The organism is Acidovorax sp. (assembly GCF_034519795.1).
Taxonomy (GTDB): Bacteria; Pseudomonadota; Gammaproteobacteria; order Burkholderiales; family Burkholderiaceae_C; genus Acidovorax.
In genome coordinates, this window is record NZ_JAXHOB010000004.1 from 226257 (window position 1) to 340030 (window position 113774).

At 66.9% G+C, this 113774-nt stretch carries 101 protein-coding genes, 5 tRNA genes and 5 pseudogenes (2 of these 111 cut by a window edge); 72 read left to right on the top strand and 39 right to left on the bottom strand.

Features of this window, described 5'->3' with window-relative positions:
- From gph to ompA, 3 genes are all read right to left on the bottom strand, one after another.
- A protein-coding gene (gph, locus tag U5N23_RS04810) for a phosphoglycolate phosphatase (RefSeq protein ID WP_322591848.1) crosses the window boundary here: on the bottom strand, positions 1-251 show its 5' portion. 415 nt of this gene lie to the left of the window's left edge; the window shows 251 of its 666 coding nt (coding positions 1-251); the start codon lies at positions 249-251; the stop codon falls past the left edge of the window.
- A gap of 46 nt (positions 252-297) precedes the next feature.
- The gene (gene ubiG / locus U5N23_RS04815) at positions 298-1026 is read right to left on the bottom strand and encodes a bifunctional 2-polyprenyl-6-hydroxyphenol methylase/3-demethylubiquinol 3-O-methyltransferase UbiG (protein WP_322591698.1); all 729 of its coding nucleotides are present in this window, start codon (positions 1024-1026) and stop codon (positions 298-300) included.
- A gap of 185 nt (positions 1027-1211) precedes the next feature.
- Entirely contained in the window at positions 1212-1856 is a 645-nt protein-coding gene (ompA, locus tag U5N23_RS04820; RefSeq protein WP_322591849.1) for an outer membrane protein OmpA, read from the bottom strand.
- A gap of 222 nt (positions 1857-2078) precedes the next feature.
- Between ompA and gyrA the strand changes: the two genes are divergently transcribed.
- The 16 genes from gyrA to mnhG all read left to right on the top strand — a co-directional run bounded on the left by gyrA (position 2079) and on the right by mnhG (position 20903).
- On the top strand, positions 2079-4742 hold the full coding sequence (gyrA, locus tag U5N23_RS04825) for a DNA gyrase subunit A (RefSeq protein ID WP_322591699.1): 2664 nt from the start codon (positions 2079-2081) through the stop codon (positions 4740-4742).
- 141 nt (positions 4743-4883) lie between these two features.
- On the top strand, positions 4884-5993 hold the full coding sequence (gene serC, locus U5N23_RS04830; RefSeq protein ID WP_322591700.1) for a 3-phosphoserine/phosphohydroxythreonine transaminase: 1110 nt from the start codon (positions 4884-4886) through the stop codon (positions 5991-5993).
- A gap of 50 nt (positions 5994-6043) precedes the next feature.
- Positions 6044-7141 carry a prephenate dehydratase gene (gene pheA / locus U5N23_RS04835; RefSeq protein ID WP_322591701.1) on the top strand — a complete coding sequence of 366 codons (1098 nt, stop codon included), beginning with the start codon at positions 6044-6046 and terminating at the stop codon, positions 7139-7141.
- Between the two features lie 72 nt (positions 7142-7213).
- Positions 7214-8098 carry a prephenate dehydrogenase gene (locus U5N23_RS04840; protein ID WP_322591702.1) on the top strand — a complete coding sequence of 295 codons (885 nt, stop codon included), beginning with the start codon at positions 7214-7216 and terminating at the stop codon, positions 8096-8098.
- The gene (locus U5N23_RS04845; RefSeq protein ID WP_322591703.1) at positions 8098-10152 is read left to right on the top strand and encodes a bifunctional 3-phosphoshikimate 1-carboxyvinyltransferase/cytidylate kinase; all 2055 of its coding nucleotides are present in this window, start codon (positions 8098-8100) and stop codon (positions 10150-10152) included. The genes U5N23_RS04840 and U5N23_RS04845 overlap by 1 nt, the downstream gene beginning before the upstream one ends.
- Before the next feature lie 195 nt (positions 10153-10347).
- Entirely contained in the window at positions 10348-12033 is a 1686-nt protein-coding gene (gene rpsA / locus U5N23_RS04850; RefSeq protein WP_007852596.1) for a 30S ribosomal protein S1, read from the top strand.
- A gap of 79 nt (positions 12034-12112) precedes the next feature.
- A complete protein-coding gene (locus tag U5N23_RS04855) occupies positions 12113-12463 on the top strand; it encodes an integration host factor subunit beta (protein ID WP_057206225.1) in 351 nt (116 codons plus the stop codon).
- A 112-nt stretch (positions 12464-12575) separates the two neighbouring features.
- Entirely contained in the window at positions 12576-12887 is a 312-nt protein-coding gene (locus U5N23_RS04860) for a LapA family protein (protein ID WP_145698325.1), read from the top strand.
- A complete protein-coding gene (lapB, locus tag U5N23_RS04865; protein ID WP_322591704.1) occupies positions 12877-14031 on the top strand; it encodes a lipopolysaccharide assembly protein LapB in 1155 nt (384 codons plus the stop codon). Before U5N23_RS04860 ends, lapB begins: the two co-directional genes overlap by 11 nt.
- A gap of 80 nt (positions 14032-14111) precedes the next feature.
- Positions 14112-14549, top strand: a complete 438-nt coding sequence (locus tag U5N23_RS04870) for a ComEA family DNA-binding protein (RefSeq protein WP_416208569.1) — start codon at positions 14112-14114, stop codon at positions 14547-14549.
- A gap of 134 nt (positions 14550-14683) precedes the next feature.
- Entirely contained in the window at positions 14684-17671 is a 2988-nt protein-coding gene (locus U5N23_RS04875; protein ID WP_322591705.1) for a monovalent cation/H+ antiporter subunit A, read from the top strand.
- Positions 17671-18036 carry a Na+/H+ antiporter subunit C gene (locus U5N23_RS04880; RefSeq protein WP_322591706.1) on the top strand — a complete coding sequence of 122 codons (366 nt, stop codon included), beginning with the start codon at positions 17671-17673 and terminating at the stop codon, positions 18034-18036. Before U5N23_RS04875 ends, U5N23_RS04880 begins: the two co-directional genes overlap by 1 nt.
- Positions 18036-19754, top strand: a complete 1719-nt coding sequence (locus U5N23_RS04885) for a monovalent cation/H+ antiporter subunit D (protein ID WP_322591707.1) — start codon at positions 18036-18038, stop codon at positions 19752-19754. The genes U5N23_RS04880 and U5N23_RS04885 overlap by 1 nt, the downstream gene beginning before the upstream one ends.
- Positions 19751-20254, top strand: a complete 504-nt coding sequence (locus U5N23_RS04890; RefSeq protein ID WP_322591708.1) for a Na+/H+ antiporter subunit E — start codon at positions 19751-19753, stop codon at positions 20252-20254. Before U5N23_RS04885 ends, U5N23_RS04890 begins: the two co-directional genes overlap by 4 nt.
- Positions 20251-20529, top strand: a complete 279-nt coding sequence (locus U5N23_RS04895) for a K+/H+ antiporter subunit F (protein ID WP_322591709.1) — start codon at positions 20251-20253, stop codon at positions 20527-20529. The genes U5N23_RS04890 and U5N23_RS04895 overlap by 4 nt, the downstream gene beginning before the upstream one ends.
- Positions 20526-20903 (top strand): monovalent cation/H(+) antiporter subunit G, encoded by a 378-nt coding sequence (gene mnhG / locus U5N23_RS04900; protein WP_322591710.1) that lies wholly within the window; start codon positions 20526-20528, stop codon positions 20901-20903. The genes U5N23_RS04895 and mnhG overlap by 4 nt, the downstream gene beginning before the upstream one ends.
- Before the next feature lie 3 nt (positions 20904-20906).
- Here mnhG and U5N23_RS04905 read toward each other — a convergent pair whose 3' ends face one another.
- Complete coding sequence (locus tag U5N23_RS04905; RefSeq protein WP_322591711.1) at positions 20907-24551, bottom strand: hydantoinase B/oxoprolinase family protein; 3645 nt, start codon at positions 24549-24551, stop codon at positions 20907-20909.
- A gap of 55 nt (positions 24552-24606) precedes the next feature.
- On the bottom strand, positions 24607-25137 hold the full coding sequence (locus U5N23_RS04910) for a winged helix DNA-binding protein (protein ID WP_322591712.1): 531 nt from the start codon (positions 25135-25137) through the stop codon (positions 24607-24609).
- 173 nt (positions 25138-25310) lie between these two features.
- Here U5N23_RS04910 and U5N23_RS04915 point away from each other — a divergent pair, with 173 nt between their 5' ends.
- The 6 genes from U5N23_RS04915 (at position 25311) to U5N23_RS04940 (ending at position 30683) form a co-directional block, all read left to right on the top strand.
- Positions 25311-26288: a TRAP transporter substrate-binding protein gene (locus U5N23_RS04915; RefSeq protein WP_322591713.1), complete on the top strand. Its 978-nt coding sequence runs from the start codon at positions 25311-25313 to the stop codon at positions 26286-26288.
- Positions 26289-26300: 12 nt separating this feature from the next.
- Positions 26301-26810: a TRAP transporter small permease gene (locus U5N23_RS04920; RefSeq protein WP_322591714.1), complete on the top strand. Its 510-nt coding sequence runs from the start codon at positions 26301-26303 to the stop codon at positions 26808-26810.
- Positions 26811-26825: 15 nt separating this feature from the next.
- Positions 26826-28133 carry a TRAP transporter large permease subunit gene (locus U5N23_RS04925; protein ID WP_322591715.1) on the top strand — a complete coding sequence of 436 codons (1308 nt, stop codon included), beginning with the start codon at positions 26826-26828 and terminating at the stop codon, positions 28131-28133.
- A gap of 34 nt (positions 28134-28167) precedes the next feature.
- A complete protein-coding gene (gene crcB, locus U5N23_RS04930) occupies positions 28168-28557 on the top strand; it encodes a fluoride efflux transporter CrcB (RefSeq protein ID WP_322591716.1) in 390 nt (129 codons plus the stop codon).
- A gap of 152 nt (positions 28558-28709) precedes the next feature.
- Positions 28710-29537: a flagellin gene (locus U5N23_RS04935; protein WP_322591717.1), complete on the top strand. Its 828-nt coding sequence runs from the start codon at positions 28710-28712 to the stop codon at positions 29535-29537.
- 108 nt (positions 29538-29645) lie between these two features.
- Positions 29646-30683, top strand: coding sequence for a hypothetical protein (locus tag U5N23_RS04940; protein WP_322591718.1), 1038 nt, complete (start codon positions 29646-29648; stop codon positions 30681-30683).
- On the opposite strand, the gene U5N23_RS04945 is transcribed toward U5N23_RS04940, so the two are convergent.
- The 7 genes from U5N23_RS04945 to U5N23_RS04975 all read right to left on the bottom strand — a co-directional run bounded on the left by U5N23_RS04945 (position 30664) and on the right by U5N23_RS04975 (position 37132).
- Positions 30664-32763 (bottom strand): flagellar biosynthesis protein FlhA, encoded by a 2100-nt coding sequence (locus tag U5N23_RS04945; RefSeq protein WP_322591719.1) that lies wholly within the window; start codon positions 32761-32763, stop codon positions 30664-30666. The two genes, U5N23_RS04940 and U5N23_RS04945, sit on opposite strands and share 20 nt — an antisense overlap.
- On the bottom strand, positions 32760-33899 hold the full coding sequence (locus tag U5N23_RS04950) for a flagellar type III secretion system protein FlhB (RefSeq protein WP_322591720.1): 1140 nt from the start codon (positions 33897-33899) through the stop codon (positions 32760-32762). The genes U5N23_RS04945 and U5N23_RS04950 overlap by 4 nt, the downstream gene beginning before the upstream one ends.
- A complete protein-coding gene (fliR, locus tag U5N23_RS04955; RefSeq protein WP_322591721.1) occupies positions 33899-34675 on the bottom strand; it encodes a flagellar biosynthetic protein FliR in 777 nt (258 codons plus the stop codon). Before fliR ends, U5N23_RS04950 begins: the two co-directional genes overlap by 1 nt.
- 14 nt (positions 34676-34689) lie before the next feature.
- Positions 34690-34962: a flagellar biosynthesis protein FliQ gene (gene fliQ, locus U5N23_RS04960; protein ID WP_322591722.1), complete on the bottom strand. Its 273-nt coding sequence runs from the start codon at positions 34960-34962 to the stop codon at positions 34690-34692.
- Between the two features lie 127 nt (positions 34963-35089).
- On the bottom strand, positions 35090-35851 hold the full coding sequence (gene fliP, locus U5N23_RS04965) for a flagellar type III secretion system pore protein FliP (protein WP_322591723.1): 762 nt from the start codon (positions 35849-35851) through the stop codon (positions 35090-35092).
- A gap of 16 nt (positions 35852-35867) precedes the next feature.
- A complete protein-coding gene (locus U5N23_RS04970; protein ID WP_322591724.1) occupies positions 35868-36242 on the bottom strand; it encodes a FliM/FliN family flagellar motor switch protein in 375 nt (124 codons plus the stop codon).
- 14 nt (positions 36243-36256) lie between these two features.
- A complete protein-coding gene (locus tag U5N23_RS04975; RefSeq protein WP_322591725.1) occupies positions 36257-37132 on the bottom strand; it encodes a FliM/FliN family flagellar motor switch protein in 876 nt (291 codons plus the stop codon).
- A gap of 263 nt (positions 37133-37395) precedes the next feature.
- Between U5N23_RS04975 and U5N23_RS04980 the strand changes: the two genes are divergently transcribed.
- Positions 37396-38289 carry a helix-turn-helix domain-containing protein gene (locus U5N23_RS04980; protein WP_322591726.1) on the top strand — a complete coding sequence of 298 codons (894 nt, stop codon included), beginning with the start codon at positions 37396-37398 and terminating at the stop codon, positions 38287-38289.
- 223 nt (positions 38290-38512) lie between these two features.
- Here the strand turns inward: U5N23_RS04980 and U5N23_RS04985 are convergent, their stop codons facing one another.
- The gene (locus tag U5N23_RS04985) at positions 38513-39697 is read right to left on the bottom strand and encodes a hybrid sensor histidine kinase/response regulator (RefSeq protein WP_322591727.1); all 1185 of its coding nucleotides are present in this window, start codon (positions 39695-39697) and stop codon (positions 38513-38515) included.
- A gap of 354 nt (positions 39698-40051) precedes the next feature.
- Between U5N23_RS04985 and U5N23_RS04990 the strand changes: the two genes are divergently transcribed.
- From U5N23_RS04990 to flgJ, 17 genes are all read left to right on the top strand, one after another.
- Positions 40052-40396: a flagellar hook-basal body complex protein FliE gene (locus tag U5N23_RS04990; protein ID WP_322591728.1), complete on the top strand. Its 345-nt coding sequence runs from the start codon at positions 40052-40054 to the stop codon at positions 40394-40396.
- Between the two features lie 21 nt (positions 40397-40417).
- Positions 40418-42100, top strand: a complete 1683-nt coding sequence (gene fliF / locus U5N23_RS04995) for a flagellar basal-body MS-ring/collar protein FliF (protein WP_322591729.1) — start codon at positions 40418-40420, stop codon at positions 42098-42100.
- Complete coding sequence (locus U5N23_RS05000; RefSeq protein ID WP_322591730.1) at positions 42084-43115, top strand: flagellar motor switch protein FliG; 1032 nt, start codon at positions 42084-42086, stop codon at positions 43113-43115. Before fliF ends, U5N23_RS05000 begins: the two co-directional genes overlap by 17 nt.
- Positions 43112-43801 (top strand): flagellar assembly protein FliH, encoded by a 690-nt coding sequence (fliH, locus tag U5N23_RS05005; RefSeq protein ID WP_322591731.1) that lies wholly within the window; start codon positions 43112-43114, stop codon positions 43799-43801. The genes U5N23_RS05000 and fliH overlap by 4 nt, the downstream gene beginning before the upstream one ends.
- Positions 43798-45108 (top strand): flagellar protein export ATPase FliI, encoded by a 1311-nt coding sequence (gene fliI, locus U5N23_RS05010; RefSeq protein ID WP_322591732.1) that lies wholly within the window; start codon positions 43798-43800, stop codon positions 45106-45108. The genes fliH and fliI overlap by 4 nt, the downstream gene beginning before the upstream one ends.
- The gene (locus tag U5N23_RS05015; RefSeq protein ID WP_322591733.1) at positions 45105-45539 is read left to right on the top strand and encodes a flagellar FliJ family protein; all 435 of its coding nucleotides are present in this window, start codon (positions 45105-45107) and stop codon (positions 45537-45539) included. The genes fliI and U5N23_RS05015 overlap by 4 nt, the downstream gene beginning before the upstream one ends.
- A 96-nt stretch (positions 45540-45635) precedes the next feature.
- A complete protein-coding gene (gene fliD, locus U5N23_RS05020; protein ID WP_322591734.1) occupies positions 45636-47000 on the top strand; it encodes a flagellar filament capping protein FliD in 1365 nt (454 codons plus the stop codon).
- A gap of 18 nt (positions 47001-47018) precedes the next feature.
- Positions 47019-47405 (top strand): flagellar export chaperone FliS, encoded by a 387-nt coding sequence (gene fliS / locus U5N23_RS05025; RefSeq protein ID WP_184862668.1) that lies wholly within the window; start codon positions 47019-47021, stop codon positions 47403-47405.
- A complete protein-coding gene (locus tag U5N23_RS05030; protein WP_322591735.1) occupies positions 47398-47709 on the top strand; it encodes a hypothetical protein in 312 nt (103 codons plus the stop codon). Before fliS ends, U5N23_RS05030 begins: the two co-directional genes overlap by 8 nt.
- Entirely contained in the window at positions 47706-48893 is a 1188-nt protein-coding gene (locus tag U5N23_RS05035) for a flagellar hook-length control protein FliK (protein ID WP_322591736.1), read from the top strand. Before U5N23_RS05030 ends, U5N23_RS05035 begins: the two co-directional genes overlap by 4 nt.
- 4 nt (positions 48894-48897) lie before the next feature.
- On the top strand, positions 48898-49365 hold the full coding sequence (locus U5N23_RS05040; protein ID WP_322591737.1) for a flagellar basal body-associated FliL family protein: 468 nt from the start codon (positions 48898-48900) through the stop codon (positions 49363-49365).
- 9 nt (positions 49366-49374) lie between these two features.
- Complete coding sequence (fliA, locus tag U5N23_RS05045) at positions 49375-50094, top strand: RNA polymerase sigma factor FliA (protein WP_416208570.1); 720 nt, start codon at positions 49375-49377, stop codon at positions 50092-50094.
- A gap of 24 nt (positions 50095-50118) precedes the next feature.
- Positions 50119-51021 carry a flagellar motor stator protein MotA gene (gene motA, locus U5N23_RS05050; protein WP_322591738.1) on the top strand — a complete coding sequence of 301 codons (903 nt, stop codon included), beginning with the start codon at positions 50119-50121 and terminating at the stop codon, positions 51019-51021.
- Positions 51011-52000: a flagellar motor protein MotB gene (locus tag U5N23_RS05055; RefSeq protein ID WP_322591739.1), complete on the top strand. Its 990-nt coding sequence runs from the start codon at positions 51011-51013 to the stop codon at positions 51998-52000. The genes motA and U5N23_RS05055 overlap by 11 nt, the downstream gene beginning before the upstream one ends.
- Before the next feature lie 32 nt (positions 52001-52032).
- Positions 52033-52305: a flagellar biosynthesis anti-sigma factor FlgM gene (gene flgM / locus U5N23_RS05060; protein WP_322591740.1), complete on the top strand. Its 273-nt coding sequence runs from the start codon at positions 52033-52035 to the stop codon at positions 52303-52305.
- Positions 52302-52730, top strand: coding sequence for a flagellar protein FlgN (locus U5N23_RS05065; RefSeq protein ID WP_322591741.1), 429 nt, complete (start codon positions 52302-52304; stop codon positions 52728-52730). The genes flgM and U5N23_RS05065 overlap by 4 nt, the downstream gene beginning before the upstream one ends.
- On the top strand, positions 52717-53421 hold the full coding sequence (gene flgJ, locus U5N23_RS05070) for a flagellar assembly peptidoglycan hydrolase FlgJ (protein ID WP_322591742.1): 705 nt from the start codon (positions 52717-52719) through the stop codon (positions 53419-53421). The genes U5N23_RS05065 and flgJ overlap by 14 nt, the downstream gene beginning before the upstream one ends.
- On the opposite strand, the gene flgA is transcribed toward flgJ, so the two are convergent.
- Positions 53406-54161 (bottom strand): flagellar basal body P-ring formation chaperone FlgA, encoded by a 756-nt coding sequence (flgA, locus tag U5N23_RS05075; protein WP_322591743.1) that lies wholly within the window; start codon positions 54159-54161, stop codon positions 53406-53408. The genes flgJ and flgA overlap by 16 nt on opposite strands.
- 18 nt (positions 54162-54179) lie before the next feature.
- Here flgA and flgB point away from each other — a divergent pair, with 18 nt between their 5' ends.
- From flgB to U5N23_RS05140, 13 genes are read left to right on the top strand one after another with little or no spacing between them, the layout of a single operon-like run.
- Entirely contained in the window at positions 54180-54542 is a 363-nt protein-coding gene (gene flgB / locus U5N23_RS05080) for a flagellar basal body rod protein FlgB (RefSeq protein WP_322591744.1), read from the top strand.
- A 3-nt stretch (positions 54543-54545) separates the two neighbouring features.
- Positions 54546-54965: a flagellar basal body rod protein FlgC gene (gene flgC, locus U5N23_RS05085; RefSeq protein WP_322591745.1), complete on the top strand. Its 420-nt coding sequence runs from the start codon at positions 54546-54548 to the stop codon at positions 54963-54965.
- A gap of 3 nt (positions 54966-54968) precedes the next feature.
- Positions 54969-55646: a flagellar hook capping FlgD N-terminal domain-containing protein gene (locus tag U5N23_RS05090; protein WP_322591746.1), complete on the top strand. Its 678-nt coding sequence runs from the start codon at positions 54969-54971 to the stop codon at positions 55644-55646.
- Positions 55647-55663: 17 nt separating this feature from the next.
- Complete coding sequence (locus tag U5N23_RS05095) at positions 55664-56854, top strand: flagellar hook-basal body complex protein (RefSeq protein ID WP_322591747.1); 1191 nt, start codon at positions 55664-55666, stop codon at positions 56852-56854.
- Positions 56855-56866: 12 nt separating this feature from the next.
- The gene (locus U5N23_RS05100; protein WP_322591748.1) at positions 56867-57592 is read left to right on the top strand and encodes a flagellar basal body rod protein FlgF; all 726 of its coding nucleotides are present in this window, start codon (positions 56867-56869) and stop codon (positions 57590-57592) included.
- A gap of 32 nt (positions 57593-57624) precedes the next feature.
- Entirely contained in the window at positions 57625-58413 is a 789-nt protein-coding gene (flgG, locus tag U5N23_RS05105) for a flagellar basal-body rod protein FlgG (RefSeq protein ID WP_322591749.1), read from the top strand.
- Positions 58413-59084, top strand: coding sequence for a flagellar basal body L-ring protein FlgH (flgH, locus tag U5N23_RS05110; protein WP_322591750.1), 672 nt, complete (start codon positions 58413-58415; stop codon positions 59082-59084). The genes flgG and flgH overlap by 1 nt, the downstream gene beginning before the upstream one ends.
- A gap of 23 nt (positions 59085-59107) precedes the next feature.
- Positions 59108-60214, top strand: a complete 1107-nt coding sequence (locus U5N23_RS05115; protein ID WP_416208575.1) for a flagellar basal body P-ring protein FlgI — start codon at positions 59108-59110, stop codon at positions 60212-60214.
- Position 60215: 1 nt separating this feature from the next.
- Complete coding sequence (locus U5N23_RS05120; protein ID WP_322591752.1) at positions 60216-60587, top strand: flagellar biosynthesis protein FlgJ; 372 nt, start codon at positions 60216-60218, stop codon at positions 60585-60587.
- A 21-nt stretch (positions 60588-60608) separates the two neighbouring features.
- Positions 60609-62000: a flagellar hook-associated protein FlgK gene (flgK, locus tag U5N23_RS05125; RefSeq protein ID WP_322591753.1), complete on the top strand. Its 1392-nt coding sequence runs from the start codon at positions 60609-60611 to the stop codon at positions 61998-62000.
- 20 nt (positions 62001-62020) lie between these two features.
- Positions 62021-62929 (top strand): flagellar hook-associated protein FlgL, encoded by a 909-nt coding sequence (flgL, locus tag U5N23_RS05130; RefSeq protein ID WP_322591754.1) that lies wholly within the window; start codon positions 62021-62023, stop codon positions 62927-62929.
- Complete coding sequence (locus U5N23_RS05135; protein WP_322591755.1) at positions 62929-63966, top strand: hypothetical protein; 1038 nt, start codon at positions 62929-62931, stop codon at positions 63964-63966. The genes flgL and U5N23_RS05135 overlap by 1 nt, the downstream gene beginning before the upstream one ends.
- A gap of 53 nt (positions 63967-64019) precedes the next feature.
- The gene (locus U5N23_RS05140; RefSeq protein ID WP_322591756.1) at positions 64020-64883 is read left to right on the top strand and encodes a TIGR00730 family Rossman fold protein; all 864 of its coding nucleotides are present in this window, start codon (positions 64020-64022) and stop codon (positions 64881-64883) included.
- Positions 64884-64934: 51 nt separating this feature from the next.
- Here U5N23_RS05140 and U5N23_RS05145 read toward each other — a convergent pair whose 3' ends face one another.
- The 9 genes and pseudogenes from U5N23_RS05145 to U5N23_RS05185 all read right to left on the bottom strand — a co-directional run bounded on the left by U5N23_RS05145 (position 64935) and on the right by U5N23_RS05185 (position 75815).
- Positions 64935-65987: a FecR family protein gene (locus tag U5N23_RS05145; protein WP_322591757.1), complete on the bottom strand. Its 1053-nt coding sequence runs from the start codon at positions 65985-65987 to the stop codon at positions 64935-64937.
- 19 nt (positions 65988-66006) lie between these two features.
- Positions 66007-67347 (bottom strand): hypothetical protein, encoded by a 1341-nt coding sequence (locus tag U5N23_RS05150; RefSeq protein WP_322591758.1) that lies wholly within the window; start codon positions 67345-67347, stop codon positions 66007-66009.
- Positions 67348-67524: 177 nt separating this feature from the next.
- Positions 67525-68699, bottom strand: a pseudogene (locus tag U5N23_RS05155) (MFS transporter).
- A complete protein-coding gene (gene rmuC, locus U5N23_RS05160) occupies positions 68696-70480 on the bottom strand; it encodes a DNA recombination protein RmuC (RefSeq protein WP_322591759.1) in 1785 nt (594 codons plus the stop codon). Before rmuC ends, U5N23_RS05155 begins: the two are co-directional and overlap by 4 nt.
- Positions 70481-70556: 76 nt before the next feature.
- The gene (locus tag U5N23_RS05165; protein WP_322591760.1) at positions 70557-71543 is read right to left on the bottom strand and encodes a D-glycerate dehydrogenase; all 987 of its coding nucleotides are present in this window, start codon (positions 71541-71543) and stop codon (positions 70557-70559) included.
- An 18-nt stretch (positions 71544-71561) separates the two neighbouring features.
- Positions 71562-72971, bottom strand: a complete 1410-nt coding sequence (locus tag U5N23_RS05170; protein WP_322591761.1) for a sodium:proton antiporter — start codon at positions 72969-72971, stop codon at positions 71562-71564.
- A 55-nt stretch (positions 72972-73026) separates the two neighbouring features.
- The gene (gene pncB, locus U5N23_RS05175) at positions 73027-74247 is read right to left on the bottom strand and encodes a nicotinate phosphoribosyltransferase (protein WP_322591762.1); all 1221 of its coding nucleotides are present in this window, start codon (positions 74245-74247) and stop codon (positions 73027-73029) included.
- A gap of 135 nt (positions 74248-74382) precedes the next feature.
- The gene (locus tag U5N23_RS05180; protein ID WP_322591763.1) at positions 74383-74841 is read right to left on the bottom strand and encodes a thioesterase family protein; all 459 of its coding nucleotides are present in this window, start codon (positions 74839-74841) and stop codon (positions 74383-74385) included.
- A complete protein-coding gene (locus tag U5N23_RS05185) occupies positions 74838-75815 on the bottom strand; it encodes a histone deacetylase (protein ID WP_322591764.1) in 978 nt (325 codons plus the stop codon). Before U5N23_RS05185 ends, U5N23_RS05180 begins: the two co-directional genes overlap by 4 nt.
- 200 nt (positions 75816-76015) lie before the next feature.
- Here U5N23_RS05185 and U5N23_RS05190 point away from each other — a divergent pair, with 200 nt between their 5' ends.
- The 4 genes from U5N23_RS05190 to U5N23_RS05205 all read left to right on the top strand — a co-directional run bounded on the left by U5N23_RS05190 (position 76016) and on the right by U5N23_RS05205 (position 80968).
- On the top strand, positions 76016-76564 hold the full coding sequence (locus U5N23_RS05190) for a phasin family protein (RefSeq protein ID WP_322591765.1): 549 nt from the start codon (positions 76016-76018) through the stop codon (positions 76562-76564).
- A 347-nt stretch (positions 76565-76911) separates the two neighbouring features.
- A complete protein-coding gene (locus tag U5N23_RS05195; protein WP_322591766.1) occupies positions 76912-77964 on the top strand; it encodes an extracellular solute-binding protein in 1053 nt (350 codons plus the stop codon).
- A gap of 225 nt (positions 77965-78189) precedes the next feature.
- The gene (locus tag U5N23_RS05200) at positions 78190-78948 is read left to right on the top strand and encodes a 3-hydroxyacyl-CoA dehydrogenase (RefSeq protein WP_007857914.1); all 759 of its coding nucleotides are present in this window, start codon (positions 78190-78192) and stop codon (positions 78946-78948) included.
- A gap of 166 nt (positions 78949-79114) precedes the next feature.
- Positions 79115-80968, top strand: coding sequence for a hypothetical protein (locus U5N23_RS05205; protein WP_322591489.1), 1854 nt, complete (start codon positions 79115-79117; stop codon positions 80966-80968).
- A gap of 179 nt (positions 80969-81147) precedes the next feature.
- On the opposite strand, the gene U5N23_RS05210 is transcribed toward U5N23_RS05205, so the two are convergent.
- A complete protein-coding gene (locus tag U5N23_RS05210; protein WP_063461808.1) occupies positions 81148-81390 on the bottom strand; it encodes a TIGR04438 family Trp-rich protein in 243 nt (80 codons plus the stop codon).
- 115 nt (positions 81391-81505) lie between these two features.
- Here U5N23_RS05210 and U5N23_RS05215 point away from each other — a divergent pair, with 115 nt between their 5' ends.
- The gene (locus tag U5N23_RS05215; RefSeq protein WP_063461807.1) at positions 81506-81811 is read left to right on the top strand and encodes a c-type cytochrome; all 306 of its coding nucleotides are present in this window, start codon (positions 81506-81508) and stop codon (positions 81809-81811) included.
- Positions 81812-82073: 262 nt separating this feature from the next.
- Here U5N23_RS05215 and acs read toward each other — a convergent pair whose 3' ends face one another.
- A complete protein-coding gene (acs, locus tag U5N23_RS05220; protein WP_322591767.1) occupies positions 82074-84068 on the bottom strand; it encodes an acetate--CoA ligase in 1995 nt (664 codons plus the stop codon).
- 224 nt (positions 84069-84292) lie between these two features.
- Between acs and U5N23_RS05225 the strand changes: the two genes are divergently transcribed.
- The 6 genes from U5N23_RS05225 (at position 84293) to U5N23_RS05250 (ending at position 89773) form a co-directional block, all read left to right on the top strand.
- A complete protein-coding gene (locus U5N23_RS05225) occupies positions 84293-84868 on the top strand; it encodes a TIGR00645 family protein (protein WP_416208576.1) in 576 nt (191 codons plus the stop codon).
- Between the two features lie 220 nt (positions 84869-85088).
- The gene (locus tag U5N23_RS05230; RefSeq protein WP_322591769.1) at positions 85089-86045 is read left to right on the top strand and encodes an RDD family protein; all 957 of its coding nucleotides are present in this window, start codon (positions 85089-85091) and stop codon (positions 86043-86045) included.
- Between the two features lie 242 nt (positions 86046-86287).
- Complete coding sequence (locus U5N23_RS05235; RefSeq protein WP_322591770.1) at positions 86288-87169, top strand: intradiol ring-cleavage dioxygenase; 882 nt, start codon at positions 86288-86290, stop codon at positions 87167-87169.
- A 32-nt stretch (positions 87170-87201) separates the two neighbouring features.
- A complete protein-coding gene (locus U5N23_RS05240) occupies positions 87202-87489 on the top strand; it encodes a hypothetical protein (RefSeq protein ID WP_322591771.1) in 288 nt (95 codons plus the stop codon).
- A gap of 23 nt (positions 87490-87512) precedes the next feature.
- Entirely contained in the window at positions 87513-89066 is a 1554-nt protein-coding gene (locus U5N23_RS05245) for an ATP-binding protein (RefSeq protein WP_322591772.1), read from the top strand.
- Positions 89063-89773, top strand: a complete 711-nt coding sequence (locus U5N23_RS05250; RefSeq protein WP_322591773.1) for a response regulator — start codon at positions 89063-89065, stop codon at positions 89771-89773. The genes U5N23_RS05245 and U5N23_RS05250 overlap by 4 nt, the downstream gene beginning before the upstream one ends.
- Positions 89774-89899: 126 nt before the next feature.
- Here U5N23_RS05250 and fumC read toward each other — a convergent pair whose 3' ends face one another.
- A complete protein-coding gene (fumC, locus tag U5N23_RS05255) occupies positions 89900-91249 on the bottom strand; it encodes a class II fumarate hydratase (RefSeq protein WP_322591851.1) in 1350 nt (449 codons plus the stop codon).
- Positions 91250-91542: 293 nt separating this feature from the next.
- On the opposite strand from fumC, the gene U5N23_RS05260 reads away from it, so the two are divergent.
- Together U5N23_RS05260 and murI are read left to right on the top strand one after the other, a co-directional pair.
- Positions 91543-93099 (top strand): fumarate hydratase, encoded by a 1557-nt coding sequence (locus U5N23_RS05260; RefSeq protein WP_322591774.1) that lies wholly within the window; start codon positions 91543-91545, stop codon positions 93097-93099.
- Positions 93100-93268: 169 nt separating this feature from the next.
- Positions 93269-94162, top strand: coding sequence for a glutamate racemase (murI, locus tag U5N23_RS05265; protein WP_322591775.1), 894 nt, complete (start codon positions 93269-93271; stop codon positions 94160-94162).
- Positions 94163-94249: 87 nt separating this feature from the next.
- On the opposite strand, the gene U5N23_RS05270 is transcribed toward murI, so the two are convergent.
- The 13 genes and pseudogenes from U5N23_RS05270 to U5N23_RS05330 all read right to left on the bottom strand — a co-directional run bounded on the left by U5N23_RS05270 (position 94250) and on the right by U5N23_RS05330 (position 107327).
- Positions 94250-94774: a M48 family metallopeptidase gene (locus tag U5N23_RS05270; protein ID WP_322591776.1), complete on the bottom strand. Its 525-nt coding sequence runs from the start codon at positions 94772-94774 to the stop codon at positions 94250-94252.
- A gap of 165 nt (positions 94775-94939) precedes the next feature.
- Complete coding sequence (locus tag U5N23_RS05275; RefSeq protein WP_063461795.1) at positions 94940-95575, bottom strand: DUF6806 family protein; 636 nt, start codon at positions 95573-95575, stop codon at positions 94940-94942.
- A 284-nt stretch (positions 95576-95859) separates the two neighbouring features.
- Positions 95860-95952 (bottom strand) — tRNA-Leu (locus U5N23_RS05280).
- Between the two features lie 155 nt (positions 95953-96107).
- Positions 96108-96183: transfer RNA gene (locus U5N23_RS05285), tRNA-Gly, on the bottom strand.
- A 181-nt stretch (positions 96184-96364) separates the two neighbouring features.
- Positions 96365-96438: transfer RNA gene (locus U5N23_RS05290), tRNA-Cys, on the bottom strand.
- Positions 96439-96494: 56 nt separating this feature from the next.
- Positions 96495-96570 (bottom strand) — tRNA-Gly (locus tag U5N23_RS05295).
- 87 nt (positions 96571-96657) lie between these two features.
- Positions 96658-99090: an endopeptidase La gene (gene lon, locus U5N23_RS05300; protein WP_322591777.1), complete on the bottom strand. Its 2433-nt coding sequence runs from the start codon at positions 99088-99090 to the stop codon at positions 96658-96660.
- A 126-nt stretch (positions 99091-99216) separates the two neighbouring features.
- Positions 99217-100482, bottom strand: a complete 1266-nt coding sequence (gene clpX, locus U5N23_RS05305) for an ATP-dependent Clp protease ATP-binding subunit ClpX (RefSeq protein ID WP_322591778.1) — start codon at positions 100480-100482, stop codon at positions 99217-99219.
- A 101-nt stretch (positions 100483-100583) separates the two neighbouring features.
- Positions 100584-101192 (bottom strand): ATP-dependent Clp endopeptidase proteolytic subunit ClpP, encoded by a 609-nt coding sequence (gene clpP / locus U5N23_RS05310; protein WP_063461792.1) that lies wholly within the window; start codon positions 101190-101192, stop codon positions 100584-100586.
- A 141-nt stretch (positions 101193-101333) separates the two neighbouring features.
- Positions 101334-102648, bottom strand: a pseudogene (tig, locus tag U5N23_RS05315) (trigger factor).
- 75 nt (positions 102649-102723) lie between these two features.
- Positions 102724-102810: transfer RNA gene (locus tag U5N23_RS05320), tRNA-Leu, on the bottom strand.
- A 94-nt stretch (positions 102811-102904) separates the two neighbouring features.
- Positions 102905-106095 (bottom strand): annotated as a pseudogene (locus tag U5N23_RS05325) (efflux RND transporter permease subunit).
- A gap of 100 nt (positions 106096-106195) precedes the next feature.
- Positions 106196-107327, bottom strand: a pseudogene (locus U5N23_RS05330) (efflux RND transporter periplasmic adaptor subunit).
- Positions 107328-107521: 194 nt separating this feature from the next.
- On the opposite strand from U5N23_RS05330, the gene hpnC reads away from it, so the two are divergent.
- From hpnC to hpnE, 6 genes and pseudogenes are all read left to right on the top strand, one after another.
- Complete coding sequence (gene hpnC, locus U5N23_RS05335; RefSeq protein ID WP_416208571.1) at positions 107522-108469, top strand: squalene synthase HpnC; 948 nt, start codon at positions 107522-107524, stop codon at positions 108467-108469.
- A gap of 321 nt (positions 108470-108790) precedes the next feature.
- Positions 108791-109531: a hypothetical protein gene (locus U5N23_RS05340; protein WP_322591779.1), complete on the top strand. Its 741-nt coding sequence runs from the start codon at positions 108791-108793 to the stop codon at positions 109529-109531.
- Between the two features lie 13 nt (positions 109532-109544).
- Positions 109545-110945 carry an L-serine ammonia-lyase gene (locus U5N23_RS05345; protein WP_322591780.1) on the top strand — a complete coding sequence of 467 codons (1401 nt, stop codon included), beginning with the start codon at positions 109545-109547 and terminating at the stop codon, positions 110943-110945.
- A 171-nt stretch (positions 110946-111116) separates the two neighbouring features.
- Entirely contained in the window at positions 111117-111752 is a 636-nt protein-coding gene (locus tag U5N23_RS05350; protein ID WP_322591781.1) for an amino acid ABC transporter substrate-binding protein, read from the top strand.
- A 329-nt stretch (positions 111753-112081) separates the two neighbouring features.
- Positions 112082-112915, top strand: a pseudogene (gene hpnD / locus U5N23_RS05360) (presqualene diphosphate synthase HpnD); the annotation flags it as partial.
- 85 nt (positions 112916-113000) lie between these two features.
- Positions 113001-113774: the 5' portion of a hydroxysqualene dehydroxylase HpnE gene (gene hpnE / locus U5N23_RS05365; RefSeq protein WP_322591782.1), read on the top strand. The gene runs 540 nt beyond the window's last position; only the first 774 of its 1314 coding nucleotides appear in the window; its start codon is at positions 113001-113003; the stop codon falls past the right edge of the window.

Here is a 113774-nt window from a genome sequence, read left to right on the forward strand (position 1 = left end):
ATGCGCGCTTCGTAGTTGGCAAAGAACTCCTCGCGCAGGGCGGCAAACTCCGCATCCTCGGGCTTGAGGCCGAAGGCCTCGCCCAGCATGCCGCGCGCGCCGGCTCCGGCCATGGGGCGGTAGCGCGCCAGCGGCAGGGACTCCATGCCCCGGTCGGTGCGCATCTTGTCGGCGGCCGCGGCGAGGTCGGGGGCGCTGTCGATCAGGGTGCCGTCCAGGTCGAACAGGACGGCGCGGATGTTGTGGAAGATGGGGGTCACAGGGGAAGTCGTCACATGCAAGGGTTGTCAGGTCAAATCAAGCGGGGCGCTGTGTTGCGAACATGTAGTTCACACTCGTGTCAGCACTCAGCCAATAGCGCTTGGTGATCGGGTTGTACTCCAGTCCCCGGGTCTGCAGCACATCCAGGCCTGCAGCACGGCAGTGCGATGCCAGCTCGCTCGGGCGGATCATCTTGGCGTATTCGTGCGTGCCGCGCGGCAGCATGTTGAGCACGTACTCCGCCCCGACGATGGCCAGCATGAAGGCCTTGGCATTGCGGTGGATGGTGGAGAAGAACACCCAGCCGCCGGGCTTGACGAGTTCAGAGCAGGCCTTGACGACAGAAGCCGGGTCGGGTACGTGCTCGAGCATCTCCATGCAGGTCACCACGTCGAAGCTGGCGGGCTGCTCCAGCGCAAGGGCCTCCACGCTGATTTCGCGGTACTGCACCCCCTTGGTGCCTGCTTCGAGTGCATGCAGCTGCGCCACGCGCAGGGCCTTGGTGGCCAGGTCGATGCCGGTGACGTCGGCCCCCTTGCGCGCCATGGAGTCGGCCAGGATGCCACCGCCGCAACCCACGTCGAGCACGCGCTTGCCGCCCAGGCCGCTCAGGGCGTGGATCCAGTCCAGGCGCAGCGGGTTGATCTGGTGCAACGGGCGGAACTCGCTGTCCGGGTCCCACCAGCGGTGGGCCAGCGCGGAAAACTTGGCCAACTCGGCCGGGTCGGCATTGAGGGGAGGGGTAGTGGTCGTTTCTTCGCTCATGGTGTGCATTGTCAACGATGCTGCATCGGGCCCAATCCCCAAGGGAATGCTCTTGCTGCCCATATTTAAGAGCACGTACTGGCCACCCAGGGGTCCGCGTTTCGTACCCGTATAAAACCCAGGGAAGGTCCAGACGAAAAAAAGCCCCGTTGCCGGGGCTTTTCTGGTGCGAACCAATCGAGAGATTAGTTGGCGCGGGTGCCAACCACTTCGATTTCCACGCGGCGGTTCTTGGCGCGGCCTTCAGCGGTCTTGTTGTCAGCCACTGGTTGCTTTTCGCCCTTGCCTTCGGTGTACACGCGGTTCTTTTCGATGCCCTTGGACACCAGGTAAGCCTTGACGGCTTCGGAACGGCGGACCGACAGCTTCTGGTTGTAAGCATCGGAGCCCACGGAGTCGGTGTGACCCACGGCGATGATGACTTCCAGGTTGATGCCCTTGACCTTGGAGACCAGGTCGTCCAGCTTGGCCTTGCCCTCTGCCTTCAGCACCGACTTGTCGAAGTCGAAGAATGCGTCAGCAGCGTAGGTGACCTTGCTGGCCATCACTGGAGGAGCTGGAGGCTTGGGTGCAGCGGCGGCAGGTGCGGGAGCAGCACCAGGTGCTGGGGCGGCAGCAGGTGCTGCTGCGGGCTTGGCGATTGCGCCATCGCAGCCTGGAGCAGCGGTGGCTGGCGTCCAGTTGGCATTGCGCCAGCAGTATTCGTTGGTGCCGTTCTTCCAAACCAGTTGGCCAGAAGCGTCTCTCCAGTTGTCAACAGTTTGTGCGCCAGCGGCGGTTGCAAGCGCTGCAGAGGCAAACAACATCGCCACTTTGTTCAGTTTCTTCATGGTTCTCCTCTTGGGGAAAAAGCCGCAGCCGCGCTGCGAATCAGGACGCTTGAGGTGACCATCACCCAAAGCGTTCAAACGATTGTGCCATACGTAACTGGGCAAAAGCGCCCGCACCGCATTGGGGCCCGTAGGACAAAACCGTAATTGCGACGATATGTTGCGGGAGCGCGACACGCTTTCCCCTCTAAAATGATTCTCCTTCGCCGTCACCGCCGCCCTATGACCCAGTTTGCCAAAGAAACCCTGCCCATCAGCCTCGAAGAGGAGATGCGCAACAGCTACCTCGACTACGCGATGAGCGTGATCGTGGGCCGCGCTCTGCCCGATGCGCGCGATGGTCTGAAGCCCGTGCACCGGCGCGTGCTGTACGCCATGCACGAGATGGGCAACAACTACAACAGCAAGTACCGCAAGAGTGCTCAGGCAGTTGGCGAGACGATGGGTAAGTACCACCCCCACGGGGACTCTGCCATCTACGACACCATCGTGCGGATGGCGCAGCCGTTCAGCTTGCGCCACACGTTGATTGACGGTCAGGGCAATTTCGGTTCGGTCGATGGCGACAACGCGGCTGCAATGCGGTACACCGAAATTCGCCTTGACAAGATTGCCCACGAAATGTTGGCCGATATCGACAAGGACACTGTCGACTTCGGCCCGAACTACGACGGCAGCTTGACAGAGCCCATCGTGCTGCCCAGCAAGCTGCCCAACCTGCTGGTCAATGGGTCGTCCGGCATTGCGGTGGGCATGGCCACCAACATTCCGCCGCACAACCTCAACGAAGTGGTCGATGGCTGCCTGCACATGCTGCGCAACCCCGATGCCACGGTCGACGAGCTGATGGAGATCATCCCCGCGCCCGACTTCCCCACGGCCGGCATCATCTATGGCATCAACGGCGTGAAGGACGGCTACCGCACGGGCCGCGGCAAGGTCGTGATGCGCGCCAAGTGCCACTTCGAGGACATCGACCGCGGCCAGCGCCAGGCGATCATCGTCGACGAGCTGCCCTACCAGGTCAACAAGAAGACGCTGCAGGAGCGCATGGCCGAGCTGGTGCACGAAAAGAAGATCGAGGGCATCAGCCACATCCAGGACGAGTCCGACAAGTCGGGCATGCGCCTGGTGATCGAACTCAAGCGCGGCGAAGTGCCCGAGGTGGTGCTCAACAACCTGTACAAGCAGACGCAGCTGCAGGACACCTTCGGCATGAACATGGTGGCGCTGATCGAAGGCCAGCCCCGCCTGTGCAATCTGCGCGACCTGATCGGCGTCTTTTTGCAGCACCGCCGCGAAGTGGTCACCCGCCGCACGGTGTTCGAGTTGCGCAAGGCACGCGACCGCGGCCATGTGCTCGAAGGCCTGGCCGTGGCGCTGGCCAACATCGACGACTTCATCGCCATCATCCGCAACGCCCCCACCCCACCAGTGGCCAAGGCCGAGCTGATGGCCCGCCCCTGGGACAGCAAACTGGTGCGCGAGATGCTCACCCGCACGCGCGCCGATGGCGGCGTGGTGAGTGCCGACGACTACCGCCCCGATGGCCTGGAGGTGGAGTTCGGCATGGGCCAGGACGGCCTGTACCGCCTGTCGGAAACGCAGGCCCAGGAAATCCTGCAGATGCGCCTGCAGCGCCTCACGGGCCTGGAGCAGGACAAGATCGTGGCCGAGTACAAGGAAGTCATGTCGGTCATCGAAGACCTGCTGGACATTCTGGCCAAGCCCGAGCGCGTATCGGTCATCATCGGCGACGAACTCACCTCCATCAAGACGGAATTCGGCCAGACCAAGCTGGGCGCCCGCCGCAGCATCGTCGAGTACAGCGCGCAGGACCTGTCCACCGAAGACCTGATCACCCCCACCGACATGGTGGTGACGCTCAGCCACACCGGCTACATCAAGAGCCAGCCATTGTCCGAGTACCGCGCGCAAAAGCGCGGCGGGCGCGGCAAGCAGGCCACGGCGACCAAGGAAGACGACTGGATCGACCAGCTCTTCATCGCCAACACGCACGACTACATCCTGTGCTTCTCCAACCGCGGCCGGCTGTACTGGCTCAAGGTCTGGGAAGTGCCGGCGGGCTCGCGCGGCTCGCGCGGCCGCCCCATCGTGAACATGTTCCCGCTGCAAGAGGGCGAGAAGATCAACGTGGTGCTGGCGCTCACCGGCGACATGCGCACCTTCCCGGCCGACCGCTACGTGTTCATGTCGACCAGCATGGGCACGGTGAAGAAGACCGCGCTCGACGAGTTCAGCAACCCGCGCAAGGGCGGCATCATCGCGGTCAACCTCGATGACGGCGACTACCTGATCGGCGCCGCACTCACCGACGGCCAGCACGATGTGATGCTGTTCAGCGATGGCGGCAAGGCCGTACGCTTCGACGAGAACGACGTGCGCCCCCTGGGCCGCCAGGCCCGCGGCGTGCGCGGCATGACGCTGGAAGATGGCCAGAGCGTGATCGCCATGCTGGTGGCCGAGGACGAGACGCAAAGCGTGCTCACCGCCACCGAGAACGGCTACGGCAAGCGCACCAGCATCGTCGAATACACGCGCCATGGCCGCGGCACCAAGGGGATGATCGCGATCCAGCAAAGCGAGCGCAACGGCAAGGTCGTGGCCGCCACGCTGGTGCATGCCGATGACGAGATCATGCTGATCACCGACAAGGGCGTGCTGGTGCGCACCCGTGTTTCCGAGATCCGGGAACTGGGCCGTGCCACGCAGGGTGTGACGCTGATCGCGCTGGACGAAGGCTCCCAGCTCAGCGGCCTGCAGCGCATCGTCGAGAACGATGCCAACGTGATCGAGGGCGAAGGCGGCGCGGCGGATGCCGGCAGCGATGCCGCGCCGGACAGCGACGGCCCCTCCGAGTCCTGACGGAGCGCATGCGCGCGGCGGCCCCGGGCCCACCGGGTGCTGCGCGCCATGCACCTCCCGGGCAGCATGAAGTAATGCGGGCCAGAGCGGCACCAGGCCGCCGGCCCACCGAGACAGCCATCACCTTTCCGTTTGCTTGACATGAACCGCCCCTACAACTTCTCCGCCGGCCCCGCCGCCATCCCCGCCGAAGTGCTGCAGCAAGCCGCCTCCGAAATGCTGGACTGGCATGGCAGCGGCATGGGCGTGATGGAGATGAGCCACCGCGGCAAGGAGTTTCTGTCCATCTACCAGCAGGCCGAGGCCGACCTGCGCACCCTGCTGGCCGTGCCGGCGAACTTCAAGATCCTGTTCATGCAGGGCGGCGGCCTGGCCGAGAACGCCATCGTGCCGCTGAACCTCTCGCGCGCCGCTGCGGTGGACTTCGTGGTCACCGGCAGCTGGAGCCAGAAGTCGCAGAAGGAGGCGCGCAAGTACGCCAGCGAAGTGAACATCGCCGCCAGCAGCCAGGACAGCGACTTCACCACCCTGCCCGACCCGGCCACCTGGAACCTGAGCCGCGGCGCGAGCTACCTGCACCTGTGCAGCAACGAGACCATCAATGGCATCGAGTTCCACGAACTGCCCGACCTCCAGGCCCTGGGCTCGGATGCGCCGCTGGTCATCGACTTCTCGTCGCATGTGGCTTCACGCAGCGTGGACTGGTCGCGCGTGGGCCTGGCCTTCGGCGGCGCGCAAAAGAACCTGGGCCCGGCCGGCCTGACGCTGGTGGTGGTGCGCGAGGACCTGCTGGGCCACGCCCTGCCCGCCTGCCCGAGCGCCTTCGACTACAAGACCGTGGCGGACAACGAGTCCATGTACAACACCCCGCCCACCTGGGGCATCTACGTGGCGGGCCTGACCTTCCAGTGGCTGCTGCGCCAGCGCGAGGGCGAGCTGACCGGCGTGGCCGCCATGGAGCGGCGCAACATCGCCAAGGCTGAGCTGCTCTACAACGCGATCGACGCCTCGCAGCTGTACGTGAACAAGGTGGCCGCCAACTGCCGCTCGCGCATGAACATCCCCTTCTTCCTGCGCGACGAGTCGCGCAACGACGCCTTCCTGGCCGGCGCGCGCGAGCGCGGCCTGCTGCAGCTCAAGGGCCACAAGTCCGTGGGCGGCATGCGCGCCAGCGTCTACAACGCCATGCCATTGGCCGGTGTACAGGCGCTGGTGGACTACATGCGAGAATTTGAACAAAAGCGCGCCTGAGCCCCTCCCTCCAACTTCCGCCGGACGCCCGCCAGAAAAGCTGCCCTTTCATGACCCAACCGCAAGCCTCCCCTGATCTCGCCAGCCTGCGCGTGCAGATCGACTCCATCGACCAGCAATTGCTCACGCTGCTCAACCAGAGGGCCCTGGTGGCCGAACAGGTCGGCGAGGTCAAGAAGCGCGAGGGCACGCCGTTCTTCCGGCCCGACCGCGTGGCCCAGGTCATCGACAAGATCCAGACCGCCAACCCCGGCCCGCTCAAGGGCGCCCATGTGGCCGCCATCTGGCGCGAAATCATGTCCGCCTGCCTGGCGCTCGAGTCGCCCCAGCGCGTGGCCGTGCTCGGCCCCGAAGGCACCTTCTGCGAACAGGCGGCCATCGAGTTCTTCGGCGGCGCTGCCGACCTGATGTACTGCGCCAACTTCGACGAGGTGTTCCATGCCACGGCCGCAGGCAGCGCCCAGTACGGCGTGGTGGGCGTGGAGAACTCCACCGAGGGCGTGGTCACGCGCTCGCTCGACCTGTTCCTGCACACCCCCACGCATGTGGTCGGCGAGGTCAGCCTGCTGGTGCGCCACAACCTGCTGCGCACCAGCAATTCGCTGGACGGCATCGAGGTGGTCATGGCCCACCCCCAGGCCCTGGCCCAATGCCAGGCCTGGCTGTCCAAGCACCTGCCGCATGCCGAGCGCCGCCCGGTGTCGAGCAATGCCGAAGGTGCCCGCCTGGCCACCACCAACCCCCGCTGGGCCGCCCTGTCGAGCGAGCGCGCCGCCACCCAGTTCGGCCTGCACATCGTCTCGCACGCCATCCAGGACGACGCGTACAACCGCACGCGCTTTGCCATCATCTGCCTGCCGCACACGCTGCAGACGCCCCCGCCCTCGGGCAAGGACTGCACCAGCCTGGTGGTTTCGGTGCCCAACCGGCCGGGCGCCGTGCACGACCTGCTGGTGCCGCTCAAGGCGCACGGCGTGTCCATGACGCGCTTCGAATCGCGGCCGGCGCGCACCGGCCAGTGGGAGTACTATTTCTACATCGACCTGGACGGCCACCCCGCCCAGCCCCATGTGGCGCGCGCACTCGAAGAGCTGCGCAGCCTGTGCGCCTTCTACAAGGTGCTGGGCACCTACCCGGTCGCGCCATGAGCCCGTACATGCCCATGCGCCCCCCTGAACGCCCGGCGATCGCTTCCCGTCGCCCCCTGCCGGAATCGCACCATGTTTGAACAATTGGGACTCATCGGTTGCGGCCTCATGGGCGGCTCCTTCGCCCTGGCAATGAAAAAGGCCGGCCTGGTCAAGCGCGTGGTGGGCTACAGCAAATCGCCCTCCACCACCGACCGCGCGCGCCAGCTCGGCGTGATCGACGTGGAGGCCCCCTCGGCCCTGCTGGCCGTGGCAGGCGCCGACATCGTGCTGGTGGCCGTGCCCGTGGCCGCCACCGAGGCCACGCTCAAGGCCATCCGCCACCTGGTCACGCCCAACATGCTGATCATGGACGTGGGCTCCACCAAGGCCGACGTGGTGCAGGCCGCGCGGCGCGCACTGCGCGACCAGGTGGGCTCCTTCGTGCCCGCCCACCCCATCACCGGCCGCGAGGTCTCGGGCGTGGAACATGCCGATGCCGAGCTGTACTCCGGCCGCCAGGTGATCCTGACCCCCATCGAGAAAACGCTGACCACCCAGCTCAGCCAGGCCGAGACCGTGTGGACCGCCCTGGGCTGCCGCGTGAGCAGCATGTCGCCCGAGTCGCACGATGCGGCCTTCGCCGCCGTGAGCCACCTGCCCCACCTGCTGGCCTTTGCCATGATGAACAGCATCACCGGCCAGAATGATGGCGATGACTTCCTGTCGCTCGCGGGCCCCGGTTTCCGCGACTTCACGCGCATTGCCGCCAGCGACCCCAAGGTCTGGCGCGACATCCTGCTGTCCAACCGCGAAGAGCTGCTGGCCCAGTCGCGCCTGTTCCAGCAGACGCTGCAGAACATCGAGCAGGCAATGCAGAAAAGCGACGCCCAGGCCCTGGAAGACATGATCACCCTGGCCAGCGAGACCCGCGCGCATTGGCGCATGGGCGCGCAGCGCACGAGCAAGGGGCGTTGATGTTCAGCATCCCCTGCCTTGACCTGCCGGCCCTCGACGCCGCAGGCGGCGAAGTCCACCTGCCCGGCTCCAAGAGCATCTCCAACCGCGTGCTGCTGTTGGCGGCGCTGAGCGCGGGCACCACCACCGTGCACGACCTGCTCGCCTCGGACGATACCCGCGTCATGCTCGACGCCCTGCGCCAGATCGGCTGCACAGTGGACGAGGACGGCAGCAACCGCACCGTGCGCATCACCGGCCTGGGCGGCGGCACGCCGCGCTCGCCCGCAAAGCTGTTCATGGGCAACGCCGGCACCGCCATGCGCCCGCTGACCGCCGCGCTGTCGCTGCTGGGCGGCGAGTTCGAGCTGTCGGGTGTGCCGCGCATGCACGAGCGCCCCATCGGCGACCTGGTGGACGCGCTGCGCCAGCTCGGCTGCCGCATCGACTACCTGGGCAACGACGGCTACCCGCCCCTGCGCATTGCGCACGGCCAGGGCGTGCCGGCCCTGGCGCTGGCCGCACCCATCCGCGTGCGCGGCGATGTCTCCAGCCAGTTCCTCACCGCCCTGCTCATGGCCCTGCCCCTGGCCGCGCGCGACCAGGACATCGTGATCGACGTGGTGGGCGAGCTGATCTCCAAGCCCTACATCGCCATCACCTTGCAGTTGCTGGCGCGCTTCGGCATCGAGGTCACGCACCAGGACTGGCAGCGCTTCACCATCGCCGCGGGCAGCCAGTACCGCTCGCCCGGCGACATCCATGTGGAGGCCGACGCCTCCTCGGCCAGCTACTTCATCGCCCTGGGCGCCATCGCTGCGGGGCACGAAGGCCTGCCCGAAGGCATCCGCATCCATGGCGTGGGGCTCGACTCCATCCAGGGCGACATCCGCTTCGTCGAGGCCGCGCGCGCCATGGGCGCGCAGGTCACCGGTGGCGCCAACTGGCTGCACATCCGCCGCGGCGAGCCCGGCCAGGGCTGGCCCCTGAAGGCCATCGACCTCGACTGCAACCACATTCCCGACGCGGCCATGACCCTGGCCGTGATGGCGCTGTACGCCGAAGGCACCACCACGCTGACCAACATCGCCAGCTGGCGCGTGAAGGAAACCGACCGCATCGCCGCCATGGCGACCGAGCTGCGCAAGCTCGGCGCCACGGTGGAGGAAGGCGCCGACTTCATCCGCGTGACCCCGCCCGCGCAGCTGGCCGACTGGAAGGCCGCCAGCATCCACACCTACGACGACCACCGCGTGGCCATGTGCTTTTCGCTCGCGGCGTTCAACCCGGCAGGCCTGCCGGTGCGCATCGAAGACCCCAAGTGCGTGGCCAAGACCTTTCCCGATTATTTCGAGGCGCTGTTCTCGGTGGCGCATGCCGCCACCGAGCGCATCCCGGTGATCTGCATCGACGGCCCCACGGCCTCGGGCAAGGGCACCGTGGCGGCGGCCGTGGCCCAGCGCCTGGGCTACCGCTTCCTCGACTCGGGCGCCATGTACCGCATCACGGCCCTGGCCGCCATCCGCCAGGGCCTGGCCATCGACACGGCCCATGAAGCCCGCATTGCCGACATGGCCAAGACCCTGCCCGTGCACTTCGAGGGTGGGCGCGTGCTGCTCGGCCAGGACGACGTGACCGCCGATATCCGCACCGAAGAGGCCGGCATGAACGCCTCGCGCGTATCGTCCCTGCCCGCCGTGCGCGAGGCCCTGGTGGACCTGCAGCACAGCTTTCGGCGCCTGCCGGGCCTGGTGGCGGACGGCCGCGACATGGGCACGGTGATCTTCCCGCAGGCCCCGCTCAAGGTGTATCTGACGGCCAGCGCCGCGTGCCGCGCGGAGCGCCGGTATAAGCAGTTGATTTCAAAGGGGTTTTCGGCTAACATAGCCGACCTTCGTGCAGACCTTGAGGCGCGCGATGCGCGGGACAGTTCCCGCAGCGTCGCACCCTTGAAGCCCGCGCAGGACGCTTTGGTGCTGGACAACTCCGAATTGACGATTGATGAAGCCGTCGATCAGGTGCTTGTCTGGTGGCAGGAGCGGCAGCCTTTCGCAGCCTTGGCCGCGCAGGGCTGACTGGCAGGGCCGCAAGGCGCTGCAAGCCAGGGCGCAAGCCCTGCACGGCCCCAATGGCACCGCTCGCTCACCAGCGCACGGGCCCTGTGGATCAACCACCACCTAACCGCGGCTTTGCCGCAAAAAACCACCGCAAGCAGCTATAAAAACGGAAGCAATGGTGCTCCCGGAATCCTGTTTGTGGCAAGGAAACACATGTCAGAATCTTTTGCCGCCCTTTTTGAAGAATCCCTGCAGCGTACCGAAATGCGCCCAGGCGAAGTGATCACCGCCGAAGTCGTGCGCGTGGAACACAACTTCGTCGTGGTCAACGCCGGCCTCAAGTCCGAAGCCTACGTGCCGCTGGAAGAATTCAAGAACGACAAGGGCGAAGTCGAAGTCCAAGTGGGTGACTTCGTGTCGGTGGCCATCGGCTCCATCGAAAACGGCTACGGCGACACCATCCTGTCGCGCGACACCGCCAAGCGCCTGGCTTCGTGGATGAGCCTGGAAAAGGCCCTGGAATCCGGCGAATTCGTCACCGGCACCACCAGCGGCAAGGTCAAGGGCGGCCTGACCGTTCTGGTCAACGGCATCCGCGCATTCCTGCCCGGTTCGCTGATCGACACGCGTCCTATCAAGGACCTGACGCCTTACGAGAACAAGACCCTGGAATTCAAGGTCATCAAGCTCGACCGCAAGCGCAACAACGTGGTGCTGAGCCGCCGCGCCGTGGTGGAAGCCTCCATGGGCGAAGAGCGCGCCAAGCTGATGGAAACCCTGAAGGAAGGCTCCATCGTTCAAGGCGTGGTCAAGAACATCACCGAATACGGTGCGTTCGTGGACCTGGGCGGCATCGACGGCCTGCTGCACATCACCGACATGGCATGGCGCCGCGTGCGTCACCCATCGGAAGTGGTGACTGCTGGCCAGGAAATCACGGCCAAGATCCTCAAGTTCGACACCGAGAAGAACCGTGTCTCGCTGGGTCTCAAGCAAATGGGCGACGACCCATGGATGGGTGTGAACCGCCGCTACCCCCAAGGTACGCGCCTGTTCGGCAAGATCACGAACATTGCCGACTACGGCGCGTTCGTCGAACTCGAACCCGGCATCGAAGGCCTGGTGCACGTCTCCGAAATGGACTGGACCAACAAGAACATCGCTCCCGCCAAGCTGGTTTCGCTGGGCGACGAAGTCGAAGTCATGGTTCTGGAAATCGACGAAGACAAGCGCCGCATCAGCCTGGGCATGAAGCAGTGCAAGGCCAACCCATGGCAAGAATTCGCACAGGACACGAAGCGCGGTGACCGCGTCAAGGGTCCGATCAAGTCGATCACCGACTTCGGCGTGTTCGTGGGCCTGGCTGCCGGCATCGACGGCCTGGTGCACCTGTCCGACCTCTCGTGGAACGAACCCGGCGAAGCCGCTGTTCGCAACTACAAGAAGGGCCAGGAAGTGGAAGCCATCGTGCTGGCCGTGGACGTGGACCGCGAACGCATCTCGCTGGGCATCAAGCAGCTCGACGGCGACCCGTTCACCACGTTCGTGACCGTGAACGACAAGGGCCAGACGGTGACCGGCAAGGTCAAGACCGTGGACGCCCGTGGCGCTGAAATCGACCTCGGCGAAGACATCGTGGGCTACCTGCGCGCTTCGGAAATCTCCCGCGACCGCGTGGAAGATGCCCGCAACGTGCTCAAGGAAGGCGACGAAGTCACCGCTGTGGTGGTCAACGTGGATCGCAAGACCCGCAACATCCAGCTGTCGATCAAGCAAAAGGACATGGCCGACGAGCAAGGTGCGATGGCCAGCCTGAGCCAGCAATCGAGCCGCGAAAGCGCCGGTACGACCAGCCTGGGCGCCCTGCTGCGCGCCAAGCTGGACAACTCCGACAAGTGAGTGACGGCTTGACCTCCTGAAGGTCAGTCAGCGGGCGCCTCGTGCGCCCGCTTCTCTTTCTACCCGACTTCCCGATACCATGACCCGCTCTGACCTTGTTGAAGAACTGGCCGCCCGTTTTGGCCAGCTCACCCACCGCGATGCCGAATACGCCGTCAAGACCATTCTTGACGCCGTGGGCGACGCGCTGGTGCGCGGCCATCGCATCGAGATCCGGGGTTTCGGCAGCTTCTCGGTGAACCACCGCCCGCCGCGCATGGGCCGCAACCCGCGCAGCGGCGAAGCCGTGGCCATCCCCGAAAAGCGCGTGCCCCACTTCAAGCCAGGCAAGGCCCTGCGCGAAGCCGTTGACAAGCGCACGGCCGAGATGGAAGACGACGGTGCGCCCGCCCCGGCAGCCGCGGCCAAGGCCACGGGTACCTCGGGTTGACACGCCGGGCGAACGGATCGCCCACAGGGACGCGCATTCCCCACACGGGTGCGCACCATCCCAGGGACGGCTCCCCTGCCGCCTTAGAATCTCCCCACCACCGGGGAGCCCCATGAAATACCTCCTGTGGCTGCTCAAGGCAGCCATTTTTTTTACCCTCTTCGCTTTCGCGCTGAACAACCAGCAGGACGCCACCGTGCACTTCTTCTTCGGCACGCAATGGCGCGCGCCGCTGGTGCTGGTCGTGCTCACGGCGTTCTCCGCCGGCCTCATCGTGGGCGTGCTGGGCATGGTGCCACGCTGGTGGAAACACCGCAGCGCAGCCCGCCAGGCCCTCAAGCAGGCACCACCCGCAACCCCTGCCAAGGCCGCCGTCCCGGCCGAAGCCGCACCCGCCGAGATGCCGCCCATCCATGGAATTTGACCTCAGCTGGATTTTGCTGGGCCTGCCGCTGGCCTTCGTGCTCGGTTGGCTGGCATCGCGGTTCGACCTGCGCCAGTTGCGTGCCGAGAACCGCCGCGCACCCAAGGCCTATTTCAAGGGCCTGAACTTCCTGCTCAACGAGCAGCAGGACCAGGCCATCGACGCCTTCATCGAGGCCGTGCAGAACGACCCCGACACCTCGGAGCTGCACTTCGCCCTCGGCAACCTGTTTCGCCGCCGCGGTGAGTACGACCGCGCCGTGCGCGTGCATGAGCACCTGCTCTCGCGCGGCGACCTCAGCCGCACCGACCGCGAGCGCGCCCAGCATGCGCTGGCGCTCGATTTTCTCAAGGCCGGCCTGCTCGACCGCGCCGAGGATGCGCTCAACCGCCTGGAAGGCACGCCCTTCGAGGCCCAGGCCCGGCTGGCGCTGCTGGCCATCTACGAACGCTCGCGCGACTGGCCCCATGCCACGACCATCGCGCGCAAGATGCACGATGCCGACCAGGGCGACTTCAGCACCCGCCAGGCGCACTACCTGTGCGAGCAGGCGGCCGCGCTCAGCGGCCAGGCCGACCACGCCGGTGCCCTGGCCCTGCTGGAGCAGGCCGTGGCCGCCGCCCCGGGCGCCGCACGGGCGCGGATCGACATGGCACGCCTGCAGCACCTCATGGGCCAGCCGGCCGCCGCGCTGGCCACCTTGAAGGCGCTGGGCCAGCACAACCCCGCCGCCCTGCCCCTGGCCGCGCCGCTGATGGTCGAGGTGGCGGCCACCACGGGGCAGACCGCGCAGGCCCAGGCCCTGCTGCAGGAGCACTACGACGGCGGGCCCTCGCTCGACGTGCTGGAGAGCCTGGTCGCCATCGACACGGCCCAGGGTGCAGGCGAAGGCGCGCGCCAGCGCTATGTGGACCACCTCGACAAGGAGAAATCCCTGGTGGCGGCCGCCAAATGGCTGGCCGGCGAAAAGCTGGAGCACGAGTCCTTCCACCCGCAGGTGCAGCGCGCGCTGGACCATGCCGTCAAGCCCCTCACCCGCTACCGCTGCGCAGCCTGCGGCTTCGAGGCGCGCCAGCATTTCTGGCAATGCCCCGGCTGCCAGACCTGGGACAGTTACCCGGCTCGGCGCGTGGAAGAACTGTAGCGGTGGCACAAGCGACTTGATCCCCCTGTGCCGGCCGATATGATGATCGGCACCAACAACACACCGAGGGAGTCGCACCCATGTTCATCCAGAAGTTCCTGCTCGTCATCGCCCTGCTGTTCGCGGGCACCGCATTTGCCGCCGTGGACGTGAACAAGGCCAGCGCGGCCGAGCTCGACGGCATCAAGGGCATCGGCCCGGCCATGTCCGAGAAGATCATCAACGAGCGCAAGACCAGTGAGTTCAAGGACTGGAACGATTTCATCAACCGCGTGGGCGGCGTGGGCGAAAAGACGGCCGCCAGGTTCTCGGCCGAAGGCCTGACCGTCAACGGCAAGCGCTTCAGCGCCGCAGCCCAGGCCAAGGCCGACAAGAAAAAGAAAGAAGCAGAAGCCAAGGCGAGCAAGACGGCGTCCAAGGCCGACGACAAGCCTGCCAGCAGGAAGAAGGACAAGGCCGCAGCACCAGCCGCCGCCGCGTCCGCGCCCCAGGCCGCTGCCAGCGACGCGAAGAAGTAGGCCCCAGGGCGCATCGCCCACCCACCAGCCCGCTTCGGCGGGCTTTTTCATGGGCGCTGTCCACGCCATGCAGGGTGCTGCCTCTCCGGACCTTGCAAAGGGACTTTTGAAGCACCCCCTAAAATCGTTCGGGCATGCCCCTGATCACCCTCATCCTTCTCCCCTTCATCGGCAGTCTTCTGGCGGCCATCCTGCCCGCCAACGCCCGCAACACCGAGTCCACCCTGGCCGGGCTCATCGCCCTGTTCTGCACCGTGCAGGCCGCGCTCTACTTTCCGCAGATCGCGGGCGGCGAGGTGCTGCGCCAGGAGATCGTCTGGCTGCCGGCACTCGGCCTGAACCTGGTGCTGCGCCTGGATGGCTTCGCCTGGATGTTCTGCATGCTGGTGCTGGGCGTGGGTTCGCTGGTGGTGCTGTATGCGCGCTACTACATGTCGGCGGCCGACCCGGTGCCGCGCTTTTTCTCGTTCTTCCTGGCCTTCATGGGCGCCATGGTGGGCGTGGTGCTCTCGGGCAACATCATCCAGATCGCGCTGTTCTGGGAGCTCACCAGCCTGTTCTCCTTTTTGCTGATCGGCTACTGGCACCACCGCAAGGATGCACGGCGCGGCGCGCGCATGGCGCTCACCGTCACCGGCACGGGCGGGCTGTGCATGCTGGCCGGCATGCTGGTGCTGGGCCACATCGTGGGCAGCTACGACCTGGACCACGTGCTGGCCGCCGACGCACTGATCAAGGCGCACCCGCTGTACCTCACGGCGCTGGTGCTGATCCTGCTGGGTGCCTTCACCAAGAGCGCGCAGTTCCCCTTCCACTTCTGGCTGCCGAACGCCATGGCGGCGCCCACGCCGGTATCGGCCTACCTGCACTCTGCCACCATGGTCAAGGCCGGCGTCTTTTTGCTGGCGCGGCTGTGGCCAGCGCTGGCGGGCACGGAGCAGTGGTTCTGGCTGGTCGGCGGCGCAGGCCTGTGCACGCTGCTGGTGGGCGGCTATGCGGCCATGTTCCAGAACGACCTCAAGGGGCTGCTGGCCTACTCCACCATCTCGCACCTGGGGCTCATCACGCTGCTCTTGGGACTGAACAGCCCGCTGGCGGCCGTGGCGGCGGTGTTCCACATCATGAACCACGCGACCTTCAAGGCATCGCTGTTCATGGCGGCCGGCATCGTCGACCATGAGAGCGGCACGCGCGACATCCGCCGCCTGTCGGGCCTGGTGCGCATGATGCCCATCACCGGCACGCTGGCCATGGTGGCCAGCGCGGCCATGGCGGGCGTGCCGCTGCTCAACGGCTTTCTGTCCAAGGAGATGTTCTTCGCCGAGACGGTGTTCGTGAACACCGTGCCCTGGCTCGAAACCCTGCTGCCCGTGGCCGCCACCGTGGCTGGCATCTTCAGCGTGGCGTACTCGCTGCGCTTCACGGTCGACGTGTTCTGGGGCCCGCCCGCCACCGGCCTGCCCCATGCCCCGCACGAGCCCCCGCACTGGATGCGCGTGCCGGTCGAGCTGCTGGTGCTGGCCTGCCTGGTGGTGGGCATCTTGCCGGCCTGGTCTGTCGGCGCCGTGCTGCAGGCCGCCGCGCGCCCGGTGGTGGGCGGCGAGTTGCCGACCTACAGCCTGGCGGTCTGGCACGGCTTCAACACCCCGTTCGTGATGAGCCTGGTGGCGCTGGCCGGCGGCATTGCGCTGTACCTGCTGCTGCGCTGGCTGCGCGCGCGCGGTGCGCTCGATGCACCGCCGCTCATGCGCCACATCAACGGCAAGCAGCTGTTCGAAGGCCTGCTGGCCTGGCTGTCGCTGGCCGGGCGCAGTGGCCGGCGCCTGCTGGGCACCGGGCGCCTGCAGTGGCAGATGCTGTGGCTGGTGGCTGCGGCCCTGGTGGCCGGCACGCTGCCGCTGTGGGCGCGCGGCCTGCCGATCGGTGCGCGTGAGCAACTGCCGCTGTCGCCCGCGTTCGCGGTGCTCTGGCTGCTGGGTTCCCTGTGTGCCGTGGCGGCCGCGTGGCAGGCCAAGTACCACCGGCTGGCGGCCCTCACGCTGCTCGGTGGCGCGGGCCTGTGCACCTGCCTGACCTTCCTGTGGTTCTCGGCACCGGACCTGGCGCTCACGCAGATCGTGGTGGAGGTGGTGACCACCATCCTCATCCTGCTGGGCCTGCGCTGGCTGCCGCGGCGCGACGAGAGCCTGCGCGTGCCCACGCTGGCGCAGGAGCGCCGCACCCAGCTGCGCCGCTACCGCGACATGACCCTGGCCCTGGTCACCGGCTGCGGCATGGCGCTGCTGTCGTTCGCCATGATGAGCCGGCCCTTCCCCGAAAGCACCTCCACCTTCTTCCTGGAGCGCGCCCTCACTGATGGCGGTGGCACCAACGTGGTCAACGTGATGCTGGTGGACTTCCGCGGCTTCGACACCTTCGGCGAGATCGTGGTGCTGGGCATCGTGGCGCTCACCGTGTATGCGCTGCTGCGGCGCTTTCGCCCGGCACGCGAGGTGATGGACCTGCCGCCCCAGCAGCGTGCCGTGCCGGCCGATGTGGCCACCGACCTGGCCAACCCGCGCCAGACCACCGACACCGCCGTGGGCTACCTCATGGTGCCCGCGGTGCTGGTGCGCCTGCTGCTGCCGTTTGCGACCCTGGTGGCGGTGTACCTCTTCATGCGCGGGCACAACGAGCCGGGCGGCGGCTTCGTGGCCGGGCTGGTGTTCTCGGTGGCGCTGCTGCTGCAGTACATGGTGTCGGGCACCTCGTGGGTCGAGGCCCACCTGCCCCTGTACCCGCGCCGCTGGATCGGCACCGGCCTGCTGATCGCCCTGGCCACGGGCCTGGGGGCGCTGTTCTGGGGCTACCCCTTCCTCACCAGCCACACGGCGCACCTGCACCTGCCGGTGGTGGGTGAGGTCCACGTGGCCAGTGCCCTGTTCTTCGACATCGGCGTGTTCACGCTGGTGGTGGGCTCCACCTTGCTGATCCTCACGGCCATTGCCCACCAGTCGGTGCGCAGCCACCGCTACAACGCCCGCGCTGCCGAGGAAGCGCTGGAGGAGCAGGCGGCCGCCATGGCCGCCGCCTCGGTCGCCACCGTCCCGAACAACGCCCCCACTGCCCAAGGAGCCCTCTGATGGAACTGATTCTGGCCCTGGCCATCGGCATACTCACCGGCTCGGGCGTGTGGCTGCTGCTGCGCCCGCGTACCTTCCAGGTCATCATGGGGCTGGCGCTGCTGTCCTATGCCGTGAACCTGTTCATCTTCAGCATGGGCCGCCTCGGCCTGGCCATCAACAAGGAGCCGGTGCTGCGGGCCGGCCTGCCGCAGGACCTGGCGCATTACGCAGACCCCATGCCCCAGGCGCTCACGCTCACGGCCATCGTCATCGGCTTTGCCATGACGGCGCTGTTCCTGGTGGTGCTGCTGGCATCGCGCGGCATGTCGGGCACCGACCATGTGGACGGCACCCGCGCCCAAGACGCCCAGGAGATGCCATGATGGGCGAGCTGACCGCACACGTCACGGCGCTGCTGATGCCGCACCTGATCCTGGCGCCGATTGCGCTGCCGCTGCTCACGGCCGGGCTCATGCTGCTGCTGCGCGAAGAGCGCCAGCGCACCAAGGTGGCCATGAACGTGGTGTCCACATTCCTCGGCCTGGTCATCGCCGTGCTGCTGCTGGTGCAGGCCAAGCAGCCCGGCGTGCAGACCAGCCTGGGGGTGTACCTGCCGGGCAACTGGCCGGCGCCCTTCGGCATCGTGCTGGCGCTCGACCGCCTCTCGGCCATGATGCTGGTGCTGGCCAGCACGGTGGCGCTGGCCACGGTGCTGTTCTCGGTCGCCCGCTGGCACAAGGCGGGGGTGCACTTTCACCCGCTGTTCCAGTTCCAGCTCATGGGGCTGGCGGGTGCCTTTCTCACGGCCGACCTGTTCAACCTGTTCGTGTTCTTCGAGATCATGCTTGCCGCCTCGTACGGGCTGCTGCTGCACGGCTCGGGCCGGCCGCGCGTGTCGGCCGGGCTGCACTACATCGCCATCAACCTCGCGGCCTCGTCGCTGTTCCTGATCGGCGTGTCCATGCTCTACGGCATCACCGGTACGCTGAACATGGCCGACCTGGCGCGTGGCATCGCGGGCATCGATGCGTCCGACCGGGGGTTGCTGCATGCGGCGGCCGGCATCCTGGCCGTGGCCTTTCTCATCAAGGCCGCCGTGTGGCCGCTCAACTTCTGGCTGGTGCCGGCCTACAGCGCGGCCACCGCGCCGGTGGGCGCCCTGTTCGCGCTGATGACCAAGGTGGGCGTGTACAGCATCCTGCGGCTATGGACGCTGATGTTCAGCAGCGATGCGGGCGACTCGGCCCAGTTCGGCAGCCAGTGGATCATCGGCGCGGGGCTGGTGACCATGGCGTTCGGCGCCGTGGGCATGCTGGGCTCGCAGCGCCTGGGGCACCTGGCGGGCTATGCGGCCATCCTCTCGTCGGGCACGCTGCTGGCGGCCCTGGGCTTCGGGCAGACCCTGCTCACGGCCGGGCTGCTGTACTACCTGCTGGGCTCCACGCTGGCCGTGAGCGCCCTGTTCCTGCTAACCGACCTGATCGACCGTTGGCGCAATGACGGCTCCAACCTCGCGCCCTACGAGCAGACCGACGACGCCCCCTTCCTCACCCCCGACCTGGTGCCCGCGCAGGGCCTGAACCTGGACGACAAGGAGGAGGTGCTGATCGGCCAGGTCATCCCCGCCGCCGTGGCCTTCCTGGGCCTGGCCTTCATGGCCTGCACCCTGGTGATCGCCGGGCTGCCGCCGCTGCCCGGCTTCGTGGGCAAGTTCGCCATGATCCATGCCCTGCTCAACCCGCTGGGCCTGGGGCCGTCGGGCGGGCTCGTGCTCGGCTCCGCAGGCTGGGCGCTGCTGGCACTGATGGTGGCCACGGGCCTGCTGGCGTTGATCGCACTCACGCGGGCGGGCATACGCCATTTCTGGGCCTCGCACGACCGCGCCTCGCCCAAGCTGCTGGTGCTCGAAGGCCTGCCCATCGCCATGCTGCTCGTGGGCTGCGCGCTGCTGACCTGGCAGGCCGGTGCCGTGATGCGCTACACCCAGGCCACGGCCGATGCCCTGCACGCGCCCAGCACCTATGTGCAGGCTGTGATGTCCGCCAGGCCCATCCCCAACCCGCCCGGTACCGCGCCCGGCGCGAACGGAAGGCCGCAATGATGCGGGTCGTCAAGCGCATCCTCCCCGCGCCCCTGCTGTCCCTGGCGCTGCTCGCACTGTGGCTGCTGCTCAACCGTTCGGTCAGTGCAGGCAATCTGGTGCTGGGCGGCATCCTCGCGCTGGCCATACCGCTGCTCACGGCAGGGCTGCGCCCGCTGCCGGTGCGCATACGCGCCCCGGGCACCGTGCTGCGCCTGGCCCTCACGGTGATGGCCGACACCGTGCAATCGAACATCGCCGTCTCGCGGCTGCTGCTCTCGCCCGGCCACAGGCGCCATCCCTCGGGCTTCGTGCAGATCCCGCTGGAACTGCGCGATGCCAATGCGCTGGCGGTGCTGGCGGTCATCGTCAGCATCGCCCCCGGAACGGCCTGGGCCGAGCTTGCGGTGGACCGCAGCATGCTCATGCTGCACGTGCTGGAGGTGGGCGATGAAGCGGCGTTCATCGCCCAGATCAAGCGGCGCTACGAGCACCCCCTCATGGAGATATTCGAATCATGACCCCCATACTCGACTGGGCCCTGCCCGCCGCCCTCTTCATGCTGGTGCTGGCCATGGGTTGCGCGCTGGCCCGCCTGCTCAAGGGCCCCTCGGCGCAGGACCGGGTGCTCGCGCTCGACTGCATGTACCTCAATGGCATGCTGCTCATGCTGGTGCTGGGCCTGCTGTACGGCAGCAAGAACTACTTCGAGGCGGCGCTGCTGCTGGCGCTGTTCAGCTTCGTGGGCTCGGTGGCCATGGCCAAGTTTCTGCTGCGCGGCGAGGTGATCGAATGAACGACGTTGCAACCGCCCTGCCCCTGTGGCTGGAGATCGTCGTGGCCGCGTTGGTGCTGCTGGGCGCAGGCCTGGCGCTGCTGGGCGCCACCGGCCTGCTGCGCCTGCCGACCTTCTTCGAGCGCCTGCACGCGCCTTCCATCGCAGCGACCATGGGCTGCTGGTGCATCATGCACGCCACGGTGGTCTACTTCTCGGTGGCCGATGGCAGCCTGGCGCTGCATGCGCTGCTGATCGCCGGCTTCGTGGCCGTCACCGTGCCGGTGACCTCCATCTTCCTGATGCGCGCAGCCCTCTTCCGGGCCCGCCAGGCCGGGCAGGACGTGCCGCCCAGCCTGAGCAGCGTCACGCCCCCCGGGCGCAAGGACTCCTGAACCTCAACGGGGCTGGCCGAAGCCCCCGCCCCCTGGCGTGTGGATCTCGAACACATCGCCCGGCTGCATCTGCGCCTGGCCGATGTGGTCGAGCGCCTCCACCTTGCCATCGGCACGCACCACCTTGTTGACCCCCACGGCCCCCGGCGAGCCGCCGGCCATGCCGAAGGCGCCGTGGTGGCGGCCATTGGAGAGGATGCTGGCCGTCATGGGTTCGAGGAAGCGCACGCGGCGCACGCCACCATCGCCGCCGGCCCAGCGGCCGGCACCGCCCGAGCCCTTGCGGATCTCGTAGCCTTCGAGCCGCACCGGGAAGCGGAACTCCAGCACCTCGGGGTCGGTGAGGCGCGAATTGGTCATGTGGCACTGCACCACGCTCGTGCCGGCGAAGCCGTCCACCAGCGCACCCGATGCGTCCCACACGCCACCCGCACCGCTGCCACCCGAGATGGTCTCGTAGTACTGGTAGCGCTCGCTGCCGAAGGTGAAGTTGTTCATGGTGCACTGCCCCGCCGCCATCAGGCCCAGCGCGCCGTAGAGGGCATTGGTGATGCAGGTGGAGGTCTCCACGTTGCCTGCCACCACCGAGGCCGGTGGGTTCGGGTTGAGCATGGAGCCCGGCGGGATGATGACCTTGAGCGGCTTCAGACACCCCGCGTTCAGCGGAATGTCGTCCTGCACCAGGGTGCGGAACACGTAGAGCACCGCCGCCATGCACACCGCCGTGGGCGCGTTGAAGTTGTGCGTCTGCTGCGCGCTGGTGCCGGTGAAGTCGATCTCGGCGCTGCGGCTTGCCGCATCCACGCGCACGGCCACGGTGATCTGCGAGCCGTTGTCCAGCGGCAGGGTGAACTGGCCGTCCTTCAGGCGCGTGATCACGCGGCGCACCGATTCCTCGGCGTTGTCCTGCACATGGCGCATGTAGGCCTGCACGACATCGAGGCCGAACTCGCCCACCATGCGGCGCAGCTCCTGCTGGCCCTTTTCGTTGGCGGCGATCTGCGCGCGCAGGTCGGCCATGTTCTGCTGCGGGTTGCGCGAGGGGTACTCGCCGCTTTCCAGCAAGGCGATCATCTCCGCCTCGCGCAGCACACCGCGCTCCACGAGCTTCACGTTGTTGATCTGCACGCCTTCTTCCTCGATGCGCGTGGAGAACGGGGGCATCGATCCCGGCGTGATGCCGCCCACATCCGCATGGTGGCCGCGGCTGCCCACGTAGAAGGTGGGTTCGGCCTCCTCGCCGATGTAGACCGGCGTGATCACCGTGATGTCGGGCAGGTGCGTGCCGCCGTGGTAGGGGTCGTTGAGCACGTACACGTCACCGGGCTGCATGCGGCCCGCGTTGTCGCGGATCACGGTCTTGATGCTCTCGCCCATGGAGCCGAGGTGCACCGGCATGTGCGGCGCATTGGCGATCAGGTTGCCCGCCGTGTCGAACAGCGCGCAGCTGAAATCCAGGCGCTCCTTGATGTTCACCGAGTAGGCGGTGTTCTGCAGTTGCAGGCCCATCTGCTCGGCGATGTTCATGAACAGGTTGTTGAACACTTCGAGCAGCACCGGGTCCACCGTGGTGCCCACGGCGTGCTGCACGGCACGCGCCACGCGGCGCTCCAGCAGCAGGTGATCGAGGTCGGTCAGCTGCGCCTCCCAGCCGGGCTCGACGATGGTGGTGGCGTTCTTCTCGGCAATGATGGCCGGGCCGGGGACCACGTCGCCAGGGCGCAGGTCCTCGCGCACCACCAGGGCCGCGTCGTGCCAGGCGGGCACGCCGTCGGTGCCGCCGGTGTACATGCGCACCGTGCTGCGGCGCGGTACCGCGCGCGCCGGGTTCAGGGCGTGGCGCGGCTCCACGGGCGCATCGCCAGCCACCACGGCCTCGACCGAGACGGCTTCCACCACCAGGCCCTTGCCTTGCATGAGGAAGGCGAAACGCTGGCGGTAGGCTTGCTCGAAGCCTGACGTGATGGCCTCGATGCTGCCGAAGGGCACGATGAGGGCGCTATCGCTGCCCTCGTAGCGCACATGCACGCGCCGGTGCACCGTGGCGGTGCCGTCGCCGGCCTGCTGCTCCAGTTCGGAGCGCGCGGCCGTGGCCAGGCGCTCCAGCGTGGACTCGATGCCCGCCAGGGCCTCGGGCGCCAGCTTGCATTCCACCGCCTGCTCGCGGATCACGTTCTGGTCGGCCAGGCCCATGCCGTAGGCGCTGAGCACACCGGCCAGCGGGTGCACGAACACGCGCGTCATGCCCAGGGCATCGGCCACCAGGCAGGCATGCTGGCCGCCCGCGCCGCCAAAGCACTGCAGGGTGTAGCGCGTCACGTCGTAGCCGCGCGCCACCGAGATCTTCTTGATGGCGTTGGCCATCTGCTGCACGGCGATCTGGATGAAGCCGTGGGCCACGTCCTCGCCCGCACGGCCGGTCTGCTGCGACAGGTCGGCAAACTTCTGCGCCACGGCATCGCCATCGAGCGCCTCGTTGGCCCCATGGCCGAACACGCGCGGAAAGTGCGCCGGCTGGATCTTGCCGACCATCACGTTGGCATCGGTCACGGCCAGCGGGCCGCCGCGGCGGTAGCTGGCCGGGCCGGGGTTGGCGCCGGCACTCTCGGGGCCGACGCGAAAGCGTGCGCCGTCGAAGCCGAGGATGGAGCCGCCGCCGGCCGCCACGGTGTGGATGCTCATCATCGGCGCGCGCATGCGCACGCCGGCCACCTGGGTCTCGAACTCGCGCTCGAACTCGCCCGCGTAGTGGCTCACGTCGGTCGACGTGCCGCCCATGTCGAAGCCGATCACGCGCTGGTGCCCGGCCAGGCCGGCCGTGCGCGCCATGCCGACGATGCCGCCGGCCGGGCCCGAGAGGATGGCGTCCTTGCCCTGGAAGGCATGCGCGTCGGTCAGCCCGCCCGAGGACTGCATGAAGAACAGCGGCACGCCCGGCATCTCGCCAGCCACCTGCTCGACGTAGCGGCGCAGGATGGGCGAGAGGTAGGCGTCCACCACCGTGGTGTCGCCCCGGCTCACCAGTTTCATCATGGGGCTGGTGGCGTGCGATGCGCTCACCTGCGTGAAGCCGGCTTCGCGCGCCAGGCGGGCTGCGGCCTCCTCGTGCGCCGTGTAGCGGTAGCCGTGCATGAAGACCACGGCCGCGCTGCGCAGACCGGCGTCGTAGGCGGCCCACAGGCGCTCCTTGAGGTGCGCCTCGTCGAGCGCATCGATCACCTCGCCGTGCGCGCCCATGCGCTCCTGCGCCTCGATCACGCGGGTGTACAAGAGCTCGGGCAGCACGATGTGGCGGTCGAACAGGCGCGGGCGGTTCTGGTAGGCGATGCGCAGCGCATCGCGAAAGCCCTTGGTGGTGATCAGGAGCGTGGGTTCGCCCTTGCGCTCGAGCAGCGCATTGGTGGCCACCGTGGTGCCCATCTTCACGCACTCCACCAGCTCGGGCGTCACTGGCTCGCCGGCCTTGAGCCCCAGCAGGTGGCGGATGCCGGCCACGGCCGCGTCCTTGTACTGCTCGGGGTTCTCGGACAGCAGCTTGTGCGTGACCAGGCTGCCGTCGGGCCGCTTGCCGACCACGTCGGTGAAGGTGCCCCCGCGGTCGATCCAGAACTGCCAGCGTGCGGGGTGGGTGGAGGCGGAAGATGCCATCGTCATGCAATCGGTAGGTAAAAAGGAGGAAGCCAGGGGACGCTGCCGCCGCCCATCACAGGGAAGCCGCCGACCGCGCCGCCTGGTCGTACATGCCCGAGAGCACACGCAGCAAACGGGCCAGTTCGCCGATGTCGCGGTTCAGGGCATCGTCGGCGTGCAGCGCGTCGATCAGGCAGCGCTCGCGGATCTCGCGGTAGCGCTGCACATAGGCCCGGCCCACGTCGGTGGCTGCGTAGGTCACCTCCTTGCCGTTCTTCTGGGAGGCCACCACGCCCAGGTTCTGCAGCTTTTTCAACGCATAGTTCACCAGGTGCGTGTCTTCCACGTTCATGATGAAGCAGATGTCGGCCAGGCGCTTGTCGCGCGCCCGGTGCGTCACGTGGTGCAGCACCACCACATCGAGCGGCGTGAGGTCCTTGAGCCCCGCCGCGGACATGCAGTGCACCACCCAGCGGTGAAACGCATTGCCCGCGACGATGAGGCCGAACTCGAACTCGCTCATCTCGGCGCTCTGCGCCGATACCAGGTGCGCGGACGACACGATGGGGCCGGATTCGCCCTTGGGGCGGGCCGCAGGTTTCATGGAGGATGCTTTCGCAAAAGTCGAATCTGGCACGGGATGTGCATGGGCTGATTGTAGGCAAGTCACCAATGATTTGTTGGCATTTTGTCAACGTTCAGGCAAAACACCTATGTCGTAACGAAGTGCTTCCTATACAGTGGCATACCCCCGTTTCCTACCTTGCGGAGCTATCAATGAAGCGTCGAATCCTTCCCCTCACCGCGCTGGCCTTGGCCTGTACTCTGTCTGTTCCGGCGGCTTTTGCCCAGACCAAGTGGGACCTGGCCGCCGCCTATCCGGCCACCAACTTCCACACCGAGAACATGATGCAGTTGGCGGCCGATGTGGACAAGGCCACGGGCGGCAAGCTCAAGATCACCGTGCACGCCAATGCGGCCCTGTTCAAGGCACCTGAAATCAAGCGCGCCGTGCAAGGTGGCCAGGCGCAGATGGGCGAGATCCTGCTGGCCAATTTCCAGAACGAATGGCAGCTGTTCGGCGTCGATGGCCTGCCCTTCCTGGCCGACAGCTACGACGAATCCAAGAAGCTGTACGCCGCGCAAAAGCCCTTCCTGGAAAAGAAGCTGGCCGAGCAGGGCATGACGCTGCTGTACGCCGTGGCATGGCCACCCCAGGGCATCTACACGAAAAAGCCCCTGGCCAGCGCTGCCGACCTGAAGGCCATCAAGTGGCGCGCCTACAGCCCGGCCACGGCCCGCATCGCCGAGTTGGTGGGCGCCCAGCCCGTGACCGTGCAGGCGGCCGAGTTCTCGCAGGCACTGGCCACGGGGGTGGTCGAATCGACCATGACCTCGGGCGCCACCGGCGTGGACAGCAAGCTGTACGAACACCTCAAGTACTACTACGACACCCAGGCCTGGCTGCCCAAGAACGCCGTGCTGGTGAACAAGAAGGCCTTCGACGCGCTGGACAAGCCCACCCAGGATGCCCTGCGCAAGGCCGGGGCCGATGCCGAGACGCGCGGCTGGGCCGCCAGCGCCAAGGTCAACACGGACACCCTGGCCAAGCTCAAGGCCAATGGCATGGAAGTGCTGCCCCCGGCTGCGCAGCTCAAGTCCGACATGGCCAAGGTGGGCGACACCATGCTCAAGGAGTGGCTGGACAAGGCCGGGCCTGACGGCAAGGCCCTGATCGACGCCTACCGCAAGTAAGCACGCCGCCACATGCGCCGACTGCTTGATTTTGTGTATGACAGCGCCGCCGCCCTGGCGGCGCTTTTCATGGTTGGATTGCTGGGAATGGTGCTGCTGTCCATCGTCAGCCGCCAGCTGCATTTCCACGTTTCCGGGGCCGATGCCTATGCCGGCTACCTGATGGCCGCGTCGGGCTTTCTGGCGCTGGCGCACACGCTCAAGCGGGGCGAGCACATCCGCGTGACCTTGCTGCTCAACGCGCTCAAGGGCAAGGCCAAGAAGGCCTTCGAGATCTGGGCGCTGGCCATCGCCTGCCTGCTGGCGCTGCTGTTTGCCGCCTACAGCTGCAAGCTGGCCTGGCAGTCGCACGAGTTCCACGACATCTCCACCGGCAACGATGCCACGCCCCTGTGGATCCCGCAGATCGCCATGGCCCTGGGCACCGTGATCCTGGCCATCGCCTTCATCGACGAGCTGGTGCTCGAGATCCTGGACAGGCGCAGCCAGGCATCGCCAGGCGACGCCCTGCGAAACGAATGACACAAGGCCGCTTCCATGAGTGATATCGCCATTACCGGCCTGTTGGTTCTTTCGCTGTTCCTGATCCTGGGCAGCGGGGTCTGGATCGGACTCACCCTGTCGGGCGTGGCCTGGATCGGCATGCAACTGTTTGCCGCGCGCCCAGCGGGTGATGCGATGGCCGTGACCATCTGGGGATCGGCGTCCAGCTGGACCTTGACCGCCCTGCCCCTGTTCATCTGGATGGGCGAAATCCTGTTCCGCACCCGGCTGTCGCAGGACATGTTCAAGGGCTTGGCACCCTGGGTCCAGTCACTGCCCGGGCGGCTGCTGCACACCAACGTGGTGGGCTGCACCATCTTTGCGGCGGTCTCCGGCTCCAGCGCCGCGACCTGCGCCACCATCGGCAAGATGACGCTGCCCGAGCTCACCCGCCGAGGCTACCCCGAGAAGATGATCGTCGGCACGCTGGCCGGCGCCAGTACCCTGGGGTTGCTGATCCCGCCGTCGATCATCATGATCGTCTACGGCGTATCGGCCGAGGTCTCGATCTCGCAGCTCTTCATCGCCGGCGTGCTGCCGGGCGTGCTGCTGGCGGCGCTGTTCTCGGGCTACATCATGGTCTGGGCGCTGCGCAACCCCGAGCAGGTGCCAGCGGCGGACCGGCGCATGACGTTCATGGAAAAGATCTCGGAGTCGCGCAGCCTGATCCCCGTGGTGCTGCTGATCGCGGGCGTGCTGGGCTCGATCTACACCGGCGTCGCCACCGCCACCGAGGCTGCCGCCGTGGGCGTGGTGGGCTCGCTGGTGCTCTCCACCGTACAGGGCTCCATGGGCTGGGGTACCTTCAAGGATTCGCTCATGGGCGCCACGCGCCTGTACTGCATGATCGCGCTGATACTGGCGGGTGCCGCCTTTCTCACGCTGTCCATGGGCTACATCGGGTTGCCCCGGCACCTGGCCGAGTGGATCGCATCCCTGGGGCTGAACAAGGCGCAGTTGATCGCCGCACTGGCCGTGTTCTTCATCATCCTGGGCTGCTTCCTGGACGGCATCTCGATGGTGGTGCTGACCATGGGCGTACTCATGCCCACGGTACAGGCGGCCGGCATCGACCCGATCTGGTTCGGCATCTTCGTCGTGCTGGTGGTCGAGATGGCGCAGATCACCCCGCCAGTCGGCTTCAACCTGTTCGTGTTGCAAGGGATGACCAATCGCCAATTGCCCTGGATCGCCAAGACGGCCCTGCCGATGTTCCTGCTCATGTGCGCAGCCGTTACGCTGATCTACATCTTCCCGGGCATCGTGACCTGGTTGCCGCAGCAGATGGCGACGACACGCTGAGGCAACCACCTCAACGCCTGCTAGAGTCTCGGCCATGCTGCCTGTCATCGCCATCTGCATCGGCGCCAGCCTGGGTGCGCTGGCGCGCTGGCGGCTGGGCCTGTGGCTGAGCACCAGCACCTCGGTGCTGCCCTGGGGCACCCTGGCAGCCAACCTGGTGGGCGGCTACCTCATCGGCGTCTGCGTGGCCGTGTTCCAGGCGCTGCCGCAGCTCGATCCGGCCTGGCGCCTGGCACTGGTCACGGGCTTTCTGGGCGCGCTCACCACGTTCTCAAGCTTTTCGGCCGAGGTCGTGGCCATGCTGCTGCAGCAGCGCTACGGCTGGGCGCTGGCAACCACCGCGCTGCACCTCCTGGGCTCGCTGGGGCTGACCGTGGTCGGGCTGCAGAGCACCGCCTACCTGATCGGCAAAAGTGCCGGATGAGCACCCCATCACTGCAAGCCACCCCTCGCCGCAACCGCCTTCGGGCGGTTTTTTTTCATCCTGGATTTAAGTTTTCTGCGCGGCCCTCCGCCTTGTGAAGGTACGGGCGACAAAACGCTGCCTGTAACCTACCAAACCAGGAGTTAACTGACATGCTTAGCCTGCACACGAATTCGGCTTCCCTCTCCGCCCAGGCAGTTTCGGGCTCGACCAACAAGGCCCTGTCCACCTCGATGACGCGCCTGTCCACGGGCTTCCGTGTCAACTCGGCCATGGACGATGCCGCCGGCCTGCAGATCGCCACCCGCCTGAATGCCCAGACCCGCGGCATGGCCGTGGCCCAGCGCAACACGCAAAACGGCATCTCCATGCTGCAGACCGCTGAAGGCGCGCTGGACGAAGTCAACAACATGATGCTGCGCATGAAGGATCTGGCCACGGAAGCATCCAACGCGACCTCCAGCGCCACCGACAAGACGGCCATGGACGCCGAGTTCGACGCCCTGTCCGCCGAAATCACCAGCATCATGACCAACACCAAGTTCGGTGGCCAGGCCCTGCTGACGGGTGGTACCTTCGCCGCTGCCGCCACGTTCCAGATCGGTGCCTCGGGTGCAGAAACCTACGCCTTCGACGCCAGCGCGTCGATGACGGCCCTGGCCACGGCCATCACGGCCCTGCAGGGTGGCGACATCACCGCCGCCGGCAACGGCGTCATCGCCCTGGCGGACACCGCCTCGGCCGCGGTGGGCACGCTGCGCTCGGCCATGGGTGCCGCAGCCAACCGCCTGGACCATGTGTACAACAACCTGTCCAACATGACCCAGAACACCGAAGCCGCCAAGGGCCGCATCATGGATGTGGACTACGCTTCGGAATCGGCCAACATGACCACCAAGCAAATGCTGATGCAAGCCAGCACGAGCATGCTCAAGCAGTCGAACAGCATGTCGCAGCTGGCCCTGTCGCTGCTGCAATAAGGCGCTCTTGCAGCACCCGGGCAGACCAGGCCTTTTGGTCGGCCCGCACCAGCCAACCGCATGCGGTTGGCTTTTTTTTGGCTTTGGCACGGGCAAGGGACGCATCGCATGGCTTTGGAGCGACTGAGCAGCACCGCACCGGCGGGCGCCCCGGGTCGGGCCCTGGTGGCGCGCCCTGGCGCTGCCATTCCGGCCACTGCCACTGCGCTCCCCCGGCTCGACCCGGTGCAGCCCCTGCTGCGCCTGCGCGTCACGGCCACATTCGACGGCGGCCTGCTGGCCCGCGGTCCCGAGGGGCAGCAGCTGCAGATCCCCGCCTCGGCGCTGGCGGGCCAGCGCTGGGAGCCCGGGCAACTGCTGCTGGTGCGCGTGGTGGGCACCACGCCCCAGTTGGAGCTCGCCGTCCTGGGCCTGGCCGACGAAGGCATGGCCTCTGCACCGCCCCGCAGCGGCGGGGGTGGCGACCCGTCCCGCCCGCAAGGCCAGCCCCCGGCCGTGCAGCCCGATCAGGCCGGCATGCACCGCCTGCTGCTGGCGCCGCTGCAGGTGCCGGCCCTCGCCGCGCAGTGGCGCAGCCTGGTGCTGGCGCAGTTGCGGCAGAGCACCCCCGGGCAACCGCCCGCCGCAGCATCGCCGATGCAAGCTCTGCACGGCCTGCAGCGCGCCGACGGCATGGCCCTGGGCGGCGAGCCCCCCGCCCAGGCGCTGCAGGGCATGCTGGTATTCCACGCCCTGGTTTGGCCCGGGGTGTGGCTCACGTTCTGGCCCCTGCCTGCGCGCGCGCGCCCACCCGGCCAGCGCAAGAACACTGGCCAGCGGCTGGGCCTGGAACTCGACCTGCCCGGCCTCGGCCCGGTGCGCGTGGACCTGGAGCTGCAGGGCCAGGCCGTGGCCGTGGTGCTGTGCGCCACCGGGGCCGATGCCGTGGCGCTGCTGCACAGCCGCGCCACGCTGGCGGCCGCCTCGCTGGCCCGCTCCCACCTGCGCCTGCTGCACTGGCAGGTGCTGCAGCACCAGCCGCTGCCGCCCGTGGCCCCCTTGCCGGCTTCGGCAGCGCAGTGGGGATCGGCAGACCTGGCCCTGCCCCCCGGCCTGTTTCGGGCAGCGGCCGAGGTGCTGAACGCGCTCAGCCCACCGTTCCGATGATGCTGATGTCGCGGTTCTCGGGGATCTCGTTGTACGACAGCACGGCCAGCCCCGGGGCGAACAGCCGTGCATAGCGCGCCAGCAGCGGCCGCACCTGGGGCATGACGAGCAGCAGCGGCGGCGTGGTCTGCTGCTTCATCTGGTCGCGTGCCAGCGGCATGTGGGCCTGCAGCTGCGACAGCAGGTTCGGGTCGATGGCGAAATTGTCCAGCGCCACCTTGGCACCGCCCTGGCGTGCCTGGTTGAGCGCGCCCAGCAGCATGTTCTCAAGCTCGCCGGTGAGGTTGAAGACCTTGAGTTCAGGGCGCGGGCCGCACAGGCTCTCCACGATCTGGCGGCGCAGCGTGCAGCGCACCTCGGCCGCCATGAGGACGGGGTCCTTCGTGGTGTCCACGGTGTCGAGCAAGGTGGTGGCAATGGGCACGATGTCCTTGAGCGAAACGTTCTCGGCCAGCAGCACGCGCAGCACCTTGAGCAGTTGCGCATGCGTCATGGCCTTGGCAAGCGCATCGGCCAGCCGGGGTGCCAGCGCCGTGAGGCGCTCCATGAGCTCCACCACGTCTTCGTGGCCGAACAGCTCGGGCAGGTTCTCGCGCACCACCTTGCCCAGGTGCGTGGCGACGACGCTGGGCACGTCCACCACCTGGTAGCCCAGGCCCAGGGCATGGGCCTTGTCGTCGGGCTTGATCCAGACCACCGGCATGCCATAGGCCGGGTCCACCCCGGGCTCGCCATCCACCTCGCCGTAGAGCTGGGGCGAAGGAATGGCCATGAGCTTGTCGGCCGGCACCTCGGCGCGTGCCACGGGCGTGCCGCGCAGCTGGATCACGTACTGCGAGGGCTTGATGCTGAGGTCGTCGCGCACGGCCACGGCGGGCAGCAACAGGCCCAGGGTCTCGCTGTGCGTCTGGCGCACGCCCTTGACGCGCTTGAGCAGCGGCGCGCCCTGGGCCTTGTCGATCAGCCCCACCAGGCGGTAGCCCAGCGCCACGGCCAGCGGCTCCACCACGGGCAGGCTGCGCCAGTCGATGTCGGCGGGTGGCTCGGCGGTGGCCAGCGTCGCGCCCAGGGCCAGGGCATCGGTGGCAGGCAGAGGCCGCTGCGCGCGCCGGGACTGGCGCCAGCCCACGAAGGCCAGCACCGCCGCGAACCCCAGGAAGCTGAGCCAGGGCATGCCCGGGATCAGGCCCAGCGCCGTCATGAGCGCCGCCGCGCTGTACAGCGCCTGCGGCGAAGCCAGCAACTGGCCGCTGACCTGGCTCTCGAAGTCGCCCGAGTCGCTCACCCGCGTGACGATGATGGCCGCCGCAGCCGACAGCAGCAGCGCCGGGATCTGCGCGACCAGGCCGTCGCCGATGGTCAGCAGCGCATACTGGCGAAAGGAGTCGCCAAAGGACAGGTCGTGCATCAGCGCGCCGATGGCCACGCCCCCGATCATGTTGATGAACAGGATCAGGATGCCCGCGATGGCATCGCCGCGCACGAACTTCGAGGCACCGTCCATGGCGCCGTAGAAGTCGGCCTCCATGCCGACCTCGCGCCGGCGGGCCTGGGCTTTTTCCTGGTTGATGAGGCCGGCGTTGAGGTCGGCGTCGATGGCCATCTGCTTGCCCGGCAGCGCGTCGAGCGTGAAACGCGCCGACACCTCGGAGATGCGCTCCGAGCCCTTGGTCACGACCACGAAGTTGATGATCATCAGGATGACGAACACCACCAGGCCGACCACGAAGTTGCCGCCGATCACCACATTGCCGAAGGCCTCGATCACCTGGCCTGCCGCGTGCGTGCCCTCGTGGCCATGCAACAGCACCACGCGCGTGGAGGCGACGTTGAGCGCCAGGCGCATCAGCGTGGTGCCCAGGATGACGGTCGGGAAGGTGGAGAACTCCAGCGGCCGGCTGACCGAGACGCTGATCAGGATGACCACGATCGACAGCACGATGTTGAACGTGAACAGCACGTCCAGCAGCGCCGGCGGCAGTGGCAGGATGATCATGGCCAGCAAGGCCAGCAGCATCAGGGGCGAGGCAAAGCTGTAACGGCGCAGAAGGTCGCGCAATGCGGGCGGCAGGAAATTCATGGCGAAGCGGGGGGCGACAGATGGGGGGGCACGGCCACGTCGGTGGGCGGACGGGGCTCATGGGGACGCTGGCCGGCCTTGAAGGCCTTGAGCTGCAGCACGTAGTTGAGGACCAGGGCCACCGCCGTGTACAGCGGGATCGGAATCTGCTGGTGCACCTGGCTGGTGTGGTAGATGGCACGCGCCAGGGGCGGCATGCTCACCACTTCCACGCGGTGCTCGCGCGCCACCTCGCGGATGAAAAGCGCCATTTCGTCCACGCCCTTGGCGACCACGAAGGGGGCCTGGGCCCGGCGCTCGTCGTACTTGAGGGCCACGGCATAGTGCTCGGGGTTGACGATCACCACGTCGGCCGTGGGCACCGTCGAGCGCACGCTGCGCCGCGACAGCTGGCGCTGCAGCTGGCGGATGCGCTGCTTGACCTCGGGACGGCCTTCGTTGCTCTTGTGCTCATCTTTCTGGTCCTGCTTGCTCATGCGCTGGCCACGCAGAAAGAAGAACACCTGCACGGGCAGGTCGATCAGGCCGAACAGCACGAACACCATGGCCATGGCAAAGACCCCGGAAAGCGCCATGTCCCAGCCGTGCGCGAGGGCATCGCCCAGGGCCATGCCCTGCAGGCGCAGGTAGTCGGCTGCGGTGCGGGTGCACAGGTACCAGAGCACGGCAGACAGCAGGGTGGCCTTGAGCACCGAGGCAAGCACCCCGGCCAGATGCTTGCCGCCAAACAGCCGCCCGAGGTTGGTGAGCGGATTGAGCCGGCTGAACTTGGGCTGCAGGTTCTCCGACGAAAGCACCCAGCCCCCGGGCACCAGGGAGGCCAGCACCAGCAACAGCGGCATGAGCGCGAGCGGCGCCACGAGCTTGAGCACCAGCAGCGCCGCAGCCAGGAAGAGCATGGACCAGGCGTTGTCCAGCGCACCGTCGCCCTCGAGGTGGGCCAGGCTGTAGTGGAAGATCTGCCGGAAATCCTGCAGGTAGCCGGGCATCAGCCAGACCACCAGGTACAGGCTGGCCACGATGCCCACGGCAGTCACCAGGTCCTTGGAGCGCGCGGCCTGGCCCTGCTCGCGCGCCTTCTTGAGCTTCTGCGCCGAGGGCTTTTCGGTCTTGTCGCCGCTGGAGGACTCGGACATCAGCGCCGCTCCAGCATGCTCAGGCGCAGCATTTCGAGGACCTGGGTGGTCATGCGCAGGTAGTGTTCGGGCAGGTAGCGCACCAGCAGCGCCAGCATGACGAGGCCGAACAGCGTCACCACGGAAAAACCGAGGGCGAACAGGTTCAGGGTCGGCGCCACGCGCGCGAGAAAGCCGAAACCCAGCTGCACCACGAAGGTCGCCAGCACCACCGGCAGGGCCAGCAGCAGCGCGGCGGAGAACACCCAGGCCACGTTGAACGCCACGGTGCGCAGCGCCGGCACATGGATGCCCCCACCCACCGGCCACTGCTGGAAACTCGCACCCATCACCTGGGTGACGAGCAGGTGGCCGTCCATGGAGAAGAACACCAGCATGCCAAGCACGGACAGCAGGCTGGACACCACGTCCGAGGAAATGCCCGACAGCGGATCGTTCATGGTGGCCATCGACAGCCCCATCTGGCTCGACACCAGGTAGCCCAGCACCATGATCACCGAGGTGGTGAAATGCAGCGCCAGCCCCAGCAGCCCCCCGATGGCCGCCTGCTCGATAGTGGCCACCACCGCATGCAGCGACAGCGGATCGATCTCCACCACCGGCCTTGCCACGGGCATCAGCACCACCGCCAGCACCAGGGACAGCAGCAGGCGCAGCGTCACGGGCACGCCGCCGTCGCCCAGGATCGGCGCGGCGCTGAGCAGCGCCATGATGCGGCAGAACGGCCACCACAGGGCCAGCAGCTGGGCCAGCAGGCTGGGAAAGACGGCATCCATGGCAAGCCCGGGGTCTAGCCCACCAAGGTGGCGGCGCGCTGGAAGATCTCCACGCAGAAGTCCATCAGCAGTCCCGCCATCCAGCGGCCGCCGACGATCACCGCCAGCAGCGTGACCAGCAGGCGTGGCAGAAAGCTCAAGGTCTGCTCGTTGATCTGCGTAGCTGCCTGGAAGACCCCGACGATCAAACCCACGATCAGCCCCGGCACGACCAGCACCGCGACCAGCAGCATCACCAGGTGCAGGCTCTCGCTGACCAGATCGACCGCGATTTCAGGCGTCAGCATAGGCACCACCCACAACCCATGAAACCGGCGCGACCGAAGCCAGCGCCCCCGTGCAAGGGCCGCCCCGCCGCACCTGGGGCGCCCCCCCTCTGGGGGGATGGCGCGAAGCGACTCAAGGGGAATTTCATCAATAGGTCCGGATGCTGGTGATCAGGGTATTGACGGTCAGCGTCCAGCCATCCACCAGCACGAACAGCAGCAGCTTGAGCGGCAGCGAGATCACGAGCGGCGACAGCATCATCATGCCCATGGCCATGAGCACCGAGGCCACGACGAGGTCGACCACCATGAACGGGATGAACAGCATGCAGCCGACCTGGAAGGCGGTCTTGAGCTCGCTGAGCACGAAGGCCGCCAGCTTCACCGTGAAGGCGTGCTGCGCCGGATCGGCCACCGGCGCCTCGCCGGCCAGGCCCGAGATCTGCTGCAGCGCGCTCTTGCTGGTCTGCGAGAGCATGAAGCGCGAGAGGGGCTGCTCGGCCCGCTGGAGCGCGACCTCCAGGCCGATCTTGTCCTGGTCGTAGGGCAGGAAGGCATTCGCCCAGATATCTTCACCCACGGGCCGCATCACGAGCAGGGTCAGGATCAGGGCCACGCCCGTGACGATGCGGTTGGGCAGACCCTGCTGCAGCCCCAGGGCCTGGCGCAGCAGCGACAGGATGATCACGAAGCGCACGAAGCTGGTCATCATCAGCATCAGCACGGGCAGCAGCCCGAGCAGCGTCATGATGACCAGGACCTGCGTCTTCACGGTGAACTCGGTCTGGGCGCCCTTGGCCCCCACGCTGATCAGCGGCACCGTGTTGGCGGCCCAGGCCGTATCGCTCCAGCCCAGCGCCAGGGCGAGCAGGGCCACAGCGGCCCAGCCGGCCGTTCGTCGCAACGTCATGGTCAGGCTCTCCGGCTCAGTTCGGAGTGTCTATCGACAGCAGGTCCAGATCGGCCAGCTCGATCACGCGCAGGCCATAGTTCTCGCCCGCCACCACCACCTCGGCACGGCCGATCGGGGTGCCGTTGACCTTGATCACCAGCGGCGTTCCCGCCACGGCATCGAGCTCCACCACGCTGTCGTGCTGCAGGGCCATGACCTGGTCGAGCGTGATGTCGGCCGAGCCCACCTCCAGCGTCAGCGTGACCGGAATCTTGCGCAGCATCTGCGCGAAATCGCGGCGCGGGCGTGGCGCGGCCACGGCGGCCTCGGCCAGCGGCAGACCCTCGTCCGCAAGGTGGGGGGGAAGGTCGTCCAGCAGGGTGTCGAACCCGGGGTTGTCTTGGCTCATGGCAATAGGCAGCGTCACGCTGCGTCGTTGAATGCGGTGAGCCACAGCCCACCCTTGTGCTCTGCCACCGTGGCGGTGAACAGACGCGAATCCTTGACCAGCACATCGGCGCTCTGGAAGCTGACCGGGATCACATCGCCCGGGCGCAGGTCCATCACCTCCCCCAGCGTGATGCGCCGGCGCAGCAGGCGCGCGGACAGGCGCACGGGAATGCGCCCGGCCAGGGAATGGGTTTCGGCATGCAGGCGCTCGCGCCGCGCCTGGGTGCGGCCGGTCGTCAACTGGGCCAGCAGGCGCTCCATCCAGGCATCGTCCAGACCGACCTGCACCTCGGAGCGCAGGCCCCAGCCGGGCTCCTCCACGGTCAGCACGAGCGACCAGGCCCCCACGGCATCGCGCGACTGCGCGAGCCACTGCAGCGCCCCTTCAACCTCGGCGTCCGGCTGCGGGCCCATGGCCAGCGCCGCCAGGCCGGCCTGCACCCGCAGCACCAGGGCGGCCACGATGTCCTCGCCAAGCCGGCGCGCGAGCCGGTCCTCGGTCGCCGTGAGGGGAATGGTTGCAGGATCGGGCACTTCACCGCTGCGCACGCCATAGCGGCATTGCAGCAGGCGCAACAAGAGTTCGCGTTCCATCGCCACGCCCATGCGCCCCTGGGGCATGCCATACACCTGCCAGCGTGGCGCAGCGCTGGCAGGGCGGTGCACCATGCGCGCCTCGGCCACCGCCAGGCGCGTGCCGTAGCGCCGATTCATGCCCTGGCGCAGCAGATCCGACAGGTCTGCGCCGAACTTGCGCGCGAATGGCGCCAGCAGGTGCACCGGCCGCCCCAGGGTGCGTGCGTCCAGCACCGGATGGAGCACAGCCGAGAACTGCGCGGATTGCATCATGTCAACTCAGATCGAAAAACGTTAAACAATGCTGCACATAGGGCAACGAAGAGGGCTTTGAACCAGGCGGTTGGGCTATATTGATCTGCATCCAGGACCGCAACAGGCCGAGCGCGACACCGCGCACCCCTGACCCGCACGTACATTTGAGTGCAATTAATGCAACATTTTACAGCGCGTCACAAAAATGTCCAGTTTTAGGACCGCTTTTTAAGAAAGCGTTACTTTTTGTCGCCAATTTGCTGCATACCAAGCAAAACACCATGATCGAGCCCAAGCATTCCGATCCGCACAACCCCGCATCCGGCGACTTCACGGGCGAGGAGCAGCAGCCCGCCAGCGTCATTTCACGCCGCCTGCACGCCTTTTTCAGCGCGCAGGGCTGGCCACGCCACAAGCACTCCTCCCAATTGGCGGTCATCCTGGGCTTGTCGCGCTCGGGCGCCTTCCGCAAATTCCAGGACGGCTCCTTCTCCAGCGCCGACCTGCTGGCGCTCGCCCAGTACTTCCAGGTGGATGTCAGCACGCCGCTCAGCAGCCAGCCCAGCCAGGCCCCGCGCGAGTCTGCGGACGCCGTGGCCGCCCAGATGCAGATGGGCCCGCGCAGCCTGGCCTGCATGGCCACCCTGGGCACCGAACTCGGCCCCCACGAGCATTGCGAACTGGTGGCCACGCACGATGGCAGCGAGTGGCGCGTACAGCCCTACGCCGAGGCCGCCAGCACCGTGCCGCGGCACCGGGTGCTGCACCTGTCCATCACCCCATTGCAGCGCCCGCTGCCACGCATCGCCATCCTCGAAGACTCCGCCGACCTGGCCGCCAACCTCCAGGAGGCCTTCACGCGCTCGGGCTACCACGCGAGCACCTTCGCCTCGGCCTCGGACCTGTCCTCCGAAGCGGCCATTGCACCCTTTGACGCCTACATCGTGGACTGGTGGCTGGGCGGCCAGACCGCCGCCGACGCGCTGCGCGCCATACGCCGCGCCCAGCCTGCGGCACCGATGATCCTGACCACCGGCGCGATCGCCTCGGGCAATGCCGCCGAAGAGGAGATTGCGCGCATGGCACTGACCCTGCGCATCCAGGTGATCGAAAAGCCCTTCCGCCTGGCCCTCTTGATCTCTCAGGTGAAACAACTCCTGGGCGAAAGCAGCTAACGCCCTCCCGTCCCGCCCGTCCCGCCCGACCTCCATGCCGGCCTTCAACGCGCGGTGAGGCTCAGAGGCTGGGAGTTTTTGGGCCGTGACAGAAAGGCGCGCCACAACGCCCTGGATCCAGGCGCAAAGCACAGCCATAGCTCGGTCCACGGCGAGCATTTACAACAACGAGCCAGGGTGTTTTGGCGTGCATGGCGGGCATGGACAAAAGATTCTCAGCCTCTCAGACGAAGAACTCCATGGCCGAGCGCAGGCGCGCCACAGAGATCGGCTTGTCGAACTTCGCGGCCAGCAGCAGGTCCCCCTGCGCATCGCTCTCGTGGTAGGCCGACAGCGCCACGATCGGCGTCCCGAGGTTCAACCCCCCAGGCTGGCGCGCCGCACGGGCCACGTCGTAGCCGCTGCCGTCATGTAGGCACAGGTCCAGCACCATGCCGTCGTACTTGGTGGCTTGCAGCATCTGCATGGCACGGGCCACGCTCGCGGCACCGTCCGCCTGGGCCCCCAGGGCCTGCAGCATGGCCAGCAGCCCCTGGCGCACATCGTCGTTGTCATCGACCACCAGCACGCGCAGGCGCTGGTGCGCGGGCGCCGCCAACCGGACCTCCTGGGTGTGCTCGACCTCCACTGGAATCTGCACAATGAAGGCCGTGCCCTCGCCCACACGGCTGACCACGCGGGCCGTGCCCTGCAACAGGTCGGACATGAGCTTGACCACCGCCAACCCCAGGCCTGCGCCCTGTGGCGCCTTGCTGCCGCGCACGAAGGGCGCCCACACATCGACCGAGGCATCGAATCCCGGTCCCCGGTCCATCACGGCGATGGTGACCTGGGCGGGTGCATCCTGCACCTGCACCGAGCACAGCACCTCGCCTGGGTTGGCGTATTTCACGCTGTTGGAAATCAGGTTGGTGATGATCTGCCGCAGCCGGGCGGGGTCGGTGATGACCCGCGGGCAGGGCTCCGGATCCATGCACACCTCGAGCCGCACGCCGCGCTCGCGCGCCGCCTCCTCGTATTCGGAGACGATGATGCGCATCATCAGGTCGGGCTGGAACAGCATGGGCGACACCTTCAGGCGCCCGCCACTCAGGCGCGCAAATTCCACCGTGTCGTTCATCTGCGCCTCCAACTGCTGGGCGCTGCGGCGCAGGCGCCGAAACGCCTGATCATCTGAAGGCAGGCGCCCGCTGAGCTCGATGAGCTCGACCGAGCTGATCAGCGTCTGCAATGGGGTCAGCATCTCATGGGCCATCATGCCCAGGAACTCATTGCGCTCGGCCAGCGTCTGCTGCGCCTGCTCCAGCGCGCGGCGCGCCCTGCGCAAGCCCAGGTAGACGGAAATCCCCCAGCCGCCCGCCGCCAGGACAAACACCCCCCCTACCGTGAGCTCAAATCCATACTGCATAGCTGCATCACCGCGCAAGGCGGCCCCCACCCTTGCGCCCCGACGGGGCGAGAAGCCATGTGAAACAGATACACATGCTACTGAAAAATCAACAATCCACCTAATTTCACCATATTTTCCTATGGAAAACCCTTAAAAGCGACCACTACGGGCTACGAACATCCATGAAAGACACCCGCAGGATGGCAGTCACCGCAACAAAGTGCGCAAAAACGACGCATTTTGCATTTTTGATGATTTATACGCATCATTTGTAAAACATCACTTACAATGGAGAACAATTTGCAACCAATGCCTGGGTGACCCCAGCTGCAGACCCGCGTTGCACGGTGATTTTTGAAGGATGCCTCCCCCATGAGCCAAGCAACCGCTGCCCTGATCCAGGCCGACCTGCGCCAGATCCAGGAACAACTGAGCGCCTTGAGCGCCCCGGCCCCGATCGTGGGCGCCACGGACGAAGCCGGCGCGGCCCACGGGGCCGGTGGCTTTGCGGAACGCATGATGGCGGCCGTGCATGGCGTCAACCAGCAGGACCATGACGCCGGGGTGAAGATGGCCGAGGTGGACAGCGGCGCCAGCGACGACCTCGTGGGCGCCATGCTCGCCAGCCAGGAGGCCAGCCTGTCGTTCTCCATGTTGATGCAGGTGCGCAACAAGGTCATGGGCGCGATGGAAGACCTGGTCAAGCTGCCGCTGTAACAGCGCACCGGAGTCTTTCGCGTGAATGCCACCCTGAAATCCGGCTGGGAGCGCCTGCGCGCGGGCAGCCTGCCCCGCCTTGCGCCGGCCTTCGTGAAGAGCCTCGCCCCCCTGGTGCTGCTGGCTGCGGGCCTCACGGCCGTGGTGCTGATGTTCCTGTGGAACGCCCAATCCGGGTACAAGCCGGTGTTCGGTGCGCGCGAAAAAGTGGCCGCAGCCGACATGATGTCCGTGCTCGAGGCCGAACAGATCCCCTACCGCATCCACCCCGAAAGCGGGCAGGTCCTGGTGCCTGAGAAATCGCTGGGCAAGGTGCGCATGCTGCTGGCCGCCAAGGGCGTGACCGCCAAGCTGCCGGCCGGCCTGGAACTCATGGACCGCAACGACCCGCTGGGCGTGAGCCAGTTCGTGCAGGACGTGCGTTTTCGCCGCGGCCTGGAGGGCGAGCTGGCCCAGAGCATCGGCGCGCTCGACGCCGTGGAATCGGCCCGCGTGCACCTGTCCATCGCCAAGTCGACGTCGTTCGTGATCAGCGATGGCGCGCAAAGCTCGGCCTCGGTGATGCTCACGCTCAAGCCCGGCCACCGCCTCGGCTCGGAACAGATCGCCGCCATCGTCAACCTCGTGGCGGGCAGCGTGGCCAGCCTGGCACCCCAGCGCGTACAACTGGTGGACCAGAGCGGCAACCTGCTGTCGGCCCATGTGGACCTGAGCCAGGGACTGGATGCGCTCAACGGCGGCGAGGCCGCCGCGCGCCACCGCGACGCCACGCTGCGCAGCATCCGCGACCTGCTCGTGCCGGCGCTGGGCGAAGACAACTTCAAGGCCAGCGTGACCGCCGAAGTCGATGAGGACCGCATCGAGGAAACCCAGGAAAAGTTCGGCACCGACCCGCGCGTGACGGCCGAGGCCGTGCGCGACGAGCAGGACCGGGCCATGGCCGCCATCGGCGTGCCCGGCTCGCTGAGCAACCGCCCCGTCAACTCCGACCCGGCCGCTACCCAGCCCGCCGACCCGAACGCCAACGCCAACACGGCCCGCAAGAACGCCACCACACGCCAGTACGCCTATGACCGCAGCATCAAGCAGATCAAGCGCAGCCGCAGCCGCCTGAGCAAGCTGCATGTGTCGGTGGTGCTGAACACCGCCGTGGCCCCCAAGGGCGCCGCCGCCGGCTGGAGCGCCCCGGAATTGGCCCATATCGAGAAGATCCTGCACAACGGCCTGGGCATCAATGCCGAGCGCGGCGACCAGCTCATCGTCTCGGCCCTCGCGTTCCGCGCCCCCCCCGCGCAGCAACCCTGGTGGCAGCAGCGCGACACCGTCGTCGACTGGGGCATGCCGCTGGTCTACCTGGTCGCCGCGCTGCTGGCCTTTTTCCTGGTCGTGCGCCCGCTGGTGCGCAGCACCCAGCAACGCCTGGCCGCTCCGGCTGCGTTGGCCCTGGGCCAGGCGCCGGCCCTGACACCGGTGGTGCCGCTCGACGAGAGCGGCAGCGCGCCCCTCGCCGCCGCCAGCCCTGCCGCCGTGGCCGGTCCGGGGGCCATGCCCGTGGTCCCCCTGCTCGAGGACTACGACCTGCCGCCCCCCGGCTCGCCCGTGGATGTGATGGTGAGCCACCTGCGCGTACTGGCCGAGAAGGAGCCCGAGCGCGTGGCCGAAGTCGTGAAACAGTGGATTCAAAAACATGGCCACCCGAATTGATTCCCCGATCGCTGCCTCCGGCGAGGCCACCAGCAGCCCGCTGGAGCAGGCGGCCATCGTGCTGCTGTGCATGGGCGAGGAGCCTGCCGCCGCCGTGCTGCGCTGCCTCTCGCGCGAGGAACTGCTCGAAGTCACGCAGGTCATGTCGCGCCTGAGCGGTATCAAGGTCGAGACTGTGCGCGCCTCCATGCAGCGCTTCTTCGACGACTACCGCGAACAAAGCGGCGTGCACGGCGCCTCGCGCTCCTACCTCAAGCGCTCGCTGGACCTGGCACTGGGTGCCGACATCGCGGGCAATGTGCTCAACAGCATCTACGGCGACGCCATCCGCCCCAAGATGGCGCGCCTGCAATGGGCCTCGCCCAAATGGCTGGCCGAGCGCATCGCTCAGGAGCATGTGCGCATGCAGGCGGTGTTCCTGGCGTTCCTGCCACCGCCCCAGGCCAGCGCCGTGATCGAGTCCCTGCCCGAAGCCAGCCGCGACCACGTGCTGCTGAGCATGGCGCGGCTGCAGGAAATCGAAAGCGAATGGCTGGTCGAGCTCGAAGAGATCGTCGAGCGCTGCCTGGACGACCTGGGCACGCAAAGCGCCAGCGTCGAGGGTTCGCGCCAGGTCGCGGAGATCATCAACCGGCTCACGGGCGACAAGCGCAGCATGATCGAGCTGCTGCGCGCGCACGACCCCGAGGTGGTGTCGGCCATTGAGGTCAGCATGTACGACTTCTTCATGCTCTCGAACCAGACCGAGGCCGTGCTGATCCGCCTGCTCGACGACATTCCGCTGGAGCAGTGGGCCATCGCGCTCAAGGGCGCCGAGCCCCAGGTGCGGGACGCCATCCTGCGCGCCATGCCGCGCCGCCAGGCGCAGAGCTTCGAGGACCTGCTGCGCCGCGCCGGGCCCATGCCGCTGAGCCGCGTGGAGCAGACGCGCCGCGAGATCATGGCCCAGGTCAAGGCCCTGGCCGATGCGGGCGAGATCCAGATCCAGCTGTTCGCGGAAGCCACCGTCGAATGAAGCACCTGCGCCTGCACCGCTTCCCGCCCCTGGCACAGCTGCGGGACCGTCCCCAGGCCATGCCGGGCGGCGACGCCTCCGTGGTGGCCGATGGCTTCCAGGAAGGCATGGCCAAAGGCTACGAGGAGGGCCTGCAGTCGGGCTGGCACAGCGGCCACCAGGAGGGCCTTGTGGCCGGCCTGGAGGAAGGACGCAGCCAGGGCATGGCACAAGGCCACGAGGAAGCCAGCGCCCGGCTCGACCAGATCGGCGCGCCCCTGCAGGCGGCGCTCGAACAGGTGCAGCAGTTGCAGGCCGACTACCAGGCCGCCATGCGCAAGGAGGTTGTGGAACTGGTCGCCAAGGTGGCGCGCCAGGTCATCCGCTGCGAGCTCGCGCTGCAGCCGCAGCAGTTGCTGGCCATGGTCGATGAGACCCTGGCCACCCTGCCGCGCGTCAGTGACGAAGAGGTGCAGGTGCACCTGAACCCCGAGGAGTGCCAGCGCCTGCACGAGCTGCAGCCCGAGGGCGCCAGACGCTGGAAGCTGCGCCCCGATCCGCGGCTCGAACCCGGCGAGTGCCATGTGCATGCCGGCAGCCACGAGGCCGATGCCGGCTGCCGCCAGCGCCAGGCCGCCGTAATGGAACAGGTATCGGCCCAGTTGCTCGATGCACAGCCGCCCGCCGTGGCGCAGGCAACGCCATGATCGCCGCCGCATTGCGCAGGCTGGAACTGGGCGCCGTGCCCGTGGCCACGCCCACTGGTCGGCTCGTGGGGGCCTCGGGGCTGCTGCTCGAAAGCGCGGGCTGCGCGCTGCACACGGGCCAGCGCTGCCATATCGAAACCGCGACGGGCGGCTGGATCGACGCCCAGGTGGTGGGCTTTCGCGAGGACATCTCCTACCTCATGCCCTTCAAGAAGACCGAGGGCCTGGCCACCGGGGCCCGCGTGCTGCCGGCCCCGGAGCGATCGGACCTGATGATCGGGTCCAGCTGGCTCGGGCGCATCGTCAATGGCCTGGGCGAGCCGATCGATGGCCTGGGTCGCCTGGGGGGCGAGCATGTGCTGCCCACCCACCCTCCGCATGTGAACCCGCTGCGCAAGCGGCCTGTGGACAAGCCGCTGGACGTGGGCGTGCGCGCCATCAATGGCCTGCTCACCCTCGGCCGGGGCCAGCGCGTGGGCCTGATGGCCGGCAGCGGCGTGGGCAAGAGCGTGCTGCTGGGCCTGATCACGCGCCAGACCGTCGCCGACGTGGTGGTCGTGGGCCTGATCGGCGAACGCGGCCGCGAGGTGCGCGAGTTTATCGAGCGCTCGCTCGGCCCCGCCGGCCTGGCCCGCGCCGTGGTGGTGGTTGCACCGGCCGACGAATCCCCGCTGATGCGCCTCAAGGCCACCGAGCTGTGCCATTCGATCGCCGCGCACTACCGCGACCAGGGCCAGCATGTGCTGCTGCTCGTGGACTCGCTCACGCGCTATGCCATGGCCCGGCGCGAGGTGGCGCTGTCGCTGGGCGAGCCACCGGCCACCCGCGGCTATCCGCCCTCGGTCTTCAGCCTGCTGCCGCAGCTGGTGGAGAGCGCAGGCAATGGCGAGAACGCCCAGGGCAGCATGAGCGCCATCTACACCGTGCTGGCCGAAGGCGACGACCAGCAGGACCCGGTGGTGGACACGGCACGCGCCATCCTGGACGGGCACATCGTGCTTTCGCGCGCGCTGGCCGAGCGCGGCCACTACCCGGCCATCGACATCACGGCCTCCATCAGCCGCTGCATGGCCCTGGTCAGCACGCCGCAGCAGCAGCGCGCCGCGCGCCAATTCAAGGAAATGCTGTCGCGCTATGCCCAGGTGCGCGACATGCTGCCGCTGGGCGCCTATGTGCCGGGCGCAGACCCGGTGACCGACCGCGCCGTGGCCCTGTACCCGCGCCTGGAGGCCTTCCTGCACCAGGGCACGGCCGAGGCTGCCCCGCTGCAGGACACCCTGGCCCGCCTTGAGGAGGTGATGGCATGAAGCCAGAGCAGGCCATCGCCAGCCTGGCCCGCCTGGCCGAGCTGCGCCAGCAGGAAGTGGAGCGCCAGCAGGCCGAGGTGGCCGGCAAGCAGCGCGTGCGCGAACGCTACCAGCGCAACCTGGACCGCCTGGACACGCTGTACCGCAACGTGGGCGCCAGCGGCGCCGGCCTGGCGGCGGCGGCCCTCAACAGCGGCAACTACAAGCACAGCGTGATGCAGCTGGCCCACGCGCACCGCAATGACCTGGCGCTGCACGATGCCGACCTGGCCGTCTCGCGCCAGACCCTGGCCAGTGCCTCGCGCCGGCACGAATCCGTGAACCAGTTGCTCGAACGCCAGCGCCAGGACCTGAAGCGGGCCCAGGACGTCCAGGAACAGAAGCGCCAGGACGAGATGGCCGCCCTTATGTGGCAGCGGAGGCCCGCATGAGCACCGCCTTGCACCGCACCGATTTCATAAAGCGCGCCTTTGCGTCGCCTTCTGCCTCAGACCGCCCTTTTTCAACCGTTTTGAGAGGAATCTGACATGGCAGACATCACCCCCGGCACGATGGCGACCCAACTGGCTACGTCGTACACCGCGCGCGCCCAGAGCTTGCTGGCATCGCAGGCCAAATCCGCCCAGGCGACCAGCACGGCCCTGACCAAGCTGCAGTCGGCGCTGAGCGCCTTCAACTCGGCCCTCGGCGGCCTGGCCGGCGGCACCGGAAAGAGCCTGGTGCAGCGCACCACCACGCTCAGCAGCACGGGGTTTGCCAGCGCCACGGCCAGCGCCTCGGCACCGGCCGGCGGCTATTCGCTGTTCGTGCAGCAGGTGGCCACGCCACACCAGGTGGCGTTCGAGGACCTGCCCGCAGTGCCGGTCTCGCTGGGCGGACCGCTGGTCGTGCAGCTGCAGGACGGCACGGACTTCACCGTGGCCCTGACACAGGCCGACACCGACAACGACGGCACCATCTCGCAAACCGAAATTGCCCGCGCCATCAACCAGGCGAACGAGAACCAGGGCAAGGTGACCGCCACCACGGCCACAGTCGATGGCAATACCCAGCTGGTGCTGTCGTCCGGCAAGACCGGCGACAGCGGCCGCATCACGCTGGACACCAGCGGGCTGCCCGCCAGCGCCCTCAAGACTGCCCTGTCCACGGCCAAGGAACTCTCGCCGGCGCGCGACGCCGTCGTCTACCTGTTCGGCGACGCCACCACCGGCACCCGGCTGCAGCAGGCCTCCAACACGGTGACCGCCATCGACGGCGTCACGGTGACGCTGACCAAGGCCATGCAGGCAGGCGACAGCCCGCTCGTCGTGACGGTGGGCAACGACGACAGCGGCACCACGGCCAATGTGCAGAAGTTCGTCGACGCCTACAACGCGCTCGAGAAGACCCTCGACGACCTGACGGCCATGGGCTCGGATGGCACCACCCGGGCAGCGTTCGCCTCCGACGCCGGCCTGCGCGCCCTGCGCGACCGCATGAGCTCGGTGCTGCGCCAAAGCCATGGCGGCATGAGCCTGTCCCAGTTCGGCATCAGCACGGACCGCAGCGGCGCCATGTCGCTGGACAGCGCCAAGCTGCAAAAGACCCTGGCAGCACACCCCGAAGGTCTGGACACGCTCTTTGGCAGCGCCAGCCTGAGCGGCTCCAGTGGCGTGCTCGGCGCCTTCAACGATGTCGTCAAGAGCTGGACCGACAGCAGCAAGGGACATATCCAGCAGCGCAAGGCCTCGCTGGACACCCAGCAAAGGGGCCTCGCGGCGCGCCAGACCCGCCTGGATAACCAGTACGACATGGCCTACAAGCGCTACCTCGCGCAATTCACCCAACTGCAGAACCTGCAGTCGCTCATGAGCGACAACAGCAGCCTGCTCAGCAACCTCGGAGCGACCTAAGCCGCCCCCTCCCCCGCCATGGACTACGACGCCTACCGCAGCTACCACGCCGTCAACCTGAACGCGCAAACCGCCAATGCTTCACCCGTGCAGTTGGTGATGATCCTCATGGACGGCCTGCTCGAGGAGCTGGCGCGCGCCCGGGGCCACATCGAAGGCCGCCGCTACGAGCTCAAGGCGCGCAGCCTGGACAAGTGCGTGGACATCCTCAACGGCCTGTCCAGTGCGCTGGACTTCGACAGCGGCGGTGAAGTCGTGGCCAACCTGGGCCGGCTGTACGAGTACTGCGCCTGGCGTCTGCACAAGGCAGGCCTGGAGTTGCAGGCCGAGATGGTCGACGAAGTGGTGGGCCTGCTCACCACCATCCGCAATGGCTGGCAGAACGTGCAGGCCGCCCATGGCTGATCCGCAGCACATGCTGGAGCTGGCGCAGCGCCTGCGCGAGGGCAGTCTGGCGCGCGACTGGGATGCCCTGGCCCGCGCCAGCCGCGAGCTCACGGTCCTGCTCGCCCCGCTGTCGGCGGACCAGGCGCGCCTGCCGGCCGAGCGCCAGGCCCTGCGCGCGCTGCAGCAGGCCCACCAGCAGGCCCACGCCCAGTGCAACGCCGCCGCCGAGGAACTGCAGCGCGCCCTGGAGGAGCTGCGTGCCCACAAGGACGGCTGGATGGCCTACGCCGCCCACGGCGAGATGAACGAGTCCACGACATGAGCCTTTCCCTGCCCCAGGCCCTCCCCACCGCCCTGCCGCTGCCCTCCGCCGGCCCCATCCCGGCGCTGTTTCCCGCAGCCCCGGGAACCCCGGCGCCCGGCATACCCGCTGGCGCCGGATTCTTCCTGGCCCTGCAACAAACGGCCCTGCCCGCGCTGTGGGCCGCCACACCGCCGCAGGCCGGCGCCCCACCCGCCACCCTGGCGCTCCCCGTGACCCTGCCCGGCACCGTGGCCGAGCCCCCCCCCAGCGACCTCCTGACCGAGGCGCCCGAGGACAATCCGCCGGCCGCAGAGGTTCCGACCCCGGCGCTGCCGGCCCCGCTGTTCGCCCCCATCGCAGCCACCCCGGCCTTCCAGCCGCATGGCCTGGCCCTGCCCCATGCGGGCGCGCCACGGAACGTGGCGAGCACCACGGCCCCGGCCGCTGCGGCCCCATCCATGCCCGCCGTGGCTCTGGCGATCCCGGGTACCGCCCCCACCACGGCGCAGGATGCCCTGCCCTCGTTTGCCACCACCGTCCTGCAGGCCACCGTGCCACAGGCACAGCCCTCCTTGCCCGTGGCGGCCCTGCAGCAGGCCGCAGCGCCCCAGGTGGCGGTGCCCGCCGGCGCCCCGACTGCGGCCACGGCCACGGCAGCACCGCTTGAGAAGGCGCTGGCGGCCAGCGTCGCCACCTCGCGCGAAGCCCCCCTGGTGGCATGGAACCCGGCGACGGCCGATGGTCTGCCAGCGCCGCTGTCCACCCCCCCGGCGGTGGCGCCGGCAGGCAACGACGGCGCGCCGGCCCCGGCCCTGGTGGAAGCCCTGGGCGAGCGCATCCAGTGGCAGTTGCGGCGCGGCAGCGAGCGCGCCCAGATCCGGCTCGATCCGCCCATGCAGGGCCAACTGGAGATCACCGTGCGCCGCGATGGCGCCGGCCTGCAGATCCACCTGAGCGCCACGCACAGCGACGTGGTGCGCCAGTTGCACGCCATCAGCGACAGCCTGCGTGGCGACCTGGCCACGCGCCAGGCGGGCGACGTGACGGTCACGATCGCCCAGCACGCACCGCGCGAGCAGGACGGGCGCGGCCGCCAGGCCCAGGACAACGCCCCCGAGCCGCAAGGGCCTGGCCGGGCCCTGGCCGACGCCGAACGCGACCATGCGCCACAGGCGTTTGCACTCTCCACCTCCCAAGGCTGATTCCATGACCAAAACACGGCAACTCATTGCGTTCACCCTGGTGGGACTGGCCATGGCCGGCCTCGGCGGGGGCGGCGCCTGGTGGTGGCTCAAGAACCGCGCCCCCGCAGCCGACACGGCCCAAGCCCAGGCCAAGCCGGACTACGACAAGCAGGAATACAAGTACGTCAGCCTGGACAAGGTGATCGTGATGCTGCGCGGCCAAGCGGGAGAGCCGATGGCCCACTACCTTGCGGTGGACCTGGTCTTCAAGGCGCCGGCGGAGAAGGAGCGCACCGTGAAGGAGCACCTGCCGCTGCTGCGCAGCGTGGCGGTCTCCGCGCTGTCGACCTACCCGCTCGAGAAGGCCTCCAAGATGACCATCACGGAACTGGCGACGGACATCAATGCGGCCTACCAGGCGAGCTACGAGCGCGACCGCAAGGAAAAGCCCTTCGTCGAAGCCCTGATCGGCAAGCTGATCATCGAATAGGCCCGCCCCATGGACATGCACACGGGTTACGCCGAAGTTCACGGTGCCGCTGCCCCCCGCAGCGCCGCCGATGAACAGCGCCATCTGCTGGCCTACGCTCCGCTGGTCAAGCGGATCGTGCGCCAGTTGACGTCGCAGATCGGCGCAGCCGTGGACCGCGAGGACATGGAGCAGATCGGCCTCATGGGCCTGCTCGATGCGCTGCGCCGCTACGGCGATGCGCCCGACGAGAAGTTCGGCTCCTATGCCTCGATCCGCATCCGCGGCTCGATCCTGGACGAGCTGCGCCGCCAGGACTGGCGCCCGCGCTCCGTGCGCCAGGACAGCCACCGCATGCGCGACGCCGTGCGCGCCCTCACGCGCCGCCTGGGCCGTGCGCCCAGCGATGGCGACATCCTGGCCGAGCTGAATATCTCGGCGGCCGAGCTGCAGGAGTACCGCCTCGCGGAAAACGCCGAGATGCTCGTGAGCTTCGACGAGATCCTGCAGGAGCTGAGCCACATGCCCTCGGCCAGCCTGAGCCCCGAAGAAGCGCTGATGGACCGCCGCAGCCTGGAGCAGGCGCTGGGCACGCTCGACGAACGTGAGCAGCGCGTGGTCCAGCTGTACTACGAGTTCGACCTCAGTCTCAAGGAAATCGCCGCCGTGCTCGGCCTGACCGACGCGCGCGTGTGCCAGATCAACAAGGGCGCCCTGCGGAAGATGAAAGCCTTCCTGCAGGACGCCTGACCCCTATCCACAAAGAACCATCCCATGCAAGCCATCGTCGGCATCATCATCGTTCTCGGCTGCGTGTTCGGCGGCTTCATGCTGCACGGCGGCAGCTTCAAGGTCATCTGGCAGCCCGTGGAGCTGCTGATCATCCTGGGCGCAGGCCTGGGGGCCATCGTGCTGGGCAACCCCAAGCATGTGCTCTCGGAAATGGTGCTGCAGTTGCGCAAGGTGGTCGGCCGCAAGAAGCCCGGCGAGGAGTTCCAGCGCCAGTTGCTGCTGCTGATGTACGAGCTGCTGCAGACCGCTGCCGGCGGCCTGAAGGCCCTGGACGCCCACGTCGAGGCGCCCCACGAGAGCGCGCTGTTCCAGCGCTACCCCCTGATCCTCGAAGAGCCCAAGCTGCTGCACTTCATCGTCGACAACTTCCGCCTGATGGCCATGGGAAAGATCAACGCCCATGAGCTGGAGGGCGTGCTGGAGCAGGAGCTGGAGGCGATCTACGACGAGCTGTCGCAGCCCGCCAAGTCGCTGGGCAAGATCGCCGAGGCGATGCCGGGCTTCGGCATCCTGGCCGCAGTGCTCGGTATCGTGATGGCAATGAGCTCGGTGGCCGATGGTGCCGGCACCGCCGAGATCGCGGTGATGGTGGCTGCGGCGATGGTCGGCACCTTCATCGGCATCTTCTTTTGCTATGCGCTGTTCGACCCGCTGGCGAACATGATGAAGCAGATCGTGCACGAGGAACTGGCCGCGCTGGAATCGGTCAAGGTGGTGCTGGTGACCCATGTCTCGGGCAAGCCGCCGCTGCTGGCGATTGATGCCGGCCGCCGCCTGGTGCAGCTGAACATCAAGCCCAGCTTCGCGCTCCTGGAAAGCTGGATCGACAACATGCAAAATGCGGGCGCCGCCGACCGCATGCCCGGAGAACGCCGTGCTACCTGATGGCAACGCAAGCAAGGCCGGCAAGGGCGATGCCCACCACCCGACCGTCGTCAAGCGCGTCTCGCGCAAGGCACACGACGAGTCCCATGGGGGGGCCTGGAAGGTGGCCTTCGCCGACTTCTGCCTGGCCCTGCTGTGCCTGTTCCTGGTGCTGTGGCTGCTGGCCTCGCGCAATGCCGAGCGCAGCGAGGAGATCCTGCGCACCACGGGCGGCAAGATGTTCGATGAAGGCGCGGGCCACAAGATCCACACCTTCACCACGGCCCAGGGCAGCCTGATCCCGCGCGAGCCCGTGCCTGCGCAGGGCATGGTGCGGCAGCCGCGCCAGGCCTTCACGAATGGCGGCAATGGCCTGCAGTCCGGCGCGGCGCCGGTGCGCTACGAGACGGCGGCCGAACTGCGGCAACTGGCGGCCATCCTCATGCGCATGAGCGAGGACGCCGGACTGGCCAACAACCTGCAGGCCGTCATCACGCCCTTCGGCCTGCGCGTGATGCTGCACGACACCGACAAGCAAGGCATGTTCGAGCGTGGCAGCGTTGTGCCGACCGAGCGCTTTCGCCGCCTGCTGCGCAGGATGGGCCCGGTGTTCGCGCAGATGGAAAACCAGATCATCGTCGTGGGCCACACCGACTCCCTGCCCTACGCCGATGGCGACATGGGCGCGGTCTCGAACTGGACGCTGTCCAACAACCGGGCCATCGCCGCCCGCTACCACCTGCTGGCCGGCGGCATGCCCGCCGGCACTACGCTGCAGACCGTGGGCATGGCCGACCGGGCACCACTCAACGCCAAGGATCCCAGGGCCGACACGAACCGCCGCATCGAACTGCTGATCCTCACGACCGAGCATGCACGCCACATTGCGGCCATGTTCGGCGCCCCCGAAACTGTGGCGCCCTTGCTGCCCGGCGTGGACTCCACCGTGCCGACCCGCGAGGCCCTGACCGCGCTGCGCGACACCCTCACCGCCCGCTGACCGCCATGGAAACCAGAATCCGAGGCCCCCGCATGAAAATCACCTCTACCGGCATCACCGCATTGCCCGCTGCCGCGCCCGTGCCCGACACCACCGCCGCCGCCGCACAGGCCGCAGCCCCGCTCGATGAGCCCGAGCGCGCATCGGGCATGCTGGAAGCGGCCCAGTCCGCCCTGCGCGCCATGCCCGAGATCGACGAGGCCAAGGTCGCAGCGCTGCGCGATGCCCTGGCCCGCGGCGAGATCCGCTTCGACGCCGGCAAGCTCGCGGGACTGATCACCCGCTACCACGGAGGGCGCGAATGAGCCGCCCCGGCCTCCTGCAGCAGTTCGTGGCCGACATGGACGCCGATCTCCTGCAGTACCGCAGCCTCCATGTGCTGCTGCAGGAGCAGTTCACTGCCGCGCTGCGGCACGACAGCGCCGGCCTGCTGGAGCTGAACGAGCGCGTCCTGGCCATGGTGGCGGCGCTGGACCTGTGCCGCGAGCGCCGCAGTGCCCTGCTGGCGCAACTGCTGGCTCCGCAGACTCCGGCCACGCTGGGCGCCTTGCTGGATCGCCTGCCGCCCGCAACGCGCGGCGTGGTGCAGACGCGCGCCCAGGCACTGGAGCGGTTGATCCACGACTGCAAGGAACGCAATACCCGCAACGGCCGCCTGGTGACCGACCAGCAGGCCATCCTGCAGCGCGTGCTCCGGGGCAAGGAAGAAGACACCTATGCTCAGGCCTGACATCGCGCTGCCGCGCATCTCCATGCCCTCCGTGGAGCGGCTGCCCCTGCCAGCCCAGGGCCAGGCCGGCCCCTTCGCGACCGTGTTCCGCCAGGCCCACGCCGAGGTGCAGCGGGTGATCGACCAGGGCTGGCCCGGTGAATCCCTGCCCGCCATGCGCCCCGAAGCATGGGCCCACCGCGCGCAGGCCTCGGCGCCCGCTGGGGGCACGGCCGCGTCGACCCTGGGTACACAGCAGCAGGAATTCCTGTCCAGCATCGCCCCCTGGGCCCGGCAGGCGGCGCAGGCGCTGGGGGTGTCGGCCGATCTGGTGTCGGCCCATGCCGCGCTGGAATCGGGATGGGGCCAGCAGCCGCTGCGCGATGCTGCAGGCCAGAACACCCACAACCTGTTCGGACTCAAGGCCCAGGGCGGCTGGCAGGGCGCGCGCGCCGATGCCCTGACCACCGAGTACGAGAACGGCATGGCGCTCAAGAAGACCGAGGCGTTTCGCAGCTACCCCGACTACGCCAGCGCCTTCGGCGACTATGCGCGCCTGCTGCAGGGCAGCCCGCGCTACCGGGCCGCACTCAACACCGGCGCCGATGCCCAGGCATTCGCCCAGGGCCTGGCGCGCGGCGGCTATGCCACCGACCCAGGCTACGCGGCCAAGCTCGTGCGCCTGGCCGAACAGATTCAGTCGCGGGATTGATCGTCCATGGACCGCACCATGCTCTCCGGCTCCACCAGCCCCGCTTCGATGACGCGCGCGCGGATCACCTTGCCCGTGCCGGCATTGCGCACGCGCACGACCTGGCCGCGCCGTCCCGGCTCCATGGCCTCGCCGGGCACCTGGACCTCGATGGCGCCATTGCGCGCGACGATGCTCACGCTGTCGCCCCGCTTGAGCAGCAAGGGCTGCACCAGCCAACGCGGCGACACCACCTGGCCGGTGCGCAGCGCCCGCGTGCTGGCCTGGCCGACGGCGGCGTCGGCCGATGGCAAGGCATCGGCCATGTCGGCCAGGGTGCGCCGCTCCTGCGCCAGGTCGGCCTCGGCCATGGCCCGGTTGGCCTGCACCGGTGCGGCCGCCACGACCACGAGCGCGGACACCTCGGCCCGCACGATCCATTCGCGCTGCCAGCCCGCACTGCCCGGGCAGGTGGCCGCAAAGCGCATGCGGCTCAGGTACCGCGTCTCCACCGCCTCCACGGCCACGGCCTGGGCACACGGCGCAGCCGGGGTGGAACCGCGCTCGACCAGGCTGAGCTCGAACTGGGGAGCGACCAGCCCCTTGAGCGTGGCCTGCTCCGCCAGCCACTGGCGTGCCGCAGCCTCCACGCGCTGCGCCGGTGTTTGCAAGGGCGCGGCGGACAAGGCCAGGGGCCCCCACAGCAACGCTGCCAATGCGGCACCGGCCCAGGGGCGGCCATGAACTTTCTTGACGGACATCAGCAAAAGAGGATCAACATGGGAATTCACTTTGACAAGGCCCTGGGTGTGCACGCCGACACCCTGCGACTGCGTGCGGATCGTACCAAAATCATTGCGTCGAACCTGGCCAACGAGAGCACGCCGGGCTACCAGGCGCGCGACATCGACTTCGCCGCCTCCCTGGGCCAGCGCCAGGCCGACGCAGGGCCTCTGGCGCTCGACACGGGCGACGGCGATCTGCTCTACCGCGTGCCCAACCACCCCTCGCAGGACGGCAATACCGTCGAGCTGGGCGTGGAGCAGTCGCTGTTCTCGCAGAACGCATCCGACTTCCAGACCAGCCTGACCTTCACGAACATGAAGCTCAAGGGCCTGGCCAAGGCCATCGCGGGGCAGTAAGCCATGGCATTTCGCAGCATCGCCCAGATCGCCGGCTCGGCCATGACGGCCCAGACCGTGCGCATGAACACCATCTCCAGCAACCTGGCCAACGCCCAGTCGGCTGCGGGCACCGAGGCCGGCGTCTACCGCGCGCGCAAGCCCGTGTTCTCGGCCATCGCCCAACCCGGCCAGGACGGCCAGGTGGCCGGCGCACGCGTGCAGGTGCTCGACGTGATCGAGAGCACCGAGCCGGCGCGCAAGGCCTACGAACCGGGCAACCCGCTGGCCAACGAATCTGGCGAGGTGTTCTATTCCAACGTCAATTCCGTGGCCGAGATGACCGACATGCTGTCGGCATCGCGCGCCTTTGAAACCAATGTGGAGGTGCTGGGCCGCGTCAAGGCCATGCAGAACTCCCTGCTTCGCCTGGGAGAGGGCTGATCCATGGAAACCAACGCAAGCCCATCGGCCACCCAGGGCAACGGTGCTGGCAGCAGCAACGCCATCACCAGCGCGCTGGGCGGCAACGGCTCGGTCTCCGACCTGTTCGTCAAGCTGCTGGTGGCCCAGATCCGCAACCAGAACCCGCTGGAGCCGACCGACCCGAGCGAATTCGTGGGCCAGCTGACCCAGCTGAGCCAGATGGAGGCGCTGCAAAAGCTCACCGAGCAGGGCACGACCGCCGCCAGCCTGATGGCCAGCACGCAGATGCTGACCCTGGGCTCCCAGGTGGGCTCCTCGGTCACCGTGCAGACCGATACCCTGGCCGTCGATGGCGAGCCCATCGCGCTGGGGTTCCACCTTGACAGCAACAGCGCGCAGACCACGCTGGTGCTCACCGGCAGCGACGGCGCCAAGCACCGCATCGAGCTGGGCACGCAGAACCTGGGCGACGTGAAGTACACGCTCGACCCGAGCACGCTGGGCCTGGCGCCAGGCAAATACGGCGTGCAGGTGGAAACCAGCACGAAGGAGACCCCGGCCATCGAGGTCACCGGAGAGCTCACCAACGTGCGCCTCACGGGCAGTGGCAGCGCCATGCTGACCGTCGCCGGGGCCGCCCAGGTCCAGCCAGGCCTCATCACCGCATTCAACGGCAAGCCCGCCACCGCCACACCCTGAACCCCAAGGAAACCGCCATGAGCTTCGAAATCGCCCTGTCCGGCATCAATGCCATCAACACCTCGCTGGACACCATCAGCAACAACATCGCCAACTCCGGCACCTTCGGCTTCAAGGCCAGCCGCGCGAACTTCTCCTCGATGTACGCGGGCACCCAGCCGATTGGTGCCCAGATCGGCTCGCTGACGCAGAGCATCGACGTGGGCGGCGGCGTGCTGACCACGGGCCGCGCGATGGACGCGAGCATCCAGGGCCGCGGTTTCTTCGTGACCAAGGACAGCGCCGGCGCCCTGCTGTACACCCGCGTGGGCATCTTCTCCACCGACAAGGACGGCACGCTGATCGACGCCTCGGGCCGCAAGGTCCAGGGCTACCCCATGGTGCCGGGCACGACCACGCTGGGCGGCTTTGGCGACATCACCGTGCCCACGGGCCAGGTGCCGGCCCAGGCCAGCACGCAGATCAAGTACGTGGGCAATCTGTCTTCCGACTGGACCGTGCCCGCCGTGGCACCGTTCGCCCCCGCCGACCCGCTGTCCTACAACAGTTCCATGGTGTCCGTGGTGTACGACTCGCTGGGCGCACAGCACACCGTCACACAGTACTTCGTCAAGTCGGCCACGCCGGGCCAGGTCAACGTGCACTACACCGTGGATGGCGGCGCGCCCGGTGCACTGCCCGACCTGACCTTCGGCCCCGACGGCCAGCTCACCAGCGCAGCCTCGGCGACGGTTCCGGTCATCACCCTGATGCCCGCCGCACAGGACCTGAACATCACCATCAACTACTCCGGCACCACCCAGTACGCCGGCGACACGACCACCACGGTGAACTCCACCGATGGCTACGCCTCGGGCACGCTCACGGGCGTGGAACTGGCCAAGGACGGATCCGTCGTGGCCCAGTACAGCAACGGCCAGAAACAGAGCGTGGGCAAGATCGCGCTGGCCACCTTCCCCAACGAAAGCGCGCTCACGGCCGTGAGCGACACCAGCTGGACCACCTCGGTGGGCTCGGGCAACGCGCTGTACTTCACGCCCGGCACGGGCATGACGGGCGACCTCACCGTGGGTGCCATCGAGCAGTCCAACGTGGATATGACCTCGGAACTGGTGAGCCTGATGTCCTCGCAGCGCAACTACCAGGCCAACACCAAGGTCATCTCGACCGAGAACGAGATGATGCAGTCGCTGATGCAGGCCATCTGAGGCTGACGCGCCATGGACGCCCTGATCTACTCCGCCATGAGCGGGGCCGAGCGCACGCTGCACGCGCAGCAGGTGCACGCCAACAACCTCGCCAACGCCTCCACCAACGGCTTTCGCGCCGATCTGGAGCTGGCCAGCAGCCAATCCGTGCAAGGCTACGGCTACAGCGCCCGCCATCTGGCCGAGCTGCAGGCGAATGCCGTCTCCACGCGTTCCGGCACCGTGGTGCCGACCGGGCGCGACCTGGATGCGGCCGTCTCGGGTGAAGGCTTCTTTGCCGTGGCCCTGGGCGATGGCGAGGCCTACACACGCAACGGCGCCTTCGTGGTGGATACCAACGGTGCGCTGACGCTCAATGGCCGCCCCGTACTTGGGGACGGCGGCCCCATCGTGCTGCCGGCCCATGTGCGCGTGGCGATCTCCGAGAACGGCACGGTGTCGGTGCAGCCCGAGGGCGAAGCCGATCTGCAGCCCGTGGACCGGCTCAAGCTGGTCAAGCCCGCTGCCTCCACCCTGGCCAAGAACACCGCCGGCTTCGTGGTCAGCCGCGACGGCCAGCCGCTGCCGGCCGATGACACGGTGCGCGTGAGCGGCGCCCACCTCGAAGGCAGCAACGTCTCGGCCGTCGAGGAGATGGTCGCCTCCATGGGCCTGAGCCGCGACTTCGAGGTCCATATGCGCCTGTTCAAGGTGGCCGACGACATGGCCGCCAACGGCAACCGCCTGCTGCGCGACTAACCCCCCTACCTCTCTTCCGACAAGGAGCCTCCATGAATCCCGCCCTCTGGGTCAGCAAGACCGGTGTCCAGGCCCAGGACGCCAAACTCCAGGCCATCGCCAACAACCTCGCCAACGTCAACACCGTGGGCTTCAAGCGCGACCGCGTGGTCTTCGAGGACCTGTTCTACCAGGTCGAGAAGCAGCCCGGCGCCCAGATCGACGAGAACCGCAACTCCGCCTCGGGCATCCAGCTGGGCAGCGGCACACGCCTGGTGGGCACGCAGAAGGTGTTCACCACCGGCAATCTGCAGACCACCGGCCAGTCGCTCGACGTGGCCATCGTCGGCAACGGCTTTTTGCAGGTCGAGCTGCCCAATGGCGAGTCGGCCTACACGCGCGCAGGCCAGCTCTCGGTGAATGCCGACGGCCGCCTGGTGAACGCGCAAGGCCTCGCACTGCTCCCCGAGATCACGGTGCCCGCCAACGCCACGGGCCTTACCATCCTCGAAAACGGCACCGTGCAGGCGTCCGCGAATGGCAGCACCACGCCGACGGCGCTGGGCCAGCTCACGCTGGCGAACTTCGTCAACCCCGTGGGCCTGCTCGCCCTGGGCGACAACCTGTACCAGGAAACCGTGGCCAGCGGCGCCCCGAACGAAGGCGCACCCGGCGAGGAAGGCCGCGGCAAGCTCAAGCAAGGCGCCCTGGAAGGCTCGAACGTGCAGGTGGTCGAGGAGATGGTCGACATGATCGCCGCCCAGCGCACCTACGAGATGAACACCAAGGTGCTCTCGGCGGCCAACGAGATGATGCAGAACCTCGCCCAGGCGGCCCGCTGATGGACTCCCGTGCAGTCCTGGGCCTGATCGCCGCGCTGGCCAGCATGCTGCTGCTCGCGGGCTGCGAGACGCTGGCCACCGCCGAGCCCAAGGTCGCCCTGGAAGAACCGCTGGTCACCATGCCCGTGCTGCGGCGCGGCCAGTCGGGCGGGGTGTTCTCGCCCGAGCACAGCTCCACGCTCACGGCCGACAGCCGCGCCATCCGTGCCGGCGACGTGCTCACCGTGGTGCTGCAGGAGACCACCCAGGCCAACCGGCGCTCGGGCACCACGCAGGGCAAGAACAGCAGCGCCGCCATCGCCTCGCCGGTGCTGCTCAACCAGACGCTCAAGGGCCGGATCGGCACCGACGCCCAGCGCTCGTTCGACGCCAGCAACACGGCCACGCAGCAGAACACCTTGCAGGGCGCGATCACCGTGGTGGTGCACGAGGTCCTGCCCAACGGCCTGCTGCACATCCGTGGCGAAAAGAGCCTCACGCTCAACAACGGTGAAGAGTTCGTGCGCGTGAGCGGCTATGCGCGCGTGGCCGACATCGACACCGACAACCGCCTGTCGTCGCAGCGCATCGCGAATTCGCGCATCACCTACTCGGGCCGCGGCGCACTCGGCGACACCCAGCAGCCCGGCTGGCTCACGCGCTTCTTCAACAGCCCGCTGATGCCCTTCTGACCCCCCTGCCCACCATGACGACGATGCTCCGCCCCCTCCTCCTGCTGTCCACCCTGCTGCTGGGCCTGGCCCCCCAGGCCGCGCTGCCCGCCCAGAACCTGCGCAACCTCGTGCAGATCGAGGGGGTGCGCGAGAACCAGCTGATCGGCTACGGCATCGTCGTCGGGCTGGCAGGCTCGGGCGACAGCACCCAGGTGCGCTCGGCGGGCCAGTCCGTGACCAACATGCTCAAGCAGTTCGACGTCAAGCTGCCCGAGGGCAGCAACGCCGCCAAGACCAAGAACGTCGCCACGGTGATGGTCAGCGCCGTCTTTCCGCCCGGCTACCGCAAGGGCCAGACCATCGACGTGACCGTGTCCTCGCTGGGCGACGCCAAGAGCCTGCGCGGCGGCGTGCTGCTGCTGGCGCCGCTGCGCGCGGCCAATGGCGACACCTATGCGCTGGCCCAGGGCAATGTGGTCGTCGGCGGCCTCAGCGCCCAGGGGGCCAGCGGCTCCAGCGTCACGGTGAACACGCCCACGGCCGGTCGCATCCCGAACGGCGCCACCATCGAGCGCGAGATCGAGACCGACTTCGACACCCGCCCCACCGTGCGCCTGAGCCTGCGCCGCCCCAATTTCCAGACCGCGACCAACATCGTGGACACCATCAACCGGCGCTTCGGCGCCATCGCCACGACCACCGACGCCACCAGCGTCGAGGTGCAGGCCCCCGCCAACCCCACCCAGCGCGTGGCCTTCGTGGCCCGCCTGCAGGCCCTGAGCATCGACGTGGGCGAAGAGGTGCCCAAGGTGATCTTCAACTCCAAGACCGGCACCGTGGTCATCTCCCAGGGTGTCACGGTGCGTCCGGCCGCCGTCTCGCACGGCAGCCTCAAGGTGGTGATCAGCGAGTCGCCGCAGGTCAGCCAGCCGAACTCGCTGGGCCGCGGCGAGACCATGGTGACGCCGCAGTCGCGCGTGCAGGTGGAGCAGGGCAACGGCCGCATGTTCCGCTGGCCTCCCAGCGCCAAGCTGCAGACCATCATCGACACGATCAACAGCACCGGCGCGACGCCGGACGACATCATGGCCATCCTGCAGGCGCTGGACCAGGCGGGGGCGATCAACGGCGAACTGGTGGTGATCTGACATGGAACGTACCGACTTGCGACTCTCGCCGCTGCCGGGGCCAGCCCCGGTCGACACCATCGCGCCCGCCGCAGACGCGCAGTACCGCGCCCGGGCCGAGCAGGCCGCCGTGCGCTTCGAGGGCCTGTTCATCTCGCAGATGCTGCAGCAGATGCGCAAGAGCGCCAGCGAGATCGCGGGCGAGGACGGCCTGTTCCAGCCGCAGCGCAACGACATGCTCGACTACGCCGACACCCTGGTGGCCGACCAGCTCGCCAGCCAGCGCGCAATCGGCATCGCCAACACCCTGCTGCTGCAGCTGCTGCCGCCTTCCGCCCCCACCGCACCGGCAGCGCTTAATGTTTCGCCGCCGCCGGTCGCCCTTAGATCCTAAGACTCTCCAGGGATTGTTTTCATGAGCATGCTCACCAACGCGCTGTCGGGCGCACTCGCCGCGCGCACCGCGCTCACGGTCACCAGCCAGAACGTGGCCAATGTCATGACGGTGGGCTACACCCGCCAGGGCGTGGTGCTGACCTCGGCCCAGAGCGCGCGCTCGGGCCCGTTCGCGGCCGGCGACGGCGTGAACACGCCCGCGCTGATCCGCTTCAGCGACGACTACAAGAGCCTGCAGATGTGGCAGGCCGCTACCAACAAGGGCCAGCATGCCGCCACCCAGCCCTACCTGACCCAGCTCGAACAGGTGATGGGGGACGACAGCGCCAGCATCAACGCCGCGCTGGATGGCTTCTACAGCGCGCTCAATGCCGCCAGCGTGGAGCCCACATCGAGCCCGCTGCGCCAGCAGGTCATCAGCGCTGCCGACGCTCTGGCCAAGCGCTTCAACAACCTGAACCAGGTGCTGGCAGGCCAGCGCAGCGCCGTGAACCAGCAGCGCACGGCCACGGTCACCCAGGTGAACGCACTGGCCGCCGACATCGCCGCGCTGAACCAGAAGATCTCGGCCGCATCGGCCACCGGCGCCAGCCCCTCGGGCCTGATGGACGAGCGCGACAACAAGATCGATGCCCTGTCCGCCCTGGTCGGCCTGCAGGTGGTGAGCCAGCCCGACGGAACGCGCGACCTCGCGCTGCGCAGCGGCCAGCCGCTGGTGGCCGGCGCCATCGCGGGCACGCTGGAAGTCGAGACCGACGCCAGCGGCACGCAAAGCCTCAAGGTGGGTTTCGCCAAGGAGAGCTTTCGGGTGCGCAACGACAACCTGGGCGGCGAGCTCGGCGGCCTCAACGATTTCGAGGGCCAGGCGCTGCAACCCATGCGCGCCGCCATCTCCGACCTGGCGCGCGAGGTGGCGACCCAGTACAACGCCGTGTTCGAGAGCGGCTACGCCATGAACAGCACGGCGGCCACGCCCGTGAACGGCAAGGCCCTGTTCGTGTACGACGCTTCGAGCTCCAACGCCATGCTCACGCTCAACCCCGCGATCACGCAGCAGGACCTGGGCTTTTCGTCCAACCCCGGCCTGCAGGGCAACAGCGACAAGCTGATCGAGGCCATCAACCTCAAGAAGCAGCCGGCCACCATCACCTCCCTGGGCACGGTGCTGCTCGGCGACGTCTATACCCAGCTGGTGAGCCGCCTGGGCACGAGCAGCCAGCAAAACAGCACCGCCCTGTCGGTGGCCGAGACCGTGCGTGTCTATGCCGAAAGCAACTGGAAATCCACCAGCGGCGTCAACGAGGACGAGGAAGCCATCAACCTCGTGCAGTACCAGCAGATGTACCAGGCCAACATGAAGGTCATCGCCGTGTCCAACGAGCTGTTCGACAGCACGCTGGCCATGCTCTGAGCAGGCACCAAGGAATCGGCATGCGCATTTCGAGCACCCAGTACCACGCCACGATGAACCAGGCCTTGCAGAACGCCAATGCGCGCCTGGAACATGTGATGAAGCAGATGGCCTCGGGCCAGCGCTACCTGCTGCCATCGGACAATCCGGTGGCGAATGTGCGCCTGTCGCGCATGGTGCGCGAAGAGGCCACGCTCACGCAGTACCGCGACAACATCGCGGCCCTCAAGACGCGCCTCACGCAGAACGAAACCACGCTCGGCAGCACGGTCAAGGACATGCTGGACGCGCGCGATCTGGTGGTCTGGGCCGCCGACGGCGCCAATGCCTCGGAGGACCTGCAGGCCATGTCCAGTTCGCTGGCCGCCCTGCGCGACAGCCTGTTCTACACCGCCAATACCCAGGACCAGGAAGGCCGCTCACTGTTCTCGGGCACGCTCACGAATGCGCCGACGATCACCGACAACGGCGCCGGCACATCGCCGCGCTACCAGTTCACGGGCAACACGGCCCGGCAGGCAGTGGTGGTGGGCGAAGGCATCACCCAGGCGGCCAATGTGAGCCTGGACGAGATGGACGACCTGCTCAACCAGCTGGAAAGCGCCGTCAACACCCTGAGCGTGCCGGGCGTGAGTGCGAACGACCCCGCCACCCGCGCGGTCGTCACGGCCACCCTGCAAAGCCTGGACGACACCCTGAGCAGCGTCAACGGCAAGATCGCAGGCCTGGGCGGGGCGCAGAACATCCTGGACACGCTCGACAGCAACCACGGCAGCGTCAGCGTGGCCAATCAGCAGTCCATGATCACACTGGGCCAGCTCGACTACGGCGAGGCCGCCACGCGCCTGAGCGCCTACAGCACGGCGCTGCAGGCCACGCAGAAGTCCTACAGCAAGGTCAGCGGGCTGTCGCTGTTCGACCTGATCTGATGCAGCTCACACCGCTTTCCGCCTCCGATCGCAGCACGGCCCTGTCGTCCCGGGTGGGCGCGGCCGGCGCGGCCCAGCGCCCCGAGGCCGTCGCAGCCGGGTCCACACCCGCCACGCCGCCGGCGGCCCTGTTCACCCTGCCGCGCCCGGGCGTGGGAGTGGTCTCGCCCGAGTTCAACCAGAACGTGGCGAGCGCCCAGCAGGCCCTGTCCTTCCTGGGTGAGCTGTCGGGCCAACTGCAAAACCTGAAGGGGCAGATCAGCCGCCAGCTCACGGGCAGCGCATCCAGCCCCAGCGCGCTCGATGGCGCGCAGCGGCGCCTGGCACAGCTGTGGGACGCGCGCGCCGAGCGCAGCGGCTACCGCCTGGACAGCCAGCTCGCCTACAGCCCCGAGGCACCAGCCCGGCAGCGCTTTCGCCTGCGCGGCCTGGACGCCCGCACCCTGGCATCGGCCAGTGCGGAAACCGTGGCGCTCTCGCTCACCGGCACGCAGCGCCAGGCCATGAGCGTGCGCCTGGACCCGAACCTGGCCCCCGAGGCCCAGGCCCGGCGCCTGGACCAGGCGCTGGCCCCGGCTGGCATCCGTGCGCACCCCAGCGCCCAGGGCGACATCGACTTCAGCGTGGCCGAAACCGAGTGGCCCCGCGTGCGCGACCAACTCACCGTCAAGGGCGAGGGCAAGCGCTTCGCGACCGGCCAGTTCGTGCGTGCCCGTACCGAACCCGAGACCCCCTTGCTGGCCCCCGAGCGCTGGCAACTCGATACGCCCGAGGGCCTGCGCCAGGCCCTTCCCCAGATCCTGCGCGCCGAGCAGCAGAGCCAGCACAGCCGCAGCCTGATCGAGCGCAGCCTCGCCGCAGCCAGCCAAGCGCTCGATCGGTCCGCAGCGGCCCAGGGGGCGCCGGCCGCGCAGCGCTTTGCCGACCGCTTCACCGCGCAGACCGCAGAGCCCAACTACCCGCTGCTCGCGACACTCTCGCCAAGCCTGCAGGGCCTGCCGCGACCACGCATCGACCGGCTGCTGGCACTGGGCTGACAGCGGCACCCCGGCAGGTGCTGCGGTCATGAATCCGCGCCACAATGGGGCCTATGGAAGCAAATACCCAACTCAATGAAAGCCGCCTGGCCGATGCCTGGGCGGAGTTGCAAAACCACGCCGCCAGCGGCAACCCCCTGCACGCCGATGCCTACCGCCTCGCGTTCGCCGACCCTGAATTCCTGTTCCGCCGCGAGACCCGTGGCATCCGCTTCCAGCTGGAAATGCTCAAGCCCGACCTTGGCCAGGCCGCGCAGGGCATCGAGAGCACCGTGGTGGTCTATGGCAGCGCCCGCTTCGTTGCCCCCGACGAAGCTGCCGAGCAGTTGGCTGCGGCCGAGGCCGGTGGTGACGAGGCGGTCATTGCCAAGGCGCGGCAGGCCGTGCGCAATGCGCGCTACTACGACCTGGCGCGCCAGTTCGCCCGCCTGGTGGCCGAGCACAGCGAGCGCAATGCGCCGGCCGACCGCATCTACGTGTGCACCGGAGGTGGCCCCGGTATCATGGAAGCCGCCAACCGCGGCGCCCACGATGTGGGTGCGCTCAACGTGGGCCTGAACATCGCCCTGCCCCACGAGCAGAGCGGCAACCGCTTCATCTCGCCCTCGCTGTGCTACAAGTTCCATTACTTCGCGCTGCGCAAGATGCACTTCATGATGCGTGCCAAGGCGCTGGTGGCCTTCCCAGGCGGCTTCGGCACGCTGGACGAGCTGTTCGAGGTGCTGACCCTGGTGCAGACCGGCAAGGCCAAGCCCGTGCCCATCGTGCTCTTCGGCACCGACTACTGGAAGCGCCTGGTCAACTTCGACGTGCTGGTCGAAGAGGGCACGATCTCGCCACAGGACCTCAAGCTTTTTCACTACACCGATGACCCCCAGGAAGCCTGGGACCTGATCAAGGCGTTCTACAAGATCTGAAGTCGCTGCGCGCCCACGGGCAGCGGCGCTGCATGCCCTGCCGATCCGCAATCAGCGTATCGGTGGCGGTGGCGGGGGCAGCAGGATCACCCCTGGCGGCAGCACGAAGATGGGCGTGGTCGGCGGCGGCCGGGGCGGCGTTGTCGTGGCGCCGGGCGTGGTGCCCGTGACCGTGCCGGTGCTGGGCGGCGGTGGAGGCACGACCTCCGGTGGCGGCACCGGTACCGGCGCAGGACCCGGAGCAGGTATCGGCGGGAGCACCGGACCCGGTGGCGGGGCTGGGGGTGGGGGCGGCGGCGGGGGTACCGGAACCGGTGCTGGCGGCGGAGGCGGTGGTGGAGGTGGCGGCGGCACGGGCGCGACCGGGTCCACCACCGGCGGCGGAGGCGGCACATGCACCGGTGGTGGTGCAGGTGGTGGTGGTGGCGGCGGAATCACGAACACGCTGGTGCGGTGGCCATCGCCGCCCAACTGATCGCCCGCCATCTGCGGCAGGGGCAGCGCGGGCAAGGGCAGCAGTGCGCGCGTGTTCGTGTACACCGGCAGCGTCTGGCTGGACAGCACCAGCACCGATTCGCCGGCCTTCACCCCGACACAGCCCGCCTCGGTACAGACCTCGATCTCGTCCTGCTCGCCGGCCACCGTGAGCTGGCCCTGCGCATTGAAGCCCACCAGGAAGGCCGAACCCCGGATGCCCACCACCGCCGTGGGCGTGATGACCTTGTAGCTGCCCGGGTTGCGCTTGCCGATCAGGCCCGTGATCGCACGCATGCCGCCGCGCAGCAAGGTCACCGCAAAGGCGTCCTGTGCCACATCGCCGCTGTCGGAGTAGCGGGTCACGGTGAACTGCGAGCCCGGGTACAGCGCCACCAGGCCACCGTCGGTGAAGCGGATCTGGGCCCGCCCGGCACTGCCGGTGAGGAGCACATCGCCCGTCTCCACTTCGGCGCCCTTGGCCACGCCGCTGGTGGCATCGCCCCGGCGCAGGCTGACCTCGCCGGTGGCAAATTGCACCAGGCCGGCGGCGGCTAGGCCCGACGCCGGCCATGCGGCCACCATGGCCATGAGCAGCGCGATGCGGGACAGGCGAGGTTCGGTTTTCATGGCTGCGCCTCTTCTGTGGTCAAAACTCGCGCCGAATGGTGACGGACCAGATGCGCCGCCGGTATTCGGAGACTGGCAGGGTGGAATCGTTGTGCGTGCCGGTCCACTGCGGCGTGATGCGCCAGGCCGTGGCGGGAACCCATGACACCCCCAGCGAGGCATTCACCTGCCGGTCGCGCCGCACCACGGCAAAGAACGGGTCGGTCGCGCCATAGCGGCGCCGCTCCCAGTCCAGGTTGGCGAACAGTGCCCAGTTGCGTGCCAGCGCCAGCTGTCCACCGGCACGCACACCGACCAGCCGGTGGCCGAGGTAGTCCACACCGGCTGCATCGGGCTCTTCGCGCCCGCCGTGCACGCCCGCGTAGGCCAAGCTGCCGTCGCGGAACACATGGGCATACGAGGTGCCCAGCACCGTGCGCTGCACGTCGCGCAGCGGCTGCGTGGGGTAGTGCAGGCGCGCCGACTGCACAAAGCTGCCCCATTGGCGAAAACCGTCGAGCCGGTAGATCCACTCGCCCAGCAGCCCGCCGATGCTGCGCAGCCGCGTGCCATCGAGCGCATAGTAGGCGCCCTGCCCCTGCACGATGAACTCGTGGCGCTCCGAGCGCCAGGACACGCCGGCGCTGGCGTCGAACTGGTCGGCATCGAATGCGCCGGCGCCACCCTCGTTGCGGCGCGGCGTGCCCACCGCCGCGCCAACCAGCGACCAGCGCGCGTCCATCACGTAGCGCCCACGCACCGCCACCAGCGCCGCCAGGAAATCGGCCGACCGCGCCAGGGCCGAGGGCGCCAGCGTCCAGGCCGGCGTGCCCGGCACGGGCGATGGCAGCAGCATCGATGCCGGTCCGGCGTTCACATTGGAGTCGTGGCCCAGCGCCAGTTCGGCATAGCCCTTGAGGCTGGAGCCGCCCTCGCTCGCAGCCCGGTCGTAGGAGACCAGGAACTGGTCGATGCTGAGGGCCGCATCCACCGGAATGCCCTGTGCCCGGGCCAGGTCGGACAAGGCGAGCACGCCACGCTGGTCGCCCACGGCGTACAGCGCACGGGCCAGCGCCACCTGCGCGGCCATGTTGTCCGGCTGCACTGCCACCACGCGCTCCCAGGCCATCACGGCACGGCTGTACTGCCCTGCGGCATGGGCGGCATTGCCCATGGCGGCATCGAAGGCCGGGTCGCCCGCGCGGGCTGCCTCCTGCGCATCGAGCAGGTCGAAGGCCTCGCGTGCTGCGCCGCGCTGCACCAGAGTCTGCGCCTGGTCAATCAGCGCATCGGCCTGCGCCGCACCCAGGGGCGCCAGCCAGAGCAGGGATGAAAAGGCCAGCGGCCATGCGCCGCAGCGGGCAAGACGAAAAACACCCATGGGAAGTCTCCTCATGTGGGTTGGGCGTCTTGCCCCGGCAAAGCCGCAGTTCACCCGGCCGGCCACCACCCGAAGGCCGGGCCGGCCATGCAGCTTTTTGCAAACGATGTGAGCAGACGCTACCGAAATCTACTCCGATTTCAGCAGCACCGGCGTTTTTTTACAAAACAGCCGCCATCAATGCACGGCCTGCGGCTTGCCCATGTTCCAGGCCAGGCGTGCCCCGGCCCCCACGGCGGCACCCACCACCCAGAACACCCCGCCCACGCCGATCACGGCACCGGCGGTGCCGAACAGCATGGGCATGAGCACGCTCGATGCATTGATGGCCATCAGGCGCAGGCCCAGTGCCTCGCCATGGCGGTGCGAGGGGGTGATCTGGTGCAGCAGGCTCATCACCATGGGCTGCACCGAACCGAGTGCAAAGCCCAGCAGCACCGAACACACGCCCATGGTGAGCGCGGTGGGCATCACCGGGTACACCGCGAACAGCGCCGCCGTGGCGACCATGGCCACGGCCACCACCACGCGCTCGCGCAGGTGCTCGGCCACCAGGGGCATCAGCACGCGGATGGCGGCGGCGGCAATCGCGAATGCCCCCAGGATGGAGCCGATGACCGATGCCGACAGGCCGCGCTCGTGCCCGATCAGCGGCACCACGAAGGTGTGCACATCCCAGCACGAAGACAGTATCCAGTTGACGATGAGCAGGCGCCGGAACGGCGGCTCGTTCATCAGGTCCCAGGCGCGCTGGGGCGGTCCGCCGGCTGCGGCGATCACCGGGGGCAGCTCCACCGTGTCGCGCACCCAGAACCAGGTGGCCAGCGGCAGCAGCGCCATGAGCGCGAACGCAGCGCGGTAGCCCTGGGTGTCGCCAGCGATGACGCCGGCATGGTCGATCATGAGCCCGGCGCAGAACGGCCCGATGAAGTTGGACACCGCCGGCCCGATGGCCAGCCAGCTGAACACCTGCTTGAGCGCCGTGGCATCGTGCGCCGCGCGCCCCACATGGCGCTGCAGTGCAATCGTGGCTGCGCCCGTGGCCCCCCGGTGGCCAGCGCCGCCAGGCACAGCACGGGGAACACCGGGAACACCAGCGCAGCCGCAGAGCCCGCAGTGGCCACGGCCACGGCATAGCCCACCGGGCGCTTCAGGCCATGGCGGTCGGCGTAGCGCCCGGCCGGCAGGGCCAGGAACACCTGCGTGAGCGCGAACAGCGCCAGCAGCACGCCCACGGCGGCGGCGCTGTAGCCCTCGCGCAGGGCCAGCAGGGGGGCGGCCAGGCGCATGCCCGCCATGCAGGCATGGATGCAGATCTGGCCGGCGATCAGGCGGGCCAGCGCCGCGTTCACAGCAGATCGTCCTGGGCGTCCGCCGCCGACATCGGCGGTCGCAGCTTGGGCACGGCGCCAGCCACATCGGGTGCGGGCAGGTCCTGCACATCGCGCAGGCGCTTCTGGATGGCACGGGTGCGCACACCCACTTCTTCAAAGCGCTTGGCGGCGGAGTCGATGGATTTCTTGGTCGCCTCGACCACATCGCCGAACTTGGCGAACTCGGTCTTGACCATGCCCAGCAGGCTCCAGACCTCGGACGAGCGCTTTTCGATGGCCAGGGTCTTGAAGCCCATCTGCAGGCTGTTGAGCATGGCCGCCAGGTTGGCCGGGCCGGTGATCATCACGCGGCAGTCGTTCTGCAGCGCCTCCACCAGGCCGGGGCGGCGGATCACCTCGGCGAACAGGCCCTCGGTGGGCAGGTAGAGCACGGCGAAATCGGTGGTGTGCGGAGGCGAGACGTACTTGGCAAAGATCTTCTTGCCTTCGAGCTTGATCGAGGCCTCGAAGGCGTTGCCGGCCGAGGCGATGAGCCCCTTGTCCGCCGCGTCCTGCGCATCCATCAGGCGCTGGTACTGCTCCACCGGGTACTTGGAGTCGATGGGCAGCCACACGGGGTGCTCGTCGCTCTTGCCCGGCAGGCGGATGGCGAATTCCACTAGGTCATCGCTGCCCGGCACGGTCTTCACGTTGCGCGCGAACTGGTCGGGCGTGAGCACGTTCTCGATGATGGCCCCGAGCTGCATTTCGCCCCAGGTGCCGCGCGACTTCACGTTGGTCATCACGCGCTTCAGGTCCCCCACGCTGCCGGCCAGGGTCTGCATTTCGCCCAGGCCCTTGTGCACCTGCTCCAGGCGGTCGCTCACCAGCTTGAAGGACTCGCCCAGGCGCTGCTCCAGCGTGGCGTGCAGCTTTTCGTCCACCGTGCGGCGCATCTCTTCGAGCTTGGTGGAGTTGTCGGCCTGGATGGCGGCCAGGCGCTCGTTGAGCGCGTTGCGCAACTGCTCTGCGTTGGTCTGGCTGCCCTGCAGCATGCCGGTGAGCTGCTGCGATACGGCATCCTGCAGCACCGAGAACTGGTGGCGGATCTGGTTGCCATTGGCTTCGAGCTGGTCCTTGAGCGCGCCGGACATGGTGCCCAGCTGGCTCTGGATGTCGCCCTTGAGCGAGTCGAGCGTGGTGCGCGTGGCCTGGGTCAGCGCCTCGAAGCGCTCCTGGATGCGCTTTTCGAACAGCACAGCGCTCTCGGCCATGGCTTCGCGCGACTTGACGCTTTCGGCCGCCAGCCCGGCCGTGGTGGTGGTGAGCTCGGTGCGAAAACCCGTGAGCGTGTCCGACAGTTCCTTGCGCGCCACGGCCGAATCGGCCTGGCCCTGCGCCAGGTGGGCCAGCAGGGCCTTGCTGCTTTCCTCCAGCCGGCCCGCCACGGACTGCTGCAGCCCGTCGAAGCGCTTGGCCAATTGCCCCTCGAACACGCCGAACGCGGCCAGCAGCTCGGCCCGGCCGTTGCGCGACTCGGTCACGGCCTGGGCCAGGCGCTCGTCCACGGCGTGGCGCACGGTTTCGAGCGTGGCCTGGGTGGTCTGGGTGAAGCCGCGCATCTGCTGGGCCAGGGCCTCCATGGCCCCGTCGTTGCGCGCCACCGCCAGTTGCGTGGCCTGGGCCGTCTGCTCCAGCGCCTGCAGGCGGGCCGCCAGTTCGGGCGGTAGATCGACGCGCGGGCGGCGCAGCAGCACGAGCACCAGCAGCAACAGGACAAGGGCCAGCGCGGCCAGCAGGATGAGGGTGTCGGTAGTCAAAAAAGAAGCCTGGCTAAGAGGTTGCGCACCGATGCGGTGCGCGATGGCAGGCGGCTATTGTGAATGCAAAAACGGATCAGCGTGCGCGTGGCACGGGGGTGTTGACAGGGGTCAGCGGTGCCCCGGTCTCGAAGAAGGCGATCAGGTTGTCGGCCGCCAGGTTGGCCATGGCGCGGCGCGTGGGCACGGTGGCGCTGGCGATGTGCGGGGTGAGCACCACGTTGGGCACGGTGAGCAGGTCCGGGTGCACGCTGGGCTCGCCCTCGAAGACGTCCAGGCCCGCCGCCGCGATGCGCTGCTCGCGCAGCGCCACGGCCAGGGCAGCGTCGTCCACGATACCGCCGCGCGCAATGTTGATCAGCGTGGCCGTGGGCTTCATCAGCGCGAGTTCTGCCGCGCCGATGGTGTGGTGCGATGCCGGCGTGTAGGGCACCACCAGCACCACATGGTCGGCCGTGCGCAGCAGCTCGTCCTTGCCCACGTAGCGGGCCTTGCATTCGGCCTCCAGCGCGCCCGACAGGCGCGAGCGGTTGTGGTAGACCACGTTCATGCCGAAGCCGTGGGCACCCCTGCGTGCAATGCCCTGGCCGATGCGCCCCATGCCGATGATGCCGAGCGTGCTGCCATGGATGTCCGAGCCCGAGAACATGTCGTAGCTCCACTTGGTCCACTGTCCGGCGCGCAGGTAGTGCTCGCTCTCGGTCATGCGGCGCGCGGTGGCCATCAAGAGCGCAAAGCCGAAGTCGGCCGTGGTCTCGGTCAGCACGTCGGGCGTGTTGGTGCCCTGCACGCCCGCGGCCGCCATGGCGTCCACGTCGAAGTTGTTGTAGCCCACGGCCATGTTGGCCACGATGCGCAGGCGCGGGGTGGCGGCCAGCAGCCCCGCATCGATGCGCTGGCTGCCGGTGGTGAAGGCGCCGTCCTTGTCGGCCAGGCGCTCGGCCAGCTCGGCCGGGGTCCAGATCACGTCCTCGGGGTTGTCCTGCACCTCGAAGTGCTGGCGCAGGCGCTCGACGATGTCGGGGAAGATCGCGCGGGCGACCAGGATGCGGGGCTTGCTCATGAAAGTTCGATCTCCAGATCAGCGGAACCAGATGAAGGTCATCACAATGAACAGCGGCACCAGGATGCCGCCCGACCACAGCATGTAGCCGAAGAAGCTGGGCATCTTCACGCCCCGGTCTTCGGCAATCGCCTTGACCATCATGTTGGGCGCATTGCCGATGTAGGTGTTGGCGCCCATGAACACCGCGCCCGCCGAGATGGCGGCCAGCGTGGGGGCCAGCGTGGTCATGAGCACGGCCGGATCGCCCCCGGCGGTGTTGAAGAACACCAGGTAGGTCGGCGCGTTGTCCAGGAAGGAGCTGAGCATCCCGGTGGCCCAGAAGTACATGGCCGGGTCGGGCGAACCGTCGGGGCGCGTCACGGCCGAAACCACGGCGCCGAACGGGCCGCTGGTGCCGGCCTTGAGCATGGCGATCACCGGGATGATGGTCAGGAAGATGCCCGCGAACAGCTTGGCCACCTCCTGCATCGGGCCCCAGCCGAACTGGTTGTCCTCGTGCACCTGGGCGGGGGTCAGCTTGAACGACACCAGCGCCACAATGATCAGCCCGACATCGCGCACCAGGCCCGGCAGGCCGACCTCGGCACCGGCGATGGTCCAGGCCACCGGCGACTTCCAGAACCCGCTGACCAGCACCAGGCCCACCACCACACCGAGCAGGGCGAAGTTGAACTTGCCGTCGAAACCGATGGCCCGGCTGTCGGGCGTGGGGTCGGCCGGCAGCAGCTCTTCGCGCCGGTGGTAGAACCAGGAGTCGAGCGCGTAGAAGATGGCCAGCAGCGCGCCCACCAGGAACAGGGTTTCAGGGAAGATCTGGCGCACCGTCCAGAAGAAATCCACGCCCTTGAGGAAGCCCAGGAACAGCGGCGGGTCGCCCAGCGGGGTGAGCGAGCCCCCGGCGTTGGAGACGATGAAGATGAAGAACACCACCACATGCGCCACGTGCTTGCGGTTGTCGTTGGCGCGGATCAGCGGGCGGATCAGCAGCATCGAGGCACCCGTGGTGCCCATGAAGCTGGCCAGCACCGCGCCGATGGCCAAAATGGCCGTGTTCAGCCCCGGGCTGCCATGCAGGTTGCCGCGGATGTAGATGCCGCCGGACACCGTGTACAGCGCCGTGAGCAGGATCACGAAGGGGATGTACTCGGCCACCAGCGCATGCACCAGGCTGATGCCTGCGGCCGGGGCACCGAAAGTCACCGCAAACGGCGCCAGAAAGGCCAGGCCCCAGACGGCCGCCACCTTGCCGAAATGGTGGTGCCAGAAGCCCGGTGCCAGCAGGGGCATGAGGGCGATGGACAAGAGCAGTCCCGCAAACGGCACCCCCCACAGCACCGACAGGCTGCTGCCATCGATGTCCGCCGCCATGGCAAGGCCCGGCAGCGCCGCAAGGCCCGGGAGGGCCAGCCAGCGTGAAATCTTCATATGCATGTCTCCATTACTCGAAACGGGGGTGCGCTGCAGGCGCAATGGCGATCGATCAGGCCGAGGCGGGTATCTCGAACACCTGGCGCAGGTAGGCCAGGTACTTCTCGTCGTCGCACATGCCCTTGCCGGGCGTGTCCGACAGCTTGGCCACGGGCTGGCCGTTGCACTGCGTCATCTTGATCACCACCTGCAGCGGCTCGTGCTCGGGCGGGCTGCCCAGGTCGTTGGTCAGGTTGGTGCCGATGCCGAAGGCCAGCTGGCAGCGGCCACGGAACTGCTGGTACAGCTCGATGGTGCGCGGCACCGTGAGCGCGTCGCTGAAGATCAGCGTCTTGGTCAGCGGGTCCACGCGGTTCTTGCGGTAGTGGTCCAGCAGGCGCTCGCCCCAGGCAAACGGGTCGCCGCTGTCGTGGCGCGCCCCGTCGAACAGCTTGCAGAAATACAGGTCGAAGTCGCGCAGAAAGGCGCTCATGCCGTACACGTCGGACAGCGCGATGCCCAGGTCGCCCCGGTACTCCTTGGCCCACATCTCGAAGCCGAAGACCTGGCTGTCGCGCAGGCGCGGGCCCAGCGCCTGGCAGGCCTGCAGGTACTCGTGCGCCATGGTGCCCAGCGGCGTCACACCGAGCTTCATCGCATACAGCACATTGCTGGTGCCGGCGAACTGGCCGGGGCCCACCGGCGCGCCGGGCCGGCGGTCGCCCGTGCCCAGGCGCGCGCACAGCACGCGCAGCACTTCCTCGTGCCAGGCGCGCGAAAAGCGCCGGCGCGTGCCGTAATCGGCGATCTTGAGCTCGGACAGGCCATCGGCCTGCAACTGGGCGATCTTGGTGTCCAGCCGGCGGCGGCCTTCGGGAAAATTGGGCACCTTCTGCGTGTTGCGGAAGTACACCTCGTTGACGATGGCCAGCACCGGGATCTCGAATAGGATGGTGTGCAGCCAGGGCCCGCGGATGGTGATCTCGATCTCGCCGTTGTGCTGCGGCGTGATGGTGATGTACTTCTCGTTCAGGCGGAACAGCCCGAGAAAGTCGACGAAGTCGCTCTTGATGAAGCGCATGGAGCGCAGATAGGCCAGCTCGGCGTCCTGGAACTGCAGGCTGCACAGCGAGCGGATCTCGTCGCGGATCTCGTTGGCGTAGGGCGCCAGTTGCACGCCGGGGTTGCGGCACTTGAATCGGTACTCGACCTGCGCCCCGGGGAATTGGTGCAGCACCACCTGCATCATCGTGAACTTGTACAGGTCGGTGTCGAGCAGGCTGGTGATGATCATTGTCGAAGCGGGCCGCAGCGAATGGCCCAGGGAGCGCTGCCAGCCAACGGGCAGCAAAGCCGCACAGTGTAGGCCATCGCAACGATCATTGCAGCGCACGCCGGCAAGGGTTTGCCCCCGTGCCGCCGCGGCCTTTCACCCTGGCATCACCAGCGCCTGCAGCACCTCGCGCAATGGCTCGGGCACGGGCACGGGCCGGCGCGTCGTGCGGTCCACATACACGTGGATGAAGTGCCCGGCAGCGGCGCTTTGGGCCTCGCCGTGGGCGAACAGCCCCACCTCGTAGCGCACACTCGATCCGCCCAGCCGTGCCACGCGGATGCCGGCCTCCACCACCTGCGGAAAGGCCAGCGGCGCAAAGTAGTTGCACTGTGTCTCGATCACCAGGCCGATGGTGTTGCCCGTGTGGATGTCGAGCACGCCCTGCTCGATCAGGTAGGCATTCACGGCGGTGTCGAACCAGCTGTAGTACACGACGTTGTTCACATGGCCGTAGACGTCGTTGTCGGCCCAGCGGGTGCTGATGGAGCGGAAGGTGCGGTAGCTGCTGCGCGCCTGCGGCGCGGGGCGTGGTGCAGGAGAAATGGTCGTCATGGTCCAACGGAGAGGGGTTGCAAGAAATTCTGCCAGCGCTGCTGGTACTGCTGCGCCACGCGCCAGGTGGCGAGCTGGGCCTTGATGGTGTCGGCGATGTCCGTGCCGTAACCGCCTCCCATGGCAAAGGCCACGGGCACACGGCGCTGCCAGGCCCAGTCGAAGACGCGCCGGTCGCGCGCCTCCAGCCCGTCGTGGGTGATGTGAAGGCGCCCCAGGCGGTCGCCCACATGCGGGTCGGCCCCGGCGAGGTACAGCACCAGGCCGGGCGCAAAGCGCTGGTCCAGCGTGTCGAGCGCCTGCTCCAGCGCATGGAGGTATTCATCGTCGCCACAGCCGTCGGGCAACTCCACGTCCAGGTCGCCCGCCTCCTTGCGGAACGGAAAGTTGCGCGCGCCGTGCAGCGACAGGGTGAACACCGAGTCGTCGCCCTGGAAGATGCGCGCCGTGCCATTGCCCTGGTGCACATCGAGGTCGATCACGGCCACGCGCAGTGGCAGCGGGTTGGCGCCCATGGCAGAGGCAGCGCGCGCATGCCCGTCCTGCATCAGCCGCGCGGCCACAGCCATGTCGTTGAACACGCAAAAGCCGCTGCCCTTGTCGGCATAGGCGTGGTGCGTGCCGCCGGCCAGGTTGCCGGCGATGCCCCCGCCCGCGCCACCCGCCATGGCCACTCGGCAGGCCGCGATGGTGGCGCCCACCGAGCGGCGCGCGCGCTCGGCCATGGCCGGGCTCCAGGGAAAGCCGATCTCGCGCTGCGCCGCTGCGGGCAGGGTGCCGTGGGCAATGGCATCGATATAGCCCGGCGTATGGGCCAGGGCCAGTTCTCCATCGGTCGCGGGCGGCGCCACCTGCAGGGCCACGCCGGGCAGGTGGGTGGCCACCGCATCGCGCAGCAGGCGGTACTTGGCCATGGGAAAACGGTGGCCCTCGGGCAGCGGCAGCACGAACTGGTCTGCGTAATAGGCATGCATGACGCCATTGTGGCAACGGCGGCGGTGTTGGGGTGTCACCTCTAAATTGCTGCGGCGCAACAAAAAGCACTTGCAATCATCCACCAAGTCCCTAAAATTCAACCCATGCTGCACTGCAACATGACTCACCAGGTCAACGACAGCGCAGATTGTCTGTAAACCACCTCGGCCCCCCGGGCCTTATTTTTAGGAGATATGACATGTCGCTGACCGCTGAACAAATTCTGGCATCCCACAAGGCCAACATCGAAACCCTGTTCGGTCTGACCACCAAGGCTTTCGAAGGCGTCGAAAAGCTGGTCGAACTGAACGTGACCGCTTCGCGCGCTGCCCTGTCGGAAGCTTCCAGCCACACCCAGGCTTTCCTGGGCGTGAAGGACGCACAAGAACTGCTGGCCCTGCAAGCCGGCCTGTTCCAGCCCCTGGCTGAAAAGACCGCTGCCTACAGCCGTCACCTGTACGACATCTCTTCGGGCACCGCCGCCGAATTCGGCAAGGCTTTCGAATCGCAGGCTGCTGACGCCCAAAAGAGCTTCACCAACCTGGTCGACAGCGCTGCCAAGAACGCCCCCGCCGGTTCCGAAACCGCCGTGGCCGTGATGAAGAGCGCCGTGTCTGCTGCCAACAACGCGTTTGAATCGGTGCAAAAGGCCGTCAAGCAAGCGTCGGACGTGGCCGAAGCCAACTTCAACGCCGTAGCCAGCACCGCTGCCAACGCCGCCAAGACCGCTGCTCCCCGCAAGCGCTAAGCCATCCATTGCGTCTGGAGTGCAGACTCTAGGCGCAACGCAGGGATTACCCTGATAATTCAACCCATGGCCCGGAACGCTGTTCGGGGCCCCCAGTTGTCTCCTTGGATCCTCTCGAAACCCCCGTTTCCTGGATCCAATTCAAAGCCCGGTTACCCCCGGGCTTTTTTTTGTCCGGGTTGCTCCTCATTTTATAGCAGTCGGACGGCCTGCCATTTCACTTGCCACGGATGGATCCACGCCCGTGGAGCACGGCATCAAATCCATCCCTCCCCCTTGGGTTTATTAAGAATAATTCGCGTTTGTTTTATCATCGCACCGTCGTTACACCTCGAAAGATGCATTCCATGTCGAAGACCGTGAAAGCCCTGCTGACCGCCTGCGCACTGGCCGCTGCCGCCGGCGCCGTATCTGCCCAGGAGCAGGTGGTGAACCTGTACTCGGCGCGCCACTACTCCACGGACGAAGCGCTGTACACCGGCTTCACCAAGGCCACGGGCATCAAGATCAACCGCGTGGACGCAGACGACGCCGGCATCCTCGCGCGCCTGAAGGCCGAGGGCACCGCCTCCCCCGCCGACGTGATCCTGCTGGTGGACGCAGCCCGCCTGTACAAGGGCGAGGTCGACGGCCTGTTCCAGCCCATCCAGTCCAAGGTGCTGACCGACGCCATCCCCGCCAACCTGCGCAGCAAGCCTGCGGCCGATGGCGGCATTGCCTGGTTCGGCCTGTCCACCCGCGCCCGCGTGATCGTCTACAACAAGGTCAAGGTGCAGAAGGAAGACGTGGACACCTACGAAGAACTGGGCGACCCCAAGAACAAGGGCAAGCTGTGCATCCGCTCGGGCTCGCACCCCTACAACCTGAGCCTGTTCGGCGCCGTGACCGAGCACATGGGCGAGCAGAAGGCCGAGGCCTGGCTCAAGGGCATGGTGGCCAACCTGGCCCGCGCGCCCAAGGGCGGTGACACCGACCAGATCAAGGCCGTGGCCTCGGGTGAATGCGATATCGCCGTCACCAACAGCTACTACCTGGCGCGCATGATGCGCTCGGGCAAGCCCGAAGACGTGGCCGTGGTCAACAAGGTGGGTGTGGTGTTCCCCAACCAGCAATCCTGGGGCACGCACCTGAACATCGCCGGCGGCGCCGTGGCCAAGAACGCCAAGAACCGCGACAACGCCATCAAGTTCCTCGAATACCTGGCCAGCGCCGAAGCGCAGAACTACTTTGCCAACGGCAACAACGAGTGGCCCGCCGCCAAGGGCCTGAACATCGACAACCCGGCCCTCAAGGCCATGACCGGCAACGCGCCCTTCAAGAGCGAGACCATCCCGATCAGCGCCGTGGGCGCCAACGTGACCAAGGTGCAGCAGATGCTGGACCGCGTGGGCTTCCAATAAGAGCGGCTAACAAAACTCTTCTGGCGTCGTTGCCGCGTCTTGTCGTACTACCCGTACTGCCTGCGACGCGGCGCCTAGCCAGAACCGCTTCGCTGAGTTTTGTTATCCGCTCCAAGCCGACCATGCCGGCTCACAGCACTCTCAGAAAAGCCCGGTAGCATCCGGGCTTTTTTTGCGTTCATAATTGACGTTTACGTTAACGTCAACCTCAGGAGACAGTACATCATGGACATCAAGGGCAAGGTATTCATCGTGACCGGCGGCGCATCGGGCCTGGGCGAAGGCACGGCGCGCATGCTGGCCGCCCAGGGCGGCACCGTGGTCATTGCCGACATGCAGGCCGACAAGGGCGAAGCCGTGGCCAAGGACATCGGCGGCGCCTTCGTGAAGTGCGACGTGAGCAACGAGGCCGACGGCCAGGCCGTGGTGGCCAAGGCCGTGTCGCTGGGCAAGCTGGCCGGCCTGGTGAACTGCGCCGGCATCGCCCCGGCCGAGAAGACCGTGGGCAAGAACGGCGCGCACGCGCTGGCCGTGTTCAGCAAGACCATCACGGTGAACCTGATCGGCAGCTTCAACATGATCCGCCTGGCCGCCGAAGCCATGAGCAAGAACGAGCCCGAAGCCACCGGCGAGCGCGGCGTGCTGATCTCCACCGCCAGCGTCGCCGCCTACGACGGCCAGATCGGCCAGGCCGCCTACGCCGCATCCAAGGGCGGCGTGGTCGGCATGACCCTGCCCATCGCCCGCGACCTGGCGCGCAACGGCATCCGCAACATGACCATTGCCCCCGGCATCTTCGGCACCCCCATGCTGTTTGGCATGCCGCAGGAAGTGCAGGACGCACTGGCCGCCGGCGTGCCCTTCCCCAGCCGCCTGGGTACGCCGCAGGACTATGCCAAGCTGGTCAAGCACATCCTGGAAAACGACATGCTCAACGGCGAAGTGATCCGCCTGGACGGCGCGATCCGCCTGGCACCGAAGTAAGCTCTTTGAAGCACCCGGCAGCGCCCTGGCCTGTGCCGGGGCGTTGTCGTTTACGGAGCCCATCAAGCCCATCGCCCTTGTGGCTAGGCGTTATATAAAAGTGTTGATGCCTTTGGCATAATTCCTTAGACTCCCTCTGAGCGGTTTTGCTCAGAGGGATTTTTTCATGGCAAAGCTCACGGCGGCGGGGTACAGGTTCCCTGCCCCTGCTGACGGGGTACAGGTCAACTTCTGCAAGAACGTCAGCTGCGAGGCGTTCGGCGTCCCTGAAACGCTGCACCGCGTCAGACGGTCCAAGTTCTCTCTCCCGGCCGCGGGGGACTACATCCGAGGGGGTGAGGCCGACAGGGTTCGGATGGTTTGCGCCTTGTGCGGCAGCAAGAATCCGTTGAGAAGCAACGCCGCCATCGTCGAAGAGCGGCGACGCCTGAACCAAAGCTCGTTTGACACCGAGGCTCCGGGCTGCCCTAACGAAACCTGTGACAACCATGGCTTCCTTGTGTCTGAAGCTGGTCGGTACGCCAGGTTCGGCAAAACCAAGTCGGGCACTGCGCGTTGGCGTTGCAACGGCTGCAAGAAAACCTTCTCAGAGAAAGGTAAACCCTTGCTGCGTCAACGCATGCCACACAAAAACCGGGACGTCTTCGCGCTCCTGGTGAACAAAATGCCGTTGCGCCGGATTTGCGAGGTAACAGGGCTCGGGGCGCCGGCGGTCTACGGAAAAATCGATTTCATTGGCCGGCAGTGCCAGGCGTTTGTCGCTGACAGGGAAAAGAAGCTCTACGAGGGCATGTCCTTGCCCAAGATGTACTTGGCTGTGGACCGCCAGGTTCACAACGTGAATTGGTCCAGTCGGCGCGACCGACGCAACGTCCAGCTTAGTGCCATTGGCAGTGCGGACCTCGACAGCGGCTACATCTTCGGGTTCCACCTGAACTTCGACCCGGCACTCGACCCCGTTGAGGTTGAGCGCGACGCCTCACGCCTGGGGGACCTTGGCACGTACGAGCCTTATCGCCATTACGCGAGGGTTTGGCTGAGCGCTGATTACGAAGCCGCGGTGCTCCGTGCGGCCGCCACGCCAAAGCGGAATCGACGCCGGTTGTCTGGGAGCGAAGACGCCAAGCTGCGCGTAGATATCGCGAACGACTATGACGAAACCGGGGCGCGGGCGGACGTAGAAGTAGCCGAATCGACCACCCGGGATACTGCGCTCCCTCAGCTGGGGATGCTCATCAAGGAGCAGTACACCATGCACGGCCACTTCCAGGCGCTGGCACGCATGTTGGCTGGTGCCGAAAAGGTTCGGTTCTATCTGGACCAAGACAGTGGCATGCGGGCCGCGTTCCTTGGAGCATTCGCAGCGCGCGTCACGGACCGTAGCGCGGACGCCTGGTACGTAAGAATTCTCAAGGACGCCACTATCCATGAAAAGGAGCGGGCCGTTCAAGAAGCAAAGATGCGTCTCGCAGAGGCCAAGCGCAGGTTCCCTACCCTCACCCAAGCACACCTTCTCCGTGAGTTGATGAAAGAGGAGATGGGGCGAGTGCGGGCCGTGGGTCCCTTCCACGACCTGTGGTTATCGCACCCACTTCCAAACATGAGCGAGCCAGTCAAGGAGGTGTGCTGGCTGACCGACATGGGCGATTACGACACAGAGCACGCTGCGAACTTGTACTTGAAGGCGAGCCTTCACGCGATTGACCGCTTCTTCATGCAGACGCGCCGCCTGCTGTCGCTGGCTGAGCGCTCAATCGTTACTGCGAGCGCCGAACGAAGGGTTTGGTATGGTTACTCCGCCTACAAGCCCGAGAATCTCGCGCGGGTTCTGCAAATCTTCCGGGTCTATTACAACTATTGCAAGGTAGGCAAGGACAAAAAGACGCCGGCGATGCGCCTGGGATTGGCACGGGCGCCAATCGCGATAGAGCAAGTGCTGTATTACGACCGCCCTGACACGGGCGGCGATAGGGAGGGTCGGGAAGCGAACCGCAAAGCCGGCTCCATTGCCGACCCCTGAACCGCTGAAGAAATCTTCGGCAGAAAAACGCCCTCTGAAACATGATGTCTCAGAGGGCGAATCAAGTGCTCCCGATTAGAGCGTCAACACTTTTATGTAACGCCTAGGAGCAAGGCTCCGGGCGTTTTTTTATTGTCGATAGCCACACACGCCAGCGCCGTATTCGGCGCGCCAGCTGTTCAGCGCGGCTTGCGCGGCTGGATGCCCAGGGCTTCCTTGTGCTTGTTGATACGGTCCTGCTTGCGCTGGTCCATTTTTTCCATGGCCTTGCGCTTGGTGTAGCCCGTGGAATCGGCCCAGGCCCACCACAGCGCTGTGGCACCGAAGGGCGCCAGCACCCACCACCAGGACCAGGCCGCCACGGGGCCGATTTCAAAGTACTTCAGTGCCAGTATGAGAAGGGAAAGACCCAGCAGATACATCGCAATCTCCAGAAAACGCCATCACAGGCCTGATTGATGAGGGACAAGGGTCTGTCAACCCAAGTCACTACAATTCCATTAAAAGCACTGTAACTCAACCACAGGAATTCCCACCATGAAGCGTACCCTGATCACTCTTGCCATGACGCTGTCGGTTGCGGCCCCCGCAATGGCCGACATGGCCCTGGCGACATCGAAGAACTGCATGGCCTGCCACGCGGTGGACAAGAAACTGGTGGGCCCGTCGTACAAGGACGTGGCAGCCAAGTACGCAGGCCAGAAAGACGCCGTGGACAAGCTGGCCGCCAAGATCGTCAAGGGCGGATCTGGCGTTTGGGGCCCCGTTCCCATGCCCGCCAATGCGCAGGTCAACGACGCAGACGCCAAGAAGCTGGCTGCATGGGTGCTGACGCAGAAGTAAGCCACTGTTCAAGCCACTGCGGCTCTGGGGTGCAACGCCCCAAATCCGCAACAAAAAAGCCGCGCCACAGGATATGTGACGCAGCTTTTGTTTTGGGGGCATCGCGGGCGCAGTCTGCGCGACGCCTCCCTGAATCAGTGGGTCTGGGCCAGCTGATCGAGAATTTCAGGGTTCTGTGGCCACGTCACATCGCTGCGCGATATGAGTGTCCACAAACCCCGCAAGCGCTGCGCGCTGGCGCCGTTGCACGGCGCCTCCTGGATCAATTGGCCTTGGCCAATTGATCCAGGATTGCGGGGTTTTCCAACGTTGAGGTGTCCTGCGTGATCGCTTCGCCCTTCGCGATGCTACGCAGCAGGCGGCGCATGATCTTGCCGCTGCGGGTCTTGGGCAGGTTGTCGCCAAAGCGGATGTCCTTGGGCTTGGCAATCGGTCCGATTTCCTTGGCGACCCAGTTGCGCAGTTCGTTGGCGATCTGCTTGGCTTCTTCGCCGGTGGGGCGCGAGCGCTTGAGCACCACGAACGCGCAGATGGCCTCGCCGGTCACGTCGTCGGGGCGGCCTACCACGGCGGCTTCGGCCACCAGGTCAGTCTTGGACACCAGGGCCGATTCGATCTCCATCGTGCCCATGCGGTGGCCCGAGACGTTCAGCACGTCGTCGATGCGGCCGGTGATGCGGAAGTAGCCCCGGTCGGCACTGCGCACGGCGCCATCACCGGCCAGGTAGTAGCCCTTGAGCTCTTCGGGGAAGTAGGCCTTCTTGAAGCGCTCGGGGTCGTTCCAGATGGTGCGGATCATGCTGGGCCAGGGCTTCTTGATGACCAGGATGCCACCCGCGCCGTTGGCGACATCGTTGCCGGTTTCATCCACGATGGCGGCGGCGATGCCAGGCAAGGGCAGCGTGCAGCTGCCGGGCACCAGCGGCGTGGCGCCGGGCAGCGGGGTGATGACGTGGCCGCCGGTCTCGGTCTGCCAGAAGGTGTCCACAATGGGGCAGCGCTCGCCGCCCACGTTCTTGTGGTACCACATCCAGGCTTCGGGGTTGATGGGCTCGCCCACGCTGCCCAGGATGCGCAGGCTCGACAGGTCCGAGCGCGCGGGGTGCACCGCAGCGTCACCCTCGGCCGCCTTGATGAGCGAACGGATGGCGGTGGGTGCGGTGTAGAAGATCGTGCATTTGTGCTTTTCGATCATCTGCCAGAAGCGACCGGCGTTGGGGAAGGTAGGGATGCCTTCAAAGATGATCTGCGTGGCGCCAGCCGCCAGCGGCCCGTAGGCCACATAGGTGTGGCCCGTGATCCAGCCGATGTCGGCCGTGCACCAGAACACGTCGTCGGCCCGCAGGTCGAAGGTCCAGTCCATGGTGAGCTTGGCCCACAGCAGGTAGCCACCGGTGCTGTGCTGCACGCCCTTGGGCTTGCCGGTGGAGCCGCTGGTGTACAGGATGAACAACGGGTGCTCGGCGCCCACGGGCACGGGGGCGCATTCGGTGCTCTGCCCGGCCAGCATCTCGCCAAAGGTCTTGTCGCGCCCGGCCACCATGTTGCAGGCCGTGGCCGTGCGTTGGTAGACGAACACGTTGCGGATGGTGTCGCAGCCCCCCATGGCCAGGGCTTCGTCGATGATGGCCTTGAGCGGCAGCTCCTTGCCGCCGCGCATCTGGTAGTTGGCGGTGATCACGGCCACCGCGCCCGCGTCGATGATGCGCTCCTGCACCGCCTTGGCGCTGAAGCCGCCGAACACCACGCTGTGCGTGGCGCCGATGCGCGCGCAGGCCTGCATGGCGATCACGCCCTCGATGGTCATGGGCATGTAGATCAGCACACGGTCGCCCTTGGCCACGCCGTGGGCCTTGAGCGCGTTGGCAAACTGGCTCACACGCGCAAGCAGTTCCTTGTAGGTGATCTTGGTGACCGTGCCATCGTCTGCCTCGAAGACGATGGCGGTCTTGTTTTCGGTGGGGGTGCCGATGTGACGGTCCAGGCAGTTGGCCGATGCGTTCAGTTCGCCGTCGTCAAACCATTGGAAGAACGGGGCATTCGACGTGTCCAGCGTGCGCGTGAAGGGCTTGGTCCAGTTCACATTCTCACGCGCCAGGCGGGCCCAGAAGCCTTCGAAGTCCTTGTCGGCCTCGGCACACAGTGCGTCGTAGCCCGCCATGCCCGACACGCGGGCGGCCTTGACGACCGCATCGGACGGCGGGAACACGCGGTTCTCGACCAAAACGGATTCGATCGCGGATGTGGGCGCACTCATGGTGTTGTCTCCTGGTTTTGATGGAATTGAAATTGGGCGGTACTGTCGGGCGCAGCACTTACAGGCCACTGACTGGCGCGAAGCTTACAGAATCTACACCCTGCACCGGGCCGGGATAGCCGCTGGGGGAAAGGGCTGTCACTCCACGCCCCTAAAATCGCGCGACCCTAGACCCTCTGACTATCCCCATGTCCCAGCCCAAAAACTCCGCCTCCCCCTTGCCAATGCGCCCCCTGCCCTCGCTGATTTTTGCCAGCCGCTGGCTACAGCTCCCTCTGTACCTGGGCCTGATTCTGGCGCAGGCGGTGTATGTCTTCCACTTCTGGGTGGAGCTGGTGCACCTGATCGAAGCCGCCTTTGGCAACACGGCGGCGCTCAAGAGCCTGGTCTCCAGCATTGGCTACAAGAGCGATTTCGAGGTCACCGCGCTCAACGAGACCATCATCATGCTGGTCGTGCTGGCCCTGATCGACGTGGTCATGATCTCCAACCTGCTGATCATGGTGATTGTGGGCGGCTACGAAACCTTTGTTTCGCGCCTGCACCTGGAAGACCACCCCGACCAGCCCGAATGGCTGAGCCACGTGAACGCCTCTGTGCTCAAGGTCAAGCTGGCCACCGCCATCATCGGCATCAGCTCCATCCATCTGCTCAAGACCTTCATCAACGCGGCCAACTACGACGTCAAGGTGCTGATGTGGCAGACCATCATCCACACCGTGTTCCTGCTAAGTGCCCTGGCCATTGCGCTGACCGACCGGTTGATGTCGCACACGGCCCCTGCGGCAAGCCACCACTGAGGCCCCCGGCCACCGCAGCGCCATGCAATGCCTGCAGTGCAACTGGCAGAACCCGGCCTCGTACACCCACTGCTTCAGCTGCAACGCGCCGCTGGCTGCAGCGGGTGAGGGGCCAGGCCCGCGCGCTGCAGGGGCGGCTCCCGACAAGGCACGCCTTCGACCACATTCGCAGCCGTCCTCCGCCCCAAAGGCTCACGCGCAGGCGACCGTTTTCCCCAGCATGCTCGCACGCCTGGGGGCCACGCTGATCGATGGCCTGGCCATGGCGGCTGTACCGGCGGCCCTGCTGACCGCCTGGGCACTGGCCAGCAGCGCCCTTGAAGGCGTACCACCCGGTCCCCTGCTGGCCGCCGCGCTGGCGCTGGGCGCCCTGGGGCTGTTCCTGCCTGGGCTGATGGATGCGCTGGGCGCAGGCTCTTTCGGCAAGCGGGCGCTGGGCATGCGGGTGGTCACCCGCACGGGAGAGCGGCCGGGCGCGGCACGTTCGGCGCTCAGGCACTTCCTGAAATACTCGCTCACCCTCGGACTCACGCTGGCCGTGCCGTTTTTGCTGCACCGCCTGCTCACGGCGCTGTTTGGTGAACGCGGACTGCACAGCTCCATAACGGGCACCTTTGTGGTCGCGCGCGATGCAGACGATGCCGCCATCCGCGAGGCGATTGCCAACGCCCCGGGGCCCGGCTGGTTCCTCAAGGGGCTGGTGGTGCTGGGCGGCATGGCGGTGCTGGGCCTGGCTGTTGTGGTGGCGCTGGTGCTGTGGAGCCCCCGCAGCGAGCCCGCCAACCCCCAGCGCGATACCGTGCGCCAGCTCGACGGCGCGGCGCGGGTGGTACTGCAGCTGGTGGAGAACCACTACCGCAGCACAGGCAAGTTCCCGCCCAGCGCGGCCGCCATCGGCCTGGGGCCGTCCGGCCCGACCGAACGCCTGCCTGCGGGCTTCCAGGCCCTGAGCATCGACCCCGCCAGCGGCGTGGTACGGCTGACGATTGCCGAGGGCGTGGGCGTGGGCGGCCCAGAGGGCGCAGCACTGGCGGGCAAGCACCTGGTCTACACCCCGCTGCTGCGCACCCGCCAAAAGCAGACCGACATCCGCCAGTGGCAATGCGGCAGCGACGACATCGCGCGCAGCGACCGCCCGTTCCAGTGCCGCCACGCCTCTACCCGCGCGGCGCCATAGGGCGCCCCAGGGCGGCCGTGGCCCGGCCCGGGTCTGGTGAACTGCGCTGTTCAACGGCGCCATAGAACGGCACAGGAACCAGAAATTCGAGCAAAAACAGGGCTTACCGCGCAACAGATATGCCCAAGAAGCTATCAATACGATAGCAATTTCACCCCCATCCTCCCGCTCCCAGATTTCTCCCCAATCGGGCGGCACAGTGCAGGCCATCCCCCCACTGTTCCCACTTGCAGGAGAAATCCATGGACCACCTCCCCCATCCCCCCGCTCCCCTCGCCCTTGCCGCGCAGGCCTCTGCCAACCGCCGTTTTGCCCTGAGCGCCCTGGGCTCGCTGGGTGTGGCCACCCTGTGGGGCTGTGGCGGCGGGGGCAGTGACACGGCCGCCACGGACACCACCGATGCCTCAGGCACGGGAACCGGTACCGGTACGGGCACCGGTACAGGCACTGGGACCGGAACCGGAACGGGCACCACCACCACCTGCTCGGTGGTCCCCGAGGAAACCGCCGGGCCCTACCCCGCCGACGGCTCCACCGCCAGCAACAACACCTACAACGTGCTGGCGCTCAGCGGCATCGTGCGCTCGGACATCCGCAGCTCCATCGGCTCATCCACCCAAGTCGGGGGCGTGCCGCTCACCATCACCATCACGCTGACCAACACCCAGGCCAGCTGCGCCCCGCTGGCGGGCTACGCCATCTACCTGTGGCACTGCACGCAGGACGGCAACTACTCGGTCTACACCTCCAACAACATCGCCGACAACTACCTGCGCGGCGTGCAGGCCACCGATGCCAGCGGCACCGTCACCTTCACCACCATCGTGCCCGGCTGCTACGCAGGCCGCATGCCCCATATGCACCTGGAGGTGTACCCGAGCCTCACCGCCGCCAGCAACGCACGCAACAAGGTCAAGACCACGCAGCTGGCCTTCCCCACCGCGCTGCTCAGCAGCATTTACAGCAGCAATGCGGGCTACAGCGCCAGCGTGCGCAACCTGGCCTCCATCACCTTCGCCACCGACAACGTCTTCAGCGACGGCACCACGCTGGAGATGACCACCATGCAGGCCAACAGCGGCGGCGGCTACGCGGCCAGCATCACGATTTCGATCGCGACCTGACTCCAACCCCTCTCTTCCACAAGGCAACCCCCATGTCCCTGATTCGCAGCTCTCTCGCCCGCCTGGCCCTTCTGGCTCTGGGCGCCACCAGCGTCGCCGCCTGGGCCCAGCCGGAGCGTGGCGGCACCCCGCCCGCACCACCGCCCGAGGCCTATGCCGCCTGCAAGGGCAAGGCCGAAGGCGCGTCCGTCACGCTGACCATGCCGGACGGCAAAACCCTGGCCGGCACATGCCGCACAATGAACGGCACCCTGGTGGCCATGCCCGCAGGCGGGCCCGGTGGCCCCGGCGGCGCGGGCGGCCCGCCACCTGCCCGCTGATCGCAGACCGCCACCCCAGCCCCATGCCCCACCTGACCCTGCACCGCAAAGCCTTCATCGCCCTGGCCGCCCTGCTCGTGGCCCTGCTGCTGATTTTTGCGGGCTTCTCGCGCCTGGGCCTGCAGCGGGGCCTGGGGCCGTATGTGGCCGAGATCGAGCTGGCGCGCATGGACTGGCTGGCCGAGCGCCTGCAGGCCCACCACACGCAGGCGGGCGGATGGGACAGCCTGCGCAACCAGTCCACCTTGTGGGGCCGCCTCAGCCACCCCGGCGGCGGCCCGCGCCGCCCCGGCCCGCCGCCCTCTGGCGACCCCGGCAGTGCATACGAGTTACGGCCCGGCCCGCCCCCAGGCCAGGCAGAGTCGGCCCCTCCGCCCCCACCGCCCGACGACCTGCGCAGCCAGGGCCGGAGCGGCCCGCCGCCATCCCAGCGCCCCACCGACGACATCTACCCCCGCCTGGGCCTGCTCGACGCGCAGGAGCGCCTGGTGGTGGGCACCGCGCCCCAGCCCGGCGGCGCGCGCCTGGCGCTGCGCGGCGAGGGCGGCAAGACCATCGGCCACCTGGTGCTGGCGCCGCCCCAGGGTGTGCGCAGCGAGGCCGACCAGGCCTTCCTGGCCCAGCACCTGGGTTTTGTGGCCTGGACAGGCCTGGCCGGGCTGGCGCTGGCACTGCTGCTGTCGGGCTGGCTGGCGCGGCGCTGGCTGGGCCCGGTCGAGGCTCTGGCCGCCGGCGCACGCGGCATTGCGCAAGGCGCCCTGCACACCCGCGTGCCCGTGCACGGCAACGACGAACTGGCCCAGCTGGCTCGCACCTTCAACACCATGGCCGAACAACTGAGCAGCATCGAGGCCAGCCGCCGCCAGTGGCTGGGCGACGTGGCCCACGAGCTGCGCACCCCCCTGGCCGCCATGCGCGCCGAGATCGAGGCCGTGCAGGACGGCATCCGCCCCTTTGACGACAAGACCGCGCTGCGCCTGCACCGGCAGGTGATGCGCCTGATCCAGCTGGTGGACGACCTGCGCGCCAGCCTGGATGCGGCTGGCACCAGCGCGCCCTCGGCCCAGGTGCCCGTGCACCCGCTGTCGCTGCTGGCCGAAGCGCTGGCCTCCATGCGTCCGCGCCTGGCGCAGGCGGGCATTGGGGTGGACACCACGGGCCTGGACACGCTGGCCACACAGGTGCCTGCGCCCCTGGTGCTGGGCGACGCGCAGCAGCTGCACCAGGTGTTCTTGAACCTGCTGGAGAACAGCCTGCGCTACACGGATGCCGGTGGCCTGCTGCAAATCAGCGCCAGCGAAGTGCCCGCCACTACGCCCGGCGGCGCCCCCCGCGTGCAGGTGCAGCTCGACGACAGCGCGCCCGGCGTGCCCGCGCACGAGCTGCCGCGCATCTTTGACCGCCTGTACCGCGCCGAGACCTCGCGCAACCGCGACCACGGCGGCTCGGGCCTGGGCCTGGCGATCTGCCGCGCCATCGTGCTCGCGCATGGCGGCACGCTGACGGCCGATACATCCCCTTTGGGCGGCCTGCGCATCACGCTGACCTTGCCTCTTCTGGACAACACCGCCCCATGAGCCCCCGCATCCTCGTCGTCGAAGACGAACCCGACATCGCCGCCATCGTGGTGGACTACCTGCGCCACGCGGGCTACACGGTGGAGCACCAGGCCGAAGGCCGCGCAGCCCTCGCCAGCATCGTGGCTGCGCCGCCGGACCTCACGCTGCTCGACATCATGCTGCCCGGCATGGACGGTCTGGAGATATTGCGCCAGGCGCGGCGCCATACGCAGCACCCCATCATCATGCTCACTGCCCGCGTGGAAGAGGTGGACCGCCTGATCGGCCTGGAACTGGGCGCAGACGACTACATCTGCAAGCCGTTTTCGCCGCGCGAGGTGGTGGCCCGCGTCAAGGCCGTGCTGCGCCGCAGCGCTGCAGCGCAGGAGCCACCGACGGCCACCACCACGGTGGCGGCGCTGGTGCTGGACGAATCACACTGGCAGGCCACGCTGCACGGCACACCACTCGGGCTCACGCGGCGCGAGTTCCGCCTGCTGCAAGTGCTGGCGCGCCAGCGCGGGCGCATCTTCTCGCGCGCCCAATTGCTGGACCAGGCCTATGACGACACGCTGGATGTGAACGAACGCGCCATCGACAGCCACATCAAGAACCTGCGCAAGAAGCTCAAAGCGGCCAGTGGAGATGGCAGCGACTGGATCCGGTCGGTGTATGGCGTGGGCTTTGCGCTGGACCCGAACCACGAGGGCCCGCCAGCGACCTGATGGGTAGCAGGTTTCGACGGCCCAGGCACGATAGCTATTATTTCAATAGCTTAAAAGGCAATCAGAGCGGGCGGTAGCGGCATTTTTTGCCACAAAATCCGCCTTCGCCGCAGAGGCCGCGCAGGCTCAACGCCCCACCATCTGCCCAGGCACGACCCACTGGTCAAACTGCTCGCCCGTCACGTGGCCCGACGCGATGGCGGCGGCGCGCAGGCTGGTGCCCTCCTTGTGCGCCTTCTTGGCGATGAAGGCGGCCTTGTCGTAGCCGATGTGGGGGTTGAGCGCGGTCACCAGCATCAGCGACTGCTCCACCAGGTCGTTGATGCGCGCCTGGTTCGGCTCGATGCCGACGGCGCAGTGCTCGTTGAAGCTGGCCATGCCGTCGGCCAGCAAGCGCACGCTCTGCAGAAAGTTGTGGATCACCATCGGGCGGAACACGTTCAGCTCGAAGTTGCCCGAGGCCCCACCGATGTTGATGGCCACGTCGTTGCCCAGCACCTGCGCGCACAGCATGGTCAGCGCCTCGCACTGCGTGGGGTTGACCTTGCCCGGCATGATGGACGAGCCCGGCTCGTTCTCGGGGATGATGATCTCGCCCAGCCCGCTGCGCGGGCCGCTGGCCAGCCAGCGCACGTCGTTGGCAATCTTCATCAGGCTGGCCGCCAGGGTCTTGAGTGCGCCATGGGCATGCACCAGCGCATCGCAACTGGCCAGGGCCTCGAACTTGTTGGGGGCGGTGACCAACGGCAGGCCGGTCAGGTCGGCCAGCTCCTTGGCCACGGCCTGCGCATAACCGGCCGGGGCATTGAGCCCCGTGCCCACCGCTGTGCCACCCAAGGCCAGCTCTCCCAGGTGGGGCAGCGCGGCGCGCACATGTTGCTCGCCATGCTGCAGCTGCGCCACCCAGCCCGAAATCTCCTGGCCCAGCGTGAGGGGCGTGGCGTCCTGCAGGTGCGTGCGGCCAATCTTCACGATGCCGTCAAACGCCTTCGCCTTGGCCGCCAGCGTGGTGCGCAGGCCGTGCAGCGCAGGCAGCAGGCGGTGCATCAGCGCGTCCACCGCCGCCAGGTGCATGGCGGTGGGGAACACGTCGTTGCTCGACTGGCTCTTGTTCACCTCGTCATTGGGGTGCACCAACCGGGCCTCGCCACGCGGGCCACCCAGCAACTCGCTTGCGCGGTTGGCCAGCACCTCGTTCATGTTCATGTTGGTCTGCGTGCCCGAGCCGGTCTGCCACACCACCAGCGGAAACTCCTGCAGGTGGCCACCGCCAATCACCTCGTCCGCCGCCGCCACAATGGCCGTGGTCTTGGCCGCATCCAGCAGGCCCAGCGCGTTATTCACATAGGCGCTGGCCCGCTTGACCTGCGCCAGCGCGCGGATCAGCTCGGGCGCCATGCGCTCGCCCGAGATGGCGAAGTGGTGCAGCGAGCGCTGTGTCTGCGCGCCCCACAGCCGGTCGGCCGGGACATCGATGGGGCCGAAAGTGTCTTTTTCGGTGCGGACTGCGGTCGGGGCGGGGGGTGGAGGTTTTCACGGGTGGGCCTTGCCGCTCTGCGAGCAGATGGGGGGTGGAACGAAACACCAGACCGCAGCATACCCACCCCGGGCCACGGCGCGCCAGCACCCGCCAGCACCCCGCCAGCACCCGCCAGCACCCGCCAGCACCCGCTAGCACCCGCCACCACCCGCCATGGCCCCTGACAGGACCACGCAAGCCCGGCGGGGGATAATTCGGGGTTCGCGTTTTCCCTAAAACCCCCACCGCCATGACCACGACGACCATTCGCCAAGAAGACCTGATCGAATCCATTGCCGGCGCGCTGCAGTACATCAGCTACTACCACCCCACCGACTACATCGCCCACCTGGCCCGCGCCTACGAGCGCGAAAAGAGCCCAGCGGCCAAGGATGCGATCGCCCAGATCCTCACCAACAGCAAGATGAGCGCCACCGGCCAGCGCCCCATCTGCCAGGACACCGGCATCGTCAATGTGTTCCTGAAGGTGGGCATGGACGTGCGCTGGGAAGGCTTCACCGGCAGCCTGGACGACGCCATCAACGAAGGCGTGCGCCGTGGCTACAACCACCCCGACAACACGCTGCGCGCCTCGGTCGTTGCCGACCCCCAGTTCGCCCGCAAGAACACCAAGGACAACACCCCGGCCGTGATCTTCACCGAGATCGTGCCCGGCAACACCGTGGACGTGACGGTGGCAGCCAAGGGCGGCGGCTCGGAGAACAAGTCCAAGATGTACATGCTCAACCCCGGCGACAACGTGGTGGACTGGGTGCTCAAGACCGTGCCCACCATGGGCGCTGGCTGGTGCCCGCCCGGCATGCTGGGCATCGGCATTGGCGGCACGGCCGAGAAGGCCGTGCTCATGGCCAAGGAAAGCCTGATGGACGACCTGGACATGTACGAACTGCAGGCCAAGCAAGCCAGCGGGGCCGAACTCGACAATGTCGAAAAGTTGCGCCTGGAGCTGTTTGAAAAGGTCAACGCCCTGGGCATTGGCGCCCAAGGCCTGGGTGGCCTGACCACGGTGCTGGACGTCAAGATCAAGATGTACCCCACGCACGCGGCCAGCAAACCGATTGCGATGATCCCCAACTGCGCCGCCACGCGCCACGCGCACTTCGTGATGGACGGCTCGGGCCCCGTGTACCTCACGCCCCCGAGCCTCGACCTGTGGCCCAACGTGGACTGGGCGCCGGACTACAACAAGAGCAAGAAGGTCAACCTCGACACGCTGACCAAGGAAGAAGTCGCCAGCTGGAAGCCCGGCGACACGCTGCTGCTCAACGGCAAGATGCTGACCGGCCGCGATGCCGCGCACAAGCGCATCCAGGACATGCTGGCCAAGGGCGAGAAGCTGCCCGTGGACTTCACCAACCGCATCATTTACTACGTGGGCCCTGTAGACCCCGTGAAGGGCGAGGCCGTGGGCCCCGCAGGCCCCACCACCGCCACGCGCATGGACGGCTTCACCGAGATGATGCTGGCCCAGACCGGCCTGATCGCCATGGTGGGCAAGGCCGAGCGCGGCCCGGTCGCCATCGAGGCCATCAAGAAGCACCAGAGCGCCTACCTGATGGCCGTGGGCGGCGCCGCCTACCTGGTCTCCAAGGCCATCAAGACCGCCAAGGTCGTGGGCTTTGAAGACCTGGGCATGGAAGCCATCTACGAGTTTGACGTGGTGGACATGCCCGTGACCGTGGCCGTGGACGCCGGCGGCACCAGCGCCCACATCACCGGCCCGGCCGAGTGGCAAAAGCGCATCGCCTCGGGCGAGTTCAAGGGCATCGGTGTCGCTGCGGCCTGAGGCCTCACCCGACATCGCCCTGGCGCCAGACTCGACGCTGGCGCAAGGACAATGACTCCCCCAACCGCCTTCGGGCGGTTTTTTTTGGGGGTCCAGCCCACTCGGGCACGAAGGCTGCGTCTTTCCTACAATCCACGCTTTCGTCTAACTGCCAGAGCTTGGTTTCTCGATGCCGCAGGCCTCTTTTCCCATCGGTGTTTTTGACAGTGGCGTCGGTGGGCTGAGCGTGCTGCGCGCCCTGCTGGCCACCATGCCCCACGAGCGTTTCGTGTACCTGGCAGACAGCGCCAACGCACCCTATGGCGAGCGCGGCGATGCCTTTGTGGCCGCCCGCACCCATGCCATCACGCAGTACCTGCGCGAGCAGCACCACATCAAGGCCTTGGTGGTGGCCTGCAACACCGCCACGGCAGCCGCCATCCACGAGGTGCGCAGCAGCCACCCCACATTGCCCCTGGTGGGCCTGGAGCCAGCCATCAAGCCCGCGCTGGCGGTGACCAAGACCGGGCATGTGGGCGTGATCGGCACGCGGGGCACGCTGACCAGTGCGAAGTTCGGCAAGCTCATGGCCTCACTGAATGACCAGGCGCATTTTGTGGTGCAACCCTGTGACGGCCTGGCCCATGCCATCGAGCGCAGCGTGGCGCTGCCAGTGGCCACCCCGGGCAGCCCCGTCGATGCCACAGAGACCGGCGCGCTGTGCGTGCGTTATGTCCAGGCCATGGGCAGCTTTGGCACCGCCCCGGGGCAGATGGACACCCTGGTACTAGGCTGCACGCACTACATCTTTGTGGCCCACGAGCTGCGCGCTCTGGTGGGGCCCGGCGTGCAGTTCATCGAAACCGGCGAACCCGTTGCACGCCAGACGCGGCGCCTGCTGGAGGCCGCTGGTCTGCTGCATGTGCCCGCAGATACTCGGCCGGGCCAGCCCCCCGCACCGCCGGCAGCGTCCACGCCCCCGGTGCAACTGCTGACCACAGGCCCCGTCACCATGCTCGAGGCTGCCGCGCAGCGCTGGCTGGACCTGCCCGCGAGCTGCTGCCAGTCCGTGCAGGTGCCCTGATTCAATGTAAAAACTGGCCTCTGCGCGCGCCTATCAAGCCCGAATAGCTACCAAAATAATAGCAATTCAGGCTTGGTTTCACGGCCCTCAGGGCTGCTCCACACCCCACAGCCGGGTGCCCGCGTTTTCCACATGCGTGAGGTACAGGCGCAGGTCGAACTCGTACTGGTGGTACTGCGGCTCCATGTGGGTGCACAGCTGGTAGAAGGCTTTGTCGTGGTCCTTTTCGCGCAGGTGGGCCAGTTCGTGGACCACGATCATGCGCAGAAACTCATCGGGCGCCTGCTTGAACATCGCGGCAATGCGGATCTCATGCTTGGCCGTCAAGCGATTTCCCTGCACACGCGACACCGCCGTGTGCAAACCCAGCGCATGGCGCACCACATGGATCTTGTTGTCGAACAGCACCTTGTTGACCGTGCCCGCGTTGCGCAGGTAGCGCGCCTTCAGCTCCTGCGTGTAGTCATACAGCGCCTTGTCGCTGCGCACGGCATGGACGGCGGGGTACTTGCGCTGCAGCACCGCACCGAGCTTTCCTTGTGCCAGCAGATCGCGCGCTTGGTCCTGCAGCGAAGCAGGGTAGGAACGCAGATAAGGAAGATCAGTGCTCATGGGGATGAAGGCTGCGGCAGACGTGAGCGGCACGGCGGCATGGACTGGCACGATAAGAGCACGCCGGGGTCAACGGCTCGGAGACTCTGCCCGCTGGGCAAGAAAAATGCTCAGCAGTTCAGAGCGCCCCTGACCAGCGCGCCGCGATAGGGCGCTCCGCGCAGATCAGTGCAAATGGCGCGGGCGGCGACCACCACCGCCGCCATGGCCACTGCTGCCCGGCCCGCCCGGACCGCGCGGGGGTTTGCCGATTTCCAGCGAGTTCACCAGCGCATCAAAACGCTGGCTGAACAGCTTGTCGATCTCCGCAACCACGCCGCCCAGCTCGGCGCCATCAAAGTGGCGCTCCATCATGTTCACCACGTCCTGCACCAACAAATCACGCTGCACCTGCATGATGGCGGCGGGGGTGGGGCCGACGAACAGCATCACAAAGTCGTCGCGCGACTCGGCGCCCTGCTCTTCCTCTTCCTCGTCAAAGTCGGCGTCGTAGAACGTGACCTCGATGGCCGCCCCCTGCTCAGCCAGTTCGTTGAGGCTCATGCACATTTCGTCCAGCGACTGGCGAAAGTCTTCATCGCCCCGGACCGTCCAGCACATCTGCAGCAGGTGCTCTTGCGCATCAAACTTGATGCCCGGCTCTTCCTCATAGGCACTGGCAGCGCCATCGGCCAGCGAACGGGCTCCAGCGTATTTCCACAATGGTTTGAGCGCTTCCTGGAGCTGGTCAAAACTCACATCTGCGCGCAAGGGGACCTGTCCGTGGACGTGGATTTCAAAGGGAGCGTTGTAACTTGACATGATTGAATCCTAGAGCCTGTTCAATGTCTTTTTGGAGTCGCACAAGTCCCTGGCCGGGATGGGCTGCTAGGCGCGGTGCGCAGCCAATAGCTTGGCTATTGGCAAGCGCCGCAACGCCGCAGACCGCCCGGCAAGGCACTTGCCCGAAGGGTTGGAGTGAGATCGGGCGATTGGACGCCCCGGCTGCTTGCATGGGCATAAGCCCATACTGCGCAGCCGGAACATCCACTCATCCCGATTGCACTCCAATGCGATCTCCAAAAAGACATTGAACAGGCTCTTCGTGGTGCCCCGAGCCGGGGTCGAACCGGCACGCCCCTTTTCAGGAAAGCGGCGGATTTTAAGTCCGCAGTGTCTACCAATTTCACCATCGGGGCGCCGGCTGCTGAGCGCACACCTGCGTTGCAGCGTAACCCGGGCAGCACATGTGCGCAATGCCCTGTCGTATCCGTGGCTACACGGTTGCCGCCTGAAAACAGCACACCCTGCGCCACCAAGAAAAAAGGGAAGCCTAAGCTTCCCTTTTCAAAATTGGAGCGGGAAAAGAGTCTCGAACTCTCGACCTCAACCTTGGCAAGGTTGCGCTCTACCAACTGAGCTATTCCCGCATTTGCCCGCCTCGCCTAACGTTTCTGCCAGAGCTTATCAGCAAGCCTCGAATTATATCGCTATTTTTTGGCTTCATTCGATTGCTAGCCAAAAAATTTCCAATCACCCACCAGCCTTGTCCATCTTCATCGCAGCACAGAACCCGGAAGATTCTGAGCCACTGACGGTACAGACCGTATCTGGAGGCGCGGTCCGGAGTCGAACCGGACTAACCGGATTTGCAATCCGGGGCATAACCGCTTTGCTACCGCGCCAGGAATTCACATTCCTCTGACAAAAAAGGGAAGCATTTGCTTCCCTTTTTGGAAATTGGAGCGGGAAAAGAGTCTCGAACTCTCGACCTCAACCTTGGCAAGGTTGCGCTCTACCAACTGAGCTATTCCCGCATTTACCGAAGCCTTACATTGTACAACGTTTGCTGCGATGGAGTGAATTGTAGCGCATTTTTGGGGCTCTCCAAAGAAATTTTTGCCTCAATGTTTCAAACCATCGGCCACCGCCGACGAGGCGGCTGCTTTTTCGGCCGGAGCCGGTGCCACCACCGCCACCTCTTCGTCCGTCAAGGGCACAGGTTTGCTCTCCAGCGCCACTTCCAGCACCTTGTCGATCCAGCGCACGGGCACGATCTCCAGCCCGCTCTTCACGTTGTCGGGAATCTCCTGCAGATCCTTCACGTTCTCTTCAGGGATCAACACGGTCTTGATGCCGCCGCGCAAGGCAGCCAGCAGCTTTTCCTTGAGGCCCCCGATGGCAGTGACTTCTCCACGCAACGTGATTTCGCCAGTCATGGCCACATCTCCGCGCACAGGAATGCCCGTGAGCGCCGACACAAACGCGGTGGTCATCGCAGCGCCCGCACTCGGGCCGTCCTTGGGCGTGGCGCCGTCTGGCACGTGGATGTGAATGTCGCGCTTCTCGAACGCTTCATCCTTGATGCCCAGAATGCGCGCGCGGCTGCGCACCACCGTGCGTGCAGCCTCCACCGACTCCTTCATCACATCGCCCAGCGAGCCGGTGCGCGTGATCACGCCCTTGCCGGGCATGATGGCGGCTTCGATGGTCAGCAGGTCGCCGCCCACCTCGGTCCAGGCCAGGCCTACGACCTGCCCCACCTGGTTTTGCTGCTCGGCACGACCATAGGTGTATTTGCGCACACCCAGAAAGTCGGGCAGGTTGTCGGCCGTCACCACCACCTGGGGCGTGAGCTTCTTGAGCTGCAGGCCCTTGACCACTTTGCGGCAGATCTTGGAGAGTTCGCGCTCCAGCGAACGCACACCCGCTTCCCGGGTGTAGTACCGCACCATGTCGCGCACGGCGGGTTCCGTGATCAGCAGCTCCTCGTCCTTCACGCCATTGTTCTTGAGCTGCTTGGGCAGCAGGTACTTCATGGCGATGCTGGTCTTCTCGTCCTCGGTGTAGCCCGACAGGCGGATCACTTCCATGCGGTCGAGCAGGGCCGGCGGGATGTTCATGGAGTTGGACGTCGCCACGAACATCACGTCGGTCAGGTCAAAGTCGACCTCGACGTAATGGTCCCCGAAGGTGTGGTTCTGCTCGGGGTCCAGCACCTCCAGCAGCGCACTCGACGGGTCGCCCCGGAAGTCCGTGCCCAGCTTGTCGATCTCGTCGAGCAGGAACAGCGGATTGCGCGTGCCCACCTTGGACAGGCTCTGCAGCACCTTGCCCGGCAGCGCGCCGATGTAGGTACGGCGGTGCCCGCGGATCTCGGCCTCGTCACGCATGCCGCCCAGGGCCATGCGCACGTACTTGCGCCCGGTGGCCTTGGCAATCGACTGGCCCAGCGAGGTCTTGCCCACGCCCGGCGGGCCCACCAGGCACAGGATGGGCGCCTTCACCTTGTCCACGCGCTGCTGCACCGCAAGGTATTCAAGGATGCGGTCCTTGACCTTGTCGAGGCCGTAGTGGTCTTCGTTCAGCACGCCCTCGGCATTCACCAGGTCGTGCTTGATCTTGGTCTTCTTGCTCCAGGGCAGCGCGGTGAGCACGTCGATGTAGTTGCGCACCACAGTGGCCTCGGCCGACATGGGCGACATGAGCTTGAGCTTCTTGAGCTCGGCATCGGCCTTCTTGCGCGCTTCGGCAGGCATCTTGGCGAGCTTGATCTTTTTCTCGATCTCCTCGATGTCGGCGCCTTCGTCGCCTTCGCCCAGCTCCTTCTGGATGGCCTTGACCTGCTCGTTCAGATAGAAGTCGCGCTGGTTCTTCTCCATCTGGCGCTTCACGCGGCCGCGGATCTTCTTGTCCACGTTGAGGATGTCCACCTCGCGGTCGAGCTGCTCGAACAGGTTTTCGAGGCGCGCCTTCACATCGGACAGGTCCAGCACCACCTGCTTGTTTTCGAGCTTGAGCGGCAGGTGGGCGGCGATGGTATCGGCCAGGCGGCCGGGATCATCGATGCTGGAGATCGACGTGAGGATCTCGGGCGGGATCTTCTTGTTGAGTTTGACGTACTGGTCAAACTGTTGCATCACAGCACGGCGCAGGGCTTCGATTTCGCTGGGCTTGTTGGCTTCCGGCGTGGCTTCAACCGGCGTGACCGTGGCCATGAAATGCGTTTCGGTGTCGTCGATGGAGGTCACCTGCGCGCGCTGCTGGCCCTCGACCAGCACCTTGACGGTGCCATCAGGCAGCTTGAGCATCTGCAAGATGGTGGAGACGCAGCCGACGTCGAACATGTCGGACACCGAGGGCTCATCCTTGGCGGCAGCCTTCTGGGCGACCAGCATGATGCGGCGGTCGGCCTCCATGGCCATCTCAAGCGCCTTGATGCTCTTGGGACGGCCCACGAAAAGCGGGATCACCATGTGGGGAAACACCACCACATCGCGCAACGGCAACAGTGGCAGGTCAATGGGGGTGGCTGGCAGGGGGGTATGTCCGGACATGGAAATCCTCAAAGTGCTCTGTGGATATGGTTCCACATGTGGGGATTTTCAACCCTTGCAGGCAGCCGCACTGCCGCAAGGGTTGATGGTTCAATGGGCTGCCAGAAGGCGCCCGCGCCGGTCATTTCAGGCCTTCTTGGCCGCTTCGCGGTACACGAGCAGCGGTGGCTTGTTTTCTTCGATGGTGGACTCGTCCACCACCACCTTTTCGACGTTGCTGGTATTGGGCAGGTCGAACATGGTGTCGATCAGCGACTGCTCAAGGATGGAGCGCAGGCCCCGCGCTCCCGTCTTGCGAGCCAGGGCCTTGCGAGCGATGGCCTTGAGTGCCGCCGGGCGAATCTCCAGGTCCACGCCTTCCATCGACAGGAGCTTGCTGTACTGCTTGACCAGGGCATTCTTGGGCTCGGTCAGAATTTCGACCAGCGCATCTTCGCTCAGCTCGGCCAGCGCGGTCACCACGGGCATACGGCCCACCAGTTCGGGAATCAGGCCGAACTTGATCAGGTCCTCAGGCTCGATCTCGGTGAACACCTCGGTCAGCGCGCGCTGCTTCTTGCTCTTGACCGATGCGCCGAAGCCGATGCCCGAGGCTTCGGTGCGGTTCTCGATGACCTTCTCCAGGCCCGCAAACGCGCCGCCGCAGATGAACAGGATGTTGGTCGTGTCGATCTGCAGGAAGTCCTGGTTGGGGTGCTTGCGCCCGCCCTGGGGCGGCACGCTGGCCATGGTGCCTTCGATGAGCTTGAGCAGCGCCTGCTGCACGCCCTCGCCCGACACGTCGCGCGTGATGGAGGGGTTGTCCGACTTGCGCGAGATCTTGTCGATTTCGTCGATGTAGACAATGCCGCGCTGGGCTCGCTCGACCTCGTAGTTGCAGCTTTGCAGCAGCTTCTGGACGATGTTCTCCACGTCCTCGCCCACATAACCCGCCTCGGTCAGCGTGGTGGCATCGGCCATCACGAAGGGCACGTCCAGCATGCGCGCCAGCGTCTGGGCCAGCAGCGTCTTGCCCGACCCCGTGGGGCCGATCAAGAGGATGTTGCTCTTGGACAGCTCGACATCGTCCTTGTGGGCCTTGTCCTTGTGGCGCAGGCGCTTGTAGTGGTTGTACACCGCCACCGCCAGCGTGCGCTTGGCCACTTCCTGGCCAATCACGTAGTTGTCGAGGTTGGTCTTGATCTCTACCGGGGTGGGCAGGTCGCTGCGGCCTTCGCGGGCCAGGTCGCCAGCCGGAAGTTCATCGCGAATGATCTCGTTGCACAGGTCAATGCACTCGTCGCAGATAAAGACCGACGGGCCAGCGATCAGCTTCTTCACTTCGTGCTGGCTTTTGCCGCAGAAAGAGCAGTAAAGGGTTTTTTCGCTGGAAGAGCCTTTTTTCTCGGCCATGGGGGCAATGCCTTGTTACGTACGGAAAGTTGTCGGGATGATAACCAAATAAAAAACGGCGTCTTCCCCGGGGAAAACGCCGCTGTGTGAGCCTGTGGCGATCAGGAGCGCTTGCTGATCACCTGGTCCACCAGGCCGTATTCCTTGGCCTCGTCGGCCGACAGGAAGTAGTCACGCTCGGTGTCGCGCTGGATCTTCTCCAGCGATTGACCCGTGCGCTCGGCCAGGATGTTGTTGAGCTGCTCGCGAGTCTTGAGGATCTCGCGTGCATGGATCTCGATCTCGGTGGCCTGGCCCTGCATGCCGCCCAAGGGCTGGTGGATCATGACCTTGGAGTTGGGCAGTGCAAAACGCTTGCCCTTGGCACCCGCCGCCAGCAAGAAGGCGCCCATGCTGGCCGCCATGCCGGTGCACAGGGTCGAGACATCGGGCTTGATGAAGTTCATGGTGTCAAAAATCGCCATGCCAGCACTCACCGAGCCGCCGGGCGAGTTGATGTAGAACGAAATGTCCTTGTCGGGGTTTTCGCTCTCCAGGAACAGCAGCTGCGCCACCACCAGGTTGGCGGTCTGGTCGTTGACCGGACCCACCAGGAAAATCACGCGCTCCTTGAGCAGGCGCGAGTAGATGTCATAGGACCGCTCGCCACGGCCCGACTGCTCGATGACCATGGGGACCATGCCCAGGCCTTGTGTTTCCAATGCGCTCATGTTTTCTCCAGTCAAGCAGATACTGTACCCAGAGCATGAGCATAACTGGGGCTTGTGCACGAAAGCACAAGCCGGCCTGTGTGAACGGCCTAACAGCCAGCGGCAGATGCGGTCAGCAAGCCGCGTCGAGCCAGACGCCAATCAGCCCTGCTGGGCCATCAGTTCGTCAAACGACACGGCCTTGTCGACCACCTTGGCCTTGGCCAGCACGAATTCGGTCACGTTGTTTTCGATCACGACGGCTTCGACTTCGGCCAGGCGCTGGCGGTCGCCGAAGTACCAGCGCACCACGTCTTCGGGCTTTTCGTAGCTGGCAGCCAGCTCGTCGATGTGGGCCTTGAGCTGCTCGGGCTTGGCCTGCAGTTCGTTGGCGCGCACCAACTCGGCCACCACCAGACCCAGGCGCACGCGGCGCTCAGCCTGGGGACGGAACACGTCTTCAGGGATCTCGGCCTTGTCGGCGTCCTTGATGCCGCGTTGCTTCAGCTCGGCACGGGCGCCTTCCAGCAGGCGGGCGATTTCAGCCTGCACGCTGGCGCTTGGGCAGGTCCAGCTCGGCCTTGGCCACCAGCGCGTCCATCACGGCCTGCTTGTTGCGGGCCAGCAGGCGGAACTTGACTTCACGCTCCAGGTTCTTGTTGATGTCGGCGCGCAGGCCATCCACGGTACCGTCGGCAATGCCCAGCGACTTGGCCAGGGCCTCGTTCACTTCGGGCAGGTGGGCGGCTTCGATCTTCTTCATCGTCACCAGGAAGTCGGCGGTCTTGCCAGCCACATCCTTGCCGTGGTACTCCGCAGGGAAAGCCAGAGGGAAGGTCTTGCTTTCGCCAGACTTCATGCCACGCACGGCGTCTTCGAATTCCTTGAGCATCTGGCCTTCGCCGACCAGGAACTGGAAGTCTTCGGCCTTGCCGCCTTCAAAGGGCTCGCCGTCGATCTTGCCTTCGAAGTCGACGGTCACGCGGTCGCCGTCTTGTGCAGCGGCGTCCATGGCGCGCTGCGCGAAGCTGCGGCGCTGCTTGCGCAGGATGTCGATGGTTTTGTCGATGGCGGAGTCGGTCACTTCAGCGGACAGCTTTTCGACTTCGGCGTCCGACAGATCGGCGATCTTGACTTCGGGGAACACTTCGAAAATGGCATCGAAAGTCACCTGGCCTTCGGGAGCGCCTTCCTTTTCGGTGATGCGGGGCTGGCCAGCAACACGCAGGTTGGCTTCGTTGGCTGCCACGGCAAAGGCTTCGCCGACCTTGTCGTTGAGCACTTCGTACTGCACCGAGTAGCCGTAGCGCTGGGCCACCACGTTCATGGGCACCTTGCCGGGACGGAAACCGTCCATCTTGACCGTGCGGGCCAGGCGCTTGAGGCGCGTGTCGACTTCGGACTGGATCAGGGTGACGGGCACGCTCAGCGTAATCTTGCGCTCGAGCTTTTCAAGGGTTTCAACAGTAACGGCCATGGCTATTCCTCTTATGAATGTGGATCGTGCTGGCTGCAGCGCAGCAGCGCCGTGTTCCGCAAAGTCTCACATGGGTGGTGCGCGGGGGGGGACTCGAACCCCCACAGTATTGCTAGCGTCAGGACCTAAACCTGGTGCGTCTACCAATTTCGCCACCCGCGCGGTTCTACAACAAACAAACAGGCGGCAACCTCAGCTGCCGCCTGTGTGAAATCGGTCAACCTTCTATTTTACCCTGATGCGGGCTGGGTGGGAATCAAACCCCTCCAAGAACCTCTGGCGCGGGCCGTTTGACCCGGAACCAGGCGGCATACATCGCAGGCAGCGCCAGCAGCGTGAGCACGGTGGCCACGATCAGCCCGCCCATGATGGCCACCGCCATCGGGCCCCAGAACACGCTGCGCGACAGCGGGATCATGGCCAGCACCGCCGCAGCGGCCGTCAGCACGATGGGGCGCAGGCGGCGCACGGCCGATTCCACGATGGCATCCCAGGCAGGCACGCCCCGCGCGCGGTCCTGCTCGATCTGGTCGATCAGGATCACCGAGTTGCGCTGGATCATGCCCATGAGCGCGATCACCCCCAGCAGCGCCACGAAGCCGAACGGGCCGGTTGAGCAACAGCAGCGCCCCCGCCACACCCGCCAGACCCAGTGGCCCGGTCAGGAACACCAGCATGGCGCGGCTGAAGCTGTGCAGCTGCAGCATCAGCAGCGTGAAGGTGATGAACAGCATGACCGGCATGCCCGCCGCGATGGACGCCGAGCCCTTGGTGCTTTCCTCCACCGCGCCAGCCACCTCGATGCGGTAGCCCCCCAGCCCGCGCGCGCCAGGTTCGCCTGCGAGCTCTTGAGCTGCAGGCTGCAATTGCGCCGTCACCGTGGCGCCTTGCAGGCCTTCGAGCACATCGCACTGCACGGTGATGGCGTAGTCGCGGTTCTCGCGCCACATCACGCCAGGCTCCCAGGTGAACACGGGTTTCGCAATCTGCGTGAGCGGGATGCTTTTGCCACTGGCCGTGGGCAGATAGGCGTTGCCCAGGTCGCTGATGGCATTGCGCTCGTCCAGGGGCTGGCGCAGCACGATGTCGATCAGCTTGTCGCCCTCGCGGTACTGGCCCACGGTCATGCCGCTGAGGATGGTTTTGGCCGCCTGCGCGATGGACTGGCTGGTGACACCCAGCGCGCGGGCCTTGTCCTGGTCCACCTCCAGGCGCAGCACCTTGACCGATTCGTTCCAGTTGTCGTTCACGCCACGGGTGTTGGGGTTGGCGCGCATGACTGGCCTTCACCCCGTCAGCCAGTTCGCGCAGCACCGTCGGATCGGGGCCCACCACCCGGAACTGCACCGGATACGGCACGGGCGGCCCATTGGGCAGCAGCTTGACACGGCCACGCACCTCTGGGAACTCCTGCGCCAGCAACGCAGGCAGTTGCTTGCGCATGACTTCGCGTGTGGCCAGGTCCTGAGGCAACACGATGAGCTGCGACACGTTGGTCTGCGGAAATGTCTGGTCAAGCGGCAGGTAAAAACGCGGCACACCCGAGCCCACCCAGGTGCTGACCGCTGTCACGCCCGGCTCCTGCAGCAGGCGCTGCCTCGACGCGTTTGGCGATCGCTTCGTTCCCCGCAAAGCGGCGTGCCCTCGGGCAACCACAGGTCCACCAGAATTTCAGGGCGGCTGGAATCGGGGAAGAACTGCTGCTGCACCTTGCCCATGCCCACCATGCCCAGCGCAAACATGAGGATGGTGGCGCCGATGGTGAGCCAGCGGTGCTGCACGCACCAGTCCACCAGGCGGCGGAAGGTGCGGTAGAACGGGCTGTCGAACACCTCGTGCGGCTCGTCACGCCCTCGCCGGTGCGGGTTTGCACCTGTGCAGCAGCAGCAGCGTGCCCAGGTACGGCACAAAGTACACCGACACGATCCAGCTGAGTACCAGCGCAATCACCGTCACGGCAAAAATCGCAAAGGTGTACTCGCCCGTGGTGGACTTGGCCATGCCGATGGGCAAAAAGCCCGCGGCCGTGATCAGCGTGCCCGTCAGCATGGGCATGGCCGTGGCATCCCAGGTGAAGGTGGCCGCGCGGAACATGGTGTAGCCCTCTTCCAGCTTGCGCACCATCATCTCGACGGCAATGATGGCGTCGTCCACCAGCAGGCCCAGCGCAATGATGAGCGAGCCCAGCGAAATCTTGTGCAGCCCGATGCCCCAGTACTGCATGGCCAGGAAGGTCACGGCCAGCACCAGCGGGATGGTGATGCCCACCACCAGACCCGGCCGCACGTCCAGCGTGTAGCCGCAGCAGGCCACTGCCCGTGCGGCTTGCGGTGCAGCCCCAGGCTGAGGAAGCTGACGACCAGCACGATGACCACGGCCTCGATCAGCACGTTGACGAACTCGTTGACCGAGCGTGGTCACGGCGCTGGGCTGGTCTTGCACCTGCTCCAGACGCACCCCGGCGGGCAGCTCGCGCTCGATGCGGTCGGTGGCCACCTTCAGCGCCTTGCCCAGCGCAATGATGTCGCCACCCTTGGTCATGGAAATGCCCAGCGCAATGCTTTCCTTGCCCTGGTGGCGCACCTTGACCTGCGGCGGGTCCACATACGCCAGCCTGACTTCGGCCAGGTCAGCCAGGCGCAACTGCGCGCCCGACGGCGTGCGAATGGGCATGGCCTCGCAGCTGGTCCACCGAGCTCAAACTGGCCCCCCCACGCGCACCTGCACCATGTCCAGCGGCGACTGCACCGCCCCGGCCGCTCTCCACCGCGTTCTGCTGGCCCAGCTGGGCCAGCACCGGCGTTCATGTCCAGGCCCAGCTGCGGCCAGGCTGCTTCTGCGAAATCTCGATGAACAGTTTTTCGTCCTGCACACCGAACAGCTCGACCTTGTTGACGTCTTTCACCTTCAGCAGTTGCTGGCGCACGTCGTCAGACAGGTGCTTCAGGTCAGCGTAGCTGTAGCCGTCGCCTTGCAGCGCGTAGATGACACCGAACACGTCGCCAAACTCGTCGTTGAAGAACGGCCCCACCACGCCCTGCGGCAAGCGTGGCGCGCATGTCGCCAATCTTTTTGCGCACCGTGTACCAGGTGTTGGTCACGTCGCCCGGCAAGGTGCTGTCCTTGACCTGGAAAATGATGAGCGTTTCGCCCGGCTTGGAGTAGCTGCGGATCTTGTCGGCGTAGGGCACTTCCTGCAGCGTTTTTTCCAGCTTGTCGGTCACCTGCTCGGCAACCTGCTGCGCCGTGGCACCGGGCCAGTAGGCACGCACCACCATGGCCCGGAAGGTGAATGGCGGGTCTTCGTCCTGCCCCAGCTGAAAGTACGACGCGATGCCCAGCAGCATCAGCACCACCATCAGGTAGCGGGTCAGCGGGCTTGTGCTCAAGCGCCCAGCGCGACAGGTTGAACCCCTCGCTGGGGTTTTGTGGCTGCCTCGTGCTCATGGCTGGCCCTTGCAGTCGGCAGCGCGAGGCAGCAGTCGTGCTACCACTATTCATGAGCTGTCTGTCGCTTTACCAAACTGCGGCAGGGCCGTTTTTTGTTCTATTTTTTTTTCTGGTAAACCGTGACCGTCTGCCCTGGCGGTCAGCACGTGCACGCCCGCCACCACGATCTGCTTCGCCGCCCTTGAGCCCGGCAGCAATGACCGCTTGGTTGCCATCGGCTGTGGCCACGACCACAGGTTGTGCTTTCACGCTGTGGCTGGCAGCGTCATACAGCCACACGGCCGAGCCCCCCGCCTTTTGCCACAGCGCGCTGGTGGGCAGCTTGATGAGCACGGCGTTGCCCGCCCAGCTGCAGCGCCTGGAACGTGCACGTAGGCCGTGGCACCCAGCGGCATCGGCCTGCGTCGGCGTGGATCCAGCGCCACTTTGACCGGGAACGTGCGCGACACCGGGTCGGCACTGGCCGCCACCTCGCGCACCTGGCCCTTGACCTGGCTGTCTGCCGCCCACAACCGCGCACCGCAGCAGCGTGCCGAGCCCACGGCGATGGCCGCCAGCCTTGTGCTCGGGCACCGACAACCACCACGTCGCGCGGGCCGTCGTGGGCCATGCGCACCACCGCCGCACCCTGCGCCAGCACCTGGCCCACCTCGGCCTCAACGCCGACCACCGTACCGGCCTTGTCAGCCACCAGGGTGGTGTAGCCGCGTTGGTTGCCCTGCACCTTGCCTTGGGCCAGCGCCTGGTCCAGCGTGGCTTGTGCGGCCTTCAACGTGGCTTCGCGCCGCTCCAGCTCGGCGCCGCTGATGAAATTCTGGTCGCGCAGCGTTTGGTAGCGCTTGAGGTCCGCCGCCGCCAGGTCACGCTGCGTGGTGGCCGCCTGGACCTGCGCCTGCGCGCGCCTCGGTCGGCCAGCTGGTAGTCCTTCGGGTCCAGCTGCGCCAGCACCTGCCCTGCCTTCACATGCTGGCCCAGCTCGGCCTGGCGCTTGACGATCTTGCCCGCCACCCGAAAGCCCAGGCGCGACTCGACCCGCGCCCGCACCTCGCCCGAATACTCCAGGCTGGACTGCAGAGCGCCGACGCGCCCACCGTGAGCAGCTTGACGGAGCGCACCGGCTCCTCGGGCGGCGCGGGGCGTGAACAGGCGGCCAGCAAAGAGGCGGTGGCCAGCACCAGCAAAAACCGGGAGTGCTGTTGGAGGGGCCGCAAAGCGGAGGGTGTGCGCATGGGAAATCCGGTGAAAAAAAGGGCCACAAGGAAGAAGCGACGGAACCGCACGCGCAGCACAGGCCTTGCGACCTGCGCTGCAACGGGGTGGGGGCCAGCCTCCTTGTCCCTGAATGGAATTGCTTTTGATTACTGACTGACCGGTTAGTAATCTATGAGAAGCACCCCCACCTTGTCAAGCGACAATCCGGGGGGTGAACGACCGCCACAGCCCCCCCAACCCCTCCAGCCCATCTTCCCCGGCAGCCGAACCCGTTGCCGCTCCAGCCAGTGCATCCACCGCGCCTGCGCCCGCCACGGCCCTGGCCGCGCCCGTCACCCACTACGAAAACTTCCCCGTTGCGTCCCTGCTGTGCCCGCCCCACCTGCGCCAGCCCATCGCCGCCATCTACGCCTTTGCCCGCACGGCCGACGACATCGCCGACGAAGGCGATGCCACACCCGCCGCCCGCCTGGCCGACTTGGCCGCCTACCGCGCCGACCTGCTGCGCCGATCGGCCCAGGGCCAGCCGCGCCTCGCGCCCGCTGGGCCGGTGTGTTCCTGCCGCTGGCCAGGCATCGTGCGCCACCAGCTGCCCGTGCCGCTGCTCGAAGACCTGCTCAGCGCCTTTGCCCAGGATGTGGAAAAAACCCGCGATGCCGAAGGCTACGCCGACCGCGCCGAGCTGCTGGACTACTGCCGCCGCTCCGCCAACCCTGTGGGGCGACTGCTTCTGCACCTGTATGGCGTGGGCGACGCGCAGGCGCTGCAGCAAAGCGACGCAATCTGCACTGCGCTGCAGCTCATCAACTTCTGGCAAGACCTGTCGGTGGACATCCCCCGCCACCGCCACTACCTGCCGCGCGCGGACTGCGCTGCCCATGGCGCCTGCCAGGCCGAGCTGCTGGCCCTGCAAAGCACGCGCGAAAACGCACGCCTGATCGCCGACTGCGCCGACTGGGCCCGCGCCACCATGGAAAGCGGCGCGCCCCTGGTGCGCCGCCTGCCCGGCCGCGCGGGCTGGGAGCTGCGCCTGGTGGTGCAAGGCGGCCTGCGCATCCTCGACAAGGTCGAGGCCCTCAAGGGCGGCAGCCTGCACACCCGCCCGCGCCTGCATGCCTGGGACTGGGTGGTGATGCTGGGCCGCGCACTCGTGATGTAAGAAGAAAGATTCATGGGCCACAAGGCGCGCTGACATCTGTGCGTGCGCTGGCTATGGATTTGAGGCAAAAATGGCCTTCACCGCGCATCCATATTGCCTCAGAAGCTATTAATTTGTGAGCGTTTGACCGCCTGCGCCGGGTGTCAGGCGGCGGGCTGACCCTGGGCGGGGCAGGGATAGCGCGCATGGCGCCCTCTTTACTGCGCGCTAGTCTTGCGCCCCATGCGGCCAGCCGCCCGGGTCTTACCAGTTCCGGAACACGACAACAAAGACAACAATGTCCGCAAGCCAGTACCCGTGGCTTGCCAGGAGGGCCCACCGTTGACCGCCAGACATCTCTTCAAGACCCTGCAGTGGGGGCTCATCCTTTTCTGCCTGGTGTTTTCCATCGTCGGGGGCGTGGCCGCAGAGCGGGTGCTGGATGTGCTCGCGTGCCAACCTCACACCACCCCGGCGCTGAGCACCTGCTCATCGCTCACCAACCCCATTGCGCTGCGGCTGACCCCTTTTCTGTCGGCGGGCAGCGTCGTGGACTACCCGTTTGTGCTGCTGCGCAACTTCTGGGCGCTGCTCCTGGTGTGGGGGTTGGCGCTGTACGCCGCGCGCTGGGCAGACCGCCATCCCACCGCCGCTGCGGCCCTGCTGCCACGCCCGGGCCGCGTCAACCCGGCGGATGTGCTGCGCTGGGGCGTGGGCGGCCTGTTCTGGCTGCTGCTGGCGGATTTCATCGTGTTCATCTTTGCGCTGGGCCTGCCCATCGTGGGCAACCAGACCGCACGCACCATCCTCGAAAGCCTGGGCTGCTCGCCCGGCACCTTCGACCCCTTCTCATCCCCGTGCATGAGAGCCCCCGGCTTCTGGACGCCCCGCCTCTCCCTGTACGTCCTTCCCCTCGCAGGCACCCTGCTGGCGCCCGTGTGGCTGGTCATGGGGTTCTGGGATGTCCTGCTGGGCTGGCTGGCACTGATCGTGGCCACCTACGCCCTGAAATCGCACCTGTCGCAGCCTACCCGGCCGCCAGTCCGCCCCCACCCATCGGCCAAACCACTGCGCCGCTCCTGAGAACCTTTTCACCATGTCCGTCAGCGTTTTCGACCTCTTCAAGATCGGCATCGGCCCGTCCAGCTCCCACACCGTGGGCCCCATGATTGCGGCGCGGCAGTTTGCCTGCCATGTGCGCCACACCCTGGGCCTGGCCGCCGTGCACCACGTCACCGTGGAACTGTTCGGCTCGCTGTCGGCCACCGGCGTGGGCCACGGCACCGACAAGGCCGTGCTGCTGGGCCTGGCCGGGTTCGAGCCCGACCAGATAGACCCGGACCAGATCGCCCCCGCCATTGCCGACATCCGCACCCGGCAAACGCTGGCCCTGCTGGGCGAGCACCCGGTGCCGTTTGTCGAAAAGGAGCACCTGCTGTTTCGCCGCAAAAGCCTGCCGCTGCACCCCAACGGCATGGCGTTTCACGCGTTTGACGCGCAGGGCACCGAAATCGCCACTCGCGAGTACTACTCGGTGGGCGGCGGTTTTGTGATCGACGCGGCGGGCGAGCGTGTGCTCAACAGCGCCGCCACCGCAGGGCCTGATGCGGCGGGCCACGGCCAGGGCCTGCCCCACCCGTTTCGCACCGGGGCCGAGCTGCTGGCCCAGTGCCAGGCCACCGGCCTCACCCCTGCGCAGCTCATGGCCGCCAACGAACAACACTGGCGCAGCAGCGCCGAGGTGCGCCACCAGCTCATGGCCATCTGGAAAACCATGGCCGGGGCCGTGCAACGCGGCTGCGCCAGCACCGGCACCCTGCCCGGCCCCATGCATGTGCGCCGCCGCGCGGCCGAGCTGCACCACAAGCTGAGCAGCGCCCCCGAGGCCGCGCTGCGCGACCCGCTCTCGATGCTGGACTGGGTGAACCTCTACGCCATGGCGGTCAACGAGGAGAACGCCGCTGGCGGCCGCGTGGTGACGGCGCCCACCAACGGCGCGGCGGGCGTGATCCCGGCCGTGCTGCACTACTACGTGAACTTCTTGCCCAGTGCGAACGAGGACGGCATTGCCACCTTTTTGCTCACCGCAGGCGCCATCGGCATCCTCTACAAGGAAAACGCCTCGATCTCGGGTGCCGAGGTGGGCTGCCAGGGCGAGGTGGGCGTGGCCTGCTCCATGGCAGCAGGCGCGCTGGCTGCGGTGATGGGCGGCACCCCCGAGCAGATCGAGAACGCCGCCGAGATCGGCATGGAGCACAACCTGGGCATGACCTGCGACCCGGTGGGCGGGCTGGTGCAGATCCCCTGCATCGAACGCAACGCCATGGGCGCCATCAAGGCCATCAACGCCGCCCGCATGGCGCTGCGCGGCGACGGCCAGCATGTGGTCTCGCTCGACAAGGTCATCAAGACCATGATGCAGACCGGTGCGGACATGAAGGTCAAATACAAGGAGACATCGCGCGGCGGGCTGGCGGTGAATGTGGTGGAATGCTGACAAACCTGTCGCCAATGTGACACAACGACAGATGCCGCAGCACAATGCGCGGCGAGCAGCCTCGCGCGCTTCCTGCGACGCCTGGCATGCATGGTCCCGTCACCTTTTCCGTTTCCTATGCACCTCTTCTCTGCGCTGCGAGCCCTGCTACTGATCCTTCCCCTGTCCTGCATGTCCCCTGGCGCCTGGGCGCAAGACACCCTGACCCACATTGCCAAGACCGGCGAATTGCGACTGGGGCACCGCGAGGCATCCCACCCCTTCTCCTACAAAGACCCAGCCACTGGACAGGTGCGTGGCTACAGCGTTGATATCTGCACCAAGATTTACGAGGAGCTCAAGAAGGAGCTCAAGCGCCCCGACCTGCGCCTGACCTATGTACTGGTAGACGGCAAGAACCGCCTTGCGGACCTGAAAAACAACGTAGTGGACCTGGAATGCGGCACAACCACCAACACCCTGGAGCGGCAGAAGGAAGTCGCCTTCAGCCACCACATCTTCATCGCCACCACTGCGTTCCTCGTGCGCAAGGACTCGGGCATCAAGACGGTGGACGATCTGAATGGCAAACGCATTGCCGTAGAACGAAAAACCACCAATGATGGCGTACTGGCCACCAACGAACGCACCTACCACCGCAAATTCATCTACGTGCCGGTGGACAGCACCGCACAGGGACTGGATGCACTCACGCGCGGGGAGGCAGATGCGGTTTTTGCAGACGATGCAGGCCTGCTGGAGTCCGCACTGACCCGCTCGGCAAGGCCATGGGGGACTACCAGTTTCTGGAAAAGCGTCTTTCGGTAGAGCCCTACAGCATTGGTCTGCGCAGGCAAGACCCCCGCTTCAAGGAGCTGGTAGACCAAGTCACCCGCCGCCTGATCCAGACCGGTGAGATGGCGGCTCTCTACAAAAAGTGGTTCCACTCGGACCAAGGCACGCTCCCCATGAGCGTCTTCATGCGCGAAGCGCTCAAGCGGCCCAGCGACGTGGGCGTGGAACAGATCGCCTTTTGATGCCTTTCGGCCTGCCGCAGAACTGCCGCAGAACAGGCAGGCCAAACTGGGGAACTGCGGCCTCCACCAGCTGCCGGGTTGCATTCGCGGGCAATGTCTGCCATGGGACAATCCCGCCCCATGACCCCACAGCAATACGTACAGCAAAAAGCCGTGGCCTCGGGCAGCAGCTTCTACTACGCCTTTCTCTTCTTGCCAGCGCCGCGCCGCGCCGCCATCACGGCGTTCTATGCGTTCTGCCGCGAAGTGGACGATGTGGTGGACGAAGTGACCGACCCCGGCGTGGCGCGCACCAAGCTCGCCTGGTGGCAGGCCGAGGTGGCCAAAGCCTATGCGGGCCAGCCCACCCACCCCGTGATGCTTGCGCTGATGCCGCACGCCGCCGACTACGGCATTGAACAACGCCACCTGCAGGCCGTGATCGACGGCTGCCAGATGGACCTGGAGCAGACCCGCTACCTCGACTTTGCGGGCCTCAAGGGCTACTGCCATCTGGTGGCGGGCATCGTGGGCGAAGTTGCCGCGCGCATCTTTGGCCAGACGGATGACCCACGCACCACCGAATACGCCCACACGCTGGGCCTGGCGTTTCAGCTCACCAACATCATCCGCGACGTGGGCGAAGACGCCATGCTGGGCCGCATCTACCTGCCGGTGAACGAGCTGCAGCAGTTTGATGTGAAGGCGCACGAGATCCTCAAGCGCACCTATTCCGACCGCTTCACGGCGCTGATGCGGTTTCAGGCCGAGCGCGCGCACCGCCTGTACGACGAGGCCCTGGCCCTGCTGCCCGACGCCGACCGCCGCGCCCAAAAGCCCGGCCTGATGATGGCCAGCATCTACCGCACCCTGCTGCGCGAGATCGAGCACGACAACTTCCAGGTGCTGCACCAGCGCATCAAGCTCACGCCGCTGCGCAAGTTCTGGCTGGCGTGGAAGGTGCAGGCGCTGGGCGCGGATGTCGATGCCGTAGGCCCGCCTGCGCCCATGAACGGTCGCCGACTGAAAGTGGCGGTGCATGGGTGCAGGCTGGGCGGGCATGGCCGCCGCCATCGCCCACACGCAGGCAGGCCGCCAAGTCACCGTGTTCGAGGCCGCCCGCACCGTGGGCGGGCGCGCACGCGCGGTAGAGGCCACGCTGCCCGATGGCACCCCCGCCACACTCGACAACGGCCAGCACATCCTGATTGGCGCCTACGCCGAAAGCCTGCGCCTGATGCGGCTGGTGGGTGTCGACGTTGACACCGCCCTGCTGCGCCTGCCGCTCACGCTGCAGTTCCCCGACGGCCAGGGCCTGCAGCTGCCCGACCTGCCGCCACCGCTGGACGCGCTGCTGGGCATTGCCCGCGCCAAGGGCTGGGGCTGGCGCGACAAGCTGGCGCTGCTGCGCACGGCCACGGCCTGGCAACTGCGCGGGTTTCGCTGCGCGCCCGCCACATCGGTGGCCGCGCTGTGCGCCCCGCTCACGCCGCGGCTGATGGCGGAGTTCATCGACCCGCTGTGTGTGTCGGCCCTCAACACCCCCGCCAACCAGGCCAGCGGCCAGGTGTTTCTGCGCGTGCTGCAGGACAGCCTGTTCAGCGGGCGCGGCGGCTCCAACCTACTGCTGCCACGTGCGGACTTAGGCGCCCTCTTTCCCGAAGCCGCTGCCCGCTGGCTGCAGCAGCAAGGCGGCCAGGTCATCACCGGCCAGCGCATTCAGCGCCTGGTGCCGCTGCCCGGAGGGCGCTGGCAACCGGTCATTGCGGCCAACGGCGCAGAAGACCCCGAAGCGTTCGACCACGTCACCCTGGCCTGCCCGTCGTGGGAGGCG

Excerpts from the sequence above, each read along its gene's own strand:
- U5N23_RS05095 (WP_322591747.1), top strand. The coding sequence starts at position 55,664 with ATGAGCTTCGAAATCGCCCTGTCCGGCATCAATGCCATCAACACCTCG.
- U5N23_RS05035 (WP_322591736.1), top strand. The coding sequence starts at position 47,706 with ATGAGCCTTTCCCTGCCCCAGGCCCTCCCCACCGCCCTGCCGCTGCCC.
- pheA (WP_322591701.1), top strand. The coding sequence starts at position 6,044 with ATGACCCAACCGCAAGCCTCCCCTGATCTCGCCAGCCTGCGCGTGCAG.
- U5N23_RS04920 (WP_322591714.1), top strand. The coding sequence starts at position 26,301 with ATGCGCCGACTGCTTGATTTTGTGTATGACAGCGCCGCCGCCCTGGCG.
- U5N23_RS05170 (WP_322591761.1), bottom strand. The coding sequence starts at position 72,971 with ATGAAGATTTCACGCTGGCTGGCCCTCCCGGGCCTTGCGGCGCTGCCG.
- U5N23_RS04845 (WP_322591703.1), top strand. The coding sequence starts at position 8,098 with ATGTTCAGCATCCCCTGCCTTGACCTGCCGGCCCTCGACGCCGCAGGC.
- U5N23_RS05345 (WP_322591780.1), top strand. The coding sequence starts at position 109,545 with ATGTCCGTCAGCGTTTTCGACCTCTTCAAGATCGGCATCGGCCCGTCC.
- fliR (WP_322591721.1), bottom strand. The coding sequence starts at position 34,675 with ATGGATGCCGTCTTTCCCAGCCTGCTGGCCCAGCTGCTGGCCCTGTGG.
- U5N23_RS04940 (WP_322591718.1), top strand. The coding sequence starts at position 29,646 with ATGGCTTTGGAGCGACTGAGCAGCACCGCACCGGCGGGCGCCCCGGGT.
- U5N23_RS05115 (WP_416208575.1), top strand. The coding sequence starts at position 59,108 with ATGCTCCGCCCCCTCCTCCTGCTGTCCACCCTGCTGCTGGGCCTGGCC.
- U5N23_RS04895 (WP_322591709.1), top strand. The coding sequence starts at position 20,251 with ATGACCCCCATACTCGACTGGGCCCTGCCCGCCGCCCTCTTCATGCTG.
- U5N23_RS05230 (WP_322591769.1), top strand. The coding sequence starts at position 85,089 with ATGCTCGCACGCCTGGGGGCCACGCTGATCGATGGCCTGGCCATGGCG.
- clpX (WP_322591778.1), bottom strand. The coding sequence starts at position 100,482 with ATGGCCGAGAAAAAAGGCTCTTCCAGCGAAAAAACCCTTTACTGCTCT.
- crcB (WP_322591716.1), top strand. The coding sequence starts at position 28,168 with ATGCTGCCTGTCATCGCCATCTGCATCGGCGCCAGCCTGGGTGCGCTG.
- U5N23_RS05245 (WP_322591772.1), top strand. The coding sequence starts at position 87,513 with ATGCCCCACCTGACCCTGCACCGCAAAGCCTTCATCGCCCTGGCCGCC.
- fliP (WP_322591723.1), bottom strand. The coding sequence starts at position 35,851 with ATGACGTTGCGACGAACGGCCGGCTGGGCCGCTGTGGCCCTGCTCGCC.
- U5N23_RS04950 (WP_322591720.1), bottom strand. The coding sequence starts at position 33,899 with ATGTCCGAGTCCTCCAGCGGCGACAAGACCGAAAAGCCCTCGGCGCAG.
- rpsA (WP_007852596.1), top strand. The coding sequence starts at position 10,348 with ATGTCAGAATCTTTTGCCGCCCTTTTTGAAGAATCCCTGCAGCGTACC.
- U5N23_RS05270 (WP_322591776.1), bottom strand. The coding sequence starts at position 94,774 with ATGAGCACTGATCTTCCTTATCTGCGTTCCTACCCTGCTTCGCTGCAG.
- mnhG (WP_322591710.1), top strand. The coding sequence starts at position 20,526 with ATGAACGACGTTGCAACCGCCCTGCCCCTGTGGCTGGAGATCGTCGTG.
- U5N23_RS05180 (WP_322591763.1), bottom strand. The coding sequence starts at position 74,841 with ATGACGACCATTTCTCCTGCACCACGCCCCGCGCCGCAGGCGCGCAGC.
- U5N23_RS05210 (WP_063461808.1), bottom strand. The coding sequence starts at position 81,390 with ATGTATCTGCTGGGTCTTTCCCTTCTCATACTGGCACTGAAGTACTTT.
- U5N23_RS04915 (WP_322591713.1), top strand. The coding sequence starts at position 25,311 with ATGAAGCGTCGAATCCTTCCCCTCACCGCGCTGGCCTTGGCCTGTACT.
- U5N23_RS05090 (WP_322591746.1), top strand. The coding sequence starts at position 54,969 with ATGGAAACCAACGCAAGCCCATCGGCCACCCAGGGCAACGGTGCTGGC.
- flgM (WP_322591740.1), top strand. The coding sequence starts at position 52,033 with ATGAAAATCACCTCTACCGGCATCACCGCATTGCCCGCTGCCGCGCCC.
- U5N23_RS05135 (WP_322591755.1), top strand. The coding sequence starts at position 62,929 with ATGCAGCTCACACCGCTTTCCGCCTCCGATCGCAGCACGGCCCTGTCG.
- U5N23_RS05275 (WP_063461795.1), bottom strand. The coding sequence starts at position 95,575 with ATGTCAAGTTACAACGCTCCCTTTGAAATCCACGTCCACGGACAGGTC.
- motA (WP_322591738.1), top strand. The coding sequence starts at position 50,119 with ATGCAAGCCATCGTCGGCATCATCATCGTTCTCGGCTGCGTGTTCGGC.
- U5N23_RS05040 (WP_322591737.1), top strand. The coding sequence starts at position 48,898 with ATGACCAAAACACGGCAACTCATTGCGTTCACCCTGGTGGGACTGGCC.
- U5N23_RS04970 (WP_322591724.1), bottom strand. The coding sequence starts at position 36,242 with ATGAGCCAAGACAACCCCGGGTTCGACACCCTGCTGGACGACCTTCCC.
- flgB (WP_322591744.1), top strand. The coding sequence starts at position 54,180 with ATGGGAATTCACTTTGACAAGGCCCTGGGTGTGCACGCCGACACCCTG.
- U5N23_RS05215 (WP_063461807.1), top strand. The coding sequence starts at position 81,506 with ATGAAGCGTACCCTGATCACTCTTGCCATGACGCTGTCGGTTGCGGCC.
- clpP (WP_063461792.1), bottom strand. The coding sequence starts at position 101,192 with ATGAGCGCATTGGAAACACAAGGCCTGGGCATGGTCCCCATGGTCATC.
- U5N23_RS04880 (WP_322591706.1), top strand. The coding sequence starts at position 17,671 with ATGGAACTGATTCTGGCCCTGGCCATCGGCATACTCACCGGCTCGGGC.
- flgA (WP_322591743.1), bottom strand. The coding sequence starts at position 54,161 with ATGTCCGTCAAGAAAGTTCATGGCCGCCCCTGGGCCGGTGCCGCATTG.
- acs (WP_322591767.1), bottom strand. The coding sequence starts at position 84,068 with ATGAGTGCGCCCACATCCGCGATCGAATCCGTTTTGGTCGAGAACCGC.
- U5N23_RS05150 (WP_322591758.1), bottom strand. The coding sequence starts at position 67,347 with ATGGGTGTTTTTCGTCTTGCCCGCTGCGGCGCATGGCCGCTGGCCTTT.
- U5N23_RS05015 (WP_322591733.1), top strand. The coding sequence starts at position 45,105 with ATGAAGCCAGAGCAGGCCATCGCCAGCCTGGCCCGCCTGGCCGAGCTG.
- U5N23_RS05140 (WP_322591756.1), top strand. The coding sequence starts at position 64,020 with ATGGAAGCAAATACCCAACTCAATGAAAGCCGCCTGGCCGATGCCTGG.
- U5N23_RS04890 (WP_322591708.1), top strand. The coding sequence starts at position 19,751 with ATGATGCGGGTCGTCAAGCGCATCCTCCCCGCGCCCCTGCTGTCCCTG.
- U5N23_RS05225 (WP_416208576.1), top strand. The coding sequence starts at position 84,293 with ATGCGCCCCCTGCCCTCGCTGATTTTTGCCAGCCGCTGGCTACAGCTC.
- U5N23_RS04990 (WP_322591728.1), top strand. The coding sequence starts at position 40,052 with ATGAGCCAAGCAACCGCTGCCCTGATCCAGGCCGACCTGCGCCAGATC.
- U5N23_RS05145 (WP_322591757.1), bottom strand. The coding sequence starts at position 65,987 with ATGAAAACCGAACCTCGCCTGTCCCGCATCGCGCTGCTCATGGCCATG.
- flgK (WP_322591753.1), top strand. The coding sequence starts at position 60,609 with ATGAGCATGCTCACCAACGCGCTGTCGGGCGCACTCGCCGCGCGCACC.
- lapB (WP_322591704.1), top strand. The coding sequence starts at position 12,877 with ATGGAATTTGACCTCAGCTGGATTTTGCTGGGCCTGCCGCTGGCCTTC.
- U5N23_RS04935 (WP_322591717.1), top strand. The coding sequence starts at position 28,710 with ATGCTTAGCCTGCACACGAATTCGGCTTCCCTCTCCGCCCAGGCAGTT.
- U5N23_RS05250 (WP_322591773.1), top strand. The coding sequence starts at position 89,063 with ATGAGCCCCCGCATCCTCGTCGTCGAAGACGAACCCGACATCGCCGCC.
- fliQ (WP_322591722.1), bottom strand. The coding sequence starts at position 34,962 with ATGCTGACGCCTGAAATCGCGGTCGATCTGGTCAGCGAGAGCCTGCAC.
- U5N23_RS04860 (WP_145698325.1), top strand. The coding sequence starts at position 12,576 with ATGAAATACCTCCTGTGGCTGCTCAAGGCAGCCATTTTTTTTACCCTC.
- fliI (WP_322591732.1), top strand. The coding sequence starts at position 43,798 with ATGATCGCCGCCGCATTGCGCAGGCTGGAACTGGGCGCCGTGCCCGTG.
- U5N23_RS05205 (WP_322591489.1), top strand. The coding sequence starts at position 79,115 with ATGGCAAAGCTCACGGCGGCGGGGTACAGGTTCCCTGCCCCTGCTGAC.
- fliH (WP_322591731.1), top strand. The coding sequence starts at position 43,112 with ATGAAGCACCTGCGCCTGCACCGCTTCCCGCCCCTGGCACAGCTGCGG.
- U5N23_RS05350 (WP_322591781.1), top strand. The coding sequence starts at position 111,117 with ATGTCCCCTGGCGCCTGGGCGCAAGACACCCTGACCCACATTGCCAAG.
- U5N23_RS04910 (WP_322591712.1), bottom strand. The coding sequence starts at position 25,137 with ATGAAACCTGCGGCCCGCCCCAAGGGCGAATCCGGCCCCATCGTGTCG.
- pncB (WP_322591762.1), bottom strand. The coding sequence starts at position 74,247 with ATGATCATCACCAGCCTGCTCGACACCGACCTGTACAAGTTCACGATG.
- fliS (WP_184862668.1), top strand. The coding sequence starts at position 47,019 with ATGGACTACGACGCCTACCGCAGCTACCACGCCGTCAACCTGAACGCG.
- U5N23_RS04875 (WP_322591705.1), top strand. The coding sequence starts at position 14,684 with ATGCCCCTGATCACCCTCATCCTTCTCCCCTTCATCGGCAGTCTTCTG.
- U5N23_RS04855 (WP_057206225.1), top strand. The coding sequence starts at position 12,113 with ATGACCCGCTCTGACCTTGTTGAAGAACTGGCCGCCCGTTTTGGCCAG.
- flgJ (WP_322591742.1), top strand. The coding sequence starts at position 52,717 with ATGCTCAGGCCTGACATCGCGCTGCCGCGCATCTCCATGCCCTCCGTG.
- U5N23_RS05100 (WP_322591748.1), top strand. The coding sequence starts at position 56,867 with ATGGACGCCCTGATCTACTCCGCCATGAGCGGGGCCGAGCGCACGCTG.
- U5N23_RS04870 (WP_416208569.1), top strand. The coding sequence starts at position 14,112 with ATGTTCATCCAGAAGTTCCTGCTCGTCATCGCCCTGCTGTTCGCGGGC.
- serC (WP_322591700.1), top strand. The coding sequence starts at position 4,884 with ATGAACCGCCCCTACAACTTCTCCGCCGGCCCCGCCGCCATCCCCGCC.
- U5N23_RS05195 (WP_322591766.1), top strand. The coding sequence starts at position 76,912 with ATGTCGAAGACCGTGAAAGCCCTGCTGACCGCCTGCGCACTGGCCGCT.
- flgL (WP_322591754.1), top strand. The coding sequence starts at position 62,021 with ATGCGCATTTCGAGCACCCAGTACCACGCCACGATGAACCAGGCCTTG.
- U5N23_RS05185 (WP_322591764.1), bottom strand. The coding sequence starts at position 75,815 with ATGCATGCCTATTACGCAGACCAGTTCGTGCTGCCGCTGCCCGAGGGC.
- U5N23_RS05165 (WP_322591760.1), bottom strand. The coding sequence starts at position 71,543 with ATGAGCAAGCCCCGCATCCTGGTCGCCCGCGCGATCTTCCCCGACATC.
- U5N23_RS05120 (WP_322591752.1), top strand. The coding sequence starts at position 60,216 with ATGGAACGTACCGACTTGCGACTCTCGCCGCTGCCGGGGCCAGCCCCG.
- U5N23_RS05235 (WP_322591770.1), top strand. The coding sequence starts at position 86,288 with ATGGACCACCTCCCCCATCCCCCCGCTCCCCTCGCCCTTGCCGCGCAG.
- U5N23_RS04905 (WP_322591711.1), bottom strand. The coding sequence starts at position 24,551 with ATGGCATCTTCCGCCTCCACCCACCCCGCACGCTGGCAGTTCTGGATC.
- lon (WP_322591777.1), bottom strand. The coding sequence starts at position 99,090 with ATGTCCGGACATACCCCCCTGCCAGCCACCCCCATTGACCTGCCACTG.
- ubiG (WP_322591698.1), bottom strand. The coding sequence starts at position 1,026 with ATGAGCGAAGAAACGACCACTACCCCTCCCCTCAATGCCGACCCGGCC.
- flgH (WP_322591750.1), top strand. The coding sequence starts at position 58,413 with ATGGACTCCCGTGCAGTCCTGGGCCTGATCGCCGCGCTGGCCAGCATG.
- fliA (WP_416208570.1), top strand. The coding sequence starts at position 49,375 with ATGGACATGCACACGGGTTACGCCGAAGTTCACGGTGCCGCTGCCCCC.
- U5N23_RS04885 (WP_322591707.1), top strand. The coding sequence starts at position 18,036 with ATGGGCGAGCTGACCGCACACGTCACGGCGCTGCTGATGCCGCACCTG.
- U5N23_RS05200 (WP_007857914.1), top strand. The coding sequence starts at position 78,190 with ATGGACATCAAGGGCAAGGTATTCATCGTGACCGGCGGCGCATCGGGC.
- U5N23_RS05240 (WP_322591771.1), top strand. The coding sequence starts at position 87,202 with ATGTCCCTGATTCGCAGCTCTCTCGCCCGCCTGGCCCTTCTGGCTCTG.
- fliD (WP_322591734.1), top strand. The coding sequence starts at position 45,636 with ATGGCAGACATCACCCCCGGCACGATGGCGACCCAACTGGCTACGTCG.
- U5N23_RS05260 (WP_322591774.1), top strand. The coding sequence starts at position 91,543 with ATGACCACGACGACCATTCGCCAAGAAGACCTGATCGAATCCATTGCC.
- flgG (WP_322591749.1), top strand. The coding sequence starts at position 57,625 with ATGAATCCCGCCCTCTGGGTCAGCAAGACCGGTGTCCAGGCCCAGGAC.
- U5N23_RS05190 (WP_322591765.1), top strand. The coding sequence starts at position 76,016 with ATGTCGCTGACCGCTGAACAAATTCTGGCATCCCACAAGGCCAACATC.
- U5N23_RS05000 (WP_322591730.1), top strand. The coding sequence starts at position 42,084 with ATGGCCACCCGAATTGATTCCCCGATCGCTGCCTCCGGCGAGGCCACC.
- gyrA (WP_322591699.1), top strand. The coding sequence starts at position 2,079 with ATGACCCAGTTTGCCAAAGAAACCCTGCCCATCAGCCTCGAAGAGGAG.
- U5N23_RS05065 (WP_322591741.1), top strand. The coding sequence starts at position 52,302 with ATGAGCCGCCCCGGCCTCCTGCAGCAGTTCGTGGCCGACATGGACGCC.
- U5N23_RS04985 (WP_322591727.1), bottom strand. The coding sequence starts at position 39,697 with ATGCAGTATGGATTTGAGCTCACGGTAGGGGGGGTGTTTGTCCTGGCG.
- U5N23_RS04840 (WP_322591702.1), top strand. The coding sequence starts at position 7,214 with ATGTTTGAACAATTGGGACTCATCGGTTGCGGCCTCATGGGCGGCTCC.
- flgC (WP_322591745.1), top strand. The coding sequence starts at position 54,546 with ATGGCATTTCGCAGCATCGCCCAGATCGCCGGCTCGGCCATGACGGCC.
- murI (WP_322591775.1), top strand. The coding sequence starts at position 93,269 with ATGCCGCAGGCCTCTTTTCCCATCGGTGTTTTTGACAGTGGCGTCGGT.
- U5N23_RS05030 (WP_322591735.1), top strand. The coding sequence starts at position 47,398 with ATGGCTGATCCGCAGCACATGCTGGAGCTGGCGCAGCGCCTGCGCGAG.
- U5N23_RS04925 (WP_322591715.1), top strand. The coding sequence starts at position 26,826 with ATGAGTGATATCGCCATTACCGGCCTGTTGGTTCTTTCGCTGTTCCTG.
- ompA (WP_322591849.1), bottom strand. The coding sequence starts at position 1,856 with ATGAAGAAACTGAACAAAGTGGCGATGTTGTTTGCCTCTGCAGCGCTT.
- U5N23_RS04975 (WP_322591725.1), bottom strand. The coding sequence starts at position 37,132 with ATGATGCAATCCGCGCAGTTCTCGGCTGTGCTCCATCCGGTGCTGGAC.
- U5N23_RS04980 (WP_322591726.1), top strand. The coding sequence starts at position 37,396 with ATGATCGAGCCCAAGCATTCCGATCCGCACAACCCCGCATCCGGCGAC.
- U5N23_RS04945 (WP_322591719.1), bottom strand. The coding sequence starts at position 32,763 with ATGAATTTCCTGCCGCCCGCATTGCGCGACCTTCTGCGCCGTTACAGC.